This is a genomic window from Clavibacter davisi, from assembly GCF_052751415.1.
The window spans coordinates 500,523-611,223 of the sequence record NZ_CP199882.1 but is presented as its reverse complement, the minus strand read 5'-3'; the positions used below and the strand labels follow the sequence as shown (position 1 = coordinate 611,223).

Below are 110,701 nucleotides of genomic sequence, written 5' to 3'. Positions count from 1 at the left end.
GACCGCGAGGCATTGAGCTGTGCCCCGTACCGGCCCGCGGCCGCCGCCTCGACGGGGACGGCGTTCCATCCCGCGGACAGCGGGACGCAGTACACGTGCCCGTTCGAGAAGGTCCGCACGTTCATCCCGTGGAGCTGGCCTCCCGATACGTAGACGTCGACGCCGTTCCACGGCGCCGTGTGCGGGCCCGCTTCCGGGGAGGCGCTCGCCGACTGGGCGGCGAGGGGCAGGACGCTGACGACGCCCGCGAGGGCCAGCGCGCAGGCGAACAGCCGCATGCCGCGGCGGGGGGGCGCGGAGGGACAGGGAGGAGGGAGCGGTGGGCATGGTGGTGAGCTTTCTGGAAAGGGGTGGGATCCGGTGCGTGCGCACCGGCCGATGCACCGTATCCGCGGCCGCCCCGCGTACGCGCTCACTCTCCCCACCGCCCGTCGCGCCCGGCCGCGGCGAGCGGCCGAGCGCGAGATCGGGCTCGCCGTCTACGAGCGCCGGTACGGGGTGCACTGCCCTGCGGGGCCGCCGTGGAACGGCACGCAGCGGGGGCTGTCGTTCGTGACGTGCCAGCGCTCGCCGGCTCGGACGTGGATGATGTAGGTGTTCGTGCCGCCGAAGTCGGTGCAGGACTTCGAGGGCGCCAGCTCGGCGCCCGACCGGCCCGCGACCGGCGCCTCGATGGGGACGGCGTTCCACCCCGGGGACAGCTCGACGCAGTACTGGTGCCCGTTGGAGAAGGTGCGGACCGCCATCCCGAACAGCTTGCTGTGCGTGATGTAGACGTCGACCCCGTTCCAGGGCCCCGAGTGCGGGCCCGCTTCCGGCTGGGCGCTCGCGGACTGCGCGGCGAACGGGAGGACGCTGACGGCGCCCGCGAGGGCCAGCGCGCAGGCGAGCATCCGCATGCGGCGGCGCGGGGCGCGGACGGACGGGGAGGAGGGAGCGGTCGGCATCATGGTCGGCCTTCTGAGAGGAGGGGGTCCGACGCGTACGCGCCGGCGGCTGCACCGTACCGGCCGGCCCCCCGGCGGGGTGCCGGCTCTCCCCACCGCCGCGCGGGACGACGACGCCCGCCCGCCCTCACGGGCGGACGGGCGCGACGAGTGGGCGACGGATCAGCGCGCCCCGAGCTCCGTCAGCACGTCGGCGAGCTGCTCCACGGCCCAGACGAGGTCCTCCTCCTCGACCACGATGGGCGGCGCGAGCCGGATCGTGGAGCCGTGCGTGTCCTTGGCGAGCACGCCGCGCTCGGCGAGCCGCTCGCAGACCGCGCGGCCCGTGGCGAGATCCGGGTCGATGTCGATGCCGGCCCACAGCCCGCGACCGCGCACCTCGAGCACGCCGTGGCCCACGAGATCCGCCAGCCGCGCGTGCAGCACGCCGCCGAGCCGACGCGCGCGCTCCTGCGGCTCGCCGGTCGCGAGCATGTCGACCACCGCGTGGCCGACCGCCGCGGCCAGCGGGTTGCCGCCGAACGTGGATCCGTGCTGCCCCGGCTGGATGACGCCCAGCACGTCCGCGTCGCCGACGACCGCGGAGACGGGCACGATGCCGCCGCCGAGCGCCTTGCCGAGGAGGTACAGGTCGGGCACCACCCCGGCGTTGTCGCACTCGAAGGTCGCGCCCGTGCGGCCGAGGCCCGACTGGATCTCGTCGGCGATCATCAGCACCCGCTCGCGCGTGCAGATCCGCCGCACGTCGGCGAGGTACCCCGCGGGCGGCACGACGATGCCGGCCTCGCCCTGGATCGGCTCGACGAGCACGGCGACCGTGTCCCCGTCGATCGCGGCCTCGAGCGCCGCGGCGTCGCCGTACGGCACGGTCACGAACCCGGGCGTGAACGGCCCGAAGTCGGCGCGCGCCTCCTCGTCGTCGCTGAAGCTCACGATGGTGGTGGTGCGGCCGTGGAAGTTGCCGGCCATCACGATGATCTTCGCGCGGCCCGCGGCCACGCCCTTCACCCGGTAGCCCCAGGCGCGCGCGACCTTGATCCCGGACTCCACGGCCTCGGCGCCCGTGTTCATCGGCAGGACCATGTCCTTGCCCGCGAGCTCGGCGAGCGCGGTCACGAACGGGCCGAGCTTGTCGTTGTGGAACGCGCGGCTCGTGAGCGTGATCCGCCCGAGCTGCTCGGTCGCGACCCGCACGAGCTCCGGGTGCGAGTGCCCGAAGTTCACGGCCGAGTAGGCGGCGAGGCAGTCGAGCAGGCGCCGGCCGTCGAGGTCGGTGACCCACGCGCCCTGGCCGGACGCGACCACGACGGGCAGCGGGTGGTAGTTGTGCGCGGCGTGCGCCTCCTCCGCGTGGATGGCCAGGGCGCCGGCGTCGGAGGCGGCGGGGCGGTCGATCGTGTCGGTCATCGCGGGCCTACTGCCGCAGCTCGAGCGTGCAGCACTTCACGCCGCCGCCGCCGAGCAGCAGCTCGGACAGGTCGACGCCGATGGGCTCGTAGCCGCGCTCGCGCAGCGACGCCTCGAAGCCCACGGCCTTCTCGGCGATCACGACGTGGAGGCCGTCACTGTAGGAGTTGAGGCCGAGGATCGAGGCGTCCTGCTCGCTGACCTCGATGGCGTCCGGGTAGCGGCGCTCGATCTCGTCCAGGCTCGCGGCGTCGAAGGCGCTCGGCAGGTAGGCGATGTTCGCGTCGTCGAGCACCGCGATCGCGGTGTCCAGGTGGTAGAACGACGGGTTCACGAGGCGGAGGGTCACGACCTCGCGGTCGAAGATCCGGGCCACCTCGGCGTGGCTCGTGCTGTCGCTCCGGAAGCCGGTGCCCGCGAGGATCGTGTCGCCGACGAGGAGGATGTCGCCCTCGCCCTCGTTGACCTGCTCGGGCACGCGCACGTCGAAGCCCGCCTCGCGGAACCAGTCCATGTACGCGGGGCCCTCGGGCTGGCGCTCGGGGAACTGGAACGCGGCGCCGTACGCGATGCCGTCGAGCGTGAAGCCGCCGTTGGCCGCGTAGACCATGTCCGGCAGGCCGGCGATGCCGTCGATCAGCTCGACCTGGATGCCGAGGCCCACGTACGCGTCGTGCAGGGTCTGCCACTGGCGCACCGCGAGCGAGGTGTCGGTCGGGACGGCCGGGTCCATCCAGGGGTTGATCTTGTAGACCACGTCGAAGTGGTCGGGCCGGCACATCAGCACGCGCTTCGCGACGGGGGTGCGGCCGGATGCGGTGTCCGCGGGCCGGGAGAGGGTGGAGGGCATGGTGCTCCTGCTTCGTGCGGCGCCGGGGCGCGGTCGTGGAGGCGGACGATGTCCCAGAGCCCCGAGGGGACGCCTTCCCGTCAGCCTGGCAGGCGCATCACGCCCGTTCGAGAGGGTGCCGCGCGGATTCCGCGCGTCCGACCCCCGTCCCACGCAGGATCCCGCCATAGGCTCGGAGCATGGACAACCTCGACCACCGGATCATCGACCTCCTCCGCCAGAACGGACGCGCCGGGTACGGCGACATCGGCGGCACGGTCGGGCTCTCGGCCAGCGCGGTGAAGCGCCGGGTCGACCGGCTGGTGGCCGACGGCGTGATCCGCGGCTTCACGATCCAGGTCGACCCCGCGGTCGACGGCCTCAGCACCGAGGCCTACGTGGAGCTGTTCTGCCGCGGCACGGTCGCGCCCGACGAGCTGCGCCGGATCCTGCAGGGCGTCCCCGAGGTCGTCGACGCGGGCACCGTCACGGGCGACGCCGACGCCATCGTGCGCATCCGCTCCCGCGACATCCCGAGCCTCGAGGACGCGCTCGAGAAGGTGCGCCTCGCCCCGAACGTCGACCACACCCGCAGCGCGATCGTGCTCTCGCGGCTGGTGAACCGGACGCTGGAGTAGGGCTAGCCGATCCGCCTGCTCCGCGGACCAGTGCGCCATGTAGCATCCGGTCCCCACCATCGACGACTCGGAACAAGAGTGCCCTCTCGCTCATGGCAACGCCCCTCGTCGTTGGACACGCGTCCTCGCTTCCGCGCGTCTGCAGTTCGTGGTGACAACCGCTTCATGCGGAGATGATCGAAAGGATATGAAGTGGGCGTGGATTGGGCGGAGGTTGCCGATCGAGCCGTCGTTGCCTTCCTGTTGGTCGCCGTACTCGAGGGCGCCGTATTGGCCGGGTTCCTCGTGTGGGTCGGAACAGGTGCTTTCTCATCGAGGAACGCGGCCCTCCGACAGGCATCTGAGCGCATCAGCGAGTTGAACGGAGGGAGGGGCATCTCCTTCGTGCAATCCGCTGCGGGCATCATCGGGCACAGCTTCTCCACCCTCTTCCGCCCCGTCGCCGGACTGCGTCGCGCAGATGCGAGCTGGGCGCGCGACGTGCAGAAGCGCGCGAAGAATGCGCTCACTGCAGAGGACGAAGTCACTCTCTTGGCGATGCTCACTTCTGTATCCGCTGGAGTGGGCATCGCTGCTGAGGCCGTCGGCGACGCCCGCAGCCAGGATCCTGCGGCGTCCTCAAGGCGCCCTTCGCCGTCGGAGACGAGGACCCGCATGCAGGTGCTCCGGGAGCGCACGCGCGAGGACCTCGAGGATGCCCGGAACCTGAGCGACGTGCGTAGCCGACTGAAAGCAGCGCGATGGGGCCTTCTCGTCGCCGGAATCCGCTCTCTGAAAGAGGAACGACACCGGGCACACTGGCAACGGCTGGGGGCGACATGTGCTGACTACATCGGTCGCGGAGCGGCCTTCAACCTCGTCGTGACGATGTTGATCGCCAGACGGGTGGCGGATATCGAGACCCTCCTCAGCATCACTTCGTTGCTCGGAGGAGCCATCGGAGCCATCGCGTTCGCGGCGATGCTACTGAAGAAATGCCAGGGCGCCACCACGCCCGAATCGTCGAGATTCCTCTCGCGCTTGACGCAGCGACCACTCGTGATCGCGCTCTCGGCTCCTACCTGGACCGCGGGATTTACAGCCGGCGCGTACGCCTTCATGCAGTGGCTGCCGACTGTGCTGCCGGTGTGACGGAATCGATCAGGCGAACAGCGCCACCAGGATCACGACGTAGATGACGACGAAGAGCGCCGGGATCGCGTAACGGACGAGGTTCGTGAGGCCCTCGGCGGCGATGACCACGCGGGCCGCGTGCGAGGAGGCGCCGGACTCGCGGAGGTCGCGGGCGATCGCGATGGCCTGCGAGTTGATGGAGAACTGCACGGCCGCGCCGAGGGCGCCGGTGGCCAGCAGGATCAGGGCGGCCGCGAGGCGCGTGCCGAGGTCGGCGTCGGCGAGGCCGGTGCGCAGCAGGAACACCGTCGCGGTGAGCAGGAGGATCGGCCCGAGCTGGCTCGTGATCATCTGCTTGCGGGCGCGCGACCACATCGTGATCAGCTCGAGCTCGGACATGCGGGACCTCCTGTCGGCGGCCGTGCGTGCCGCGCGTCCATCCTCCCCTGCCGGCGCGCTCGGCGGGTGCGCGCGCCGTGCATGTCGCGCCCGGCGGCGGCCGCGGCTCGCTAGCCTCGGCGCATGGATCCCGCGCCCGGCTACCGCATCGACCCGGGCTCCGCGATCCCGCCCTACGAGCAGCTCCGCGCGGAGGTCGCGCGCCGGGCCGCGGTGGGCGAGCTGCCGGTCGGCGCGCGGCTGCCGACCGTGCGGGCGCTCGCCGAGCAGGCGGGCGTGGCCGTCAACACGGTCGCGCGGGCGTACAAGGAGCTCGAGGCGGACGGCGTGATCCAGACGCGCGGACGCGCCGGGTCGTTCGTCGCGGCGCAGGACGACGTGCCCGCGGCGCTGCGGGCATCCGCCGCCGCGTACGCGCAGCTCGCGCGGCGGCTCGGCGCTTCCGACGCCGATGCACGACGCCTGGTGGACGAGGCGCTCGCGGCCGGCTGATCCGCCGACGCGGGCTCCGGAGCCCCGGGGTCGCCGCGATTCCACCTCCCGTTCACCCGGAGGCCCGACAGTACGCACGCCGCCCCGTCCGATCGGAGACCACATGCCCGAGTCCTCCCCGGAGGCGGCGACGCCGCACGACGACGCACGGGCCGCGGGCGCTCCTCCGGAGGAGGCCGCCGCGGTCGCCGACGCCGCGGACGCGGGCGCCGCCGAGGCCGCCGCCCCCGCCCACGCGCAGCGGGTCCTCGACGGGGCCGACGCCGTCACTCCCGCGCGCACGCTCGTGGACGTGCTCCGCGCGACCGTCGCCGCGCACCCCGACGCCTCCGCCATCGAGGACGGCGACGGCGCCCTCAGCTACCGCGAGCTCATGGCGCGCGTCGTGCAGGTCGCCGCGTCGCTGCGGGAGGCGGGCGTGGAGAAGGGCGACCGGGTCGGGATCCGGATGCCGTCCGGGTCCCGCGACCTCTACGTCACGGTGCTCGGCGTGCTCGCGGCCGGCGCCGCCTACGTGCCGGTGGACGCGGACGACCCCGAGGAGCGCGCGCGGCTGGTGTTCGGCGAGGCGCGCGTCGCGGGCGTCGTGACGGGCACGGGCGAGTTCACGCCGCGCGCCGGGGACGCGGACGCCGACGACAACGCCGACGACGACAACGCCGCCGCCGCCGCCCGGGTCACGGCCGCCGCGCTCCGCATCCTCCCCGCCGCCGCCGCGCACGCCTCCACCTCCGCGCTGCCGCTGGTCGCGCCGCCCGCGCCCGAGGACGACGCGTGGATCATCTTCACCTCCGGGTCCACCGGCACCCCCAAGGGCGTCGCGGTCTCGCACCGCTCGGCCGCGGCCTTCGTCGACGCCGAGGCGCGCCTCTTCCTCCAGGACGAGCCGATCGGCCCCGGCGACCGCGTGCTCGCCGGCCTCTCGGTCGCGTTCGACGCGTCGTGCGAGGAGATGTGGCTCGCCTGGCGGCACGGCGCGTGCCTCGTGCCGGCGCCGCGCAGCCTCGTCCGCAGCGGCATGGACCTCGGGCCGTGGCTCACGACGCACGGCGTGACCATCGTGTCCACCGTGCCGACGCTCGCGGCGCTATGGCCCGCGGAGTCGCTCGAGAACGTGCGGCTGCTCATCTTCGGCGGCGAGGCCTGCCCGCCCGAGCTCGGCCAGCGCCTCGCGACCGACGGGCGCGAGGTCTGGAACACCTACGGCCCCACGGAGGCGACCGTCGTCGCGTGCGCCGCGCCGCTCGGCGGCCCCGGTCCCGGTCCCGTGCGCATCGGCCTGCCGCTCGACGGCTGGACCCTCGCGGTCGTCGACGCCGACGGCACCCGCGTGCCCGAGGGCGGCGTGGGCGAGCTGATCATCGGGGGCGTCGGGCTCGCGCGGTACCTCGATCCCGCCAAGGACGCCGAGAAGTACGCCCCGTTCCCCGCGCTCGGCTGGGACCGCGCCTACCGCTCGGGCGACCTCGTGCGCTTCGAGGCGGAGGGCCTCGTGTTCCAGGGTCGCGCCGACGACCAGGTGAAGGTCGGCGGTCGGCGCATCGAGCTGGGCGAGATCGAGGCGGCGCTGCAGGGCCTCGACGACGTGCAGGGCGCGGCCGTCGCCGTGCAGACCACGGGCGCGGGGAACCAGGTGCTCGTCGGCTACCTCGTGCCGCGGGATCCCGCGACCTTCTCGCGCGAGGACGCCGTGCAGCGCCTCCGCGTCGCGCTGCCGGCGGCGCTCGTGCCGCTCATCGGCGTGGTCGAGTCGCTGCCCACGCGCACCTCCGGCAAGGTCGACCGGGCCGCGCTCCCCTGGCCGCTGCCCGGCGCCGCGGGCGACGAGGGCGCCGACCTCGACGCCGAGCTGCGCCCGCTCGCCGAGATGTGGTCCGCCGCGCTGGGCACGCCCGTTGCGAGCGCCGACGCGAACTTCTTCGACCTGGGCGGCGGATCCCTGTCGGCGGCGCAGCTCGTGGCCCGGATCCGCTCGGTCGACCCCGAGTTCACGGTCGCCGACGTCTACGCCCACCCCCGCCTCGGCGCCATGCACGCGGCCATGGCCGGACGCGCGCCGCGGGCCGTGCGCACCGGGCCGCAGGTGGACGTGACGCCGACGCCGCGCCGCACGCAGTGGATCCAGACCCTCCTCGGCGCGCCCCTGCTCGCCCTGCAGAGCCTCCGCTGGCTCGCGCTCCTCCTCACGGGCTCCGCGCTGCTGCGGCCGCTCGGCGGCTTCGACGCGCTGCCGGACGTGTCGTGGTGGCTGCTCGCGCCCGGCCTCCTCCTCTTCGCGACGCCGTTCGGCCGCATGGCGATCTCCGCCGCCTCCGCGCGCCTGCTGCTCCGCGGCCTGACGCCCGGCGACCACCCGCGCGGCGGGAAGTGGCACCTGCGGCTCTGGCTGGCCGAGCAGATCGCGCAGCAGATCGGCGCGGTCGGGCTCGCGGGCGCGCCGTGGATCACCTACTACGCCCGCGCGCTCGGCGCGCGCATCGCCGACGACGTCGACCTGCACACGCTGCCGCCCGTCACGGGCATGCTGCGCATCGGCCGCGGCGCCTCCGTCGAGCCCGAGGTCGACCTCTCCGGGTACTGGATCGACGGCGACACCGTGCGCATCGGCGCGGTCCGCATCGGCGCGGGGTCCACGGTCGGCACGCGCTCGACGCTGCTGCCGGGCACGCGCATCGGCAAGGGCGCGGAGATCGCGCCGGGATCCGCCGTCTTCGGGCGCGTGCCGTCGGGCCAGCGCTGGGCCGGATCCCCCGCCGCGCGCGAGGGCAAGGCGCGCGTCTGGTGGCCCGACCACCGGCCGCCGCGGAACACGCGCTGGGTCGCGGCGTACGGCGCCGCCTCGGTCGCGACCGCGCTCGTGCCGGTGGTGGCGTTCGTCGCGGGCGGCGGGATCCTCGCGGCCGCCATCCGCGGATCCGCCGACCTCGGCGACACGTGGTGGCGCGGCCTCGGCGCGCTCGTGCCCGCCGTGCTCGTGACCGGGCTCGTGCTCGCGCTGCTCGTGGTGGGATCCGTGCGCCTCCTCGGCCTCGGCGTCACGGAGGGCATCCACGCCGTGCGCAGCCGCGTCGGCTGGCAGCTCTGGACCACCGAGCGCCTCCTCGACCTCGCGCGCACCGTGCTCTTCCCGCTCTACGCCGGCCTCTTCACGCCCGTCTGGCTCCGCCTCCTCGGCGCGCGCGTGGGCAAGGACGTCGAGGCGTCGACCGTGCTCCTCATCCCGGCCATGACGACGATCCGCGACGGCGCCTTCCTCGCCGACGACACGCTCGTGGCCGGCTACGAGCTCGGCGGCGGGTGGATGCGCGTCGCCCGCGCCGAGATCGGCCAGCGCGCGTTCCTCGGCAACTCCGGCATGGCGGGGCCCGGCCACAAGGTGCCGAAGGACGGCCTCGTCGCCGTGCTCTCGGCGGCGCCGACCAAGTCGAAGGCCGGATCCTCGTGGCTCGGCTCCCCGCCCGTCCGGCTCCGGCGCACGGTCGCCGCCGCCGACGACTCCCGCACGTTCCGGCCGCCGACGCGGCTGCGCGTCGCGCGCATCCTCTGGGAGCTGCTGCGCGTCGTGCCCGTCTTCGTGACCTGCGCCATCGGCCTGGCCGTGCTCGTGACGCTCGCGGCGATCACCGAGGCGTGGGGTCCGCTCGTCGCGTTCCTGCTCGGCGGCGTGGTGCTGCTGGTGGCGGGCGCGGTGGCGGCGGGCATCTCGACGGCGGCCAAGTGGATCCTCATCGGCCGCATCCGCGCGGAGGAGCACCCGCTGTGGTCGTCGTTCGTGTGGCGCAGCGAGGTGTCGGACGTGTTCACCGAGATGGTGGCCGCGCCCTGGTTCGCGTCCTCGGCCGCCGGCACGCCCGCGCTCGTCTGGTGGCTGCGGAGCCTCGGCGCGCGCATCGGATCCGGGGTGTGGTGCGACTCGCACTGGCTGCCCGAGGCCGACCTCGTGACCCTCGGCGACGCGTCCACGATCAACCGCGGCTGTGTCGTGCAGACGCATCTGTTCCATGATCGGATCATGAGCATGGACACCGTCACCCTCGACGCCGGTGCGACCCTCGGGCCGCACAGCGTCATCCTGCCCGCCGCGCGCATCGGCCCGCAGGCCACCGTGGGCCCCGCGAGCCTCGTGATGCGCGGGGAGCTCGTGCCCGAGGCGAGCCGCTGGAGCGGCAACCCGATCGGCCCGTGGCGCGAGGTGAAGACGGGTCGGTACCTGCCCGCCGAGGCCGCGCCCGCCGCCGGCGACGCCGCCCCGGCCTCCGCCGACCCCGCCGCTCCCGCGACCGCCGGTCCCCGGTGAGGACCGCCACGGGTCCCGAGGCCGGCGACGGCTACACCCCCGAGGTCGGCTCCACCGCGTACTCCGTGGAGCGCTACGACCTCGACCTCGACTACCGCGTGGCCCGCAACCGGCTGAAGGCCCGGGCCGTGATCACCGCCACGGCCCGCGAGACCCTCCCCCGGTTCGAGCTCGACCTCACGGGCCTCCGCGTGGGCGCCGTGCGCGTCGACGGCCGGCGCGAGACCCGGCACGTGCAGCGGGGCGGGCGCCTCGTGGTCACCCCGGCCGCGCCGATCCCCGCGGGCGCGTCCTTCACGGTCGACGTCGCCTACTCCGGCGAGCCCGGCCCCCGCCGTACCGTCTGGGGCGAGCTCGGCTGGGAGGAGCTCGGCGACGGCGTGCTCGTCGCGTCGCAGCCGAGCGGCGCGTCGACGTGGTTCCCCTGCAACGACCGGCCGGACGTGCGGGCCGCGTTCCGGATCCGCGTCGCGTGCGAGGTCGACTACACTGTGGTCGCGAGCGGCCGGCTCGTCTCCCGGCTCGAGCGCTCGGGCCGCGCCACCTGGACGTACGAGCAGGACGCGCCCACCGCGCCGTACTTGGCGACCGTGCAGATCGGCCGGTACGCGGAGCGGCGCGTGCCCGCCGGATCCACCGAGGCGGTCTTCGCGTACCCGAAGCCGCGCGAGGCGCGCGTGCTGCAGGACCTCGCGCTCGTGCCGCGCATGATGGCGTTCTTCGAGACGCTGTTCGGGCCCTACCCCTTCGGCGAGTACCGCGTCGTGGTGACGGACGACGAGCTGGAGATCCCGCTCGAGGCGCAGGCGATGGCCGTGCTCGGCTCCAACCACGCCGACGGCACCGGCGGATCCGAGCGGCTCGTCGCGCACGAGCTCGCGCACCAGTGGTTCGGCAACTCGGTGGGCCTCGCGTCGTGGCAGCACATCTGGCTCAACGAGGGCTTCGCCTGCTACGCCGAGTGGCTGTGGTCGGAGGAGTCCGGCGGGCCGACCGCGGATCAGCTCGCCCGCCAGCACCACGCGCGCCTCGACCGCTACGGCACGCAGGTCGGCATCGGCGACCCCGGCCCGGAGGCGATGTTCGACGACGTCGTCTACAAGCGAGGCGCCCTCGCGGTGCACGCGCTCCGGCTGACGCTCGGCGACGCCGCGTGGCGCGCGCTGCTGCTCCGCTGGACGGATCCGGCGTGGACGGCCCCGCGCACCACCGCCGACCTCGTCGGCGCGGCCGGGGACGCGGGCGCGCTCCTGCGGGCGTGGCTCGCGGACGTGCCGCTGCCGCAGCTGCCGAAGGTCGGGCGGCGCTGAGGGGTCGCTGGCGACACCTCGGGGTCTGTGCCATCGTCGTTATACTTCGGGTCGATGTATAACAACGATAGACGTCATCCGAGCGAGTCGCTGAGCCCCTACACACCGGGATCCGTGCCGACGAGCCTCCCCGGCCGAGCGGACAAGCTGCAGCAGTTCCGCGAGGCCGCCCAGCGCATGGCATCCGACGGGCTGTTCATCCCTCGAGTGCACGTCGACCACGGACCCCGTGGGATCGGCAAGACGTCGTTGCTCCGGGAGGCGCAACGCATCTTCGGCGGGTACCGCATCCGGACCGTGCTGATCACGGCGGATCCCGACGAGGATCTGGTGCGATCCCTGCTCGGTGAGCTCCGGCAGGTGGTGGGAACCGGCACGCGTCTGCGGAAGGCCGCACTCGAGGCGATCGACTCGGCGACGGTCACATTGGGGGCGCCCGGCATCGTGCAGGTCGGCGTCTCGCTGACCCCGGAGCGCACGCCGACGGCCGCGTCGGCGAAGCAGATCCAGCAGGCGATCCGCGCCGCGATCGACGCGGTGATCCATGACGGGGACGCGGGGATCGCACTGCTCATCGACGAGATCCAGGAGGCGGACCCCGAGAGCCTGCGCACGCTCGCCTACGCATGGCAGGAGATGGCCCCGCTTCGCGCCTTCGAACCTGGGCAGCCACGGACCGCGCTCTTCGCCGTCGGGCTGCCTGGCGCCCCGACGAAGATCAACAAGGCGGTGACGTTCAGCGAGCGCTTCAGCTTCCAGCCCCTGCACGGCCTGTCCGACGCCGGCGCGCGGGAGGCGCTCCAGGCCACGGCTGCGACCGTCGCCGTCGCCTGGGACGTAGCGGCCCTCGATCGGGCCGTATCGGAATCGAGCGGCTATCCCTACAAGGTCCAGCTGATCGGCGATGCGTCTTGGAGGGCGGCCTGCAGGCGACTCGCCCGAGAGGGCTTGCGACCGGATGACGCCATCGCGCTCGACGATGTCGTGGCCGCGCTGCCGTCCGTCGATGCGGAGATGGAGACGCTCTTCACCGCACGCTGGAGGTCGGCCAGCCCAAGCCAGCAGGACATGCTCGTCGCGGTCGCGCGGCTGGGCGGAACGGACGTGAAGCGCGCCGACCTCGCCGATGCCCTGGCGACTACCACTCGAGCCATCTCGGTCGCCCGCCAGAAGCTGCTGGACAAGGGGCTCCTCGACGCGAACAAGCACGGGCACCTGTCGTTCACCGTGCCGGGGTTCACGGAGTTCGTGCTGGACCAGGCGGAGAACGAGTGAACCCGCGTCTCCCCTGCCGCGTCCCGTTCAGCGGTCGAGCGCGCGGATCTCGACCCTGAGCGACTCCTCACCGGCGCGCCGCACACGGCGGGCGATGGCGACCACGAGGTCGGGCGCGAGCGCGACCTCCATGAGGCGGTAGCGCGCGGGCTCGCCGTCGATCCAGGCGAGCAGGCCGCGCGCGTCGTCCGCGTCGTCGGCGAACCGCACGCGCTCCGGCTCGACGCGGAGCCCGCGGCCGTCGGCCTTCAGCACCGCCTCGATCCGCACCCATCGCCCGAGCGTCATCCCGGGCGGCGTCGCGCGACCGCGCGGCTCGGCGTCGATCCCGATCGGGCCGTCGGCGCTGACCGCGACGACCACGGCGTCGCCCGCGTGCGCGACGCTGGCGTGCAGGCCGTCGAGCGCGCGGGATCCGCCGAGCACCGGCCGTCCGTGCGGTCCGCCGCAGGTCGCGCAGCGGGCGCGGACGGTGACGGCGGCGGGATCCGCGCCCACGATCTCCGCGGCGAGCGCCCGCAGCGCGTCGCGCCCAGCGGTGGTGCGGGCGGCGCGATCGGCGGATGCGTCGACCGGCACCACCGACACGTGCACGGCGGCGGGAGCGGGGGTCACGTGACGACCCTAGGCGGCGCTCAGAGCGCCATGCGGGCGAGCGCCACGGCGGCCGCCACCAGGGCGACCGCGGAGATCACGGCCGACGGGCCGACCCACCACCAGCCGCGGCGGGCCCGCGTGCCCTCCACGACCGCGGCCACGGCGAGCAGGAGGAGCCCCAGGGCGACGCCGCCGCGCGCGGGGGATGTGGCGTCCTCGCCGGCCAGCGCCACGAGGCCGGACATCATCAGGGCTCCCGCGAGCAGCACCCAGCCGAGCACGTGGACGGCGTGCGCGATCCGGCTCCGCAGGTCCCGCGGCCGCAGCGGCTTCGCGCCGCGCCAGCCGTCGGGGGCGCGGAGGCCGCCGACGATCGTCATGACCTCGGCGAGCTCGGCGGGCCGCTCACCCGCGGGCAGCGCGAGGAAGCGGCCGAGGTGCTCGTCGCGCACGCCGGAGGGCGCGATGAGGCGCGCCAGCAGCTCGCGCTCGCGCGCGGTGGTCCACCCGGGGAACGCGATGCCCCAGCGGGCGGCCTGGTCCGGGGCGCGGACCTCGCGGTACCAGGACGCCAGCAGCAGGCGCGCGACCGCGTCTCCCGGTTCCCGCCGCACGCGGGTGCGGAGCTCGACGATCGCCTCGCGCCGCCGGCCGTCGTCCCACAGCGTCCGGGCGCGGTCGACGGTCTCGGAGCGCTGCATCCGTCCAGGGTCGCGGATCCGGGCGGGCCGCGCGCGGATCATCCCCGGTGCCGGCTGTGGAGACGGGCGCCGCCGGTGCACGAGGATCGCGGCCCTAGGCGATCCTCGCCAGGCTCCAGTACGCGGCGATCAGCGCCACGGCGACGACCCGCACCTCACATCGCCCGGGCGCGGGCGATGGCCTCCCTCTCGCGCATGCGCTCATCGTGGCAGGTCGGCGAGGCCGACCGGGCTCAGCCCAGGTCGCGCGCCAGCGTCTCGTCCGTCTCCGTGGCCTGCCGGGTGACGCCGTCGTCGTCGACGTAGGCGTACGTGGTGGTCGTGACCTCGCCCGTGCCGCGGTAGCCGAGCCGCTCGTACAGCGCGCGGGCCCGCGGGTTGTCGAGGCCGACGCCGACCGTGAGGCGGCCCGGCGCGACGCGTTCCTCGGCCGCGCGGATGATCGCCGTGCCGACGCCGCGCCCGCGCTCCGCCGCGTCGACCCGCAGGTTCCGCAGCTCCGGCGCGGCGCCGCGGAGGTCGAGCTGGCCGGAGCCCACGGGACGGTCGCCGTCCCACGCGACGAGCAGGGTGGATCCGCCCGCCTGCTGGAGCGCCCACATCGTGCGGGCGAACCCGCGGCCGGGCGGCTCCCCCTGCTCGAGCCGCCCGACCTCCGAGGCCCGGAGCGCGCGGACCTCGATCGCGGTCACCTAGATGACCGCCTCGCTCCAGTCGTCCGGGTTGCCGAAGCGGTGGGCCGTGATGCTGATGGCCTGCTCGCGCAGGAACGTGAGCATCTCGACGCGGCCGGCCGCCGTGACCTCGTCGGCGTACACGGCCACGTCGGGCGTGCCGCGGAGCGCGTCCGACAGGGCACGCGCCTCCACGAGCCGCGCGTCGCGCGCGGCGACGAGGCGCACGCGCTCGGTCGCGATGCCGTCGGTCGCGACGCGGGCGAGCCACGCGTCGTCCGTCTCGATGATCACGTGCACGCTCGGCAGGTCCTCGAGCACCTGGCCGAGGCCGGCCGGGAGGATCCCCGGGACCGACACGTGCATCTCCGCACGGGCGAGGCGCCCGGCCGCGAGCACGCGCAGCAGGTCGGCGAGCGCGCCCGACTCCGTGAGCCGCACCGTGACGGGCAGCGGCCGGTAGCGGAACAGGTTCCGTTCCACGCCGAGGCCGCTCGGGTCCTTCACCTGGCCGAACTCGTCGTGCCAGGCGACGGCGTCGCTGAGGGCGGAGCGGCGGACGAGATCGAAGTCCTCGTAGCGGATCGCGGGCTGCGCCGACTCGATGAGCTCCGTGACCCGCGGCGACAGCCCGCGCAGGTGCAGCGAGCTGGAGTGCCGGCCCTCGTCCGCGACCCAGGAACCGAGGCCCATGAGGTAGTTCGGCCCGCCGGCCTTGGTGCCGGATCCGACCGAGGAGCGCTTCCAGCCGCCGAACGGCTGGCGCTGCACGACCGCGCCCGTGATCCCGCGGTTGACGTAGAGGTTGCCCGCCTCGACGGTGTCGAGCCATTGCTCGAGCTCGCGCGCGTCGAGGCTGTGCAGGCCCGCGGTGAGGCCGTAGGGGATCGCGTTCTGGAAGCGGATGGCCTCCTCGAGGGTGCGGGCGCGCATCACGCCGAGCACGGGCCCGAAGAACTCGGTGAGGTGGAAGTACGACCCGGGCTTCACGCCGTCGCGGACGCCCGGCGACCAGAGGCGGCCGGTCTCGTCCTTCGCCAGCGGCTCCACGAGCCACTTCTCGCCGACGCCGAGCTGCGTGAGCGCGTGCTTGAGCTTGCCGGCGGCCGGCTCGATGATCGGGCCCATCTGCGTGGTCGGATCCGACGGGTAGCCCACGCGCAGCGACGACACCGCGTCGACGAGCTGGGTGAGGAAGCGGCGCGACTTCCCGACCGAGCCCACGAGGATCACGAGGCTCGCGGCCGAGCACTTCTGGCCGGCGTGGCCGAACGCGCTCTTCACGACGTCGGCCGCGGCCAGGTCGAGGTCGGCGCTGGGGGTCACGATGATGGCGTTCTTGCCGCTGGTCTCCGCCAGCAGCGGGAGGTCCGAGCGCCAGGAGCGGAAGACCTCGGCGGTCTCGTAGCCGCCCGTGAGGATCACGCGGTCGACCGCCGGGTGCGAGATGAGGTGCTCGCCGAACTCGGCCTCGCCCGCGTCGACGAGCGCGAGCAGGTCGCGCGGCACGCCGGCCTCGCGGAGCGCCTCGACGAGCACGGCGCCGGAGCGGCGCGCCTGTCCGGCGGGCTTGACGACCACGCCGCTGCCGGAGGCGAGGGCCGCGAGCATGCTGCCCGCGGGGATCGCGACGGGGAAGTTCCACGGCGGCGCCACGACGGTGACGCGCGACGGCACGAACCGCGCGCCCTGCACACGGTCGAGGTCGCGGGCGCGCTCGGCGTAGTAGTGCGCGAAGTCCACGGCCTCGCTGACCTCGGGGTCGGCCTCGGCGATGGTCTTGCCGGTCTCCGACGCCATGACCTCGATGAGGCGCGCGCGGTTGCGCTCGATGGCGACGCCCACGCGGTGCAGCAGCGCGGCGCGCTGGTCGCCGGGGCGGGCGCCCCACGCGGCGGCGGCCGTGCGCACGCCGTCGATGACGTCGTCGAGCTGGTCGGTGGAGTCGATGCGCGCGGCGTCGATGGTCGCGACGCCGAGCCGCGAGGCCTCCACGCGCGCCAGGATCTCGCGGCCCCAGGCGCGGTTGGTCGGCAGCGCCGGATCCGTGTCGGCCGCGTTGTGGAACGGGGTGGTGGAGGCCTCGGGGTCGACGAGCGCGTCGGGCGTCAGCAGCGAGCCGCGCGTGAAGCCCTGCACCACGTTCGTGAGCTGCGGGTCGATCTCGTCCGCGGGCTCCTCGGGCGTCTCGGGCTCGGCGAGCGGATCCACGTCGTCGAGCTCCGGCGGGAAGCGGCGGTCCTGCGTGCGGTTCGGCGCCGGGATCGCGTCGTCCACGCCCGCGAGCGACGAGCGGAACCGCGACTCCTCCCGCGCGAACAGCGCGCTCGACGTGCTGAGCTCGAACACCGCCGACATGAAGTTCTCCTGGCTCGCGTTCTCCTCCAGGCGGCGGATGAGGTACGAGATCGCCACGTCGAACTCGGTCGGGTGCACGACGGGCGTGTAGAGCAGCAGCCCGCCGACCGTGCGCTTCACGGCCTCGGCCTGGCCGGTGGCCATGCCGAGGAGCATCTCGAACTCGATCCGGTCGGTGACGCCGCGCTCCTCGGCGAGCAGCCACGCGTACGCGACGTCGAAGAGGTTGTGGCCGGCCACGCCGACCTTCACGGCGTCGGCCGCGGCGGGCTGGAGCGCGTGCTCGAGCATCCGCTTGTAGTGCGTGTCGGTCTGCTCCTTGGTGGCCCAGGTGGCGACGGGCCAGTCGTGCATCCGGCCGTCGACCTGCTCCATCGCGAGGTTCGCGCCCTTCACGATGCGGACCTTGATGGGCGCTCCGCCCGCCGCACGGCGCTCCTGCGCCCACGCGGTGAGCCGCTGCAGCCCGGCGAGCGCGTCGGGCAGGTACGCCTGCAGCACGATGCCGGCCTCGAGGCCCTTCAGCTGCGGCTGGTCGAGCACGCGCGTGAATACCTCGATGGTGAGGTCGAGGTCCTTGTACTCCTCCATGTCGAGGTTGATGAACTTGGGGGTCGCGGCCTCCGACGCCAGCTCGTACAGCGGGGTGAGCCGCTCGACGACCTTCTCGACGGCCTCGTCGAACGCCCACATCGACAGCTGCGAGACGACGCTCGACACCTTGATGGAGACGTAGTCCACGTCGTCGCGGGCGAGCAGCTCGCGCGTGCCGGCGAGGCGGCGCGCGGCCTCCTTCTCGCCCAGCACGGCCTCGCCGAGCAGGTTGAGGTTGAGGCGGGATCCGCCCTCGCGCAGCTTCTGGATGGCCGGGCCGAGCTTCTCGCTCGTCGCGTCGACGATGAGGTGCCCGACCATCTCGCGCAGCACGCGGCGCGCGACGGGCACGACGACCTGCGGGAGGACCGGGCCGAGGATGCCGCCCGCGCGGATCGCGCCCTGCATGTACCAGGGCAGGAAGCCGGGGGTCTTGGAAGTGAGCGCGGCGAGGCTGTTGCCCGCGACCGGCAGGTCCTCGGGGCGCACGACGCGGTCGACGAAGCCGATGGTGAAGTCGAGGCCGTTCTCGTCCTTGAGGACGCCCGCGAGGCGCTCGGCGGACGGATCCGCCGGGTGCTGCGCCGCCTCGGCGAGCCAGGTGCGCACGAGCGCGACGGACCGGTCGGCGAGGTCGTCGCGGTCCGGGGCGGCGGCTCCGGCGAGCGTCGGGATCGCCGCGGTCTCGGGGGCGGATGCGGTCTCGGCGGTCATGCGGGAACCTCTTCGTCTCGTGTGGGCCGTCGGCCCCGTCGTCGTCGTCCGCGCGGCGAGCGCGTCCACCCAGTGTGCGACCATGCTCTCGTCGGATGCGCTGAACGTTTCCGATGATCATCGTGCGGCTCCGCCGATGATTCCATGCTCGCCTGGGATCCCGCGGGAGGCGCACGTGCTCGAGATGCGACGGCTCCGGCTCCTGCGCGAGCTCAAGCTCCGCGGCACGATCGGCGCGGTCGCCGACGCCCTGTCGTTCAGCCCGTCGTCGGTGTCGCAGCAGCTGTCGCAGCTGGAGCGCGAGGCGGGCGTCACGCTGCTGCGCCACGTCGGGCGGCGGGTCGTGCTCACGCCGCAGGCCGAGATCCTCGTCGAGCACACGACGGCCCTGCTCGAGCGGCTGGAGCGCGCCGAGACCGAGGTGAACGCGTCGCTCGCGAACGTGTCCGGCACCATCCGCATCGCCGCGTTCCAGTCGGCGCTGCTCGCGCTCGTGCCGCCCGCGCTCACGATCCTCCGCGACGACTACCCCGACCTCCGGGTCGAGATCACGATGCGCGAGCCCGAGTCGGGCCTGCACGACGTGTGGGCGCGCGACCACGACCTCGTCATCGCCGAGCAGTACCCGGCGCACGCGGCGCCGCGGCCGGCCGACCTCGACCGCGAGGAGCTGTGCGTGGATCCGCTCCGCCTCGGCCTGCCGCCCGGCCACGACGACGTCCGCTCCATCTCGGACGCGCGCCGCCTGCCGTGGGTGATGGAACCCGCGGGCACCGCGTCGCGCCACTTCGCCGAGCAGGTGTGCCGCGTCGCGGGCTTCGAGCCGGACGTGCGCTACGTGACGGCTGACCTGCAGGCGCACATCGACCTGGTGCGCGGCGGGCACGCGGCGTCCGTGCTGCCGGACCTGGTCTGGGCCGGCCGCGAGCCCGACGTGCGGCTCGTCGGCCTGCCGGGGTCGCCGCGGCGCACGGTGTTCACGTCGTCGCGCGTCGGGAGCCTCGACCGGCCGGGCATCCGCGCCTGCCGGGACGCCCTGGCGCGCGCGGTCGAGCTGATGGGACCGGCCGCGGGCTGACCCGTCGCCTGCTCCGCGGGCCGCGCGACGACGGGCCAGGATCCCTGGGGGATCCGGGCCCGTCGCGGTCCGTGGCGCGGGGTCAGGCGGTCGGCGGCCCGTCGCCGTCCGCGTCGCTCGTGCCGGGCGTGCCGGGCGTGCCGGGCGTGCCGCCGGCGGGCGCACCCGCGCCGGCCGGCTTCCGCCGCCCGGTCACCACGATGAGCACGACCGCGGCGGCCGCGAGCACGACGATGCCGATGCCCACGCCGACGATGACGCCGAGGTACGGCGCGACGCCCTGCTCCTGGCCTGCCGCGGTGCCGGCCTCGCCGGTCGCGGATCCGCCCGCGGAGCCGGAGCCCGCTCCCGCTCCCGCAGCGCCCTCCTGGGCCGCCGCGCAGGCGGGCCCGGACGCGGATCCCGCCGCCGTCGCCGCGCCCGCGGGCGCCTGGTAGGTGAACGTGATCGAGTCGGACACCGGATGCCCGTCCGCGGAGACCACGCGCCACGTGACGGTGTACTGGCCGCTCCCGCCGAGCGCGACCGGCACGGAGACCGTGCGGCCGGCGTTCACGGCGCAGCCGGTCTCGAAGTGCGTGCCCTGGCCGTCGGGGCCGGTGACCTGCACGATCGAGGATCCGCCCGCCCCGGCCGACGCTCCGCCGGCGTCGCCGCCGCCGGACGCGCCGAGGTCGAGGATCACGTCGTTGAAGGTCAGCGAGACCTCCGACGGCGGCGCGTCGATGGTGGATCCGGCTGCGGGCGAGCTCGACACGAGGTAGTCGTGCGCCGAGGCGGGGAGCGCGGCGTCCGGCCCGCTCCCCTGTCCGATGCCGACGAGCGCGAGCGCGGCCGTCGCGAGGGCCGCGCCGGAGAGCGCGGCGGCGACCCGCACGAGGCGGCGGCGCGGAGCCGCGGGCGCTCCCGCGGGACGGGGCCCGCGGCGGATCCGGTGTCCGGGCGTCACGCCTGGCCGCCGCCCTCGCGGCGCACGCGGGTCAGCGCGAAGACCGCGACGACGAGCGCGACCGCGCCGAGCGCGAGGCCGCCCACGCCGAGGCCCACCGCGACCGCGCTGCCCGCGGCGTCCGAGGAGGATGCCGTGGTCGTCGCGGCGGCGGCGTCGGGCGCCGGGGAGCTCATGGCGCTCATCGCGTCGGCGGGCGGCGCGTCCTGCACGTAGAGCGTGGGCGCGGGGTGCTCCGGCTCCTCGCCGGACGCGGGCGTCGCCTCGTCCCAGTCGACGACCGACCCGTCCGAGTAGCCCTGGTGCGCGGGCAGCATGATGCTCCCCTCCGCGGGCACGGGCCCCACCGAGACCGTGAAGCGCTGGAACTCGCCCGCCTTGATGCCCACGCCGTCGTCCGCGGTCCAGGTCACCTCGATGGGCGCGTCGGTGATGGTCGCGTCGTCGGTCTTCACGGGGGTGTCGAGCTTCTCGGTGGTGACCTTGGCGGTCCAACCGGGGACGGGCTCGGTGGAGAGGCTGGAGAAGGGGGTGTCCTTCGGCAGGTCGACCGTGACGCTCGTGGTGGTCGCGGTCGCGGACTCGGTCGGGACCTTGAACGTCAGCGTGCTGTAGCTGCCTGCCGCGGCCTGGTCGGGCGAGACGCGCACGTGCGCCGAGGCGGCGAGCGGGAGGGCGACGGCGAGCGCGACGCCGCCGACGAGCGCGGTGGCCGAGCGGAGGATCCGACGGCGGGGAGCGGGGGTGGATGAGGTGGTCATGGCTGGTGTCCTGTTCCGGGCCGCGCGGTGGCGGCCCCGGGAGCGGGCGCGGCCGTGGCGGCGTCCGGAGGGAGGGAGAGAGGGAGGGAGGGGTGAGGGCGGCGCAGGCGCGGGCATGCGGCCCCGGTGCGACGACGGTCGCGGGTCAGGCGGCGACGAGCACGCGCGGCGGACCGCGGTGGCGCAGCCGTCCGATCCGGGCGACGAGGTCGCGCAGCGGTCGGGGCGAACGGGCGATGCGGGCGAGCGCGTCGGCCGGCCGCCCGTCGGGGCGCAGGAACGGGATCGCGAGGGCGAGCAGCACGCGCAGGCCGGATGCCCGGACGAGCGCGCGGAGGGCCGCCTCGCCGTGCCGGAGCGCGAGCACGGTGACCGCGAGCGCGGCGCCGTGCGACAGGAGCATGCCGGCGTCGAGCGCGGACGCGGTGCCGACGGGCACGCCGTCGAGGCCGGGGACGGCGAGCGGCAGGGCGCCGTGCCCCGCCATGCCCGCGTGCGGATCCGCGGCGGTGAGCGTCCCGGAGGCGTCGCCCGCCGCCGTGAAGAGCCCGTGGAAGAGGAGCTGGCTGACGCCGACCGCGGCGGTGAGCCGCCAGAGCGACGCGCGCGTGCCGGCGAGCGCGATGGCCACCAGCGACGCGAGCGCGAGGCCGAACGCGACGACGGCCCACGACGGGGCGGCCCCGCCGCCGGCCTCGTGGAACAGGGCGGCCACGAACGTGGCGGTGGTGGATGCGGCGAGCCCCCGGATCACGCGCTGGACGCGCGGGGCGATCGAGGGCGGGACAGGCATCGAGTGGAGTGTAGATGACGGGGCAGGGAGCGCGCGGCGACGACGGGGAGCCCGCCGTCGCCGCGCGCGGTCCTACTGCGGCGGGTGCGCCGGGTCGTAGGCCTTGGTGGTCGGGATGTCGGCGTACGCGCCGAGCCCTCCCTCGCCGTAGCCCCGGTCGAGCTTCGACGTGTCGCCCGTGATGTCGAGCTTCACGGTCGGCCCGAGCGTGCCTCCGCGGCGGAAGGAGTCCTTCGAGCCGACGGCGTCGATGAACGACTCCACCAGCCCGCCCGGGAGGATGTAGCTCGAGTACGCCTGGAACGCGCCCGGCGTCTGGTTGTAGTCGGGCCCGTACGCGGTGCCGCCCGCGTAGTTCAGGTTCGTCGGGTTGCCGAGCACGAGGCCGGATCCGCTGTTCATCGGCTTGTAGTCGCTGCGGAGGCCGTTGCCCACGAAGCCGTACACGCCCTCCGGGCCGTCGATCCCCTTCGCGAAGGTCGACCGGTGGCTGATCGTGAACAGGTAGTACTTGCCACCCTGGATCACGACCTCCGGCCGCTCCGTCTGGTCGGTGACGCACCCCGACTCGAGCAGCGGATCGAGGAAGTGCCACTTGGTGAGGTCGTCGTCGTCCGCGACCGCCAGGCCGATGGACGCCATCTGGTAGTTCGCGCCCGAGGCGGTCACCTCCTTCGGGTCCTCCGCCGCGGGGTCGCCCTTCCGGTAGCCGAGGTCGGTCGCGTCGCACTGCTGCTCGCCGCGCTTCCCGGCCACGTTGGCCTCGAACACCATGTAGGTCTTGCCCGGGTGCTTCGGGTCCTTGAACGTCGACGGGTCGCGGAAGTTGACGCCCGCGTTCTGCTCCTTCGTCTGGTACTTCTGGCCGTCGGGGCGCAGGAGCGGGGTCACCGTCTCGAAGCCGGCGACCTTGACCGCGCCGTCCGTCTTCTCGATGCGCCCCTGGCTGAGCGAGATGACGGGGTCGGCCGCCTTCACGTCCTGCCCCTTCGCGTCACGGTAGAAGGCCACGTCGGTGAAGAACATCTTGATCGTGCCGTCCGGCATGATCCGCGTCGATCCCGACCACTCCGCCTGCTGCGAGAACGACTGGTCGGGGAAGACCCCGTCCGTCACGCCGTCCTCGAAGACGTTGCCCTGGTAGGTCCAGCCGCCGTTCTCGGGCCGCTGCTCCGCCGGGATCCCCGTGGGCCGCGTGAAGTAGCCGATCTTGGCCGCCGTGTGACGGTCGTCGAAGGACAGCGTGCGCGGGGCCGTGAGCGCGAAGATCACGTCGTAGCCGTCGACGCTGTAGGTCTGGCCGGACGCGTCCGTGAGGGGCCAGGTGTCCCAGACGTACGCCTTGTCCGTCATGGTCGGGAAGTCCTTCGGCACCTGCGGCATGGTCTGGGCCGCGGGCATGGAGTTCTGGCGGGGCGCAGCCGTGGGGTCGGACAGCTTCGCGATCTGCTTCGCGTCGGCCCGGGTCCAGTGGGCCGTGAAGTCGTCCTCCGGCGCGTACGCCTTCTGGGTGTGGACGGTGGGCCGCGGCGGGGTCGAGCCCGCAGCCTGGGCGGATCCGCCGGCGATCAGCGCGGACGCCACCACCAGGGTCGCCACAGCGGACGCGGACAACCCGCGCCTGATTCTCTTGGTCACCTGTTCTCACTCTCGTTCTCGTATCGATGAGTCCGATCGCATCGCGCGGTGCACGCTCCCCCGGTCGGGGAGCCTAGGGGGTGTCGGGGCCCGAGCGCGCCCCGGACGGGGTCGGCGGCGGATCCCGGGCGTGTCCCCCGAACGGGGTGGACGCGACCGATCCGAACCGGTACGGTCGCAGCTCGGTCGTGCGGCGGTGCATGCTCTCCCGCTCCGTCCCGCCACCCGTCTGCCCCCCGATCGACCACGCGAGGAGCTCGACGACATGACCTCCATCCCGCCGCGCCCGGAGCACGCTCAGCCCGCGACCGCATCACCCGCTCCATCCGCGCCGCCCGCCGCCGGCCTCGCGCTCCGCATCCGCGACCGCGTCCGCCCCCTCGCCCGTCGCCACCGGCGCGCGCTCGTCACGGTCGTCGCGATCCTCCTGGTCGCCGCCCTCGTCGTCGCCGTCCGCGGCATCACGGGCGCCGACCACGGTCCCGTCGCGCCCCCGCCTCCTGCGCCGCGGTCCGCGCCCGACGGCATCCGCATCGCCCCGTCCGACGAGTTCATGAACGACCCGCAGCGGCCGTTCCAGCTCGACGGCGTGTGGCACGCCTACGCGCTCGTCAACGGCGACCACCCCGGCGGGAACGGATCCTCGTGGCGGCACTTCACGTCGCCGGACATGGTGACGTGGCACGACGAGGGCATCGCGATCGACAAGTACGACACCCCGCTCGGCGACGCCGAGACCGGCAGCGTCGTGGTCGACACCGCGAACACCTCCGGGCTCGGCGCCGGCACGGTCGTCGCGATCCTCACGCAGCAGTCGGACGGCGTGCAGCGCCAGTCCCTCTACTACTCCACCGACGGCGGATACCGGTTCGCGGCGTACACGGGGAACCCCGTGATGGAGAACCCGGGCGGCCCCGACTTCCGCGACCCGAAGGTCGTGTGGGACGCCGCGCACGGCCGCTGGAGCATGGCGCTCGCGGAGGGCCGACGGATCGGCTTCTACACGTCGCCCGACCTGCTGCGCTGGACCTACCGCTCCGACTTCGCCCGCGACGACCTCGGGACGCTCGAGACGCCGGACGTGTTCCCCCTCACGAGCCCGGACGACCCCGGCCGCGTCCGCTGGGTCCTCGCCGCCGGCGCGGACGGCGCCGCCCAGGGCCGCGGCACGGGCACCGCGTACTGGGTCGGCGACTTCGACGGCGAGCGCTTCACGCCGGAGGACGACGCCCCGCGCTGGCTCGACCGCGGCGCGGACCTCTACGCGGCCGTGACCTGGGCGGATCCCGCCGGCGACGCCGCGGCCCCCACCCGCCGGTACGCGATGGGCTGGGCGAGCAGCTGGGCCTACGCGGGCCGGCTGCCGCTGCGCGACGGCGGTTCCGGCGGCGCCCAGTCGATCGTGCGGGAGCTCCGCCTCGTGCGCGACGGCGCCGGATGGGCGCTGCGGTCCGCGCCCCTCGACGCCCTGGCCGGACGCGAGGGCGAGGCCCGGCCCATCGCCGACGCCCGGGCGTCCGGCACGATCCCGCTGGCCGAGGCGCCGCGCGGCCCGTCGCGTCTCCGCCTCACCCTCGTGCCCGACCCGGCGGATCCGGCGCGCGAGACCCGCGTGCGCCTCTCCTCCCCCGAGGGCGGCACGGTCACCGTCGGCTACGACGCGGAGCGGCGGCAGGCGTTCGTCGTGCGCGACGACGACCCCGACGGGATCATGCCGGACGCCTACGATCGGCCCGCGACGGCGCCGCTCCCCGACTCCGCGCCGGGGGATCCGGTGACGCTCGACCTCGTCGTGGACGACCGGGTCGTCGAGGCCTTCGTCGACGGCGACGCGGCCGTGCTCACGACCGCCACGGTCGGCTCGCTCGACGCGGCCGCCCTCTCCGTGGAGGCCGTGGACGGCACGACGCGCGTGACCGACGCGAGCTGGACGCCCTTCGACGCGGCCGGCTGACCCGCCCCGCGGTACCGCACCGGGATCAGGCCGCCCGGTCGTCCTCGCCGCCCGCGCCGTCGCCCCGCCCGCATCCCGCGTCGGCCTCGGCCGCCGCGCCGTTCAGGCGGCCGACCACGTCGTCGAGCGCGTCGCGCAGCGCCTCGAGCTCCGCGATGGAGAGCCCCGTGCGCGCCGCCGCCTGGGCGGGCACGTGCACGGCGCGCCCGCGCAGCTCGCGTCCGGCGTCGGTCAGCGAGACCACGACCACGCGCTCGTCGACCGTGCTGCGCGCGCGGCCGACGAACCCCGCGCCCTGCAGGCGCTTGAGCAGCGGGGTCAGCGTCGCCGGCTCCAGCTGGAGCGCGGCCCCGAGGTCGGAGATCGAGCGGTCGTTGCGCTCCCAGAGCGCGAGCATCACGAGGTACTGCGGATGCGTCAGCCCGAGCGGCTCGAGGATGGGCCGGTACACGGCCACCACGGACCGCGCGGCGACCACCGCCTGGAAGCACACCTGGCTCTCGAGCGCCAGCGGATCCGTCGTCGTCATCGCGTCCTCCTCGACCGTCATCCCGTGGACTGCTACGTACACTGGGTAGATGTTACGCAAGCGGGGAAATGCCGATGGCCCGGAGGGCGGGAGCCGCGCCGGCGGCTTCGGCCGCGCCGTCGAGCGCTTCAACCAGCGCCTGCGTCCCTACCTCGGCGCGCCGCCCCTCGGCCCGTACGACGACGAGCCCGTGCAGGAGCCGATGAGCCGCCTCTGCCCGATGTGCGGCGAGCCGATGCCCGATCACGTCATCGACCGGTCCGGCCCCCGCACGCAGGTCCGCTGCCCGGTCTGAGCCGCAGCGCCGACGCACGCGCGGCGGAGCGGATCCGCGGCGAGCGGGCTCAGCCGGCGACGACGAGCTCGACGTTGATGTCGTCCGGGTCCTGCACCGACAGGATCGACATGCCCGTCGGGAAGTCGACGACCTCGCCGTGGGAGATGCCGCGCTCCGTGAAGAGCGCGGCTGCGCGCACGAGGTCGTCGCGCGAGCCGACCTGCAGGCTCACGTGGTCGAGGCCGCGTGCCTCGGGGTCGAACGCGGCGTCGTCGCCCGCGATCGGACGGAGGCCGAGCAGCTGCGAGCCGATGCCGTAGATGACGCCGCCGAAGTACTGCGCCGGATCCTCGCGCACGGCGGGGTCGCTCGGGTCGCCCTCGCTCTCGATGGCGGGGGTGAGCCCCAGGACGCCCTCGTAGAAGGCGCGCGACCGGGCGAGGTCGGTGACGGAGAGGCGCACGTGGTGCACCCCGGTGATGGCGTCGAGGGGAGCGGTGGTCGCGGTGTCGTCGGTCATGCTCCGACGCTAGGACGGTCGTCCGCGCCCGTCGCCCGCGCGTTCGGTTTCCGACCAGCGCGGATCAGTCGTGCAGGTCGATGCCCCAGGTGCCGGTCCACTCGGATCCGGGTTCCAGGGTGATGAGGCCGTCGCCCGAGTTGAACGCGTCGGCGGGCGCCGTCATCGGCTCGACCGCGACCGCCCACACGTGGCCGTCCGCGACCGGGTACCACGGCGTCACGAAGACCTGCCAGTAGGTGAACTCGCCGTCGGCCCAGATCTCGGTGCGGCGGCCGTCGGGCGCCTGGACGCCGTGCCGGGTGACGCCGTCGACCACGCGGGCGTCGGCCCACGCGTCGTCGAGCTGGGCGTCGCGCACGCGCACGCCCTGGCGCAGGTCGAACCGGGTGCCCGCGACCGGGGTCTGGACGCCCGTGGGGTTGAGGCGCACCGGGTCCACCTCGATGTGGGTGGGCGCGTCGATGACGACCTCGAGGTCCTCGGTGGGCACGTCGCCGACGCGGAGGAAGGGGTGCGTGCCGACGGCGACGGGCGCGTCCTGGACGCCGACGTTGCGGATCCCGTGGGTCACCCGGACGCCGGACCCCGTGAGCTCGTAGCGCACGCTCGTCTCGAGGGCGAAGGGGTAGCCGTGCTGCGGGTGGACGTCGGCGGCCAGCGTGATCGACACGTCGTCGCGCTCCACGAGGCGGTACGGGGAGTGCTGGAGCAGGCCGTGGATCGCGTTCTCGCGGTCGACCTCGGTGATGTCGAGCTGGTGCACCACGTCGCCCTGCTGCCAGACGCCGTCGCGGATCCGGTTGGGCCAGGGCGCGAGCACGATGCCGCTGCAGAAGGGCGGGCGCGCCTCGTCGGGGTAGGACTGGACGAGGTCCGCGCCGTCGACCTGGAGCACGCGGAGGGCGGCGCCGACCTCCGCGATCACCATGCGCTGCGTGCGGCCGTCCACCTCCGCGACGAGCTCGTGCTGCTGGCCGGTGGGGAGGCGGGGGGAGTACGACACGTCTTCGGGCACCCGCCGAGCCTATCCGCACGAGGCGCTGTGGCGCCTCCCAGGGGCACCAGCGCGCGGATCCCTAGGATCGTGCGCATGGCACGTCATGAGAACGAGAAGGTACGCGCGATCCGCGAGAAGGCACGCATCGAGCGGGCCCTCGACGACCGGCGCCGCAAGCGCCGTCGCCTCATCACCCAGTTCTCCGTGGCGGGCGGGCTCGTCGTCGTCATCGCGGCCATCGCCGGCGGCGTCTACCTCCTCGGCCAGTCGCAGGCGGCGAGCGCCGCGGGCCCGAAGCAGGACACGACGGCGCAGCTGTCCACGGGCGACACCGTGCGCGTCGCGACCGAGCCGCACGGCGTGAGCGTGGGCGCGGCCGACGCCCCCGTCACCCTGGACGTGTTCGAGGACTACTCGTGCCCCCACTGCGCGCAGTACGAGGCCGAGTCCGGCCCCCTGCTCGACAGGATCGCGGCCACGGGCCAGGTGCGCATCGTGTACCACCCCATCCAGATCGTCACGAAGTACGGCCAGGTCGCCGGCAGCGCCGCCGCGTGCGTGCTCGCCGAGGAGCCCGACAAGTGGCCCGCCGTGCACTCGGCCCTGTTCGACAACCACTCCACGGTCACCGACTCGTGGACCCACGCCGACTTCGTCACCTGGCTGACGACCCAGGGCGTCTCCTCCGGCGACGCGCGCACCTGCGTGGCCGAGGGCAAGTACTCGTCGTGGATCACCGATAACACCTCGGACGCGACCGCCGCCGGCGTCACCGGCACGCCGACGCTCCGCATCCAGGGCGACATCGTGAAGACGGTCGCCGGCCAGGACCTGGTCGACGCCCTCACGAAGGCCGGCGCGAAGCTCCCCGACGGCATCGCCGCCGACAGCTGAACCGCGCGCGGCACCGGTCGGTCCCGATGCCGGTGGGGATCGGCGCCTCCCGCGGTCAGTGCCCGCGGTGGTCCTGCACGGTCATGCGCGGGCCGAACCGCGGCTTCCGGAAGCCGCTCGCCTCGATGAGGCGCATCACCCGCTGACGGTGCCCGCGCCACGGCTCCAGCAGCTCGAGCATGCCGTCGTCGTCGACCGGATGGCCCACGAGCGCCCACCCCACGGTGTCGTGCACGTGGTAGTCGCCGACGCTCACCGAGTCCGGATCCCCGTGGGCGCGCTGCGTGGTCTCCGCCGCCGTCCAGATCCCGACGCCCGGGATCGACCGCAGCCGCCGCGAGATCTCATCGCTCCCCCGCCCGAGCGCGAGCGTGCGCTCGAGCCCCGCGGCCGAGGTGGCGACGGCGATGAGGGTGCGCGACCGCTTCGGATCCACGCCCGCGCGGTGCCACTCCCACGACGGGATGAGCCGCCAGCGCTCGGGCGACGGCAGCACGCGCATGCCGACAGGGGCCGGGCCGGGCGCGGGATCGCCGTGCGCCAGGATCAGCTGCCGCCACGCCCGCCGGGCCTCGAGACCGGTCACCTTCTGCTCGAGCACCGCCGCGGCCATCGCCTCGAGCACGTGGTTCGTGCGCATCAGCCGGAGCGCGGGCAGGCGGCGGCGGGCGTCGCGGAGGAGCGGATGCGCGGACACGTCGAGGTCGGACCAGTCGTCGCCCTCCCCCAGCAGCTCGGGCACGCCGTCGATCGCCCACTCGGCGCCCGGCCCCCAGGCGCGGGCGTCGACGCCGCCGTCGGGCCGGGCATCGAGACGCAGCGACGCGTCGCCGAGCGGCGTGCGGGCCGTGCGCCAGACGCCCGCGCGACGGGAGCCGGGCGGGGCCGGATCCCAGCGGCAGGTCGGATCCGCGGCGCCGCGGAAGAGGGGGCGGAGCACGAGCCGGAGGTCGACCTCGCGGTCGGGCACGTAGGCCGTGCGCGCGTCGGGGGCGGTCGCCTCGCCGCCGCCGTCGTCCATCCCCTCAGGGTACGCACGGCCCCCGACCCTCCTCGGCCGCGTCCGCGGCCGCGTCCGCGTCCGCCGAGCGGATCCGGGCCGTCGTCGCGCCCGTCCGCGCGCCGCTACCCGTCGACCGCCGCCGGGACGCCCGGCGCCGTGCCCGCCACCACGAGGTCGGCCAGGCCGCGCGTCCCCTCGATGAGCACGGCGTTCGCGCCGTCGACCTCCCGGGCCCAGGCCTCCGCGGCATCCGGCGCCCGACCGCCCGTCGTGTGCCGGTCGACCAGGCGCGCGAAGCGCTCCTCGCCCGGCGTCGCGCAGAACCACGCCTCGTCGAGCTCGGCGGCCAGCAGCGCCCACGGATCCTCGTCCACGAGCAGGTAGTTGCCCTCGATCACGACGAGCCGCGTGCCCGCCTCCACCGCGACCGCCCCCGCGACGCCCTCGTCGACGGTCCGGTCGAACGACGGCGCGTACACCGCGTGATCGGTCTCGGACCGGATCCGTCGCACGAGCGCGAGCACGCCCCAGCCGTCGAACGTGTCGATCGCGCCCTTGCGGTCGTGCCGGCCCAGCCGGTCGAGCGTCGCGTTCGCCAGGTGGAAGCCGTCCATGGGCACGTACGCGGCGGTGCCCGCACCCGCCCGGGCGTCGACGCGCGCCGTGAGCGCCCGCGCGAGCGTCGTCTTGCCGGCGCCGGGGCTGCCCGCGATGCCGAGGACCGCCCGGCGGCCGTCGTGCACGAGGCCGAGCGCACGGCGTGCGAGCACGTCGAGGTCGTCGACCGGGCGGGGCGAGGGGTGCGGGCGTCCGCCCGGGTCCGTGTGCATCCGCCCAGTCTCGCGGGACCGTGCCCCATGATGGACGTGTGCGCATCGGAATCCTCACCTCAGGCGGAGACTGCCCCGGACTCAACGCGGTGATCCGCGGGGCGGTGCTCAAGGGAACGACCATCCACAAGCAGGAGTTCGTGGGCTTCCGCGACGGCTGGCGGGGCGTCGTCGACGGCGACGTCATGCCGCTCGCGCGCCGCGACATCCAGGGCATCGGCAAGCAGGGCGGCACGATCCTCGGCACGAGCCGCACGAACCCGTTCGAGGGCGACGGCGGCGTGGAGCGGATCCAGGAGAACCTCGACCGGCTCGGCATCGACGCGATCCTCGCCATCGGCGGCGAGGGCACGCTCGCGGCCGCGAAGCGCCTCACCGATGCGGGGCTCAAGATCGTCGGCGTGCCCAAGACCGTCGACAACGACCTCGACGCCACCGACTACACGTTCGGCTTCGACACCGCGGTGCAGATCGCGACCGACGCCATGGACCGCCTCCGCACCACGGGCGACTCGCACAGCCGCTGCATGGTGGCCGAGGTCATGGGCCGCCATGTCGGCTGGATCGCGCTGCACTCCGGCATGGCCGCCGGCGCGCACGCGATCCTCATCCCCGAGCAGAAGACGTCGATGGACCAGATCATCGGCTGGGTGCGCGCCGCCTACGACCGGGGTCGCGCGCCGCTCGTCGTCGTCGCGGAGGGCTTCATCCCCGAGCACGCGTCCGACGCCCACGGCGAGCGCGGGCTCGACGCCTTCGGTCGCCCGCGGCTCGGCGGCATCGGCGAGCAGATCGCGCCGATCATCGAGGAGCGCACCGGCATCGAGACGCGCGCCACGACCCTCGGCCACATCCAGCGCGGCGGCACCCCGTCGTCGTACGACCGCGTGCTCGCGACGCGCCTCGGCCTCGCCGCGGTCGACAGCGTGCGGGACGGCCACTGGGGCCGCATGGTCGCGCTCCGCGGCACCGACATCGTCCACGTCGGCTTCGAGGAGGCGCTCGGGCGCCTGAAGACCGTGCCGCAGCACCGCTACGACGAGGCCGCGATCCTCTTCGGCTGATCCGGCCGGGTCACGCCGCCGCGCGCGACGCCTCGCCGGCCCCGACCGCCGGGCGTAGCGTGACGGCATGACGTATCGCGCGCTCGTGGCCGAGAAGACCGTCGCCGACGACGGCACGACGGGCATCGAGGTCGCGCTGCGCGACCTGCCCGACGAGCGGGCGACCGGCGGCGCCGACGGCCCGGGCGACGGCGAGGTCGTGCTCGACGTCCTGTTCTCGAGCGTGAACTACAAGGACGGCATGCTGCTCGGCGGCCGCCCCGGCATCGCGCGCACGAGCCCGCTCGTGGCGGGGATCGATGCGGTCGGCACGGTCGCCGCGAGCGGGTCCGCCTCCATCTCCCCCGGCGACCTGGTGGTGCTGAACGGCGCCGGCCTCGGCGAGAGCCGCGACGGCGGGCTCGCCGAGCGCGTGCGCGTGCCGGCCGATGCGCTCGTCCGCGTGCCCGACGGCATCTCCGCGGCGCGCGCCGCCGCGATCGGCACCGCCGGCTTCACCGCGATGCTCTCGGTGCTCGCGCTCGAGCGCGGCGGCGTGGAGCCCGGATCCGGCGACGTGCTCGTCACGGGCGCCGGCGGAGGCGTCGGATCCATCGCGGTCGCCCTCCTCGCGCGCCTCGGCCACCGCGTGGTCGCGTCCACCGGCCGCGTCGACGAGCTCGGCGACCGGCTGCGCGCGCTCGGCGCCGCCGAGGTCATCGACCGGAGCGCGCTCGGCGAGCCCGGCAAGCCGCTGCAGGGCATGCGCTGGGCGGGCGCGGTCGACAGCGTGGGCAGCGCGACCCTCGTCAACGTCCTCGCGCAGACCCGGTGGGGCGGCGTCGTCACGGCGGCCGGCCTCGCCCAGGGGCCGGACCTGTCGGGCACCGTGCTCCCGTTCATCCTCCGGGCCGTGACGCTCGCCGGCATCAACTCCGTCGAGGCGCCGGCCGCGCTCCGCCGCGAGGCCTGGGCCAGGCTCGCGACCGACCTCGACCTCGCGCTCCTCGACTCCGTCACCACGACCGTGCCCCTGGGCGGCGCCATCGCGGCCGGCGAGCGGATCCTCGCGGGCGCCTCGAGCGGCCGCGTCGTCGTCGACGTGCGCGCCTAGCACCCGCCGACGCCGGGCCCCGTGCCCGTCCCCCGCGCGCTAGCCTGGGCGCGACGCGGCACGCTGCCGCCGGAGTGAGGGATCATGACCGCAGTAGCCGCCACCGGGACCATCTTCGTCGGACTGGCGGCCCTGCTGCACGTGTTCTTCTTCCTCCTGGAGAGCGTCTGGTTCGAGAAGCCGTTCGCCTGGAAGCGCTTCGGCGTGGCCGACCAGGAGAAGGCGCTCATCATCAAGCCGTGGGCGTACAACCAGGGCTTCTACAACCTGTTCCTCGCGCTCGGCGCCGGCCTCGGGCTCATCCTCTACTTCGTCGGCAACGTGCCCGCCGGCCTCACGCTCGTGCTCTTCACGACCGCGTGCATGGTGCTGGCGTCGATCATCATCGCGAGCACCGGCAAGAAGTACCTGATCCCCGCGCTCGTCCAGGGCGTGCCGCCGCTGCTCGGCCTCGTCTTCTTCGCCGCGGCCTCCTGAGCCGCACCCGGGCGTCGGCCGGACACGGCGCGCGAGCCCTTCCGCCGGGCCCGCAGATGAGGTTAGGCTCACCTACATCATGACCGTCGTCCCGCTCACCGAGGCCCTCCGCGACCGCGCGCGACCGCGCGCCGAGGCGACCGACGCGGACGAGTTCATGACGGCGCTGGTCACCGGCCGCGGCTGCCGCGACGACTACGTCGCCCTCGTCGCGCAGCACTACTTCATCTACCGGGCCATCGAGGCGGCGACCGAGCGCATGGCGGCGGATCCCGTGGCCGCGCGCTTCATCGACCCGCACCTCACCCGCCTCCCCGCCATCGAGGCCGACCTGGACTTCCTCGTCGGGCCCGACTGGCGCGACGTCGTCCGCCCGCTCGCGAGCACGGCCGCGTACGTCGAGCGGATCGAGCGGGTCGCCTCCGTCTGGGTCGGCGGCTTCGTCGCGCACCACTACACGCGCTACCTCGGCGACCTCTCCGGCGGGCGCCTCCTCCGCACCCTCCTCCAGCGGCAGTTCGGCTTCGACACCAACGGCGTCGGCCTGTACCTGTTCGCCGAGATCGCGGAGCCGCGCCGCTTCTGCAGCACCTACCGCGAGGCGCTCGACCAGGTCCCGTGGGACGACGACGAGCGCGCCCGGGTCGTCGCCGAGGTCGAGCACGCGTACCGGCTCACGACCGACGTGTTCGCGGAGCTGGCGCGCGGGCGCACCACGGCGCCGTTGCGCCGGGCCTGACCCACGCGCTCGGTCCCCCGCTCGCGCGGCGCCCGCCCGTCGCGTCGGGTACGTGGACGCCCGTCGCCCGCCGTCCCCCGCGCGTCCACCCCGCCGCCCGGTCGCGTGTCCGAGGGCGGGCATAGGCTCCGGGCATGGACGGCTACGACCTCGACTTCCTGCCCATCCCGCTCCCGCTGCCCGATCCCCCGGCCGACGCCCGGCCGGTGCGCCTCGACTACCTGCACTTCTCCGTGCTCATGGACACCGACCGGCGGCTCGCCGCGCTCACGGCCGTGAACATCGACGGCGCGCGCCTCGTCGACGTGGAGCGCACCGACGACTGGCACCTGGATCCGCGTCTCCCGGAGGAGCAGCAGTGCGGCCCGGAGCTCTACGCGCGCAACGACATCGACCGCGGTCACCTGGTGCGGCGGCGGGATCCGGTGTGGGGCGGCATCGCGGAGGCCGCCCGCGCGAGCGCCGACACCTTCGCGTACACGAACGCGGCTCCGCAGGCCGCGGAGTTCAACCAGTCGAAGGAGCTGTGGCTCGGCCTCGAGGACTTCGTGCTCGAGAACGCCGACCTCGGCGACCGGCGCATGACGGTCCTCACCGGCCCCGTGTTCTCGGCGGACGACCCCGTGTACCGGGGCGTGCGGATCCCGCTGATGTTCTGGAAGATCGCCGCCTGGGTCTCGGGCGGCCGGCTGGCCGCGACGGCGTACCTCCTCGACCAGGCGCCGCAGCTGGGCGACCTCGACCGGAAGCCGGCCACCGCGGGAGCGCCCGAGCTCGGGCCGTATCGCACGTATCAGGTGGCCGTGGCGGAGATCGGCGCGCTCACCGGCTTCGACGTGGCGCAGCTCGCCGCCGCCGACCGCCTCGGGGTGCCCGCGACCGCGCGCGTCGGCACGCCGGAGGACGGCCGCGACTCCTGGGTCGAGCTGGAGCGGTACGCGGCGATCACGCTCTGACGCGCCTCGCGCACGACGGAGGCCCCCGCCGGACGGCGGGGGCCTCCGTCGTGCGTGGCCGGATCAGGCCGGCGGGCGGGCGTCCGCGGCCGCGCGGGCGGCGGCGGGGAGCGCCCGGATCACGCGGTCGAGCGAGGCCTCGTCCATGGCGGCCGAGACGAACCACGCCTCGAACACCGACGGCGGCAGGCTCACGCCCTGGTCGAGCATCGCGTGGAAGAAGGCCGGGTAGCGCCAGGTCTCCTGCGCCTGCACGGTGGCGTAGTCGACGATCCCGCGCTCGGGCGGCGTGCCGAAGGTGAAGCTGAAGAGGCTGCCCGCGCGCTGCACCGAGTACGCGAGACCGGCGCGGTCGAAGGCGAGCTCGACGGCGTAGATGAGGATGTCCGCCGCGATGTCGAGCGCGCGGTACACGTCGGCGTCCGCGAGGCGCAGCGTCGTGAGGCCCGCGGCGACGGCGACCGGGTTCCCGGAGAGGGTGCCCGCCTGGTACACGGGGCCGAGGGGCGCGAGGTGGTCCATCACGTCGGCCCGGCCGCCGAGCGCGGCGACGGGGAGGCCGCCGCCGATGACCTTGCCGTACGTGACGAGGTCGGGGGTCCAGGCGTCCGGGTGGTCGGCTGCGAGGCCGGAGTTGTCGAGGCCCCAGTAGCCGGCGGGGTGCACGCGGAAGCCCGTGAGCACCTCATCGGAGATGAGCAGGGATCCGTTGTCGTGGGCGATGCGCGCGAGCTCGGCGGTGAAGCCGGGCAGCGGCGGGACGACGCCCATGTTGGCGGCGGCGGCCTCCGTGATGACGGCGGCGATGCGCGGGCCGTGCTCGGCGAACACGGCGCGCACGGCGTCGAGGTCGTTGTACGGCACGACGACGGTCTGCGCGGCGATCGCCTCGGGGATGCCCGCCGAGCCGGGCAGCGCGAGCGTCGCGACGCCGGAGCCCGCCTCGGCGAGGAGGCTGTCGGAGTGGCCGTGGTAGTGGCCGGCGAACTTCACGAGCAGGTCGCGGCCGGTGAACCCGCGGGCGAGGCGGATCGCGGTCATGGTGGCCTCGGTGCCGGTGGACACGAGGCGGAGCTTCTCGATCGGGCGGCGGTCGGCGGAACCGTCGACGCCCGCGACGCGCACGCGCTCGGTGACGAGCTCCGCGAGCTCCGTCTCCGCGGGCGTGGTGGCGCCGAAGCCGAGGCCGAGCGCGGCCGCGTCCTGCACGGCCCGGACGACCTCGGGCCGGGCGTGGCCGAGGATCGCGGGGCCCCACGAGTTGACGAGGTCGACGTACTCCACGCCGTCCGCGTCGGTCACGTAGGGGCCGGCGGCCTTCACCATCATGCGGGGGGTGCCGCCGACGGAGCCGAAGGCCCGGACGGGCGAGTTCACGCCGCCGGGGATGACGTCGCGTGCGCGGTCGAAGAGGTCCTGGGAGTGGGTCACGGTGAAGTCCTTCGGTGCCGGGCGCGGATCCGCTCGGGTCGGGGCCGGATTCGCGTCCGGCGAGGAGGAGGGTGGGACGGCTCAGCGCCGGGCGAGGCGCTCGGCGAGCTCGACGGCCCAGTAGGTGAGGATCGCGTCGGCGCCGGCGCGCTTGATGCCGAGGACGCTCTCGTCGATGGCGCGCTCGCGGTCGATCCAGCCGTTCTGCGCGGCGGCCTCGATCATCGCGTACTCGCCCGAGATCTGGTACGCCCAGACCGGCACGCTGCTCGTGGCGGCGACGTCGGCGAGGATGTCGAGGTAGCTCATGGCGGGCTTCACCATGACGACGTCGGCGCCCTCCTCGATGTCGAGCTCCACCTCGCGGAGGGCCTCGCGCCGGTTGCCGTTGTCCATCTGGTACGTGCGGCGGTCGCCCACGAGCTGGGAGTCCACGGCCTCGCGGAACGGGCCGTAGAAGGCGCTCGCGTACTTGGCGGCGTAGGCGAGGATCGCGACGTCGTGGTGCCCGGCGTCGTCGAGGGCCTCGCGGACGGCGCCGACCTGGCCGTCCATCATGCCGCTGAGGCCGAGGAGGTGCGATCCCGCCTCCGCCTGGGCGAGGCCCATCGCGCGGTAGCGGTCGAGGGTGCGGTCGTTGTCGACCACGCCGTGGGCGTCGAGGACGCCGCAGTGGCCGTGGTCGGTGAACTCGTCGAGGCACAGGTCGGTCTGCACGACGAGCGCGTCGCCGACCTCCTCGACGGCCACTCGCGTGGCGACGTTGAGGATGCCCTCGGGGTCGCTCGCGCCCGAGCCCTCGGCGTCGCGCACCTCGGGCACGCCGAACAGCATGACGCCGCCGATGCCCGCCTCGGCCGCCTCGACGAGCGCGCGGCGGAGGCTGTCGAGCGAGTGCTGCGAGACGCCCGGCATCGACGTGATGGGCGAGGCCTCCGTGAGGCCCTCGCGCACGAACATCGGCAGCACGAGGTCGGCCGCGTGCAGGCGCGTCTCCGCCGTGAGCCGGCGCATGGCCGGCGAGGTGCGGAGGCGGCGCGGGCGGTAGTAGGGGGAGGTCATTCCGTGGTGTTCCGATCGAGGAGGTCGGCGAGGCCGCTGAGCCCCGCGGTGTCGGTGCGCGGCTCCTGATGGCGGGCGAGGTCGACGAGGGACTGGATGAGGGACGCGGCCGAGCGCTCCGGCGCGACCACGTCGACGCGGACGCCCGAGCGGCGGGCGTCCTTCGCGGTGCGCGGGCCGATGCAGGCGATGACCACGCCGTCCGGCACGTCGCCGAGCTGCTCGTGCACCTGCTCCGCGACGCTGCCCGACGTGACGAGGATGGCCCGGACGCGGCCCGACGACACGTCCTCGCGGATCCGGTCGCTCACCGGCACGCCGACGGTGCGGTACGCGACGACCGAGCGCACGTCGTGGCCGCGCGCGATGAGCCCGTCGGTGAGCGTGGGCTTGGCGATCTCGGAGCGGAGCGTGAGCACGCGGCGGCGCGGGGACCCGGCCGCCATCTCCGTCCACTCCTCGAGGAGCGCGGTGGCGGAGGACTCGATGGACGGCACGAAGTCGACCGTGTAGCCGGCCGCGACGAGGGCCGCCGCCGTGGTCTCGCCGACCGCCGCGATGCGCGTGCCCGCGGGCACGACGGCGCGGTGCGAGGCCAGCACGTCGACCGTGGTGGCGCTCGTGACGGTGAGCCAGTCGAAGGAGCCGGCCGCGAGGTCGGCGAGGGCGCGCTCGAGCCCCTGTGCGTCCTGCGTGGCGGCGAAGTTGATCATGGGCGCGACCACCGGGGTCGCCCCCTGCGCGCGCAGGTCGTACGCGACGCCGTCGCCCCACGGCCCGCCGCGGGGCACGAGCACGCGCCAGCCCTTCAGGGGCTTCTGGTCCGTCGAGGTCATCGGGTCCCTCCCAGCGGCGCGAGTCCGGCCGCTCCGGCGTCGAGCAGCTCGCGGGACACGGGCCCCGAGAGCGTCGAGGCGTACGCGGTCAGCTGGTCGATGCCCATGCCAGCGGTGTCGAGCTCGTGGCTCGCGGTCATGCGCTGCGACCCGTCGGGCCGGTACACGACCGCGGTGAGCTCGAGGCGCGCGCTCGTGACGGTGGCCCGCGCGCCGATGGGCGCCGCGCAGCCGGCCTCGAGGGCGGCGAGCACGCCGCGCTCCGCGAGCACGGCCGCGTGCGTGAAGGGGTCGTCGACGGCCTCGACCGCGCGGCCGACGACGGAGTGCGTCTCGGCGTCCTCCGTGCGGATCTCGAGCGCGAGCGCCCCCTGACCCGGGGCGGTGGGCCAGCGGTCGAGCTCGAGGTGCTCGGTGACGGCGTCGAGTCGGCCGATGCGCTGCAGCCCGGCGGCCGCGAGGACCACGGCGTCGAGGTCGCCCGCGGTGACGCGGGAGAGCCGGGTGTCGATGTTGCCGCGGATGTCGACCACGTCGAGGTCCGACCGCTCGGCCAGCACCTGCGCGCGACGCCGCGGCGATCCCGTGCCGACGCGGGCGCCGCGCGGCAGGGTCGCCAGGGTGAGGCCGTCGCGCGCGCAGAGCACGTCGCGGGGATCCGCCCGCACGGGCACCGACGCGACCGTGAGCCCGTCGTAGGGCGCGGTCGGCAGGTCCTTCAGCGAGTGGACCACGAGGTCGCACTCGCCGCGCAGCAGCGACTCCCGCAGCGCGCTCGCGAACACGCCGGTGCCGCCGAGGCTCGCGAGCGACTCGCGCGACGTGTCGCCATGGGTGGTCACCGGCACGAGCTCGACCTCGAGTCCCGACGCGTCGGTGATCTCCGCGGCGATCGCGCGCGTCTGGGCCAGGGCGAGCGCGCTCCCCCGGGTCCCGATGCGCAGCGTGCCGCGATCCTCCGACGTGAGGGGACCGTCCGTCACGGTGCCAGCCCGGAGACCGCCGGCTTGAAGCCCAGCCGGACGTTCTCGCAGCAGCCGGGACGGCAGACGTCGTACCAGGGGCCGAGGTCGGTCATGTGCGGGCGGTCCTCCGCCTTCACGCCGTCGCGGCGCTCGAGCACGAGGTCGATGAGGCCGTCGACGTACGCGGCGTGCACGCCCGGCGTGGGCACGCGCACCGAGTACAGGCCGTTCTCCTGGGCGGACTCGGTGGCCTCGTTGTCGAGGTCCCACTTGACCTCCATGTGGTCGCTCACGAAGCCGAGCGGCACGATCACGACGGCGCGGCGGCCCTGCGCGGGCAGCTCGCCGATGGCGTCGTTCACGTCGGGCTCGAGCCACGGCATGGAGGGCGGGCCGGAGCGCGACTGGTAGACGAGCTGCCAGGGCACGTCCTGGTCGATGCCGAGCTCCTTCCGGACCTCGTGCATCACGACCTCGGCGACGGCCAGGTGCTGCGCCGCGTAGGCGCCGTCCTGGTCGAAGCCGCGCTCGGCGGGGCCGGACTTCGAGGCGTCCGACGACGGGATGGAGTGCGTGGAGAAGAGGATCTCGACATCGGTCGACAGGTCGACGGGCGCGCCCTCCGCCTCGAAGTGCGCGATGACGTCGCGGATCCCGTCGCGCGTGCCCTCGATGAACGGCGTGACGAAGCCGGGGTGGTCGAAGAACTGGCGCACCTTGTCGATGCGGACGACGCCCTGCAGGCTCGTGTCCTCGAGCGCGTCCGCGAAGTCCTCGCGGTACTGGCGGCAGGAGGAGTACGAGCTGTAGGCGCTCGTGGCGACGGCGATGAGCTGGCGGTAGCCCTTCTCCTCGGCCTCGCGGAGCGCGTCGTTGAGGTAGGGGCCCCAGTTGCGGTTGCCCCACAGGACGGGCAGGTCGATGCCGCGCTCGGCGAGGCGCGCCTCGAGGGCGGCCTTCAGCTCGCGGTTCTGCTCGTTGATGGGGCTGATGCCGCCGAAGGCCCGGTAGTGGTGGGCGACCTCCTCGAGGCGCTCCTCCGGGATCCCGCGGCCGCTCGTGACGTTGCGGAGGAACGGGATCACGTCGTCCTGGCCCTCGGGACCGCCGAAGGAAGCGAGCAGGATCGCGTCGTACGCGACGGGCTCCTCGACGTGAGGCGGACCCATCTTCGCGGCCTCGCTCGCGGCGGAGACGAGCGCGCCCGGCGCCCGCGGGGCGTCGGTGGCGGGGGCGGGCTTGCGACCCAGGTTCACTGCGGCCATTACTGGAGGACCTCCACGAGCTCGGCGGTGGTGATGCGGCGGCCCGTGTAGAACGGGACCTCCTCGCGCACGTGACGGCGCGCGTCCGTGTTGCGCAGGTCGCGCATCATGTCGACCAGGTCGACGAGCTCGTTCGACTCGAGCGGGAGGATCCACTCGTAGTCGCCGAGGCCGAACGACGAGACCGTGTTGGCGACGACGCTGCGGAAGGCCGCGCCCTGGCGGCCGTGCTGGGCGAGCATGCGCCCGCGCTCCTCGGGCGGCAGCAGGTACCACTCGTAGGACCGGACGAAGGGGTAGACGCAGAGCCAGTCGCGCGGCTCCTCGCCCCGGAGGAAGCCGGGCACGTGGCTGCGGTTGAACTCGGCGTCGCGGTGGACGCCCGCGGCGCTCCACGACGGGATGAGCGCGCGGATGAGGCGCGCGCGGCGGATCTCGCGGAACGCCCACTGGAGCGTCTCCATCTGCGGGCCGTGGATCCAGACCATGAGGTCGGCGTCCGCGCGCATGCCGGAGACGTCGTAGAAGCCGCGGACGGTGACGCCCTCCGCCTCGACGATGTTCACGATGCCGTCGAGCTCGTCGACGGCGCCCGGGACCTCGCGGCCGTCGAGGTCGTCGGGGCGCTGGGGATCGCGACGGAGGACGGCCCACAGGGCGTAGCCGCTGGGGGACGCTTCCGCGGGGGGCTCGATCGGGGGGACCTGAGATGCCGCCGACTCGGCAGCCGGGATGCTCATGGTCTCCATGGTACGTCGCCCGGGCACCCCGTCCCGCATCGGGCGGGCGGCCGTCAGATCATCCGCAGGTCGGCGCCCTGCCGGCCCGTCAGCGCGCGTCGCGGCCGGTCAGCGCGCGTCGCGGCCGGTCAGCGCGCGTCGCGGCCGGTCAGCGCGCGTCGCGGCCGGTCAGCGCGAGGAGGCGGACCTGCAGCGGCGCGTCCTCACCGACGGGCACGGGCGAGGCGAACAGGCCGCTCGCCTCGAGGGTGTCGCGCTGCGGCTCGAAGACGGTCCAGGTCGCGCGGACCAGGTCGTCGTCGATGCGCTCGTCGGCGCCGATGGCGCGCGCGAGGTCCCAACCGTGGATCACGACGTCGGACAGCTGCTCGCGCAGGTACTCGCGCGTGGGGACGCGGTCGGTCGACAGCGCGACCGGGCGCTCGGGATCGGCGTCGCGCCAGGCGGCGAGCGCCTCGCGGGAGTAGCGGCCCCACTCGGCGACGAGGTCGTCGTCGAGCCGGCGGATCAGCGCCTGCCCGGTCTCGGCCGTGTGACCGGCGAGGAGGAGCGGCACCCACTGCTGCTCCTCGATCACGTGGGCGACGAGCTCGCGGACGTCCCACTCGACGTCGGGGGTGGGCGCCGACCAGTCGGTGACGGCGCGGAGGCGGTCGCCGAAGCCGTCGTGCGCGCGGCGGATGAGGTCGGTCCAGTCGTGCTCGGTGTCCATGGTCGCGCTCCCGTCGGTGGTGTCCCGGGGGAACGTCCAGGGCGGTCGCGCGCATTCCCGGAGCCGGTCCGGGGAGCGGGGCGGTGCCGCCGCCCGGCGCGGTCGCGCCGGCGCGGATCAGGCCGGCGCGGATCAGGCTGGCGGCACCCGCGCGGCGGAGAACTGGTGGCGGGGCGCCCGCAGCGCGCGGAAGGGATCCGTCCCCGCGAGCCCCTGCAGCCCCGGCGCGAGGACCCCGAGGACGCCGACCACAGCGACCAGCACGACGACCAGCCGCGGCCACCCGGAGGCGACCGTGTGCGTGACCGCCATGGGCTCGAGCAGGTTCACGCCCACGAGGAAGACCGTCGCCGAGACCGCGAGCGACATGGCCGCGCCGTCCGCGATGCCGACGACCGCCAGCACGACGAGCACCCACAGGCCGTACCAGGGGTAGACGACGGGCGACATCGCGACGATGCACGCGAACGCGAGCGCCAGCCGGGCCTCGCCGGAGAGCGTCCGGGTGGTGAGGATGCACCACGCCGCGCCGGCGAAGCCGATGAGGATGCCCGCGGTCTTGATCCCGCCCTCCACCGCTTCGCCGGGGCCGCCGAGCACGTCCACGAGCGGACCGATCGCGCCCGCCGCGAGGCCGAACGGCATGAACCAGGACACGACCGACACGGGGCTCGAGAGGGCCGAGATCCAGCCGAGGCCGACGCCGAGCAGCTCCCCGCCGAGGGCGAGGAGCCCCATCGCGACGATGCCCGACGCGGTCCAGGCCGCCCAGACGCGCGGGTCGCGCGTGGGCGCGCGGAGGCCGACGACGGCGCCCGCGGATCCGTCCACCGCGACGCCGGCGGGCGCGCGGTCGTCGACGCGGCGCGCCCGCATCTCCGCGTGCACGATCGCGACGACAGGCAGCGCGACGAGGGCGATGGGCTTCACGGCCACGGCCGCGGTCACCAGCAGCACCGCCAGCACGGGCCGCGAGTCGATGGCCGCCAGGAGGCCGGCGACGAGCAGGCCCATCATGAGCGCGTCGTTGTGCGCGGCGATCACGAAGTTGAAGCTCACGAGCGGGCTCGCCGCGAGGAACCAGAGCGCCCGCACGGGATCGATGCGGCGCCGGCGGGCGATCCGGTAGCCGCACCACACCATCAGCACGACGCCCGCGACCGACACGAGACGCGCGGCCACCACGGCCCACTCGATGCCGATGGCCGTGTCGATGGCGCCGAGCGCCCGCTCCACGACGAGGTACAGCGGCCCGTACGGCGCCGGGTTGTGCGCCCAGAGCGGGTCGACGCCCGTCGAGCGCCAGTCGGCGAGCACCGCGGGACCGTGCTCGTAGGGCGAGAGCCCGGCCCCGAGCACCCGGCCCTGCGCGATGTAGGAGTACACGTCGCGGCTGAACAGCGGGAGGCTGAGGAGCAGGGGCGTCGTCCAGAGGGCGGAGAGGCCGATGATCGCGCGGATCGCCCGGTTGCCCAGTCGCGGGAGGAGCGCTCCGAGGAGGAGCCACGCGGCGATCATGAGGATGCCCCCGACGACCACCGCGACCGACGCTATCCCGGTCGCCGTCGGCGACACCCGCAGGCTGCCGAGCACGGCCAGGTGCGAGAGGCGGGACTCCGTGGGCGCGTGGCCGACGATGAAGGACGACACCGCGAGCGTGAGGGCGCCGCCGAAGCCGACGAGCCCGGGCAGCACCAGCGGGTGCCGCCCGAGGGCGTCGGGATCACGCGGGGTCCGCGACGCGGGTAGGTCCACGGCGGCGCGGGAGTGCGCGGGCACGACGAGGGGTCCCGTCCGGTCCGGGTCAGCGGCGCGCGGCGCGCGACACGGCCCAGACCACGCCGCCGATCACCACGACCGCGCCCACGCCGACGGCCACGAGCAGCAGCGGGTCCTCGTCCGCCGTGCGGCGGATCCGGCGACGCAGGTCGGCGATGCCGTCCTTCGCGCGGCGCCGCACGTTCAGCTTCGACTCCAGCGCGTCGAGCGTGGCGGCGATCTCCTCGCGGGTGTGCTGGATGTCGAGCTTCAGCTCCGCGCGCGAGCGCGGGCCGACGGGGCGGGGGCGATCAGTGCTCATACTTGCCGGTCCCCTTCACCGCGTCGACGTCCTCCTTGAGGCTGTCCACGGTCTCCTCGGGCGTCGGCGGGACGCCCTTCTTGAGCCACCGGATGCCGAGCAGCGCGAGCACCACCGTGATCAGGAGGAAGACGCCCGCGACGATGAGCGCGGAGAGCCACGGCGAGAAGGCCTCGGACAGGCCGAGGATCGCGGCGGCGACGAGCACCAGGAACGCGATGAACGCGAAGAAGAGCGCCACGACGAGGAAGCCGGCGCCGATCCCCGCGTGCTTGAGCTTGGAGACGAGCTCGTTCTTGAACGACTCGATCTCGTCCTTGACCAGCTGGACGATGAGGGTCGGCAGGTCGGCGACGAGCCGGACGAGCGAGCGCTTGCTCTTCGGATTGAGATCCTGATCCGTCATGCGGGGTTCCCTCCTGGGGATGGGCGGGCGGGTCAGCGGGAGGTGCCGGAGCCGTTCGGCTCGGGCGAGGCGGGGTCCATGGTGGGGTACGAGGTGGACGCGCTGGAGGGCGTGGATCCGGTGGAGGGGTCCTTCTTGCCGCCGGTGACGGTGCCGACGACCTTCTTGGCGCCGCCGACGACCGCGTGCGCGACGTCGGGGGTGTGGTCCTTCACGAAGCCGGCCGCGTTGTCGACCTGGCGCTGGACCTTCGGGTCGTCCCAGACCTTCTTGGCGTTCGTGCGGATCTGCTCGTAGCGCTTGCGTCCGGCGCGGGCGCCGAGGACGTAGCCGACACCGGCTCCGGCGACGAAGAGAAGCTTGCCTTTCATGGGAGATCTCCGATCGTTGAGGGGGCACGTGGGGCGCACGTCCGTTCAGCGTATCCCTCCGGCGCACCCGCGTGGTCGGGGGCGGCCGGGCGGGCGCTGCCCGGCCAGGGGGCCGGCGCGGATCGCATCAGCGGCCGAGGACGCGGTCGGCGGCGGCCGACGCGTCGGCGACGACGGAGGCGAGGCCCGTGCCCGCGACGGCGGATCCGGTGATCTCGAGGCCCGGGTGCTCGGCCGCCTCGTCGCGCACCGCCTGCACGCGCTCGCGGTGCCCGGAGGCGGCGAACGGGAGGGCGTTGGTCCAGCGCACGCGGGCGGATCCGGTGGCCCGGCCCGCGAGATCCGTCCCGAGCAGGGCCGACGCGTCGCGCACCGCGATCGCCGTGAGCTCGTCGTCCGGGACGCCCGCGGTGTCGTCCTGGCCGCCCGCGCGCCCGTAGGAGAGGCGGAGCACGTGGCGGTCGCCCGCCAGCTCCTTCAGCCACGGCCACTTGGCGGTCGCGTGCGTGAGGGCCTTCGCGCGGACGTCGGGCACGTCGGCGGAGACCAGCACGCCCGTGCCGCGCGGGGCGGCGTCGAGCTCCGGCGCGCGGACGACGAGCGTGACGAGCTCGACGGAGGACGGCTCGGGCCAGCCCTCGGTGACGGCGCGCGGCGCGAGGCCGGAGAAGAGGCGGATGAGGCCGGCCGCCGGGATCGCGAGGACCACCGCGGCCGCGTCGATGCCGCGGCCGTCCGCGAGCTCGACGTGCCAGTCGTCGTACGCGGCGGCGCCCTCGTGCGACCGGTGCCGGTGCACCGACCCCGCGGCGAGGGAGGTGCGCACGTCGACGCCGAGGCGCTCGAGGTCGGCGACGAGCGCGTCGACCAGGAGGTGGACGCCGCCCACGATGCCGCTCACGGCGGATCCCGCGGGCGAGGCGGCGCGCATGGACGCGACCGCGCGCCCGAGCGACCCGTGCTCGGCCAGGCCGGCGCGCAGGCCCGGGGCCACGGAGTCGGCGTCGACCTCGTCGGGGTGGGCGCTGTGCACGCCGGAGACGATGGGGGCGACGAGCCGGTCGACGACGCGGTCGCCCATGCGGGCGCGCACGAGGCCGCCGAGCGTGCGCTCCTTCGCGCCGACGGAGGCCGGGAGCACGAGGTCGGCCTTGGCGCGGGCGACGCCGAGGCGTCCGATGGCGGTGGCGATGGTGCTGTCGAACGGATGCGCGGGGATCCCGAGCAGGCCCGTCCGCGGGAGCTGGATGGCGCGCTCGGCGAGCTGCACCCACGCGCCGTCCGGGTTCGGCTGCACGATGCGGTCGGCGAGGCCCAGCTCGCCGAGGTACGCGGCGACCGTGCCGCGGCGGGTGGCGAAGCTCTCCGCGCCGCTGTCGAGGCGGAGGCCGTCGACCACGTGGGATCCGACGGTGCCGCCCAGCTCGGGCGACGCCTCCACGAGGATCACGCGCTTCCCGGCCAGGGCGCAGGCGCGGGCCGCGATGAGGCCGCCCACCCCGCCGCCGACCACGACGACGTCGGTCGGGTCGACCTCGCCAGCCGCCTGCCGCGGGTCGCTAGCCACGGACCAGGTCCACGATGCGCGTGAGCACGGTCGGGTCGGTCTCGGGCGGCACGCCGTGCCCGAGGTTGAGGATGTGCGCGGGCGCCGCCTTCCCGCGCTCGAGCACGTCGCGGACGTGCGCCTCGAGGACGGGCCAGGGCGCGGCCAGCAGCGCCGGGTCGACGTTGCCCTGCACGGGGACGGATCCGCCCAGGCGGCGCGACGCCTCGTCGAGCGGGATGCGCCAGTCGACGCCCACCGCGTCGACGCCCACGTCGTGCATCGCGCCGAGGAGCTCGCCCGTGCCGACGCCGAAGTGGACGAGCGGGACGGTGCGCCCGTCGGCCGCCGTGATGGTGCGCACGTGGTCGAGCGCGAGCGCGGACGCCGGGGCGACGCGCTGCGTGTAGTCGGCGAGCGAGAGGCCGCCGGCCCAGGAGTCGAAGAGCTGCGCGGCGGAGGCCCCCGCCATGACCTGCGCGCGCAGGAAGACGCCCGTGATCTCGGCGCACCAGCGCATGAGCGCGTCCCAGGCGTCGGGATCCGCGTGCATGAGGCCGCGCGCCGCGATGTGGTCCTTGCTCGGCCCGCCCTCCACCAGGTAGGCGGCGAGGGTGAAGGGCGCGCCCGCGAAGCCGATGAGCGGGGTGTCGCCGAGCTCCGCGACCGTCCGCGCGACGGCCTGGCGGATGGGCTCGAGCGCCGCCGGGTCGAGCGCCGGCAGCGCGGCCACGTCGGCGGCGGTGCGGACGGGCTTCTCGAGCACCGGGCCGCGGCCCGCGACGATGTCGACGCCGACGCCCGCGAGCTTGAGGGGGATGACGATGTCGCTGAAGAAGATGCCCGCGTCCACGTGGTGTCGGCGGACGGGCTGCAGCGTGATCTCGCTCGCCATCTCCGGGTCGAGGCACGCGTCGAGCATGCGGGTGCCGACGCGCAGCTCCCGGTACTCGGGCAGCGAGCGGCCGGCCTGGCGCATGAACCACACGGGTGCGCGGTCCCCGCGACGGCCGCGGTACGCCTCCACGAGCAGCGACGACGCGGTGCGGGTGTTGAGCGGGTGCTCCGCGGGGAGCGGGAGGGCGGCGGATGCGGGCGCGGGGGCGGAGGATGCGGGCGTGATCACGGAGGAGATCATCGCATCCCCCGCCTGCGCGCCCGCTCGACTGGGGACGCGGCAGGAGGACGGGACGGCTGCGGGCGGCCGACGGCCGGGTCCGGCGGCGGCGAGGCAGGGCACCCTCACCGGCCCCGACCACACGGCCGGGAGGTTTACCATGGACTGTGCTCATATGTCTGACGGCGAGTCATCACAACGCCAGCTTCGAGGTCCTCGAGAAGCTGTCCGTGGCCGCACCCTCCGTCGCCGGCACGCTCATGGAGCAGAACGACTTCATCGCGGGGGCCGTGGTCCTCGCCACCTGCAACCGCTTCGAGGCCTACCTCGACGTGGAGGAGCCCCTCACCGCCGCCCGCGCGCTGGCCGTCGAGGCCACGGTCGACGTGGTCAGCGGCGCCAGCGGCATCGACCGCGACGACGTCCGCGGCAGCGTCGACGTGAAGTGCGGGGACGCGGTGGCCGAGCATCTGTTCGCCGTGTCCTCCGGGCTCGAGTCCGTCGTCGTCGGCGAGGGCGAGATCGCCGGCCAGGTGCGCCGCGCGCTCGAGGGCGCGCGCACGGGCGGCACCACGAGCACCGGCCTCGAGCGGCTCTTCCAGACCGCGTCCAACACGTCGCGCGGCGTCAAGACCCGCACGGGCCTGCAGAGCGCCGGGCGCTCCATGGTCCGCCTCGCGCTCGACCTCGCCGAGAGCCGCATCGCCGACTGGTCGGCCACGCGCGTCCTCCTCGTCGGAACGGGCGCCTACGCGGGCGCGAGCCTCGCGGCGCTCCGCGACCGCGGCGTCGTCGACGTGCACGTCTACTCCCCCTCGGGCCGCGCGCAGAAGTTCGCCGGCCCCCACGGCATCCCCGCGGTCGAGGGGCGCGACCTGCTCCGCGCGCTCGCCGCCTCCGACATCGTCGTCACCTGCAGCACCGCGCCCAAGTCCGTGCTCGCCGCGCACCACCTGCAGGCCGCGGCCGCCGTGTCCGGCGACGGACGCCGTCGCCTCGTCATCGACCTCGGGCTGCCGCGCAACGTGGATCCGGACGTCGTCACGGTCGACGGCGTCGAGCTGCTCGACCTCGAGACCATCAGCCTCCACGCCCCGCTCCGCGACCTCACCGCCACGGACGACGCGCGCGAGATCGTGAGCACGGCCGCCGCCGAGTTCCGCGCCGCGAGCGCCGAGGACGAGGTGGCCCCCGCGGTCGTCGCGCTCCGCACCCACATCTTCGACGTCCTCGAGGGCGAGCTGGAGCGCGTCCGCAAGCGCGGCGACTCGTCCGAGGCCACCGAGAAGGCGCTCCGCCACCTCGTGAGCGTCCTCGTGCACCAGCCGTCCGTCCGGGCCCGCGAGCTCGCGCGGCAGGGCGAGGGGGCCCGCGTGGTCGACGCCGTGCAGGCGCTCTTCGGTCTCGACGTGGAGATGCCCGCCGCGGTGTCCTCCCCCGTCGCCGTCGCGCTGCCCCGCACCGGTGAGGCGGGCTCGGCGTCGTGAGGCCCCGCGTCCTCCGCGGCCCGCGCCTCGACGCGCCGCTCCGGATGACGGATCCCGTGCGCACCGAGCGCCTCGTGCTCCGGCCCTACACGGCCGACGACCTCGACGACTTCGCCGACATCCAGCGCCGCCCCGAGGTGGTCGAGTACATGTTCTGGCCGCTCCGCGACCGCGCCGCCTCGAAGCGGCACCTCGCCGACCGCCGCCGCAAGACCCGGCTCGAGCAGGGCCACGACTTCCTCGGTCTCGCCGTGGAGCTGCCCGACGAGCCGAGCCTCGCCCCGCGGGCGGGCACCGGCCGCGTCATCGGCGACGTGTCCCTCCTCCTCCGCAACGTCCCGTCGCGGCAGTTCGAGGTGGGCTGGGTGATGAACCCGGACTTCGCCGGCCGCGGCTACGCCACGGAGGCCAGCCGCGCCCTCATCGACATCGCCTTCCGGCGCGCCGGCGCCCACCGTGTCGTGGCGCAGCTCGACTCCCGCAACTCGTCCTCCGCGCGTATGGCCGAGCGCCTCGGCATGCGCCTCGAGGGGCGCTTCCGCGAGGAGCACCTCGTCAAGGGCGAGTGGGTCGACAGCCTCTACTACGCCGTGCTGGCCGACGAGTGGGCGGCCATGCCGCCGGCACCCTGACCCGGAGCCGCACCGTGCACGGAGACCTGCCCGCGATCGACCCCGTCGACGTGCGCGGCCCGATCCGCACGTCCCGCCTCGTCCTCCGCCCGTTCGCGCCCGACGACCTCGTGGCCGTCGACGGGTACGCGACCGCCCCGGGGGCACGGGCGCACCTCGCCGGTCCCCCGGCGGGCGCGCGACCCGACGCGGCGCGCCTGCTCGCCGATCGCCTGGCGTGGACGCGGCTGGCCGCGGTCGGCGACCGGTTGGCCCTGGCCGTCGAGCTGCCGGCCCAGGGCCCGCGGCCCGCGCATGTGGTCGGCGAGGCGCACGTGCGGCTGCGCGAGCCCGCCTCCCGCCAGGCCGAGCTGGGCGTCGTCCTGCACGAGGACGTGCGCGGCGCCGGCATCGCGGGAGAGGCGGCCGACCGGGTCCTCGAGCTCCTGTTCGAGGAGGTGGGCGTGCACCGCGTCACCGCCCGGGTGGACGCGCGGGACGCGGCCGCCCTCGCGCTGGCCACGCGCCTCGGCATGCGCCGGGAGGCCCTGCTCGTGCACGACCGATGGGCCGAGGGCGCGTGGGCCGATACCGTGGTCGTCGCCCTGCTCGACGTCGAGTGGGCGGCTCGCACGAGCCTCGACGGACTGTAGGAGGACCGCGTGACCTCGACCCCCGACCCGGCCCGCGGGCCCGTCATCCCCGTCCTGGACGACGACGACGATGACGACCTCGACGAGCTCGACGACCTCGACCGGACGGACGGCTCCGGCGCCCGCGGATCCGACGGGCCGCTCGGCGCGCCGCGGGAACGGCCGCTGCGCGTGGCCGCGCTGGCCCTCATCCGCGACCGGCGGGTGCTCATGGTGCGCGTCACGGGCCAGGACGTGCTCTACCTGCCCGGCGGCAAGATCGAGCCGGGCGAGGGTGCGCGGCAGGCGCTGATGCGCGAGGCCGCCGAGGAGGTCGGGCTCGACATCGACCCGGCGACCGTCGAGGACCTCTTCACCGTCCTCGCCGACGCCCACGGCGTGCACGCCGGACGGCTCGTGAGCATGACCGTCTACCGGGCCGAGCCGCGGGACCGGTCGCAGCAGCCCGTCGCCTCCGGCGAGATCGCCGAGGTCGAGCTCGTCGGATCCGCCGACGCCGACCGCTGCCCGCCCGCCGGACAGGAGGCCCTGGAGCGCCTGGTGGCGCTCCGGCTCATCGACTGAGCGGCGCGTCCCCGTCGGCGGAGGGGTCGCCCGCGTCCGCGGCGTCCGCGGAGCCGGGCGCCACCGGGTCCTCCCCCGCGGACGGCGCCGCCAGCTCGGCCGCGCGCGTGGCGCGCACCTTCCGCCGCTGGTCCACGAACGCGAGCACGGCCGCGACCGTGGCGATGCCGCCCGCGACGAGCGTGCCGGTGACCTCGCCGACCCCGTCCACCTTCATGGCGGCCACGAGGATCGCGACCGTGAAGCCGGCGATGACGACGCCGACCGCGAGGATCAGCCAGGAGAGGAGGCCCTTCGCGCGCGCGTCGGGGGTGCGGGTGGCCATGCGCCCATCCTCCCACGCGGGTGCCGGGCCGTCCGGGAGCGCAGGTCGCGGGCACGCCCGGACGAGGGCGACCCTCCGGCCCGAGCGTCCGGTGTGAGCCGGGTGACGCCCGCGCCCGACCGGCGTAGCGTCGGAGACGTCACATCCACCGAACGAAGGAGCGCCCATGAGTGCGGACGACAAGGCCCAGAACACCGGCGAGAAGCTCGCGGGGAAGGCCGAGGAGGCCTTCGGGAAGCTGACCGGCGACGACAGCAAGGTCGCCGAAGGCGAAGCGAAGCAGGCCGGGGCAAGCGCCAAGCAGGCCGGCGAGAACGTGAAGGACGTCTTCAAGAAGTAGGACCTTCGGAGGGACGTCCCTCCTGAGAGGCGAGGGGCCGGATGCCGAGCATCCGGCCCCTCGTCATGTCCGGGCGCGGGAGGCGCGGCGGATCAGGTGCCCGGATCGGTGTCGGCCAGCGTCCGGAGCGCGCGGCGGTCCGGCTTCCCGGACGGGAGCGTCGGCAGCTCCTCGACGCCGCGGACGGACGACGACCCGGCGACGCGGCCGAGGCGCGCGGCCAGCTCGCGGCGCACGCGATCGGCGAGCCCGGGATCCACCCCGCCGGGCACGAACACCACGGGACGCTGGCCCCACCCCGCGTGCTCGCCGGGCACCGCGACGGCCTCGCCGAGGCGCGCGTCCCATCCGGCGAGCGACCGCACCGCCTCCTCCACCGCGGCGAGCCGGAGCTTCTCGCCGCCGGAGATCACGACGTCGTCGAGTCTGCCGCTGATGCGCAGCACGCCGTCGACGAGCTCGCCGCCGTCGCCCGTGCGGTACCAGCGGCGGCCGTCGTGCTCCCCGAACGCCGCATCCGTCGCGGCCGGGTCGCCGAGGTAGCCCTCCGCGAGCATCGGGCCCGCGAGCTCCACCTGCCCGTCGACCACGGCGACCTCGGCCGTCGCGACGGGCACGCCGTCGTAGACGCAGCCGCCCGCGGTCTCGCTCGACCCGTAGGTGCGGACCACGCGCCAGCCGAGCGCAGCGGCACGGTCGACGAGCTGCGCCGGCGTGGCCTGGCCGCCCACGAGGATCGCGTCGAGGCGGCCGACGCCGTCGCGGATCCGGCGCGCGTCGTCCCCCGCGGGCGCGGCCTCCGCGGCGTCCACCAGCCGGTGCAGCTGCGTGGGCACGAGCGACGTGAAGCGGGCGACGCGCGCGTCGAGACCCGCGGCGGCGTCCGCGAACGCGTGCGGGTCGAACCGCCCGGGCGGCAGGACGACCGGCGCCGTCCCCGCGGCGATGGACCGCACGAGCACCTGGAGGCCGGCGATGTAGTGGGTGGGCAGCGCGAGGATCCACCGCCCCGGCGCCCCGAGCGCGGTCTGCGACGCGGCGGCGCTCGCCAGCAGCGCGTCCGCGGAGAGCGCCACGCGCTTGGGACGCGAGGTCGTGCCGGACGTCTCGACCACGAGCGCGACGCGGCGCTCCACCTCGACGGGCGGCGGCGGATCCCCGGCGGCCGCGGCCGCGTCGACCGGCCGCGCGAGCAGCGCCGGCCCGTCGCCCGCGAGGGCCGCCCGGAGGAGCGGCACCACGTCCGCGCCGGATGCCGTCAGCCGCTCCAGCCGCCTCACGGCACCAGGCCCGCGCGGATCAGAACTGCCACGGGAACGGCGACCAGTCGGGCGCGCGCTTCTCGAGGAAGGAGTCGCGGCCCTCGACGGCCTCGTCCGTGCCGTAGGCGAGGCGCGTGGCTTCGCCCGCGAAGACCTGCTGGCCGACCATGCCGTCGTCGACCGCGTTGAAGGCGAACTTGAGCATGCGGATCGCGGTGGGCGACTTGCCGAGGATGGTCTCGGCCCAGTCGAGCGCCGTCGTCTCGAGCTCGGCGTGCGGCACGACGCGGTTCACGGCGCCCATCTCGTACATGCGCTGGGCGCTGTGCTCCTCGGCGAGGAAGAACACCTCGCGCGCGGCCTTCTGGCCCACCTGGCGGGCGAAGTACGCGGATCCGTACCCGCCGTCGAACGAGCCGACGTCGGCATCGGTCTGCTTGAAGCGGCCGTGCTCGGCCGACGCGATGGTGAGGTCGCACACGACGTGCAGCGAGTGCCCGCCGCCGGCCGCCCAGCCGGGCACGACCGCGATGACGACCTTGGGCATGAAGCGGATGAGCCGCTGCACCTCGAGGATGTGCAGGCGTCCGGCGCGGGCGGGATCCACGCCCTCCGCGGTCTCGCCCTCGCCGTACTTGTAGCCGTCGCGCCCGCGGATCCGCTGGTCACCGCCGCTGCAGAACGCCCAGCCGCCGTCCTTCGGGCTCGGGCCGTTGCCGGTGAGGAGCACGACGCCGATGCGCGGATCCTGACGGGCGTCGTCGAGCGCCTGGTACAGCTCGTCGACGGTCCGCGGGCGGAAGGCGTTCCGCACCTCCGGCCGGTCGAACGCGATGCGCGCGATCCGCCCGGTGAGGTCGTGGTGGTACGTGATGTCGGTGAAGCCCTCCGCGAGGGGCACGTCGCGCCAGCGGGTGGGATCGAGGATGTCGGAGACCTGCTTCACCATGACGCCCAGCCTAGGCGCCGGGTGCCCGGCCGTCCGCGGCCGGGCACCGGTCGCCGGGCGCCGCGGGTGCGAGGCTGGACCCATGCTCCCCGCCCTGGACGATCTCCTCGCCACCGCCCGCGTCGTCGCCCTCCCCCTCCGCACGCGCTTCCGCGGCCTCGACGTCCGCGAGGCCGTCCTGATCGAGGGCCCGCACGGCTGGACCGAGTTCTCGCCGTTCGTCGAGTACGACGACGCCGAGGCCGCCGCCTGGCTGGAGGCCGCGATCGACTTCGGCTGGACCGAGCCGCCCGCGGCGCTCCGCGACCACGTGCTCGTGAACGCGACGATCCCGGCGATCCCGGCCGAGGGCGTGGCCGGGGTGCTCGCGCGGTTCCCCGGCTGCCGCACAGCCAAGGTCAAGGTCGCCGAACGCGGCACGACGCTGGCGGACGACGTGGCGCGGGTCACCGAGGTGCGCCGCCTGCTGGGGCCGGAGGGCCGCGTGCGCATCGACGCGAACGCGGCCTGGAACGTGGACGAGGCCGAGCACGCGGTGCACGTCCTCGCCGAGCACGACCTCGAGTACGTGGAGCAGCCGTGCGCGACGGTCGAGGAGCTGGCCGAGCTGCGCGAGCGGATCCGCCACCTGGGCGTGCCGGTCGCCGCCGACGAGAGCGTGCGCAAGGCCGACGACCCGCTGCGGGTGGCGCGCGCCGGCGCCGCCGACCTGCTCGTGATCAAGGCGCAGCCGCTCGGCGGGATCCACCGGGCGCTCCGCATCACGCGGGACGCGGGCCTGCCGGTCGTGGTGTCCAGCGCGTTGGACACGAGCATCGGCATCTCGATGGCCGCGCACCTCGCGGCCGCGATCCCCGAGCTGCCCCACGACTGCGGCCTCGGCACGGTATCGCTCTTCGTCGAGGACGTGGTGGCGGAGCCGCTCGTGCCGGTCGACGGCCGGATCCCGGTGCGCCGCGTGACGCCGGACGCACGGCTCCTCGACGCCCATGCCGCGGACGCGGACCGCCGGGAGTGGTGGCTCGACCGGATCCGCCGCACGCACGCCGTGCTCGCGACGCGCGCCTGAGCCGGCTGAGCCGGCTGAGCGGCCGGGCGCCGCCTACAGGCCGCTGTAGGTGTGCAGGCCCTTGAAGAAGACGTTGACGACGCCGAAGTTGAACATGACGGCGGAGAACCCGATGACCGCCAGCCATGCCGACCGCGATCCGCGCCAGCCGCGGGTGGCCCGCGCGTGGATGTAGCCGGCGTAGAGCACCCAGATGATGAAGGTCCAGACCTCCTTGGTGTCCCAGCCCCAGTAGCGACCCCACGCGCGCTCGGCCCAGATGGCGCCGGCCATGAGCGTGAAGGTCCAGAAGATGAAGCCCACGATGTTGAGGCGGTACGCCATCGACTCGAGCGTGACGGAGTCGGGCAGGGTCGCGAGGAAGCGCATCTTCGCCGCCTTCGCATCGGCGGCGAGCGACTCGCGCCGGAACTGCAGCAGCTGCACGCCGGAGAGCGCGAAGGCGAGCGCGAAGAACCCGGTGCCGAGGGCGGCGACGAAGACGTGGATCACGAGCCAGTACGACTGCAGCGACGGCGGCAGCGGCGACACCTCGACGCGGTACTGCACGACGGCGACGCCCAGGAGGATGAGGATGAGCCCCGTGACGAACGTGCCGAGGAACCGCAGGTCGCGGCGCGTGAGCACGATGAGGTAGACGCTGAGGATGAGCAGCGTGCCCGTCATGGCGAACTCGTACATGTTCGCCCACGGGACCCGCGAGGCCGCGAGCCCGCGGAGCACGGTCGCGACGGCATGCGCCACGAAGCCGACGACGAGCAGCACCATGGCGACGTTGAGGCTGAGGGACCTGCCGGCGGCCACGGGCGCGTCCGGCCCGGAGGAGGCGGGCTCGCGCTCGAGGGTGGCGGTGCCGCCGCGACGGGCCGCGGTGGCGCCGACGGCGGAGGGCTGCCGCGCCGTGGCGGCGTCGGCGACGAGCGCGGAGCGGCGCGCGAGGTCGAGGGCGAACGCGATGAACGCGGCCGCGTAGAGTCCCATCGCGACGAGGAGCGCGATGAGGGAGACGTCGTCGAGCATGGCCGTGTTCACGAGGGGAGCCTAACTTCTGCATCTGACACCGTGCCCGGCGCGAGGCCGGCCACGTGCTTGTCCGCCAGCGCCGCGACCGCGGCCTCCAGCGTGGGGTCCTCGCCGCGGGCGAGCCCGGCGTACTCGAGGGTGGTGGATCCGTCCGCCTGCGGCACCGCCTTGACCCAGACGCGCCGACGCGGCACGAACAGGGACGTGAGCAGGCCGCCGAGGATCAGGATCGCGAACAGCAGCACCCAGCCCTGGGTCGGGTCGTGGTGCACGTCGAACGAGACGAAGCGCGGCACGGCGTCGAGGGTGACGGTGCCGAGCCCGTCGGGCAGGTCGACGGTCTGCCCGGGCGACATCCGCAGCGCCTGCACGCCCGTCCGCCCGCCCGTGAGCTGGGTCAGCTCGTTGACCTGGAGGTTGTAGACGGAGGTGGGCACTCCCGCGTTGATCCCGAGGTCGCCCGTGTAGACGTTCAGCGTCAGCACGGGATTGTCGAGATCCGGGTAGGAGGACCTGAAGGGCGTCTTCGAGTCGTCGAGCGTCGGGTAGAAGAACCCGATCATGCCGACCTGCTCGCGCAGCCCGTCCGGCACCTTGACGACGCCCTGGGACATGAGCTTCGCGTCCTGCGGGAGGAACGGCACGTCGGCGCTGTAGACGCTCTTGCCCTCCGGATCCCGCACCGTGACGTGCGGCGCGTACCCGTTGCCGAGCAGGTACATGTCGGTGCCGCCGATGGCGAGCGGGTCGTTCACCTTGACCTCGCGGTCCTGCGGCTGGCCTCCGGGCACGTCGGCGGTGACGTCGGCCGTGAAGTCGAGCGGCTGGCCGATGGCGTTCGGGTTCTCCTGCTCGTACTGCACGTGCAGCGCGTTCAGCTTCACGCGGTACGGGGTGAGCGCGGAGTCGTCGAAGAACCGGCCGGGGTTGAACGAGTCGAAGGTCGAGAGCGTGTTCACGAACGACTGGCCCTCGACGAGCACCTTCTGCCCGGAGTACCCGAAGCCGCCGCCGACGCCGACCGTGATGAGGATCCCCACGAGCGCCGAGTGGAACACGAGGTTGCCGGTCTCGCGCAGGTACCCGCGCTCGGCCGAGACGGAGAGCACGCCGCCGGAGGCCGACGCGTCGTCGACGAGCAGGGTGCGGTAGCGCTGCTTCGTGAGGAGCGCGCGGGCCTGGCGGATAGCCTCGACCGGATCCCCCGTGGTCGTCCGCGTCGTGTAGCCGGCCAGGCGGGACAGGCGCGCCGGCGTCTTCGGGGGCGCTTGGCGGAGCGCGTCGAAGTGGTGCTTGGCCCGCGGCACGACGCAGCCGATGAGGCTGATGAACAGCAGCAGGTAGATGGAGGAGAACCAGACCGAGCTGTAGGTGTCGAACACCTGCAACCAGTCGAGGACCGGGTAGAGGTCCGGGTTGTCCAAGCGGAACTGCGTGACGCCGTTGGGGTCGGAGCTGCGCTGCGGCACCAGGGATCCGGGGATGGCCGCGAACGCGAGCATGAGCAGCAGGAACAGCGCCGTGCGCATGCTCGTGAGCTGCCGCCAGGCCCAGCGGAGCGTGCCGAGGAAGCCGAGCTTCGGCTGCTCGATGGCCGCGCCAGCGGCGGAGGATGGGCGCGGGGCCCGCTGCGGAGAGTCGACGTGGTCAGATGGCCGGGACATACGTGGCGATCACCCCCTGGAGGCGGAGCATCCACGCCGACCAGAGGCCGGAGACCATGAGCACGCCGATGAGGACGAGCAGCGCTCCCCCGACGAGGTTCACGGTGCGGATGTGGCGGCGGAGGAACCCGACGGTGCGCGTCATCCAGCCGAGGCCGAGGGCCACGAGGAGGAATGGCACGCCGAGCCCGATGCAGTAGGCGACGCCGAGCAGCACGCCGCGGCCCGCATCGGCGGACGTGAGGCTCATCGAGATGACGACGGCGAGGGTCGGGCCGATGCAGGGCGCCCAGCCGATGCCGAACACGACGCCGAGCAGCGGTGCGCCCGCGAGCCCGGTGGCCGGCCGCCACGAGCTCTTCACCTGCCGCTGGAGGAAGCCGAGCCGCCCGGTGAAGACGAGCCCCATGACGATGAGGACGACGCCGAGGATCCGCGTGATGAGGTCCTGCCAGCGCATCAGCCAGAAGCCGGCGGTGGCCGAGACGAGCGTGGTGACGATGAAGACGGCGGAGAAGCCGAGCACGAACAGCGCCGTGCCGAGGAGCAGGCGGCGACGCGTCGCGGATCCGCCCTTGGCCTCGGCCATGCCGCCGATGTAGCCGAGGTAGCCGGGCACCAGCGGCAGCACGCAGGGGGAGGCGAACGAGACCAGGCCCGCGAGCAGCGCCAGCGGCACCGCGACGAGGAGCTGGCCCGAGAGGGCGCTCTGGATCTGATCCACCTAGCCCGCCGGCTCCGCGACCGTGTCGGAGACGAGCGTGCGGAGCACCCCGGGGTCGATCTTCCCGAGCACCCGCGAGGCGACGCGACCCTGGCGGTCGAGCACGATGGTGGCGGGCACGGCGTTCGGCGCGATGGTGCCGGCGAACGCGAGCTGCATGCTCGTGTCCTCGACGTCGAGGACGGACGGGTAGGTGATGCCGTAGGTGGAGTCGAACGACTCGACGTTCGGTGCCCGGTCGCGCGTGTTCACCCCGAGGAACTTCACGCCGTCGGGCGCGTGCTCCACGCTCGCGGCCTGCAGGTCCTTCGCCTCGAGGCGGCAGGGCGGGCACTCGGCGTACCAGAAGTTGACCACCGTGACGGATCCCCGGTACGCGTCGGACGACACCTCGGTGCCGTCGGCGAGGGTGCCGGAGAAGTCGACCGGGGCGGCGCGGTCGGACAGCGGCACCTCCGTGAACGTGCCGTCTCCCGCGATGTAGCGCTTGTTGTCGCCCGCGCGGAACTCGGCCGCGAGCGGATCCTGCGTGCAGCCGGTGAGCGCGACCGCGGCGAGAGCGGCGGACCCGACGGCGGCGAGGACGGTGCGGCGGCGGACGGGCATCAGACCGCGCCCTCGTCGACCGCGAGGTCGGACAGGCCGGCCGCCGCGTCGATGTAGCCGGTCTCGACGAACCGGTCGCCCACGCGCTCCACCGTGGTGATGCTCGACAGCGCGCAGCGGCGCTTGCGCGGGTCGTGGAAGAGGCGCTCGCCCGCGAGGGAGAGGTGCACCATCCAGATGGGCAGCTGGTGGCTGACGATGACGACGTCGCCGTCCGGCACCGAGCGGTGCGCGGCCTTGACGGCCTCCGCCATGCGGGCGGCGATGGAGCGGTACGACTCGCCCCAGCTCGGCTTCACCGGGTCGACGACGAGCGGCCAGAGGCGCGGGGAGCGCGCGATGCGGGCGGGCGAGGGGAAGCGCGATCCCTCGAAGCGGTTGGTGGGCTCGATGACGCGCTCGTCGGTCGCGACCTCCAGGGCGAAGCGCTCGCCCCAGGGTGCGGCGGACTCCTGCGCGCGCTGCAGCGGGGAGGCGATGACGCGGTTGACGGGTGCTCCGGCGTCCTCCAGGGCCTGCGCGGCCGCGTCGGCCATGCGGTGGCCGAGGTCGGAGAGGCCGTATCCCGGGATGCGTCCGTAGAGCACTCCGTCGGGGTTGTGCACCTCGCCGTGACGGACGAGATGGATTCGTGAGGCGACCACCTGTCAAGTGTAGGTGTCGCGCGGATGTACAACCGCCGAGCAGCGAGCGCAACCCCATGCGCGAATCATTCGTCCGCAATACGATTGGGCGCACCGGCGGGGGCCGGTGCTTCGCCTCCGACTCCGACCGGTTCTTACATGCGTATACGAATGATTGGGCCCCAAAGGAATCGCACGCTAAGTTAGGTGCTCGAGGTCGTGATCCGACCTCCCGGCGAGAGCCCCGTGGCACACGGGACCTCGCAGAGACCCCCGTCTAACGGACGCGGGCCCGCATGACGATGCCGTCCGGGACGGCGCGGAAGGAACGGGCACCATGACGATGACACCGACCAGGCCCACGGCCACCGACACCACCAGCACCGATTCCGCCCTCGATCCGATCGAGGCCGTCGGCCCCGTCGATCCGTACGCGGACTCCGACCTCCCCGAGCCCTCGCTCGTCACGCCCGGTGCCAGCACCGATGCCGTCAAGGACTACCTCCGCCAGATCGGCCGCGTGCCGCTCCTCACCGCCGAGCAGGAGGTGAGCGTCGCCCGCCGCATCGAGGTGGGCGTGCTGTCCCAGGAGGTGCTGGACACCCGCACCGACCTGACGCCCGCCGAGCGCCGCGAGTACCAGACGCTGGCCCAGGACGGCATGCGCGCCAAGCAGCACCTCGTGAACGCCAACCTGCGCCTCGTCGTCAGCATCGCCAAGCGCTACACCGGCCGCGGCCTGCCGTTCCTGGACCTCATCCAGGAGGGCAACATGGGCCTCGTCCGGGCGGTCGAGAAGTTCGACTACCAGGCCGGCTTCAAGTTCTCGACCTACGCGTCGTGGTGGATCAAGCAGTCCATCACCCGCGGCATGGCGGACACGAGCCGCACCATCCGGATCCCCGTGCACACCGTCGAGCACATCAACCGCATCAACGCGGTGCAGCGCGAGCTCGCGGTGGAGCTCGGCCGGGACCCCTCCATGGAGGAGATCGCGCGCGAGTCGGACACGCCGGTCACCAAGGTGCGCTACCTGCTCGACCGCGCGCAGGAGCCCATGTCGCTGCAGGTCCTCGTGGGCGGCAGCGGCGGCGACGGCGACACCGAGATGGCGGACCTCATCGAGGACGCCGACGTCACGCAGCCCATCGACGTGGTGACGCAGCAGCTCATGGCCGCGCACGTCACGCGCCTCATCGACGGGCTCGCCGAGCGCGACGCCGAGGTCGTGCGCATGCGCTTCGGCCTCGCGGGACTCGAGCCGCGCTCGCTCGCGTACGTGAGCCAGCAGCTCGGCGTGACGCGCGAGCGCGTGCGCCAGATCGAGAAGAAGTGCCTCGCGAAGCTCCGCATCCCGGAGCTGGAGACGTACATCCGCGGCTGATCCCGCCGCATCCCGAGGGCCGTCCGCGCTGCGTCGCGGGCGGCCCTCGCGCGTGCGCGGCGCATCGACGCCCGGGTCCGGGCCGGATCCGCATGCCCACGGGCGCCCGTGTTCCTGCGGATCCGCCGAGTACTACGCCCGCTAGTCGTTAGTGCGCATACAGTTGTTTCCCACCCCTCCGACGGCGCGCATCAACGCCGCGGACGACACGAAGCGAGCTCGACGACGAGCCGCGAAGAAGGAGGAGCCATGGCTCTCACGCAGGCCGCACCCGGCGTCACCGACGTCCCCCGCATCAGCTGGTCCCCCGTCGCCGCAGGGCTCTGGGTCGCCCGACGCGGCGACGAGTTCGCCGGCATGAGCGAGGAGCGGTGGGGCGCGGGCTTCCACGTCACCGACCGCCTCGGCCGCGACGTCGGCGACTTCCCCACCCTCGCCGAGGCGCGCGCCGCCCTGTCCTGACCGCCCTCCCGACCGCGCTGCCCCTCCGGCGGCCGGTCGGCACCGCGGGTCGCCGGGGATAGGGTCGAGCAGGTGCCTCCCTCCGGAAAGACCCCGCCCGCCTCCGCCGCCGACGACCGCGCGGACGGCTTCGTGCGTGTGCGGGGCGCGTCGGAGAACACGCTCCGGGACGTGGACGTGGACATCCCGCGCGACCGCATCGTCGCCTTCACGGGCGTCTCCGGATCCGGCAAGTCGTCGCTCGCGTTCGGCACCGTCTACGCCGAGGCCCAGCGGCGGTTCTTCGAGTCGGTCGCGCCGTACGCCCGTCGGCTGATCCGGCAGGAGCAGACGCCGCACGTCGAGAGCATCACCGGCCTGCCGCCCGCGGTCGCGCTCCAGCAGCGCCGCGGAGCGCCGAGCACGCGCTCGACCGTCGGCACCGTGACCACGCTGTCCAACTCGCTGCGGATGCTGATGTCGCGCGCGGGCGCCTACCCCGCCGGGCAGGGCCGGCTCGACTCCGACGCCTTCTCCCCCAACACCGCCGCGGGCGCCTGCCCCGTGTGCCACGGCCTCGGCGTCGCGCACACCGTGACCGAGGCATCGCTCGTGCCGGATCCGTCGCTGTCGATCCGCGACGGCGCGATCGCCGCGTGGCCGGGCGCCTGGCAGGGCAAGAACCTGCGCGACATCGCCATCGCGCTCGGCTACGACGTGGACGTGCCGTGGCGCGAGCTGCCGCAGGAGCGACGGGACTGGATCCTCTTCACCGAGGAGCAGCCCGTGGTGCAGATCACGCCGCAGCGCGACCGGGTGGCGAAGCCGTACAACGGGCGCTTCTGGAGCGCGCGCTCCTACGTGCTGCACACGCTGGCCGACTCGTCGAGCCCGCGTCTCCGCGAGGCGGCGCTCGCGCACATGGTGTCCGGCACGTGCGAGCGGTGCGGCGGGAGCGGGCTGACGCCCGAGGCGCTGGCCGTGACCTTCGCCGGCCGCAGCATCCAGGAGCTCAACGCGCTGACGCTCGCGGACCTCGCGACGGCCATCGCGCCGACGGACGGCATGGGCGACGTGGCCGTGACGATCACGACCGACCTCGTCGCGCGCCTCGCCGTGCTGGTGGACCTCGGGCTCGGCTACCTGAGCCTCGGCCGCGTCACGACGACGCTGTCGCCCGGTGAGATGCAGCGGCTCCGGCTCGCGACGCAGCTGCGGTCGGGGCTGTTCGGGGTCGTGTACGTGCTCGACGAGCCGTCCGCCGGGCTGCACCCCGCCGACGCCGAGCCGCTCCTCGAGGTGCTCGAGCAGCTGCGCGACTCCGGCAACTCGGTCTTCGTGGTCGAGCACGACATGGAGGTCGTGCGGCGGGCCGACTGGATCGTGGACGTGGGGCCGGGCGCGGGGCAGGCGGGCGGATCCGTCGTCTACAGCGGGCCGGTCGACGGGCTCCGCGAGGTGGAGGGATCGGCGACGCGGCCGCACCTCTTCCCCGACCTGGCGCCGGCGCGGGCGGAGCGCACGCCGCGGACGCCCACCGGGAGCATCCGGGCCACGGGCGTGACGCTGCACAACCTCGTCGACCTCGACGTGGAGATCCCGCTGGGCGTGATGGTCGCGGTGACGGGCGTCTCCGGATCCGGGAAGTCGACGCTCGTGAGCCGCGTGCTGCCGGACCTGCTGCGGGCCTCGCTCGCGCCCGACCGCGTGGTGGTCGAGCCGGGGGACGACGCGGACGGGGACGCGCCCGACGACGCGTCCGGACCCGCCCGCATCGCCCGGGTCGAGGGCGCCGAGGCGGTGGACCGGCTCGTCGCGGTCGACCAGCGCCCCATCGGCCGCACGCCGCGCTCGACCCTCGCCACCTACACGGGGCTCTTCGACGCGGTCCGGCGCACCTACGCGGCGACCGACGAGGCGCGGGCGCGCGGCTACGGCGCCGGGCGGTTCTCCTTCAACGTCGCGGGCGGGCGGTGCGAGACCTGCCAGGGCGAGGGATCCGTGACCGTCGAGCTGCTCTTCCTGCCCGGCTCCTACGGACCGTGCCCCACCTGCCACGGCGCCCGATACGAGCCCGGGACGCTCGAGATCGAGTACCGCGGGCGCTCGATCGCGGACGTGCTGGCGATGACGGTCGACGAGGCGCACGGGTTCCTCGCCGACGTGCCGCTCGCGGCGCGCGCCCTCGCGACCCTCCGCGACGTGGGCCTCGGCTACCTGCGGCTCGGCCAGCCCGCCACGGAGCTGTCGGGCGGAGAGGCGCAGCGGATCAAGCTGGCCACCGAGCTGCAGCGCGCGCCCCGCGGCCACACCCTCTACCTGCTCGACGAGCCGACGACGGGGCTGCATCCGGCGGACGTCGTGCTGCTCCTGCGCCAGCTGCAGGGACTCGTCGACGCGGGGAACACGGTCGTGGTGGTGGAGCACGAGATGGACGTGGTGGCGGACGCCGACCGGGTCATCGACCTCGGGCCGTCGGGCGGCGACCAGGGCGGACGCATCGTGGCGCAGGGCACCCCGCGCGAGGTCGCGGACACGGCCGGCAGCCGCACCGCCCCCTACCTCGCCCGCCGGCTCGACGCGTCCTGAGCGGCGGCCCCGCGTGCCATCGCGGCCCCCGGCCCGCGTCGGTAGTCTGACCTCCGGCGTCCGCGCCCGCGCGCGTCGACGCCCGACGGCATCCGCACCTCTTCCCTAGGAGCACCTCGTGACTGACTCGACCGGAACACCCTCCACGCCCGCGGGCTGGTACGCGGACCCCGCCGGATCCGACCGCCTGCGCTGGTGGGACGGCACGCGCTGGACCGACCACCTGACGGATGCGCCGGGCGCTGGTGCCGGTGCGGCGTCCGGCGCGTCGGACGGCCAGGCGGCGTCGCAGCCGTACGCGCAGCAGCCCTACGCCCAGCAGCCCTCCGCCCAGCAGACGTACGCGCAGCAGCCGTACGCGCAGGCCGCCTACGCGGCACCGACCCCGCCGCCGCAGGTGCCCGCGAGCACCTCGCCGTGGACCTGGGCCATCTGGGTGCTCGCGGCGCTGCCGGTGGTCTCGCTCGTGATCTCGCTCAGCGTGGACTACCGCAGCCTGCTGGACTCGAGCCCGCGCGGGATCAGCCCCGAGGCCGCCGTGACGTCCGCGCTCCTCAACTTCCTGCAGTTCCTCCTGTGGGGCGCGACGGTCGTCCTCGCGTTCTTCGACTGGCGGGACCTCACGCGCCGCGGCATCGTGAAGCCCTTCCACTGGGCGTGGGCGTTCATCCCCGTCAACGGCGGGGTGTACCTCATCGGCCGGTCGATCGTCGTGCGCCGCCGGATCGAGGGCGCGCCGTCCTCCGCGCTCACGCCGATCTGGGTCTGGATCGGGCTCAACGCGCTCGTGTCCATCATCGCGATCGCGAAGGGCGTCGGTGTCCTCCTGGACACGATGCAGCGGTACAGCCCCCGCGGCTACTGATCTGCGGGCACCCGCCCGCCGCACGCCCCGCGCCCCGGTCGGCGCGTCCGCTCACACGAGCCGGATGCGCTGGCCGGGGCGCAGCTGCGCGGCCAGCCGGACGTCGTCGCGGGCGACCACGCCGATCACCGGGTAGCCGCCCGTCATGGGGTGGTCGGCGAGGAACAGGATCGGCCGGCCCGATGGCGGCACCTGGAGCGCGCCCGTGACGACGCCCTCGCTGGGGAGCTCGCCGGGGATCCGCCGCTCGAGCGGTGCGCCGTCGAGCCGGACGCCCACGCGGTCGGCCTCCGCCGTGACCTCCCACGTCCCGTCGAGGAGGGCGTCCCAGGATCCGTCGACGAACCAGTCGAGGCGCGGGCCGGGCGAGACGCGGAGGACGACCTCGCCGTCGGCGGGCGCGGAGACCGGCAGCGAGTCGACGGGCGGGACGGGGCCGGCGACCGCGGATCCGACGGGCAGCGCGTCGCCGACCGCGACCGGCGCCGGACCCACGCGGGAGAGCAGGTCGGTGGCGCGGGATCCGAGGACGGGCGGGACGTCGATCCCGCCCCGGACGGCCAGGTACCAGCGGATGCCGCGCTCGGCGGCGCCCACCTCCAGCACGTCGCCCGCGTCGAGCAGCATCGCCCGGGCGTAGGGCGCGGGACGCGCCTCCCGGCCGACCGTGCGCGCGAGCGGGCCGACGGCGCCTGTCACGGCGACCCACACGGCCGCGGTCGCGCGCAGCACGGCGCCGCCGAGCACGATCTCGAGGCCCGCGGTGCCGGGCGCGTTGCCGACGAGGAGGTTGGCGTCGGCGAGGGCGCGCGGATCCAGCGCGCCGGAGGGCGAGACGCCGATGCCGCCGTGGCCGGGTCGTCCGGCGTCCTGCACGAGCATCAGCGGGCCGGTGCGCTCGACGACGAGCGCGGGCGCGGCGGCGGTCGTCGCGCGACGGCCGCGGCGCCCGGGGGCCGGCCCGACGGTCCCGGGCGCGCTCACGCCCCGACCTCGCGGAAGCGCACGGCGGATCCGGGCTGGAGGAGCGCCGCCGGCTCGCGCTCCGGATCCCACAGCACCGCGGTCGTGGTGCCGATGAGCTGCCAGCCGCCCGGGGAGGCGCGCGGGTAGATCCCGCTGAACTCGCCCGCGAGCGCGACGGCGCCCGCGGGGACGCGCGGCCGCGGCGACGCGCGGCGCGGCACCACGAGTCCGGGGACGCCGGCGAGGTACCCGAAGCCCGGCGCGAACCCGCCGAACGCGACCGTCCAGGTGCCGGAGGTGTGACGCCGGACGACCTCGCGCGCGTCGATGCCGAGGAGCGCGGCGACGTCGGCCAGGTCCTCGCCGTCGTAGACCACGTCGATCTCGACGGGCTCGCCCCCGCGCGCCCCTGCCTCGTCGGCGGGCGTCGCGGCGAGGGCCCAGGCGCGGGCGGCAGCCACCGGGAGCACGTGCGGATCCACCGTGACGAGGATGCTGCGTGCGCCCGGCACGACGTCGACCACGCCCGCCGGCCTCGTGGCGTCGAGCACGGGCTGGAGCCGGAGGACCTCGTCGAGGGAGTCGAGGTCGAGCATGACGGCGGCGTCGCCGCACGGCAGGAGGCGGAGGGTCACAGCGCGCGCCGGTCGCGGGCGGGGAGGGCGCGGTCGGCGGCGTCGGGCACGGGGCGGATCTCCACGCCCGCCTCCTCGAGGGCCGCGCGCACCGCCCTGGCGAGGCCCACGGCGCCGGGGGTGTCGCTGTGCAGGCAGATCGAGTCGGGGTCGAGCCGCACGACGGATCCGTCGACCGCCACGACCGTGCCCTCCGTCGCCATGCGCACCGAGCGGGCCGCGACCTCGGCCGGATCGTGGACCACCGCGCCCTCCTGCCGCCGCGACACGAGCGCGCCCGCGGGCGTGTAGGCGCGGTCGGCGAAGGCCTCGACGCGCGTCGGCAGCCCGGCGGTGGCGGCGAGCCGGAGGATCTCGGAGCCGGGGAGCCCGAGCACGGGGAGCGTCGGATCCAGCGCCACGACCGCGTCCACGACGGCCTGGGCCTGCACGGGATCGTGCGCGATGCGGTTGTACAGGGCGCCGTGCGGCTTGATGTAGCTGACGCGCGCGCCGACCGTGCGGGCCATGCCGCTGATCGCCGCGAGCTGGTAGAGCACGTCGCCCGTGAGCTCGGCGGGCGAGGCGTCGAGGTCGCGGCGGCCGAACCCGGCGAGGTCGCGGTAGGCGACGTGCGCGCCGACCGCGACGCCGTCCCGCGCCGCCCGTTCGAGCGCGTGCAGCATCACGAGCGGATCCCCCGCGTGGAACCCGCAGGCGACGTTCGCGCTCGAGACGATGGCGAGCATCGCGTCGTCGTCGCCCAGGGTCCAGCGGCCGAACGACTCCGCGAGGTCGCTGTTGAGGTCGATCCGCATGGCGTTCCCCCTGCACCCGGTGCGACGGCCGCGGGCCGCGGCGCCGTCCCCACCAGGCTAGGCGTCCCGTGGGGCGACCGGCCGGACAGCGGCGCGGATAGACTCGATGACCGTGACCTCACGCACCCTCATCAAGAACCTGGCCGCCCTCGACGACGGGGACGTGGCCGTCTCCGGATGGGTCGAGACCGTCCGTGACCAGAAGAAGATCCAGTTCGTGATCCTCCGCGACGAGTCCGGCGCGGTGCAGCTCACGTACAAGCGCCAGGGCGACGAGGACCAGACCGCCGACACCATCTCCGGCCTCGCCGCCGGCACGTTCCTCACCGCCACCGGCACGCTCAAGCACGACGAGCGCGTGAAGCTCGGCGGCCTGGAGATCGGCCTGTCCGGCATCGAGGTCGCGGGCGCGGCCATCCCCGAGACCCCCATCGCGGCCGACTCCTCCATCGACAAGCGCCTCGACTGGCGCTTCATCGACCTCCGCGCGCCCCGCAACTCGCTGATCTTCCGCGTGCAGACCACGCTCGTGCACGCGCTCCGCACCTACTGGGTGGAGCACGACTTCATCGAGGTCTTCTCCCCCAAGCTCATGGCCACGCCCTCCGAGTCGAACGCCGAGCTGTTCAAGGTCGACTACTTCGACGGCGTCGCGTACCTCGCGCAGAGCCCGCAGTTCTTCAAGCAGATGGCGCAGTCCGCGGGCTTCGGCAAGATGTTCGAGGTCGGCCCGGCGTTCCGCGCCGACCCGTCCTTCACCTCGCGCCACGCGACCGAGTTCACCTCGGTGGACGCGGAGATCAGCTGGGTCGAGAGCCACGAGGACGTCGCCCGCCTCCAGGAGGAGCTCATCGTCGCCGCGCTCACCGCGGTGAAGGAGAAGCACGGCGACGAGATCCGCGAGCTGTTCGACGTGGAGGTGACCGTGCCGAGCATCCCGTTCCCGCGGATCCCGCTGCTCGAGGCCAAGGACATCGTCGCGAAGCGCGGCCACGTGATCGACCGCGCCGACGACGACCTCGACCCCGAGGGCGAGCGCCAGATCGCGGCGCACGTGTTGGAGGAGTTCGGCCACGAGTTCGTGTTCCTCACCGACTACCCGTCGACGATCCGGCCGTTCTACCACATGCGGAACGCCGAGGACCCGTCGATCACGAACAGCTACGACCTCATCTGGAACGGCGTCGAGATCACCACGGGCGCCCAGCGCGAGCACCGCGTCGAGGTGCTCGAGGCGCAGGCCCGCGAGAAGGGCCTCGACCCCGAGGAGCTCGGCTCCTACCTCGACTTCTTCCGCTACGGCGTGCCCCCGCACGGCGGGTTCGGCATGGGCCTCAACCGCGTGCTGATGCTGCTGCTGCACCAGTCGAACCTGCGCGAGGTCACGTACCTGTTCCGCGGCCCGAACCGGCTCGCGCCGTAGGCACCCGCTCCACCGGACGGCCCGATCCCCTCGCGGGGTCGGGCCGTTCCGCGTCTCCCGGACCCCGCGCGACCCGCGCGCTCCCGGATGCGCATCGCGCGGGGGAGCCGCCGGGCCATGGTCGCCACCAGGGCCGAGTACCGGGCGGCGGGGCCGCTCGCGCGACGGGCCTCGACGCGGTCGGCGCGGCGTTCGAGGAGATCGAGGCCCGTCGCGTCCTCCGCCTGGCCATCTGACCGGTCGGCAGCCGGCCCAGCGCACGCGACCGGCAGGATGGAGCCGTGCCCGACCACCTCGCCCTCCCGCCCGCCGTGTTCCTCGACGGCACCTACGGCGTCGGCAAGAGCGCCGTGCTCGAGCACCTCGGCGACCTCCTCGCAGCGGACGGGACGCCGTTCGCGCTCATGGACGTCGACTGGTTCCACCGGTCGTGGCCGACGGCGGCGGGGGATCCGGAGAACGTGGTGATCGAGGCGCAGGCCATGGCCGCCACCTGGGCCGAGTACCGGGCGGCGGGGCCGCGGCAGCTGGTGGTCAGCGGCGTGATCGCCGAGCGCGCCGACCTCGACAGGTACCGCGCGGCGCTCGGGATCGATGTGCGGTGCGTGCGCCTCACGGCGTCCGACGCGGTCGTCGAGGCGCGGTTGCGGTCCCGGTACGACGCGGATCGCGTGGCGGCGCGCGAGTGGCACCTGGCGCGGTTCCGCGACCTCGCCGCGCGCCAGGAGCGGGCGGACCTCGCCGAGGCGGTCATCGCGACGGACGGCGTCTCGCCGCGCGACGTCGCCCGCGCGGTGCGTGCCGCGCTCGGGTTCTGACGCCCGCCGCCGGCCGCCCGGCGTCGGCCGCCCGGCGTCGTCCTCCCGGCGTCGTCCTCCCGGCGTCGTCCTCGTCGGATCGGGCGCCCGCTCGTCGGCGCGCCCGCGGTCCCCGCCCGCACGGCTTTCCTCACGTGCCGTAATGTGCAGCACATCACCACGATCCGGGAGGGCCAGCAGTGGGTCAGCTCATCTACGACACGTCGACGCGCACGACGATCGACGACCGCGCGCTCGCCCACCTCCAGATCGTGATGCTCAACAAGCTCCGCCGGAAGGAGAGCTTCGCTTTCTCGTGGAAGTACCCGGCCGCCGAGGGCGACGGGCGGAGCACCGTCTGGATCGCCCCCGAGCTCCCCCTGCACTTCCGCTTCTCCGGCAGCCGGCCCCCGGCGATCAACCCGGCCTGGGTCGACGTGCTCATGGACAGCGCCAACACCGCGGCCGGCCTGCACCTGGTGCCCGAGCCGCCGCAGCGCGAGGCCGTCCCGCGCGTCGTGCACGAGCTCGGCGTGGACTGACGCCGGCCTCGCGCGCGTCCGGCGGCGGCACCGGCACCGGCACCGGCACCGGCACCGGGGCGCGTCCGGCCTAGTCGCGCGCCGTCGCGATCCGGCGGCGGGCGCGGTAGGCGATCCCGGCCGCGATCGGCAGCGCCACCGCCGCGCCGAGCGGACCCACGGACGCCGTGGCCGCGACGACCGCCAGCGTGGATCCACCCGCGAGCAGGAGCGCGTCCGCCTGCCACGCCGCGACCACGAGCGCCGAGGCGTCGCCGGCCGGGGTGGCCACGGGCGCCATCACCTCGAGCGGCAGCGGCCCCTTCGCGGCGTCGAAGGCGCGCACCGCCACGAGCAGCAACGCGACCCCGGGCGCGGCGGGGAGCCCGGCCGGATCCGCGCCCTGCGCCACCGCGACGCCCGCGCCCGCCAGCGCGCCCACGACCCCGGCCGCGGCGGGCAGGATCGCGTGCAGCGCGAGCAGCCGGCCCGTGGGGATCCCGTACAGCGGTGGCGCGGACGACACGTCGACCACGTGCCGGAAGCCGTCGGCCCACACGCCGAGCGCGAGGAAGCCGACGAGCGCCGCCGCGACGCCCGGGCCCCAGCGCCCGACCCCGTCGCCGCCGACGGCCGCGGCGACCAGCCCGCCGGAGGTCGCGATCCCGATGGCGGCCGCGGCGACGCGGACCGGCGTGCGGAGGGATCCGACGACGTCGCGCCGGAGGATCAGCGCGGGCAGCGAGCGCCCGCCCACCGCGGCGAGCCCGCGCCCGACCCGCGGCACGGGCCGGAAGCCGCCGGCGGCCATCGCCAGGTCGCCCGTGGTGGCGAGCGTCGTCGCCGCCTCCCACCGTCGGGCCTGCGCGACGAGGTCGGGTCCGCGCAACCCGCGGAGCAGCAGCGGGGCCGCCGCGACCGCGACGACGGCGAGCGCGACCAGGATGCCGAGCGCCGCGACCGATCCCGCCGGCAGCCCCGCGGATCCGGTCGCCGGCCCCGCGGATCCCGCGACCGGCCCGGGGAAGAGCGCCGCGAGCGCGCCCCACGGCGGCACGGGCGCGTGCGCCAGGAGGCCGAGCCCCGTGGATCCGAGCAGCACCGCGCCGACCGCGGCTCGCGCCCCGGGGCCCAGCCGTTGGCCGAGGAGCCAGCATCCCGCGACCGCGACGCCCGCGAGCGCCCCGCCCGCGGCGAAGGCGACGACCGGGACCGGATCCGCGTCGCCCGCGATGAGCAGCGCGATCGCCGGCAGCACCGCGACGAGCGCGCCGAGCGCCGCCCAGCCGACGAACGCCTGCGCGGTGGGCCGCCGCAGCACGACCGCCCGCGGGAGCGCGCTGCCGCCGAGGGCCGAGGCGAGGAAGGGCGACAGCAGCGCGGGACCGCGCGCGCCGCCGGCCGCGAGGAGGGCCGTGGCGGCGATCCCCCACGCCGCGGCGGTCGCGGTCGGGCCGTGCGCGCGGAGAGCGGCGGCGGCCGCCGGCTCCGCGAGCTCCAGCACGACCGCCCGCAGCAGAGGGAAGCCGACGATGAGCACCACGAGCGCGCCCGCGTACACGGCGTACGCGACGTCCATGGCGGAGGCGCCGCCGCGCTCGTCCCGGATCCCGCGGACGACGCGGAGCGCGCGATTCGGCCTCACGCCGCGTCGCCGAGGAGCGCGACGCTCCGGCGGGCCACCGCGTCCCGCAGCACCGGGCTGTGCGTCGCGAGCACGAGCGTGCGCCCGGCCTCGAGCTCCTGGCGGAGGATCCCGATCACCAGCTGGAGCCGGTCGGGATCCAGCCGCTGCTCGGGCTCGTCGAGGAGCAGCACGTCGTAGGGCCGCACGGTCGCCATGGCGAGGGCGGCGAGCTGCGACTGCCCGGAGGACAGCTCGTGCGGGAAGCGGCGGGCGAGCGGCGCCAGGTGCCAGCGCTCGAGGTGGTCGGCGGCCCGGGCGCGCGCCTCCTCGGCGTCCATGCCCCACGAGGCGGCGATCACGGCGAGGTGCTCGGCGAGCGTGAGGTCGCGCGCGACGGGCGGATGGCCGACGGCCCCGGACACGGCCCGCCGGAACTCCGCGCGCCGCTCGTCGACGGGCCGGCCGGCGACGCGGACGGATCCCGTGCTCGGCCGCGTCAGCCCCGCCAGCACCCGCAGCAGCGTCGTCTTGCCCGCGCCGTTCGGTCCGGTGACGGCGACGGCCTCGCTCGCGGAGGCGGTCAGGTCGGTCGGCCGGAGCAGCGGGATCCCGTCGACGACCACCGACACCCGCTCGACCTCGACCGCTCCCGCCATGCGCCCATCCTCCCGCACGACACGCGCCGGGCCGGGTGCCGGCACCGGCCGTGCCCGCATCCGCGTGCGCGTCAGGCGCCGACCGATGCGCCCCGGCCCGCGCGCGGCACCAGCCCGCCGTCGCCGAAGACGCGCGCCGCCCATCTGCGCCCCATCTCCGCGTACAGCGCCGCATCCGGATGCAGCCCGTCGGGCAGCGGGAAGCGCTCCACGTCGTCCGGCCCGTACAGCGCGAGGCCGTCGAGGTGGGCGATCCGCTCCCCCGACGCGGTGCGCACCCGCGCGACGTGCGCCACGTGGATCCGCGACTCCGCCAACGTGAGCGCGCCCCGCCCCACGTCGGCCGGGTCGCCCGCCGCGAAGCAGCGCACCGTCCCGTCCTCCCGCAGCTCGACCCCGGGCGGCCCGGGCACGTGCTCGCTCCCGGGCCAGAGGATCGACGACGCGAGCACGATCGGCGTCTCCGGGTGCCCGCGCCGCACCCGGTCGAGGAACCCGTGCAGCGCGGGCACGAACGTGCGCTGGTCCATCGACCGCGCGCCCACGATGTTCACGCCGACGCTCAGCGAGATCACGTCGGCGGGCTCGTCGGCGATGGCATCGGCCACGAAGGGGTCGAGCATGCACTGCCCGCCGAAGCCGAGGCCGACCAGGTCGAGGCCGGCGCGGCGCGCGGCGACGACGGGCCAGGGGCCCGTCGGGTCGGGCGCCTCCACGCCGTGGCTGATGGAGCTGCCGTGGTGGATCCACCGCGGCAGCCCGAGCGGATCCGCGGCGCGCACGGGCCCGGCGCCGCCCACGGCCTCGATCCCTAGCAGGTCGACCAGCATCCCCTGCGGCAGCCAGACCGTGACGGTCGAGAGCTCGCGCCCGAGTCCGCGGAGCACGACGGTCGACGCGCCGCCCTCCGCCCCCGACGCGGTCTCCTCCGCCCGGTCGCCGAGGGGCGAGATGCGCCGCACCACGTCGACGGGCGCCTCCACGGGCGCGAGGTCGCGGCCGTCGACCTCGGCGACGAACGTGTTGCGCGGCCCCGGCAGCTCGTCGTAGTGGATCCGAGTGCACCGCACCCGGAGCCGCACCTCGTCGGCGGCGGTCGTGAACCGGATCCGGACGCCCGCCGCCGTCGAGACCTGCGCCCGCAGGAGCTCGCCGGCAGGCGGGAAGTCGCGCCACCGGTCGACGGGGAGCCGCACCGGGCGCACGCCGCCCGGCACCGGCACGAGCCCCAGATGGCCGTGCACGCGGACGGATCCGCCGCCCAGCTCGACGACCTCGCCGCTCACGCCGCCCCGCCCGCCACGTGCGCCCGACCGTGCGTCCGGACGTGCGCCCGCACGTGCGCGACCGTCCGCGCGATCACCTCGTCGCGCTGCGGCAGCTGCGCCCAGCCGTGGTCCGCGCCGTCGACGACCACGAACTCCGCCCGGTCGCCGAGCGCGTCGGGCTCCAGGTACCGCCGGGCGTACGCGACGGGCACGAAGTCCTCCGTCCCGTGCAGGAGCAGGGCCGGGCCGTCGTATCCGGCGGCGCGCGCGTACGGGTCGAAGCCGAGGGCGTCGTCCCGCATGGCCGGCCCCATGCGCATCCCGGCGAAGTCGAACCAGCCGTCGGCGTCGAGCGACGCGAGCGAGCGGCCCTGGATGGTGCCGCCGCGGATGTCGTCCACGAAGACCGCCGCGGTCGACCACATCGCGAGCGACCGGATCCGCGCCCCCGCCGCCGTCTCCTCCGCGGCCACGACCGACGCCACGACCGCGCCGAGGCTCATGCCCACGAGGTGCACGTCGTCCGGATCCACCTCCGGCAGCGCCCGCACGGCCTCGAGCACGCGCCGCGCGTCGGCCACGTCGCCCGTCACCGTGGTGTCGAGGAACTCCCCGTCGCTCTCGCCGTGGCCCGCGCGGTCGTAGGCGACCACGCCGATCCCCTCCGCTGCGAGCCGCCGCGCGAGCGCCACGAACACGCCCGTCGTCTCGACCCGCGAGCCGCCGAAGCCGTGCATCAGCACCGCGACGGGCCCGGGTCCCGGGGCGTCGACCAGGTGCTGCGACCCGCGGAGCACGAGGCCCCGCACGCGCGCCTCGAACGGACGGATGCGCATCACGCCGGCCGGGCCGCTCACGCGACCGCCTCCACGGTGCGCACGGACGCCGTCGCGGGCACGGTGTCGCCCTCGACGTCGAACGCGGTCCCGCGCGCGCGGCGGAACCCGATCCACCCGATGAGGAAGCCCGCCGCCGCGACCGCCGAGACGCCGACGTAGACGCCCTGCGGGTTCAGCGCGAGGAGCGCCGGGGTCACGGCGTTGAGGCCGGCCGTGGCGAAGCGCGCCACCCCGTACACGGTGCCCTGCGCCGTGGACCGCAGCAGCGTGGGGAACGACTCCTGCGTCCAGACCTTCATGATCGTCTCGAAGCAGAACGCGCCCGCGAAGGTGGAGAGCACGATCGACACGACGAGCGTCGGCAGGCTGAAGCCGAGCACCACCGGGATGAGGTTCGCCGCGACCACCACGACCGACCCGACCACGAAGTACGGCATCCGGAAGCGGGTGTCCGCGACCGACATGAACCACAGGGCGCCCAGCACCGCGGCCGGCATCGCGAGGATCGTCCACGACTGGTACTCGTCGACCCGCGCGCCCGCGACGCTCACCGCGACGTACGTGCCGAAGCTGCCGGCGACGCTGATGGCCAGCGACGCGAGCGTGTAGTAGACGAGCAGGGTCGCGAACGGGCGGCGGTACGCCGGCCGGCCGAGGTCGCGGATCCGTCCCCGCTGCGCCCGCACGGTGCGCGCGCCGTCGGAGCGCTCGCGGCGCGCGACGAGCCACGACGCCGACTCGGGGATGGTGGCCCGCATCAGCAGCACGAGGGCGCCGACGACGCCGAACGCGCCGAACATCACGTGGCCGCCGGTGGGCCCGGACTGGCCGAACAGGATGCCGATGACCACGGCCAGCAGGATCCCGAACCCGCCCAGCAGGTTCGAGAAGACGAGGATCTTGCCGCGGTTCCGGTCGGTCGCCGCCTCCGAGATGGTCGCGAGCGCGACGGGGAGGTCGGCGCCGACGCCGATGCCGATGAGCGCGATGCCGGGGAGCAGCGCCGCGGACGAGACGCCGAGGAACGGCGTGATCGAGCCGATCACGATCAGCGTCATCGTGACGAGGAAGACGCGACGTCGACCGAACCGGTCGCCCGCCCATCCGCCGAGCAGGCTGCCTGCGGCCACGCCTGCGGTGAGCACGGCCGTGAGATAGCCCACCTCCGCGCCCGTGAGCCCGGGCCCTCCGGTCGGCGGCGCGAGGAAGAGCACGAGCGCGATGCCCACGCCCGTCGTCGCGGCGGCGTCGACGAACGTCGCCATGCCGCACACGAAGCCCACCCACCAGGCGTTCGGGGCCCTCCGGGCCCCCTCGACAGCAGTCATCCCATACTCCTTCGTATGCGTCGTGAGATCGCGGGCCGGTCGGGCACCGGCCGCGCGCAGGATGCTACAACGATCTAGCACCTCCACGGAAGCACTCTCCCCGGAGATCAGGAGGCGGCGGGCCCGACCGAGGCGCCGGGTGCGAGCACCATCGGGATCCGGTGCACGGCAGGCGCCGCCTCCCGGTCGAACAGCAGCTCCACCGCTCGGCGCCCCAGCTCCAGCTGCGGCAGCGCGACCGAGGCGAGCGGCGGATCCAGCGCGCGGCTGATCGCGCTCCCGTCGAACGCGACCACCGACACGTCCTCCGGGACGCGGAGCCCGCTCCGGTGCAGCGCCTGGTACGCACCGGCGGCCACGGCGTCGTTGGCGCAGACGAGGGCGGTCGGCCGGGCGCCGGATCCGAGGAGCGCCGCCACGGCGTCGCGCCCGTCCGCGGTGTCCCAGTCGCGCTCCACGTCCTGGACGCCGGCGAGCTCCACGCCCGCCTCGGCGAGCGCGCGTCGCACGCCCGCGAGCCGCTCCTCGAGCGCGAGCGGCGCCCATCCGCGCCACGCCGGGCCGCCCGTGACGCCCGCGGGGAGTCCGCCCACGAACCAGATCCGGTCCCGGTGGCCGAGGTCGAGGAGCATGCGCGCGGCGTCCGATCCGGCCGTGTCCTCGTCCGGCACCACCGCCGACGCCGTCCCGCTCCCGGGCACGCAGTTCAGCAGCACGTGCGGCACCTGGTCGAGGAGGGCGGGCGGCTCGACGACGCGGGTGAACATGGACGCATAGAGCACGCCGTCGATGGTCCGCCCGAGGAGGCTCTCGAGGAGCTGCTCCTCCTGCCGGGCGTCGCCCTGCGTGTCCACGGTGAAGAGGATCGTGTCCCGCTCCCGCAGCGCGTCCAGCGCCCCGCGCACCATCGAGTTCGCGTGCGACGTGCTGCTGACGAAGTCGGAGACGAGCGCGACCGTGCCGGACCGGCCGGTGCGGAGGGTGCGGGCGGTCATGTTCGGGCGGTAGCCGAGGTCGCCCGCGGCCCGCTGGATCCGCTCGATCGTGTCGGCCGAGAGGCGCTGGTCGGTCCGCCCCGTCAGCGCGAAGGACACCGCGGATCGCGACACCCCGGCACGCTCCGCCACCTGCGCGAGGGTGATGCGTCGCCGGGGGCCACGCGCGCTGCCGTCCCGGGCGGTCGCGCGGTCGTCGCCGACGACGTCAGACCTCGAAGTCGACCGATGCCGCGGACGCCACGAGGCTGCGCACGACGGCGGCGACGCGCTGGTGCTCGGGGTGCTGGTCGTACGCGTCGAGGGCGGCACGGTCGTCGAAGTCGGCGATGAGCACGAGGTCGTGGCTGCGGGCGGATCCGACGACGTCGCGCCCCACCTGGAACGAGCGGATGCCGGGCACCAGCGCCGGCAGCGTGCCGAGGGCCTCGGCGGCGCGGGCCGCGTCGCGGTCGAGGGCGGCGGGGTCGCGGTCGGCGAGCTTCCAGGAGACGACGTGGCGCAGGGTCATGCGACGACCCTAGCCGCGCGCGACGCGGGTCGGCGGACGGCCCGGGTCAGCGGGCGACGAGCGCGGCGCGCAGCCGGTCGGCGTCGATCCGCCAGTGGTTGTGCACGCGGCCGTCGATGAGGAGCACCGGGATCTCCTCCGCGTACTCGTCGGCGAGCGCCCGGTCGTCGAGGATGCTGCGCTCCTCGAGCGTGACGTCGGCGGCGCGCGCCGGGTCGAGCTCCCCGAGCACGCGGGTGACGACGTCGCGGGCGTCGTCGCACAGATGGCAGCCGGGCTTGCCGACGAGGGTGAGGACCGTTGCGCTCATCCGCCCAGCGTAGGCGAGCGCGGCCGTCGCGCCGCTCCCGGGACGGGCGGCGGCCGGGCGCGGGAGCGTCGCCTACGCTGGCCCGATCATGGTCGAGCAGGCGGTCGCCCCGGTCCTCGCGTTCTTCGACGTGGACAACACCCTGATCCATGGCGCGAGCGCCTTCCACCTCGTGCGCGGGCTCCGCGCGGCGGGCCTCCTCTCGACGCGGGACATCGTCGGCGCCGGGTGGAAGCACGCGCGCTTCAAGGCGCGCGGCGAGAACGACCGGCACCTCGCATCCGCCCGCGCCCGCGGCCTCCAGGTGGTGACGGGCGTCACCGTCGCGCAGATGGCGCGGCTCGCCGACGACGTGTACGAGCGCCACACCGCCGCCACCGTCTGGCCGGAGACGCTCGACCTCGCGCGTGAGCACCTCGCGAAGGGCCACCAGGTCTGGCTCGTCACGGCGTCGCCGTCGTTCCTCGCCGACGTGATCGCGCGGCGGCTCGGCCTCACCGGCGCGCTGGGCAGCGCGCTCGAGATCGCGGGCGGCGCGTACACCGGCCGCCTCGCGGGCGAGTTCCTGCACGGCGAGCACAAGGCCGCCGCGGCGCGAGCGCTCGTCGCGCGCACGGGGGCGGATCCGGCCGCGTGCTGGGCGTACTCCGACTCGCGGCACGACATCCCGCTGCTCACGCTCGTCGGCCACCCGGTGGTGGTGAACCCGGACCGGGCGCTGGCCGCCCACGCGCGCGCCGCGGGCTGGCCGTCGATGCGGCTGCAGCGCGCGAGCATCCGCGACGCCCGTCGACGCGTGCGCCGCGAGGCCGCGGAGGCGGGCGGCCCGGCCGCGCCCTGACCGTCCGCGCCCTGACCGGCCGCGACCTCCCCGCCCACGACCCCCCGCGCCGCGCCCACCACAGGCGGACAGACCCGCACCCGCACAGACCCACGCCCGGACAGCCCCACGCCCGGACAGACGAAGAGGACGCCGCCCCGTCTCCGGGTCGGCGTCCTCTCGTCGCGTTCAGCGCCCTCGTGGACGCGTGCGCTCTACTTCTTGTTGCGACGCTGGTGGCGCGTCTTGCGAAGCAGCTTGCGGTGCTTCTTCTTCGCCATGCGCTTGCGACGCTTCTTGATCACTGAACCCATAGGGGCACCTCATCTGTTGCCGGACGGAACACGCGGGCTCTGGTGACCCGCGGAAAATAGCCTCAGAGGAGTCTAGCCGACATCCGACATGCCGGAGTGACGCGAGGCCTCCCCGGGCTGGCCGGGCACCGCGTTCGAGGGGTCGATCGCGGCGAGCACGGCCGACTCGGGCACGCGGAACGAGCGACCGAAGCGGATGGCGGGCAGGTCGCCCGAGTGCACGAGGCGGTAGACGGTCATCTTGGAGACGCGCATCATCTCGGCGACCTCGGCCACCGTGAGGAATCGGACGTCGGACAGGTCACGCGACATGGGCGGATGGACTCCTCGTTCTGCGTGACCGGCTCACGGACCTCGTAGCCCCCGCGATGCGGGCGCTGGTGCGCGAGTCTAGGGGTCCGGATGGACGCCTGTCCATCGTGTCACATCCTGCATCACGCGTCCCGGGAGTTCCCCGCCTTCCGGCCGCGCAGCCGACCGAGCGACGCCTGGCCCGCGCTGCCCGCCACGCGGGTGGCGTCGTGCACGGCCGCGGCCGCCTGGTAGCGGGTGTCCGCCCAGATGCGACCGAGCGACGCGGCGAACGGGTAGCCGGCCGGGTCGTGCTCGCCGTCGCCGTCGGGATCCGCGGAGAGGCCGCCGCCGAGCAGCCCGGTGTCGGGATCGACGCGGCCGTCGTCGACCGCGCCGCCGGCGCCGCGATCGGCCGCCGCGAACGGCGCGACCCAGGCCTCGAGCGCCTCGAGCGGCGCGGGCTCCAGCCGGTAGTAGCGGTGCTGCCCCTCCTCGCGGACGGACACGAGGCCGATGTCGCGCAGCACGCGCAGGTGCTTCGACACGGTCGGCTGGCTGATCCCGAGGGTCTGCACGAGCTCGGAGACGCTGATCTCCCCCGTGGGCGCCTCGGGCACGGCACGTCGGTCGAGCAGCACGCGGAGGAGGTCGCGTCGGGTGGGATCCGACACGACGTCGAAGATGTCAGCCATGCCCGAAGGGTATTCCGTCGCGCACTCGCAGTACCATGACCATCCGGGCCGACAGGGCTCGGAGCGGACAGGGGACCATGCGCGTCAAGCCGGAGAGGGGCCGTCCGCTGCTCGGCCGCATCCGCGACTTCCTCGACTACTTCGCGCACTCCACCCCGGCCCGCTTCGCGATCCTCATCTTCGCGGCGCTCGTGTTCACCCTCACGACGATCCTCATGCTCCCCGGCATGACGTCCACCGGCGACACCGCCCCCTTCGCCGACGCGCTCTTCACGGCCGTGTCCGCCATCTGCGTCACGGGCCTCGCGACGGTCGACATGGCCACCTACTGGACCCCGCTCGGCCACGCCTTCATCGCGCTCGGCGTGCAGATCGGCGGCATCGGCGTGCTCACGCTCGCGTCGATCATGGGGCTCATCGTCTCGCGCCGCCTCGGCCTCAAGGCGCGGCTCATGGCGGCGAGCGACAGCAACCCGCTGCGGATCCACCACGGCCCCGTCGCCGAGGGCCAGGCCGTGAAGCTCGGCGAGATCGGCACGCTGCTGCTCACGGTCGCGATCAGCGCGCTCGTCATCGAGCTGTCCATCGCGGCGCTGCTGTTCCCGCGGATCCTGCTGGAGGGCATCCCCGTCGGCCAGGCCGCCCTCGACTCCTTCTACTACTCGCTCATGGCCTTCACGAACACGGGCTTCGTGTTCAGCGAGGCCGGGTTCGAGCTGTACCACCAGGACTACTGGTTCCTCAGCCTGCTCATGATCGGCGTCTTCCTCGGCAGCATCGGCTTCCCCGTCATCTACGCCGTGTACCGCGGCTGGCGGAAGCCCAGGCGCTTCTCCGTGCACGTGAAGCTCACGCTCTGGACCTCGCTCATCCTCATCGTGCTGGGCACGCTCGCCTACGTCGTGCTCGAGTGGGACAACGAGAAGACGTTCGCGCGCATGGATCCGGTGCAGCACGGCTTCCAGGCGCTGTTCCTCTCGGTCATGACGCGCTCCGGCGGCTTCTCCACGCTCGACATGGGCGACTTCGGGAACGCGAGCCTGCTGGTCACCGACATGCTCATGTTCATCGGCGGCGGATCCGCGTCCACGGCCGGCGGCATCAAGGTCACCACCCTCGCGATCCTGTTCCTCGCGGCCTTCGCGGAGGCCCGCGGCAGCGAGTCGATGGAGGTGTTCGAGCGCCGCATCCCGAGCGACGTGCTCCGCCTCGCGGTGAGCATCGTGCTCTGGGGCGCGACGACCGTGGCGCTCAGCAGCATCGTGCTGCTCCAGATCTCGGGCGAGCGCCTCGACTACGTGCTCTTCGACGCCATCAGCGCGTTCGCCACCTCGGGCCTCAGCACGGGCTTCACGGCCGAGGCCACGGATCCCGCGAAGTACGTGCTCGCGGTCACCATGTTCCTGGGGCGCGTCGGCACCGTGACCCTCGCGGCCGCGCTCGCCGCAAGCACCCGCCGACAGCTCTTCCAGCGCTCCGAGGAGCGCCCGATCGTCGGCTGAGCCGGCGGTCGCCCCACCCGTCCCCGCATCCACCGCAGCAGGAAGGCCCCACCATGGGCGAACGCATCCCCCACAACGCCCCCGTGCTCGTGATCGGGCTCGGCCGCTTCGGCGCCGCGACCGCCGGCCAGCTGGCCCGGCTCGACCGGGAGGTGCTCGCGATCGACGCGAGCGAGGGCCTCGTGCAGAAGTGGTCGGACCGCGTGACGCACGCCGTGCAGGCCGATGCGCGCAACATCGAGGCGCTGCAGCAGCTGGGCGCCAAGGACTTCTCCATCGCGGTCGTCGCGGTCGGGTCGTCGATCGAGGCGAGCGTGCTCATCACCGCGAACCTGGTGGACCTCAAGATCCCGCAGATCTGGGCCAAGGCCATCAGCCAGTCGCACGGCAAGATCCTGGAGCGCATCGGCGCGAACCACGTGATCTACCCGGAGGCCGAGGCGGGCGAGCGCGTGGCGCACCTCGTGTCGGGCCGGATGCTCGACTTCATCGAGTTCGACGACGACTTCGTGCTGGCGAAGATGTACCCGCCGAAGCCCATCCGCGGCATGGCGCTCGCGGAGTCGTCGGTGCGGCGGCGCTACCGGATCACGGTGGTCGGCGTGAAGACGCCCGGCAAGCCGTTCACGTACGCGACCGCCGAGACCGTCGTCTCGAACCACGACCTCATCATCGTGTCGGGCACGTCGGCCGACATCGAGCGGTTCGCCTCGCTGTCCTGATCCGCGGGTGCGCGCCGGCGCGGCTCGACCGGCGGCCAGCTCAGCCGGCCGCGAGCTCCCGCGCCCGGGCGAGCGCGGCGTCGGTCGCGCGGTCGAACAGCCCCGACAGGTCCGCCGCCTGCAGCACCTCGACGGCCCGCTCGGTCGTGCCCTTGGGGCTCGTGACCCGGCGGCGGAGCTCCGCGGGCTCGTCGTCCGACGCGGCGAGCAGCTCCACCGCACCACGGAAGGTCCCCTGCACGAGCACACGCGCTTCGTCGGGGCTGAAGCCCTTGGCCTCGGCCGTCCGCGTCAGCTCCTCGATGAGCAGGAACACGTAGGCGGGGCCGGATCCGGAGATCGTGCTCAGCGCGTCGATGCGGCCCTCGGGCACCTCCACGACGTCGCCGACCGTGGCGAACACGGAGCGGGCGAGCGCGAGGTCCTCGGTGCTCGAGTGCGTGCCGGCGGCGAGGCCCGTGACCCCGCGGCCGACGAGCGACGGCGTGTTGGGCATCGACCGCACGACCACCACGTGGTCCGGCAGCAGCGACTCGAAGGTCGCGACGGTCACGCCGGCGGCGACGCTGATCACGAGCGCGCCGGGCTCCAGATCGTCGGCGATCTCGCGCAGCAGGTCCGGCACCAGGTGCGGCTTCACGCCCACGACCACGATGCGCGCGCCGCGGACCGCGCGGCGGTTCGCGTCGGCGTCCTCCTCGACGCTGGCGGCGGATACGCCCTCCCGCGATCCGAGCGCGTCGGCGCTGGCGGCCGAGCGCGTGGTGACGCGCACGTCGCCCTCGACCTCGACGCCCGGCTGCAGCAGTCCGCCGAGGATGGCGCCGTTCATGGATCCGGTGCCGAGCATCGCGAGCGACGGGAGGCGGACGACCTCGGCGGGGGCGGACGGGGCGGGGCGGGAGGCGTCGGGCATGCCCCGATCCTAGGGACCGGGCGTCGCCCGATCGGGTGGTCGACCGCCCCCGCCGCGTGGCTAGGCTGAGGCGACCGGGGCACGCGCGCCCGGGCGGCCCGAGCCGCCTCGCCGGTCGAGGAGGTCCCGCCTTGAGCGAATCGCACGGCAGCAAGGCGATCCTCGCCGCCCTCGCGGCCAACGTCGGCATCGCGATCACGAAGTTCATCGCGGCGTTCTTCTCCGGATCCTCGTCGATGCTCGCGGAGGGCGTCCACTCGCTCGCCGACTCCGGCAACCAGATCCTGTTGCTCATCGGCGGCAAGCGCGCCAAGCGCGTCGCGGACGAGGAGCACCCGTTCGGCTACGGGCGCGTGCGCTACGTCTACGCGTTCATCGTCTCGATCATCCTGTTCTCGGTCGGCGGCGTGTACTCGCTGTACGAGGGCATCCACAAGATCGAGCACCCGGAGCCGCTCGACGTGCCGTGGCTGCCGATCGTGGTGCTCGTCATCGCGATCGCCCTGGAGTCGTTCTCGCTGCGCACCGCGATCAAGGAGTCGAACCCGCTGCGCGGGAACCAGACGTGGGTGCAGTTCGTGCGCCGCGCCAAGAGCCCCGAGCTCCCCGTGCTGCTGCTCGAGGACACGGCCGCGCTCTCCGGCCTCGTGTTCGCGCTCCTCGGCGTCGTCGCGTCGATCGTCACCGGGAACGGCATCTACGACGGCATCGGCACCCTGCTCATCGGCGTGCTGCTCGTGGCGGTCGCCGTGGTCCTCGGCGTCGAGATGAGCAGCCTGCTCGTCGGCGAGGGCGCGTCGAAGCCGGACCTCGCGGCCATCCGCGCCGCCATCACGGCCGGACACGAGGCCGAGTCGATCATCCACATGAAGACGCTCTACCTCGGCCCGGACGAGCTGCTCGTCGCGGCGAAGATCGCGATGCCGGCCACCAGCTCGCTGGGCGACGTGGCCGCCGGGATCGACGCGATCGAGCGCCGCGTGCGCGAGGCCGTCCCGGTCGCGCGGGTCATCTACCTCGAGCCCGACGTGCGGGTCGCGACGCGCTGATCCGCCGCTCCCGCGCCCGGCAGGCAACACGATCCCTGATGTGCAGAGCCCGCCCCTCGCGCCCTCGGGCGCTGCCACCATGGCGGCCGGCGGGTCAGGGGACCCGCGGGTCGCGAGCGCTCGGGCCCGACGCACGAGGCGCGACGGATCCCCGGAGACCGAGGAGAACGACCATGACACGTGCCATCACGACCGCCGCCACCGCCGCTCTCACCCTGGCGCTCGGCCTCGCCGCGACCAGCGCCGCCCACGCGGACACGCGCTACGCGCCGACCATCACCGGTGATCCGGCCCAGTCGCAGTCGATCGCCTGGGGTTCCGGGGACACCCCGCCTCCGCTCCCGGGGCACCACCACCGCCCCGCCGCGACGCACACCACCCCCGGGCAGGCGCACCGCCACGGATGACACGGGCTCCGGCCGGTGCACAACCCGGTCCCCATCCGACCCCGCGCTGCGACCATGTCGCCCGGACGGTCGTCGCGATGCGTCCACGGCAGATGCTCGAGCACAGCGCTCCGATCACGCCGCCACCGGAGGAGACCAGCGATGACGCACGCCACGGGGGCCGCAGCAGCGGCCGCCCTCGCCCTGGGGCTGGTCCTCACGGCGACCACCGCCGCCCAGGCCGAGGCCGCTCACTCGCCGACGACCACCACCGCCACGGCTCGGATCGCCGCGTTCGGCGGCGACTACCTGCCCACGCGAGCCCACCGGTTCCGCGGCATCCCGCCGCGCCACGGCTCCCACCTCAATGACGACCCGACGCACGCCGGGCTGGCTCCCATCTGCCGCCACTGCGCCAGCTGAAGCCGTGGACGGGGCCGCATGTCCGCCCGACGCGGGGCCCGCGCGATGCCCGCCACGACATCTCGCGACCACGCGGCCGCGAGATGTGCACAGGCCGCACGACGCACGCCCCTCGCTGCGACCATGACGGCCGGACCGGCATCGCGCCCTGTCCGCAACCGATGCCGAGCACACCGCTCCGATCACGCCGCCACACGAGGAGACCCCCGATGACCCACGCCACGAAGACCGCGGCAGCGGCCGCCCTCGCCCTGGGGCTGGTCCTCACGGCGACCACGGCCGCCCAGGCCGAGGCCGCTCACGCACCGACGACCACCACCGCGCGGACCGCCTCGGCGGCCACCGGCGGGGACGTCGCGACGCTGCTGGGATTCGACTACGGGGGATACGGTTATCACTCGCACCGCAACATCAAGCCCCACCCGAAGTCGCCTGCCCCCGAGTGCCCGCGCTGCTGATCCCGGGCCGGCTCCGGACGCCGGATCAGGCGTCGGTGCGGCGCTCCGCGAAGAAGCCGTCCAGCAGGCGCGCGCACTCCTCGGCCGCGACGCCGGCGAACACCTCCGCACGATGCGGCAGGCGACGGTCGCGGAGCACGTCGTAGAGGGATCCCGCCGCGCCGGCCTTCTCGTCCCACGCGCCGAAGACGACGCGGGGCACGCGGGCCGCGAGGATCGCCCCGGCGCACATCACGCACGGCTCGAGCGTGACGACCAGAGTCGTGCCCACGAGATGCCGATCGCCGGTCGTCGCGGCGGCCTCGCGCAGCGCCTCCACCTCGGCGTGCGCCGTGGGATCCTGGCGCGCCTCGCGGAGGTTGCGGCCGCGTCCGACGACGGCGCCGGACGCATCCACCACGACCGCGCCCACGGGCACGTCGCCGGTGGCCGCGCAGGCCCGGGCCTCGTCGAGCGCCACGGCCATCCAGCGATCGAAGTCGTCGGGCACGTGGAGGTCCAATCGCGTTCCCCCTTGCTGATTGAATGGAGCCTATGCGAGTCCACGTAGCCGACCATCCGCTCATCACGCACAAGCTGACGGCGCTGCGGGACCGCACCACCCCCTCACCCGTGTTCCGGAGCCTCGCCGACGAGCTCGTCACGCTCCTCGCGTACGAGGCCACCCGCGACGTGCGCGTCGAGACCATCACGGTGCAGACCCCGGTCGCACCGGCCGAGGGCCTCACGCTCAGCGACCCGAAGCCGCTCGTGGTCCCCATCCTCCGCGCGGGCCTCGGCATGCTCGACGGCCTGATGCGCCTCATGCCGAGCGCCGAGGTCGGCTTCCTCGGCATGGTCCGCAACGAGGAGACGCTGCAGCCGGACATCTACGCCGAGCGCCTCCCCACCGACCTCTCGAACCGCCAGTGCTTCGTCGTCGACCCGATGCTCGCCACGGGTGGCTCCCTCATCGCGGCGATCGAGTACCTCTTCGACCGCGGCGCCGTCGACGTCACGTGCATCTGCCTCATCGCCGCTCCCGAGGGACTGAAGGCCGTCGAGGAGGCCACCGCGGGCCGCGAGGTCACCATCGTGCTGGGCGCCCTCGACGAGAAGCTCGACGAGGTCGGCTACATCATCCCCGGGCTCGGCGACGCGGGCGACCGCCTGTACGGCACCGCCGCGCACTGACCCGCATCACGCGTGCGACGGCGCCCGCCCCCTCGGGGACGGGCGCCGTCGCGCGTCCACGCACGATTCCTGCGCGTCCCGCACGATTCCGGCCACCGCTGTTGACACGGGCGCACGGATCCGTGCATGCTCTCCCCATGACTCTGAACGCGCACGTCCTGACCTCCTCCGAGGCCTCGGGAGTCGCCGGCATGATGATGCCCGGCCGTGTCGCGATGTCCTGTCGAATGTCGGCCTGACCCGCCCCCTTCGCCTGAGCGGTCCTGCGACGAGTCCGTCGCCGGCCCTCCCCGCCGTCACCGGCGCATCCGCCCCCTGAGGCGTCTCGCACTCCCCGTGGTCCCGCGCACCCCTGCTGCGCCGCACCCGCATCATCACAAGGACACCGCCATGTCGCTCGCGACCATCGACCCCGCCCGCACCCTCCTCCGCTCCGCTCCCACCGCACCCGTCCTCCGGGCGGCCGCCCCGCTGGCGCCGTCCGTCCGGCGTCCGCAGCCGGCGCCGGCTCCCGCGGCTCCCACCGCCGTGCCGACGGCCGCCCCCGCCGCCCGTCCGGCCCGCCTCCGCGCCGTGCCCGAGGGCACCGAGGCCCGCGGCTTCGCCCTCTACGTCGGCCTCGATGAACTGAAGGCGGCATCCGCGGGCACCGACCTCGGCACCGTCGTCGCCGCGCTCAAGCGCCTCGCCGCGGAGCTGGCCCCCGGCATCGAGACGCACGCCGCTGTCGCCCTCGCCCCCGAGGGCGCCGGAGGCCGTGACCTCGACGTGGTGCGCCTCGCCCTGCAAGATCCCGCGGCCGTCGCCCAGCACCGCGAGCAGCCGGACGAGGAGGAGCGCGCCACGAGCGGCGTGGTCGTCGACCTCTCCCGCAAGCGCGTCGTCCTGGACGAGGAGGTCGCGCCCCTCACCTACAAGGAGTTCGAGCTGCTGCAGTACCTCGTCCTCCGCGAGGGCCGCACCATCGAGCGGTCGGAGCTCATCGCGTCGCTGTGGTCGACCGGCGACGAGGACGACGTGCCGAACGAGCGCACCATCGACGTCCACATCCGCCGCCTCCGCTCGAAGCTCGGCCGCTACGAGGAGATCGTCCGCACCGTGCGCGGCGCGGGGTACCGTTTCGACCGCCACGCGGACGTCGCCGTGCACCACACGAGCACCGCGTCGCCCGACCTCTTCTGACGCGGAGCCGCCCCGCCCAGGCCCTCCTTGCGGAGCTGTCGGCGGACTCCCAGCGCGCAGGGCCCCCATCGGGTAGCGCAGCGTTACGGGATCGTTATACAGTCTTCTCGTCCCCACCGTTTGCTGTGGCGGTGGAGACGGAATGTGATCGCAGGACACTCCTGGTGCAAGGGAGAGGGCCGGCCCCATGCCTCTGGGGTCGGCCCTCAGTCATGTCCGGGGCGAGTCGCCGCCGGGCATCACGCCATCTCGCCCTCACTAGACTTCCGATCGAGAGCGCTCCCCGGTCGTCACGCGGGCGCGCACCGACGAGGAGGCCTGGTGGGCGAGACCGCGGACGCCGTGCGGGCCTGGGAGTCGCTCTTCCGCGCCCAGGTCAGCGTGATGCGCCGCCTCTCGGCCGAGTTCCCCAGCCGCGACCTCTCGTTCAACGAGTACGACGTGCTCTTCAACATCTCGCGCCAGCCGGAGGGCCGCCTGCGGCTGCGCGACCTCAACCAGCACGTGCTCCTCACGCAGCCGAGCGTCAGCCGCCTCATCGACCGGCTCGTGTCGCGCGGCCTCGTCGTCAAGTGCGGCGACGAGAGCGACGGGCGCGCCACCATCGTGCGGCTCACGGACGCCGGGGACGCCGCGTTCCGGGCGGTCGCGCGCGTGCACATGGAGTCGATCGCCGCGACGGTCGGCGGAGCGCTCAGCGCCGACGAGCTCGAGACGCTGCGGACCCTCACCGACAAGCTCCGCGGCGGCGTCGCCGAGTTCTAGCGCGCCGACCGGCCGCGGCCGACCGCGTCGTCGGACCGCGCGAAGGGGCCGCCCCGGGCGACGAGGAGGCGCAGGAGCGCCATCGCCGTGTCGACGGACGTGACGACCACCGCGGCCCAGCCGACCAGGGTCGTCGCGGCGTCCCCCGCGGGCCCGTCCATCGCGGCGAGAGCCAGGACGACCACGACGAGCGCGGCGACCACGATCGCGGCGACGGCGTCGACGGCACCCCACGGCGTCGCGACGGAGCCGGGCGTCGGCCGCCGTCCGCCGCGCGGCGTCAGGCGGCGGAGCCCGTCCCGGATCCGGGAGACGCCGTACGCGGACTCGCCCAGCTCCAGCGGGACGTAGGTGGCACCGAACACGACGTCCGCGAGGGTCCGCTCGCGGATCTTGCGGAGGGTCCGGATGTGCAGGGGCAGCCGCACGAGGAGGGGCAGCGCCCACCACCAGGCCGGCTGCAGGGTGCCCTCGAGCGACGCCGCGGCCAGGTAGAGCAGCGCCAGGCCGTAGGACAGGACGCGCAGGACGGGCCCGACGCCGATGCGGAGCACGGCGAGGCGCGCCCGGCGGCGATCCCCCGCATCGATGCCGGCGGCGGAGCGCGTGAGGCGTCCGACGCTCGCGCTCCACCTGTCGCGCCGGATCCGGAGCGTGGCCCAGCTCACGGCCGTGTCCACGCGGGCCGTCGCCCCGGGCACCAGGATCGTGCGGTCCGCGCCCGCGAGGAGCGCGGTGACGATGCCGTCGGCCGAGGGGCGCGGATCCGTCGCGGCCGCGTCGCCGGCGGGGAGCCGCAGGAGCGTGGCGGGCGCGAGCGGCACGGGACCCGCGAGGCCGAGGTCGGTGCCCGTCTCGACCGCGCCCATCGCCCAGTGGCGCTGCAGGAGCCGGAGGCCGGCCGCGAGGGGGCCGCCGCGCCCGGTCGGACGCGGATCGAGTCGGGCGGATGCGGTCGTCACCCGCGGCTCGCGGTCGAGGGCGGCGGCGAGGAGCTCGAGCACGCCCGGATCCAGCTCGGCGTCGGGCGACACGAGGAGGACGGACGCGTCATCGCCGACGAGCCGCAGGGCGAAGTCGTAGGCGGAGCGGAGGGAGTCCTCGCGCGGGCCGCGGTCGATCACCGTCACGGTCGTGCTCGACGGTCCCGGGCCCGGGACCCGGTGCGCGTGGCGCCCGTTGAACGTGCGCGCCACCGCGAACGTGTCGTCCCGGCTGCCCGCGACCACGACGAAGACGCGCTCGGGCGGGACGCTCTGGGCGAGGATCGAGGCGAGCGAGCGCGCGATGGTGGCGCCGGCGTCGCCTGCGACCATGACCGCCGAGACCGGCGCGGTGCGACCGATCCGGGGCTGTGCGGGCGGGGGCAGGGCGGTGCTGTCGTTGTCCATGGGCCTCTCCACGACGATGGATCCGTGTCGGCGGTCGGACCCGGACGGACGCGCACTGCCGTGTGCAATGTTACGTGCCGCCCGGCCCGGTCCGCGCAGCGACGTCGCCCGGGTCGCGCGCCGCGACACCGTCCTAGGCTCGACGCATGAGCGACGACGACGCCCCCGACCGCGGATCCGACGCCCGGGAGGACGCCGCCGGAGCCCCCGGACCGACCGTCGTGTGGCTGCGCGACGACCTGCGCGTGGCCGACAACCCCGCGCTCCACGCGGCCGTCGAGCGCGGCGAGCCGATCGTGGTGCTGTACGTGCTCGACGAGGAGAGCGACGGGATCCGCCCGCTCGGCGGTGCCGCCCGCTGGTGGCTGCACATGAGCCTGTCGCGCCTCGGGGAGTCGCTGCGGGAGCTCGGATCGCCGCTCGTGCTGCGGCGCGGCGCGGCCTCGGGGATCCTCGACGACCTCGTGGAGGAGCTCGGCGCGGGTGCGGTGCTGTGGAACCGGCGCTACGGCGGAGCGGAGATCGCCCTCGACACGGCGATCAAGAAGCGCCTCGGCGACCGCGGGCTCGACGTGCGCAGCTTCCAGGGATCGCTGCTCGTGGAGCCGTGGACGATCGCGAACAAGCAGGGCGAGCCGTTCCGCGTCTACTCGCCGTTCTGGAAGACCGTGCAGGAGCGGGAGGAGCCGCGGAGGCCGTTCCCCGCGCCACACGAGCTCGACGCGCCGCGGAAGGCGCCCCGCTCGGACGGCCTCGACGACTGGGAGTTGCTGCCCACGAAGCCGGACTGGGCCGCCGGCCTCCGGGAGGCGTGCGACCCGGGCGAGGCCGCCGGTCTCCAGCGCCTCGAGGACTTCGTGCACCACGAGCTGGAGGACTACGCCGCCCAGCGCGACGAGCCCGCCGCGATGACGACCTCGCGGCTCTCCGCGTACCTGCGCTGGGGCGAGGTGAGCCCGTTCCAGGTGTGGCACCGGATCCAGCTGACGCGCGGGAAGAAGGTCGGCGGCGACGAGGTCAACGCGACCAAGTTCCTCTCCGAGCTCGGCTGGCGGGAGTTCAGCTACCACCTGCTGTACCACCAGCCCGACCTCGCGACCCGGAACTTCACGCCGCGGTTCGACGCGTTCCCGTGGGCCGAGCCGAGCGACGACACCCTCGGCGCGTGGCAGCGCGGCGAGACGGGCGTGCCGCTGGTGGACGCCGGCATGCGCGCGCTCTGGAAGGACGGGCACCTGCACAACCGGGTGCGGATGGTCGTCGCCTCGTTCCTCATCAAGAACCTGCTGATCGACTGGCGCCACGGCGAGCAGTGGTTCTGGGACACGCTCGTCGACGCGGACTCCGCGAACAACGCGGCGAGCTGGCAGTGGGTCGCGGGATCCGGTGCCGACGCCGCGCCCTACTTCCGCGTGTTCAACCCGGTGCTGCAGGGGCAGAAGTTCGACCCGTCGGGCGAGTACATCCGCTCCTACGTGCCGGAGCTGGCGCACGCGCCGCGCGACGTCGTGCACGAGCCGTGGAAGGCGATGGGCGACCTGGTCGCGAGCGCGGAGGACGACGCCGACGCGAGCGCCGAGGGCGGGCTCGCGGCCTACCCGTCGCCCATCGTCGACCTGAAGGAGTCGCGGCGCCGCGCGCTGGCGGCCTACGACGAGGTCAAGGACCGCTGACGCCACGGGCCCGCGCGGCGATCGCTCCACGCGGGCCCGGCCGGGCGCATCCGGTCAGGCGTCGTCGCCCTCGCGGTGTCCGAGGCGCTCCTCGCGCTCGTGCCGCTCGCGGATCCCGCGGCCCCGCTTCACGTCCTCGCGCTCGGCTGCCGCCTTCTTGTCGCTGACCTTCGTGTCGCGCGGCGGCAGCTGGATGGTCTCCTCGGCCGCGATCCCGGCCTGGAGCTGGCGGCCCCGCTCGAGCTCCGCGTCGAACTCGGCGCCGAACAGCAGCGCGAGGTTCGCGATCCAGAGCCAGAGCAGGAAGACGACGACACCGGCGAGCGCGCCGTAGTTCTTCGCGTAGCTGGAGAAGTTCGTGACGTAGAACGCGAAGCCGACGCTCGCGAGCACCAGGACGACGAGCGCGATGGCCGCGCCCATGCTCATCCAGCGGAACCTCGGCTGCTTCGCGTTGGGGGTGGCGTAGTAGAGGATCGCGATGAGCAGCACGATCGCGAACGCGAGCACCGGCCACTTGGCGATGGACCACACGATCTGCACGGTCGGGCCGAGGCCGAGCGCCGCGCCGATGGCCTCGGTGACGGGGCCGGAGATCGCGATGATGAGGGCGCACACCAGCAGGATCACGATGCCGATGACCGTGACGGCGAGCTGGGTGGGCTTGAGCGTGAGGAACGGTCGGCCCTCGGGGATCTCATAGATGCGGTTCATCGCCCGGCTGAACGCGCCGACGTAGCCGGAGGCCGACCAGACGGCGAGCACGATGCCGGAGACGAGGGCGAAGCCGGCGGCGGGGGAATCCACGAAGCCCTGGATGATGGGCGCGAGCAGCTCCACCGCGCTCGGCGCGATGGGCTGGATCACGTCGGTGACGGCGTCGACCGTCTGCTGCCCCTGCCCGAACACCCCGAGCAGCGAGATGATCGCGATGAGCGCCGGGAACAGCGAGAGCACCGCGTAGTAGGTGAGCGACGCCGCGATGTCGGTGCACTGGTCGGATCCGAACTCGCGCATGGTCTTGCGGAGCACGTACTTCCAGGACGGCTTCTCGATCTCCGTCGGGGAGTCGGGCTTGCGCGCGTCCTCCTCGTCGGGCCGGTCGTCGATCGTGCCGGCGGTGTCGTGTCGTGCCACTGGTGCCTCCGTGTGGTGTGCGGGTCGGGTCCCCTGTCCCAGAGTGGCCCGCCGGGACGGGAGCGCATAGCCCGCCGGGGTCTCGTACACTCACCCGGGGGAGTCGCGCTCCGGGATCCGGCACCCGCCGGAACATCCGCCGGACGCCGCGCGTTGCCCCTCGTGATCGCCTCGTGCGATCACCGTGCTCCGCCTCCGCGCGCACGGAACCGCCCGCCGAGGAGCACGCATGCTGCGCACCATGATGACCGCGAAGATCCACCGCGCCACGGTGACGCACGCCGACCTCCACTACGTGGGCTCCGTCACGGTCGACCGCGACCTGCTCGACGCCGCCGACATCCTCGTGGGCGAGCGCGTCAGCATCGTCGACGTCACCAACGGCGCCCGCCTCGACACGTACACGATCGCCGGCGAGCGCGGGAGCGGCGTGCTCGGCATCAACGGCGCGGCCGCGCACCTCGTGGACGTGGGCGACGTCGTGATCCTCATCGCGTACGGCCAGATGGACACCGCCGAGGCGCGCGCCCTCGAGCCGCGCGTGGTGCACGTGGACGCGGCGAACCGCATCCGGCTGGTGGACGCGGACCCCACCGCGCCTCCCGCGCCGGACCTCGAGCGGTCCCCGCTGGCCGAGCCGGTGTGACCCGGGCCGATCGATCGGGTCACGCACTGTATCGGGTCCCCCAAACGACGGACACAGGTCGTGACCCCCAGTCCGGGGCACATTCCCGCATACCCGGGGGTGATCCCAGGATGCCGGGCTACCGTGTAGGCATCCGGTACGGCTCTTCGGGTGAGCGGTACCGCACCAGCCGGTTCGTCTGCGGGTAACAGACGTCCTCGTGCGCAGACCGGCCCGGGCCTCGAAGGTCCGGGCCGGTCTCATCTCCCCCGCCGGGATGGACGCATGCGCGTCCCCGGGCCCTCAGCCGTGCCGCCGCTCGCTCAGCGCCCTTCGGCGCGCCGTCGCCGCCGCTCGTCGCGCTCCGCGTCGGCCGCCGCCGCCTCCTCGGGTGTCGGCGCCGCCCCGCCCCGATGCCGCGGCTGCCACCAGGCGCCGCGCCCGTCGACGGGATACGCGTCCTGCAGCGCGTCGACCAGCGACTGGAGCTCGACGCGGAGGGCGTCGGTGACCTGGCGCGGATCCGCGTCGGGCGCCACGGCGATCGGCTCCCCCACGCGCACGTGGACGGGGACGCCGACGCGGTCGCGCAGCCGGATGCGCCGGTTCTTGGTCAGCAGCCGGTGCCCGCCCCAGACGGCGACGGGGATCACCGGCACGCCGGCCTCCGCGGCGAGGCGCGCGGCCCCGGTCTTCAGCTCCCGCACGCGGAAGGACGCGCTGACCCCCGCCTCGGGGAAGACGCCGACGAGCTCGCCCGAGCGCAGGGCCCGGACGGCGTCCGCGTAGGCGGCGGCGCCCGCGCCCATGTCGACGCTGATGTGGCGCATCCGCCGCAGGACCCAGCCGACCCCGGGCTGGTCGAACGCGCCCTTCTTCGCCAGGAAGCGGATCCGCCGGCGGTGGTGCAGCCAGGTCGCCCACTCGACGAGGGCGAACTCGAGGTAGCCGAAGTGGGTCATCGCGATGACGGCGCCGCCGGTGTCCGGGATGCTCTCGCGGCCCTCGGCGACCAGGCGGAGGCGGAGGGATCCGAAGAGCGCGCGGCCCAGGATCACAGCGGTCCCGTAGACGGGCTCGCGGGGGAGGCGGCTCATGCGTCGACCCTACGGGGACGGGATCGACGGATGCCGGGCGCCGACGGTCGGCGGATCGTCCGTCGGCGCCCGATGCGCGCCCGATCGGCGCCCGCCGTCAGCGGCGGCGCTTGGCGGGATCCAGCCAGTAGTTGGAGAAGCCGGTGTCGGCCGGGTTCACGTTCTGCCCGGGCGGGACGATCTCGTCGATCCGGTCGAGCGTCGCGGCATCGAGCTCCAGGTTCGCCGCGTCGAGCTGGGACTCCAGCTGCTCCATGGTGCGCGGGCCGATGATCGCGCTGGAGACCGCCGGGTGGCGCAGCACGAACGCGAGCGCGAGGTGCACGAGCGGCACGCCGAGCTCGTCGGCGAGGGCGCCCAGCTGGTCGGCGGCCGCGAACTTCGGGTCGGACGGGTCGTAGCGCGACGGGTCGCGGTCGTTGCGGTGCGTCTTCGGGATGTCCTGGCCCTTCCGGTACTTGCCGGAGAGCCAGCCGCCCGCGAGCGGGCTCCACACGAGCGTGCCCATGCCGTGGCGCTGGGTGGTGGGGAGGAGGTCCGCCTCGATGCCGCGGGTGAGGAGCGAGTACGGCGGCTGCTCCGTGACGAAGCGCGCGGTGCCGCGCTCGCGCGCGATCCACTGGGCCTCCACGACCTGGCTGGGCTGGAACGTGGAGGAGCCGATGTAGCGCACCTTGCCCTGCGTGACGAGGTCGGTGAGGGCGCCGAGGGTCTCCTCGATGTCCGTGTGCTCGTCCGGCCGGTGCATCTGGTACAGGTCGATGTGGTCCGTGCCGAGGCGGCGCAGGGAGTCCTCGACAGCGCGCATGATCCAGCGGCGCGAGCCGCCGCGGAAGTTCGCCTCGGGCTTCATGCCGTTGAAGAACTTGGTGGCGAGGATGAGGTCGTCGCGGCGGCCGGACTGCGCGATGGCCTTGCCGACGATCTCCTCCGACTCGCCGTACGCGTAGATGTCGGCGGTGTCGATGAAGGTGATGCCGGCGTCGATGGCGCGGTGGATCACGCGGATGGACTTCTCGTGGTCGGTCTCGCCCCAGGCGCCGAACATCATGGTGCCGAGGCAGAGGCGCGAGACCTCCACGCCGGTGCGTCCGAGGTGGGTGGTGGGCTGCTCCGTGGACTGCTCTGTCATGAGCGCCACGCTACGCGCGAGGCGTCAGGGGCGGCCGTCCGGGGCGGGGGCGACATCGGACTCCGTGGAGGCGCCGGGCTCGACCGTGGCCTCGGCCTCGTCGTCCATGGTCTCCAACGTGATGTCGGCCTCGGGGGCCTCCTGCCCGTCGGCGTCGAGCGGCACGATGTAGTCGCCGAGGCGACGGCGGGCCGCCTCTTCGCGCTGCACGCGGATCCGCTCGAGCTTCTCCTCGCGGAGGCGCAGGCGCTCGGTGTCGACCTCGACGCGGCGGACGGTGACGCCGCGCGTGGGGCCGGCGGCCTTGGCCGGCGTGGTCTTGCGGCTGGGCTCGCGCTTGGCGGCCTCGCTCGCGGGCTTGCGCGACGGGGCGGTGCCCGACTTCGCGGCCGCCGAGGCGGGCTTGGTCGAGACGGCCGGCGGCTTGCCGGAGCCCGGGCAGCGCTCGTGGTTGCGACCGTGGTCGAGGATGTTGCCCGTGGCCATGCCGACGGGGTTCGCCTTGCCGCAGACCGAGCACTTCGTCGCGGGGGTTGCTGCCACGTTCGATACCGCTTTCCATCACCGCGCCGTCGCCGGACCGAGGATGCCGGTCGGCCGGACGGCGCCTGTCAACGGTACCCGACACGGGAGGTGCGGGGATACCGCAGCACCCCGACCCGTGCGCGTCAGGCCGGGACGCAGGCGGTGCGCATCCGCACGACGACCGCGCCGTCGGCCTCCTCGGCCTCCAGCTCGACCGTGACGGAGGCGAGCGCGGCGAGGCCGTCGAGGTGCGTGCCGCCGCACGGGATGCGCGCGGTGCCGTCCGGCAGCTCGCACACCCAGGAGCGGCGGGAGGTGAGCAGGTCGCCCTCGCGCTCGATCCGCGCGGGCGCGCCGGACGCGACCCAGGCCGCGAGCGTGGCGTCGACCCGCTCCCGCACCTCGTCGAGGTGCTCGACGAGCGCGTCCGTCGGGAACCCCTTCTTCCGCAGCGACTTCCCGAGGCGGTAGGTGTCGACCGACGACCACCGGCCGATGCGGGACGTGTCGATCGCGAGCGCGTCGAAGCCGGGCGCGCCCAGCGCGTCCGTCGGGACCTCCTTGGTCCAGGCGTCGGCGAGCGCGCGGTCGAGGGCGAGGGAGGCGAGGTGGCAGCCCGTGTGGCCGGCGCTGAGCGCCCGGCGGTGCTCGGGATCCACCGCGACCTCGGCCGCGTCGCTCTCCCGGACGTCGGCGTCGCCCGGGACGAGGTGCACCGCGACGAAGGACCAGCCGTCGGCGCCCTTCTTGACGGGCACCTCGGCGCCGACGTGGAGCGCGGCGACGCCCTCCCCCGGATCCGTGGACGCCGCGCCCACGACGCAGTCGAGCACCTCGATCCCGGCGCCCCGCACGCGGAGCACGGCGCGGTCGGCGGGCTGGTCGGGCCAGGCGGAGTCGACCGGGTGGCACGCGGTCGCGTCGAGCACGACGGCGAGCGTGCCGTCAGCGCGGCAGTCGACGCGGAGGACGGTGCCCGTGGAGGAGGTGGATCCCGCCGGGTACGTCACGCGCGTCGGCGGCAGGGAGGCGGCGGGCGCGGCGGCGCTTTCGGGGATCGTGGTCATGGGGCTCCCGGGTCGGTGTGCCCCGATCCTCGCAGAGCCCGCGACCACGGACACGCACGTGCGCGGCACTCCGAGGTACTGTGCACCGCGTGATACCGTGCGACGCATGGGACAGGACACCTGATGGACACCACGCAGCTCCTCAAGGGGGCGCTCGACACCGCCGTGCTCGCCGTCGTGCAGCACGACGACGGGTACGGCTACGACATCGTCCGCCGCCTCCGCGACGCCGGGCTGGGCGACGTCGGCGACGCCTCGGTGTACGGCACGCTCCGCCGCCTCTACGCGGCGGGTGCTCTCTCGAGCTACGTCGTCCCGTCGGAGGGCGGTCCGCATCGCAAGTACTACGCGATCAACCCGGAGGGCCGGGAGCTGCTCGCCGGGCAGCGCGCGACGTGGGCGGCCTTCGCGACCGCCATGGGCGGGCTGCTCGGAGAGACCGAGACGACCCCGTCGCCGTCCGCCCACACCCGGAGGGCCGGCGGCACCAGCGAGGGGCGCGGTGCCGCCTCCGGGAACGTCCGCACGATCGGAGGAAAGCCGTGAACACCGCAGATCCCGCCCTCGACACCCGCATCGCCGCGTTCGCCGCCGCCGTGCGCGCGCACCTCGACGACCTCGACCCCGAGGACGTCGACGACCTCACGGGCGGCCTCGAGGCCGACCTGCAGGAGGAGGCCGCGGATCACGACGGCGTGCTCCGGCTCGACGACCCCGTGCGCTACGCCGACGAGCTGCGCACCTCCGCGGGGCTGCCGGAGCGCGCGGTCGAGGCCGCTCCGACCTCGACGCTCGCGCAGCTGCGCCAGGGCGTGCGCGATCGCGGCGACGCCCTCCTCGCGCGGATCCGGGCGAGGCGCGAGCTCTCCGCGACCCTCGACCTGCTGATCGCCTTCCGTCCGGTGTGGTGGCTGCTGCGGGCGTGGGCGGCCTACCAGTGCATTCTCGTCGTGCTCGCCGTGTTCTTCAGCGTGCACAGCGGGTCCCTCCTCATGCCGCGCGGACCGAGGGGCTGGCTCCTGCTCGTCCCCCTCGTCGCGATCAGCGTGCAGTGGGGTCGCGGACGATGGGCGCCGACGAGGTGGCTCCGGCACCTCCGCGCCGCGGTCAGCGTGGTCACGGCCCTGGCGCTCGTGGTGCTGATCCCGCTCGCCGCACACGATGCCGGCGAGACCCGGTACGTCGCCCCCTCGTCCTCGAACACGTCCTACGTCCCGCAGGGGCTCACGCTCGGCGGCAAGAGGATCGGCAACGTGTTCGCCTACGACGCGGAGGGGAACCTGCTCGATCGCGTGCAGCTGTTCGACCAGGACGGGGAGCCGCTCACCGTCGTGCCCCCGGCGTTCGCGGAGCAGGATCCGGTGACCGGCGAGCAGGCTCTGCCGAGCTCCGGCGCGTGGAACGCCTTCCCGCTGTCGCCCCTCGACGCCGGGCGCACGAACGGGCTGACGGCCGAACAGATCGGCAAAGGACGCCCGACGGCGCGACGGAATCCGACCCAACGCCGCGCCCTTCCCCCGGGCGCACCCCGTGAGCACTCCTCGACCATCAGCGTCCCGTACCGGACGGCGACCGGGCGGCGACCGGGCGCCTGACGGCGCGCGAGCGGGAGATCCTCGTATTGGTCGCGCGCGGGCCCTCCAACGCGGAGATCGCGGGGGCGCTGCCCCTCGCGCCCACGACCGTGAAGACCTACGTCAGCCGCAAGCTCGGTGTGCGCGACCGCCTGCACGCCACGATCTGGGCCTATGAGAACCGCGTTGTGGCGCCGCTCGCGACGACGCGCTGAGGGGCCGGATCCGGGCACTGTCCGGATACGCGTACGACCCACCAGTGGTGGACCGTACGGCATTCCGTCTCAACCAGAGAGATGCACCTGGAGGTGCCGTGCGCCCGGAGGGATTCGAACCTCTAACCTTCTGCCCCGTAGGCAGAGCCACCGCGCCCACGAAGCACTAGACTGACGAACATTTAGAGCCACAGGCGCAAACCGATGCTGCATGGGGGAACATATATGGTCAACATGCCCGTTCTTCAGAGCGTTAACATAACAAACTACGGACTATACCCCGGTTTAAGTAACGGCCACAACGCGATCGAGGTGGACCTTTCGCGCGGAATCACGCTAGTGCTCGGAGCGAATGGAATCGGCAAGTCCACTTTTGTCTCCCTACTCTTCCGCATGCTTACGGGACCGTTTGACATTCCCGGTGCGGATAACGACTCGCTCGGGAGAGCAAACCTTGCAGTCCGAGAACTTTCCGCCAAAAAGCGGCGGCACTTCGCGGACCGAGTGAACGACGGCGCACGTGAAGCACGCGCAACAATAACGCTATCGTGTGGCGTCACACGCTTTACAATCACACGTCGCCTAAAGGATATGTCACTTGTCAGCGCCGGAGATGAGGGCGTCGCCAAAAATCTATACGCATCCGAAAGTCAACTTCAGGACGCCCTAGCTAGCGCGGCGGGCCTCGGTTCGTTTTCTGATTGGGTGCTACTTCTCCGCTATGTCACCTTCTACCAAGAGGACAGAAGAGCGCTCGTTTGGGACGCAGCGGCCCAAAGACAGGTTCTTCGACCCCTGTTCCTCCCGCCATCGGATTCCCTATCCTGGGTGGCGCAAGAACGTCGAATACTACAGCTAGACAGCGAGCGCCGAAACGTCAGTGCCGTCGTCTATCGCACAACGACATACCTTGACGTTCAACAGAGCAAACAATCCATGCTTAATGACGTAACAGCTGAGCTAAACGAAAAGGAGGCAGCGCTTAGCGCCTTACTAGAACAACTTGAAGACGATACTGAGGAAATAGTCCAATTAGACCAGGCCCGCAAAAACAGTCGCCTTGAATACCTTCTCGCCGAAAGCGCCCTCGAAGACGCTAAGCGTGGCTATGAGCATGTTAAGCTTGCGCACATAGCAAACGCCCTACCGGACCAAAGTAGCTCGGCACGATACATCCTTACCCAGATGCTGTCTTCTGGAACCTGTGTCGCTTGCGGCCAGGATGCAGCCGAATACGCCCAGACACTTGAGCATCGGCTGCAAACAGGACTATGCCCCCTCTGCGGCCAGGACCAGCATATTCCAGAGCAGCCGCGCACCTCCTCACTGGACGAGCGCCGCCTGGAAGAGGCCCTCCATAAACTGGAAGCTCTTTATGCTCAAGTTGCTGCAAACAAGCAGAGGGCAGACGAAGACGACCGTCGCTACCGCGAGTCACTCGACAGTTCGCGCGGCCGCCGATACGACGTAAGGCAGCTCGAGGCACGAGTCGAAGAACTAAATAGCTCCCTTCCGGAACCTTCCGAAGAGATGCGAGAAGCAGAAACTGAGCAGAAAGTGCTGAAACGACGACTAGCTCGCCTTGACGCCGAACTACTCGAGCAACGCACAGAGTTCGAACGTTTTATCGCCGAGATGACAAAGCGAATCTTATCCCGAGCCGCGGAACTCGAGCAGGCATTCACTCGCTACGCTTCCGCATTCTTACTGGAGTCCAACACCCTGACTTACGCCCCCCTTGCTGAGCGAGTGGGACAGATGGGTAATTCGGTTCCATTTCCGCACTTTGGGCTTACAATGAGTGGTAATGACTTCGCGAGCCCCACTCCGCGATCGTCGGCTGATTCGGTGTCCGAAAGTCAAAGAGAGTTTATTGACCTCGCGTTCAGAATGGCATTGGTTAGTGTCGCCAGCGCGCATTCGGCCGGCACGCTCGTTATTGACTCACCTGACTCCAGCCTTGACGCCGTGTTTGAGACCAAGGCTGCAGAAGTTCTCAATGCATACGTCAAGTCCGGAAAACTAAGCAAGCTTGTTTTAACTTCAAACTTATCTAGCGGAGGCTTTATACCAAAACTGGTTTCCGAGTTTAGAGACAGCAACCCCGATGGCCCCGGCCTCGTTGACATGTTTGCGCTGGCTGCCCCTACAGCAGCGGTGAGGTCCCTGATGCCAGAATACCAGGCAGCCAAAGCACGCCTCTTCGAGGACACCGGTTTCGGCGTAACACCAAACTCGTGACGGAACAACAGGACGACCAGGCAGTCAGGGACGAAGTCCACTGCGTCCAGCTCATCGCCGCTGCCCGCAAAGCTGGCCTCGAGCCCATTCGCTTCTCGTACCTCCACGCGTTCGCGTATTTGGCCGAAGCACTCTCCTCCGTCTGGGGCGTCGAAGCGTCGACTACGGAGGTCCTCAAGCGAGACGGACTGCCCTTCTTCCCCCGCCTGCAAAGAGCCCTAGATACACTGGTGTGGCGCGGCGTCGTCAAGATAGACAACTTTTCTTACGTCCAAGACCATCTGCAGCGATGGGCTCTCGAGGCGACCTGTCGTCTGGAAGAGGGTAGGTCTCATGAGCTGTTGAGGAGGCTCGACCTCTTTGAAGATGAGCGCGAACGTAGCGATTTGTACCTCGAAATTGGGCTCGGTCTTGCCCAGAGTGATGACGTTATCGACTTGTTCCGATACGACGCCTCCTACTCAGACCCCTCCGTGAGCGTTAATCGTTTGATTGAGTTCTCGCCAGGTGCCTCCGAAAACCTGACGGCTAAAGTTGCCGACCGCTTCTCCGAGCTGGTCGACCCCGGGCACGCTTTAGCGAGCGGAGAGCGAGTTGGTTTGTACATAGCCCATCTGCGACGCACTGCCTCCAGTCATGGCTAGCGGCTTCGATCAAGTCTTCTCCCAAGCAGCGATGCAGGCCACGATAGCTTCGAGCCGCGGTGAGGGCATGGATTCGGGACTCCCAGATGCTCAGCGCTTCCTCAGCGGTGCGGTTAAGATTATTTTGGCCCGAAAAGAAAACAAGCAGCTGGCGAATTCAGACTCGACCAAACCAGCCATTTTTTTCCTCGGCCCTCCCCCACCAGAAGCATCCGACTCCACAACAAAAAGACGTCTTCTCTCTCAAGGACAGATAGACTTTACCGGCAAACAGTGGTTTGTTAACGTATCCGCTTCCTCCGGCGACTTTAAGGATCACGACCTGGACGGAGAGGGCCTTCTCCAGAGCGCGAGTGAACACCCAATGTTAAGTCAGGTGCCGACCTTGCTTTACTTACCCGATGCGGATTCAAGCCCGTTGGTCTTTTTCGAATCGGGCGTCGCGAACGAGGAAACAAGTCGCGCAGAGTACGACTTCGTGGATATTTCTGTGGCCTCCCCCGCAGACACTCGTGCTGCGATCGACCGCCTCTACCACCAGTCATTGAAGACGCCAGGAGGCATGTACGGGAGCACTAAGCTCTGGCGAGACGGGGCGAAGTATAGGCCAGTTCCAAATACCGAAAAGGCCATTCAAGCTCTGGTGCGAGCCGCGTTTATTGGAGCTTTTCCCGGCTTGCATGCAACTGAAGAAGAAATGACAGACGCTGGACGATTTGATATCGCTTTAGTTTCCGTTTCTGAAAACACAAAGGTATACCTTGGACTACTTGAGTTGAAGGTCCTTCGCAAGGGGGAAAAAGCTGAAGAAAGCATCGCAAAGGGCATGCACCAGGCGCACGCATACGCTAAAGAGTGGTCTATTCCATGGGCTCAGTTGTGCTGCTTTGACATGCGAGACGTAGCACCCGACGATGACCCGTATGTACCATTCAGGGCCAAGGCAAGTACGCTAAACGTGGCCCTCGACCGTTGGTACCTGCACTCTACTCACGATCGCTATCGAGAACATGTAGCCAATTCAAAGATTAATGCGAGCTAAGGCCGTTGCAGCACGAGTAACGTCTCGGCAAGTTCCATTGCCCCGCCTTGCTGAGGCGATGCTCTCATAGACCGGAAAGGCTCTTGCCGTATGAGCAGGTATCCCATCGCGGTCGCGAGCTCCTCAAGAATCAGGGCGACCGGAACATCCACATTCGCGTATCGACTATCGCCAACCACCAGCCAGCTCTGACCCTTAGGGCGCAAGACCCCTAACGTTGACCTCAGAATAGCGTCCATCTCGGCAAAGTATGCGCCGATCATGGCCGGTATGTGAGGACTCCAAAGGTGCTGGCTAGATTGCTCCAACCGCTCCAGCGTCATTTTTAGTAACGGCGATTCTTTCGGAGCTGGCGAGTAATCGCGGCTAATTTGTACGTGGGATGAGATCGTGGCAGACCTAAGGGACCTATTCTCCTTCATATCCTTGAGGTACCCCAGCATCCACAGCTCTATGTTGTATACATCCGTGTAGTCAAACGAGTTTGGATAAGGGGGCGAAAAAACGCATAAATCAACAGCCTCGATGGATCCCATCGTCTTCCGCGCGTCGCCTCGGATTAATTCATACGTTAGGCACGCACGAGCATTGTGGTTACACACATCCGATAATGCGTCGCGTAGGGCGTCCGACATAACGGACGCTGCACGGTCGGTAGAAGTCTCGCGTTCCTTCCAAGAATTTCGATAACGGCGTCCCTTGCCGCTTACTCGGGCATTACTAAGGTCGACTAAGACACCGCCTATTATGACCTTGACTAGGCGAGCGTTTTTGTCATCCACAAGCTCAGTAGCTTCTTCGAGAACTTGCTCTATGAACCAATTCAGCTTTTTGGAGAAAAGCCATCGCTCATTATGCCCCGGTTCGACGAATGTCGGAGGCAGCCATCGTCTGGTATGGGCGGCCGGCTCCCAACCCGCTACCTCATGCCGGAGAACCTCTATTCGGCGCAGAATAACGTCAATATCGGAGCGGAGGCTCGATATTTCATAGTTAGTTAGCTTAGCTTCTATAAGATCAGCGAGAAATGGATTTACCTCGCACGTGACAGGGTGGACGCCTAAGAATTGTGCAGCGAGGGAAGTTGTTCCAGATCCGCCGAAGGGATCGAGGATTCGATCTACGTCGAGCTCAGATTCGTCTATCGCTCGGAAAATAAGCTCCGGGGCAAACGCTTCTTTAAAATTTTTCCAGGATTGGAATGGGATGGGCGCCGACTTATGGTTCGTGCCGATAGCATGCAGTGCTCGACTCGCGGTCCACTGTGCGAACGCTGCGTTCTGACTCATCGCGACTTTCTGAGAATTCCGGACTGGGATGCAACCAACTCGCGCCGTTGAACGCTGCCGGTAGCATCTGGAGTCTACGGGGCCGGAAGGGTATTTGGACTTGCCGGGAGGTGCGTAGCTTACGTGCTTATTTTCGCACGACGTGGCACTTAACTTACTCGAGCGCCTGCGGCTCGTAGACCAGGACGGCCGCCACCAGCGACGATCAGCTCCGCCGTGTTCGAGCGCGGTCGGATCGAAGTGTCTGTGGGCCGACTCTCGCCGGCACAGGCCGGTGGGAGCGCCTCGTCTGACAACGCCGCCAACGCGAAAACGATGCCAGGGCGACGGGTGAAGACGGGTGCGACACGCCGAGCGGCCCAACCCGCCGGCCGTACGCGAAGGCGCCGCCACTAGACAAAGTCACGCACGCCGGCCCACCTTAGACGTCCCGCTGGGCTCTGACGTAGCCGCCTAACGTGCCACGTTGCACCTGGATTGCGCCACGCTCGCTGCCCTCGACCACGGCCACGCGGCCGCGGCACCGGCACCGACGCGGACCTCGCCCGGCTCACGGCCGGCGAGCGGGAGGTCCTCCTGCTCGTCGCCCGTGGGTTGTCGGACGCGGAGATCGCGGGCAGGCTGCTCCTCGCGCCGACCACCGTGAAGACCCACGTCAGCCGCACGCTCGACAAGCTCGGCGTACGCGACCGCCTGCACACCACGATCTGGGCATACGAGAACCGCGGGGTGGAGCCGCTCGGGCCCACGCGCTGAGCGACGGGGTGATGGCCACGCGTCCCGCCGGCCGGTCATCCCGCCAGCCGAAAGCTCGGGGGAAAAAGAGAACGGCCCGCACGAGGCGGGCCGTTCCATTCTGTCTCAACCAGAGATGCGCACCCGGAGGTGCTGTGCGCCCGGAGGGATTCGAACCCCCAACCTTCTGATCCGTAGTCAGATGCTCTATCCGTTGAGCTACGGGCGCAGTCGTACGGCGATGATCCCCGCGAGCGGCGATCAGGCCGGGAGACAGACTACATGCTCGCGGGCCGCCCCGCGAATCGGGCGGCCGGACGCGGTCCGAGGCGAGGCGATGTCCGGCCCCGGCCCTCCGGCGGTCGCCCCGGCGCCCGCTGATTAGGCTGGATCGACCCGAACCGCGAGGAGCGACCCTTGGCATCCTGGACCGATCACGTCGTGTGGTGGCACGTCTACCCGCTCGGCTTCACGGGTGCGCCGCAGACCCGCGACGACCTCGCCGACGGCGTCGACGCCGCACCCGCGCACCGCCTCGAGCGCCTCCGCGCCTGGCTCCCCTACCTCGTCGACCTCGGCGCCGACGGCCTGCTGCTCGGTCCGGTGTTCGACTCCGAGACGCACGGATACGACACGCGCGATCACCTGCGGGTCGACCCGCGGCTCGGCGACGACGCCGACCTCGACGCGCTGCTCGCCGACGCCTCGGAGCGCGGCGTGCGCGTGCTCCTCGACGGCGTCTTCAACCACGTGGGCCACAGCCACCCGCGCTTCGTGCAGGCGCTGGCCGACGGGCCCGGATCCGAGGCGGCGTCCTGGTTCCGCTGGGACGAGGCCGGCGAGCCCGTCGGCTTCGAGGGCCACGGCGCCCTCGTCACGCTCGACCACGGCTCCGAGGCCGTGCGCGCGCACGTCGCCGAGGTGATGGTCCACTGGCTCGACCGCGGCATCGCCGGCTGGCGGCTCGACGCCGCGTACGCCGTGCCCGCCTCGTTCTGGGCGGCGGTGCTGCCGCGCGTGCGCGAACGCCACCCGGACGCCTGGTTCGTCGGCGAGATGATCCACGGCGACTACGCCGGGTACGCCGCCGAGTCGACCATCGACTCCATCACGGCCTACGAGCTCTGGAAGTCCATCCGCAGCTCCATCGCCGAGCGGAACCTCTTCGAGCTCGACTGGACCCTGACGCGGCACTCCGAGCTGCTGCCGTCCTTCACGCCGCAGACCTTCGTCGGCAACCACGACGTCACGCGCATCGCCTCGGCGGTGGATCCGCGCCACCTGGGCCACGCGATCGCCCTCCTGCTCCTCCTCCCCGGCATCCCGTCGATCTACGCGGGCGACGAGCGCGGACTGACGGGCGTGAAGGAGGACCGCGCGGGCGGCGACGACGCCGTGCGACCCGCGTACCCGGCGGCACCCGACGAGCTGCCGGCCGATGCGGACGATCCGGACGCCGCCCGGATCCGCAGCCTGCACCAGCGGCTCGTCGGCCTCCGTCGCCGGCACGCCTGGCTCGTGGACGCGGGCCTCCGGACCTCCGACCTGACCAACACCGCGCTCACCGTCACGCTGCGGCCGTCGCTCTCCGGCGCGGCGGGCGGCGTCGCTCCGGGAGCACCCGACGCCCTGCGCCTCGTGCTCAACCTCGGCGACGAGCCGATCGCCGTCCCGGGCGGGATCGCCGCGGTCGAGGCGGGCGAGGTGGACGGCGACGGCCGCGTGCCCGCGCACGCGTGGGCGGTGCTGGCGGGCGCCTGACGCGCCGGGACGTCCCGGGCACGCGACGCCGCCCCCTCGCAGGCGGGGGCCGGTCCGGCCAGATCAGCGGACCGGCCGGACAGCCGAACCGGCCAGACGGCCGGACCGCTCAGACAGCCGGACCGCTCAGACGGCCCGGTGCGGCCAGCCGTAGACCTCGGCGAGGAGGGCGGCCCGCGCGGCGTAGGCCGCGGCCTCCTCGACGGCCTCGGCGTCCGGATCCTCGTCCGCCGCCGCGAAGTGCCCGTCGGCGATCTCGGGCTCGTCGTCGTCGTCGAACGGGCGGTGCGTGAGCGGCCACTCCACGGCCGTCAGCGGAGGCCACGCCTCCGGGGACGTGGCGTCGGTCGCCGGCGACTCCTCGGACGCGCCGCCGGTGCCGACGGTGGGGTGCAGCGCCTCGTCGACCTCGTGCTCGTCCACGGCGCGCAGACCCTGTCCATCGCCGTACGGCGCGAAGAGGAACTGCGAGAAGTGGCGGGTCACGGCGTCAGGCTAGTAGCCCCGGGCTCCCAGGAACGGTCCGATCCGAGGGTTGTGGAAGGCTGCCCACTACCTGTTCGCGCACGACCCCGGATCAGGCCCCCGAGCGCCCCGGCTGGCCCAGCGGGACGGCCTCCGGACGCTCCACGGTGCTGCGGATCTCGCCCGTCGCGGCGGGGTCGAGGATCGCGTCCATGACCTCCAGCACGTGGAACGCGAGCTCCCCCGACGCCCGATGCGGGACGCCCCGACGGATGGCGTCGGCCATCTCCGCGAGGCCGCATCCCCGGCCCGCGTCGACGAAGCCCGCGCTCGGCTCGACGTCCGTCCACTCCCGGTCCGCGGACGTGGCGACCTGCACCCTCCCGGAGAAGTGGTTCGGGTCCGGCACCGAGAGCGTGCCGGCGGTGCCGTACACCTCGATGTTCGGGATCCGCGTGGCCCAGATGTCGAAGCTCATGGTGACCGTGGAGACGGCACCCGACGCGTGCGTGAGCACGGCGCTCACGTGGGTGTCGACGGTGACGGGGATCGCGCGCGCCTCCGGGTCGGACGCGGCGGACCGCACCCGGTCGGAGCGGAGCGACGCGCCCTGCACGCGGACGACGGGCCCGAGCAGCGTCACGAGCGCCGTGAGGTAGTACGGCCCCATGTCGAAGAGCGGCCCGGCGCCCGGCTGGTAGTAGAAGGCGGGGGCAGGGTGCCAGAGCTCGTGGCCGGGCGCGCCCCAGAAGGCGTTGGCGGCGACGGGCTTCCCGATGGTGCCGGCGTCGAGCACCTGGCGGGCCGTCTGGATCCCGGTGCCGAGCACGGTGTCGGGGGCGGATCCGACGCGCAGGCCCTTCTCCGCGGCGAGCCGCAGGATCGGCTCGGCCTCGGCGGGGCTCAGCGCGAGCGGCTTCTCGCCGTAGACGTGCTTGCCCGCCTCGAGCACGCGGAGGTCGACCTCGGCGTGCGCGGCGGGGATCGTGAGGTTGAGCACGGCCTGGATCCGCGGGTCGGCGATGAGGTCGTCGACGCTCAACGCGTCCACGCCCTGCGCCTCGGCGACCGTGCGCGCCCGCTCGAGGTCGAGGTCGGCGACGGCGACCAGGCGCACGCCCGGCAGGGATTCGAACGCCGCGAAGTACTGCTCGCTGATCTTCCCGACGCCGATGATCCCGAGGGTCATCGCGTCGTCGTCGTGGTTCAGCGTGCCGCCCACAGGAGGCCCCTCTCGATGATGGTGCGGACGTTCGGGTCCTCGACGACCTCGATGCGGTGGCCGGGCGCCGAGACGAAGATGCGGCCCTCGCCCCACTGGCGGGTCCAGATCGCGGGTGCGGTCACCGGCCGGTGCCACGGATCCCACGGCCGCACGGTCTGCGTGGTGGTCGCGAGCACGTCGTTGTACTCGTCGCTCAGCACCCAGTACTGCTCGGTCACGAGATCGAAGTCGGCGATCCCCTGGGTGATCTCGTGCGTGCGCCCCAGCTCGGTCATCTCGACCGTGTACGGGATGTAGTTGTCGGACTGCTCGCCCGTGCGCTCGGCCGGGTCCTTGCCCGCGTGATGGGCGAACTGGCCGCCGATCATGTGCAGGTAGTCGGCGGTGTTCCGGTACGAGTCGGCGATGCCGCCGTGCCAGCCGGCCATGCCGGTGCCCGCGATGACGGCGGCGCGGAGGCCGGCCATCTCCTCGGGCTCGATCGTGGTCATGGTGTTGGCCTGCACGATGAGGTCGGTCGCGGCCATGACATCGGCGTCGGCGTAGACGGCCGAGCCCTCCTCGACGCGGACCTCGAAGCCGCTCTCCTCGAGGAACGGGATGAACAGGCCCGTGGTCTCCACGGGCATGTGGCCGTCCCAGCCGCCGCGGACGACGAGCGCCTTCCGGGCGACGGTCACGAGCGGGCCGTCCCGGTCGGGCGACCCGGATGCGGGCGGACGGACGTGCGGGGGATCTGCATCTGCGACTCCTTCGTCGGGCGCGGCCGGGCGACTGCCGGCGCCCCTCGAACGCTACGCACCGGCGGTCAGGGCAGGCAAGCAGCGCGCGGGGGATCCGAAACGTTTCACTCGCGGGGCGACACCGCGGCGCCCGCGATCGCGCTCCCGTCCGCGGGCGCCGCGGTGCTGGCGCGCACCACGAGCGCGGTCGCGAGGTCGAGCCGGGTGGGCTCGTCGCTCCGGCCCTCGCGGATCCGCAGCACCATGCGCGCCGCCGCCTCCGCCATCTCGCGCACCGGCTGGCGCACCGTGCTGAGCGCGGGCGAGACGATGCGGGCGAACGGGAGGTCGTCGTAGCCGAGCACGGAGAAGTCGTCGGGGATCCGGATCCCGCGCTCCCGCGCCGCCTCGTACAGCCCGAGCGCCTGCTCGTCGTTGCCCGCGAAGATCGCGGTGGGACGGTCGGCGGCGTCGAGCAGCTCGCCGCCCGCGCGGTGCCCGGCGGTGCGCCCGAAGTCGCCCTCGACCTCCACGAGCGAGACCCCGGATCCGGCCGCCTCGAGCGCGCTGCGGAAGCCGGACATGCGGGCGCGGGAGTAGAGCCGGTGCGGCGGGCCGCTGATCGCGCCGATCCGCCGGTGCCCGAGCCCCAGCAGGTGCTCCCCCGCGGCGTGGCCGCCCTCCCAGTTGGTGGATCCGACGGCCGGCACGTCCGCGGCCGGCGACCCCGCGGGATCCACCACCACGAACGGGACGCCTCGGCTCCGCAGCTGCCGCTTCTGCGCGGGCGCGAGGTCGGAGAACACGAGAACGAGACCCATCGGGCGGCGCTGCATCACTCCCGCCATCCAGTCGCCGTCGAGGGCGGTGTCGCGCCCGTGCTCCGTGACGATGACGCTCAGCGCGTGCTCGCGCGCGACGGCGGAGACGCCGCGCAGCAGGTCGACCGAGAAGCCCGTGTCGACGACCTCGAGCACGATCTCGATCAGCGCGCCGTGCGGCCGCTCGGCCCCGCGGCGGCTGTAGCCGTGCCGCTCCATGAGCTCCTCGACGCGCGCCCGGGTCGCGGGCGAGATCCCCTTGCGCCCGTTGAGCACCTTGCTGACCGTGCCGATGGACACGTTCGCCTCGCGCGCGATGAGGCCGAGGGTGGTGCCGGAGCCGTGATCGGGGTCCGGCGCCCGCGTCGCATCGGGAAACGTGTCGCTCATGGGGGTGATGCTAGGCCGACCGGCCCTCGACGACGAGGCCGCGACCGGCCGGGTCCTCGCGAGGCTAGGCGGTGAGGCCCGGCACCGGCACGGCCGGGTCCTCGGCCGACGGGCGCTTCGGCGGGACGTTCGCCGGATGCACCTCGACATCGGCCGCCACCTCGACGCCGACGACCCGGGGAGCGAACCGATCGCCGTCCACCACGATCCAGTTGCCGACGAGCAGGAACGCGTCGTCGCCCGCGGTGAGCGGACCCGTGACCTGGAACGCGCCGTAGGCGGGCTCGTCGAACGTCACGCGGACCGCGGTCCCGTGGGCGAGGCCCGACACCGACGAGGGCAGGGCCGGCGCGCTCGCGCTCGCGTCCTCGGCCCTCACGGAGATGCCCTGGATCTCGCCCGCGGCGCCGAGCGCGGTGTCCGCGACGGACATCTGACCGTTCGCCCCGGTGCGCACCTCGCCGTCGACGACGTAGAGGCCGTACCGAGGCGAGCGGGTGACGACGCGGACGAGGTCCCCGGGAGACAGCGCGGAGAGCGCGTCGCGGATGGCCTGCACGTCGCGCCGAGAACGGCCCGTCGTCAGCTGGTCGAGCGTCTGGCGGTCCATCCGAGGATGGTATCGGTTCCGGATGCGCCCGACCCCCGGGGCGCATGGCGCACGAGGCCGAGACGGGGAGGGAGAGAAGTGGCGGAGACGGTGGGATTTGAACCCACGGTACCCATACGGGTACTCCACCTTAGCAGGGTGGTGCACTAGGCCGAACTATGCGACGTCTCCAGACGTACCCGTCCACTGTACCGGACGCGGGGCCGTGCTCACATCCCGCGTCCCGGGCGGTCGGCGGGATCCGTCGACCTCCGCGCGCGCGTCGGGGTCACCTGGACGCCTTCGAGCACGTGACCGTGCCTGCGTCGGTGCCCGTGATCGCCTCGGGCAGCACGGTGGGG

The 110,701-nt window shown here is 73.4% G+C and carries 115 protein-coding genes, 2 tRNA genes and 1 pseudogene (2 of these 118 only partly in view); 48 read left to right on the top strand and 70 right to left on the bottom strand.

Translation table 11 applies throughout. From position 1 onward, the window contains the following. From ACU4ZT_RS03020 to ddaH, 4 genes are all read right to left on the bottom strand, one after another. Positions 1–278, bottom strand: the 5' portion of a protein-coding gene (locus tag ACU4ZT_RS03020; protein ID WP_445337844.1) for a hypothetical protein. The gene continues 142 nt to the left of window position 1, outside the view; 278 of the gene's 420 nt are visible here — the first part of the coding sequence; its start codon is at positions 276–278; its stop codon lies beyond the left edge, outside the window. A 201-nt stretch (positions 279–479) separates the two neighbouring features. Then, positions 480–950, bottom strand: coding sequence for a hypothetical protein (locus tag ACU4ZT_RS03015; protein ID WP_063072380.1), 471 nt, complete (start codon positions 948–950; stop codon positions 480–482). Positions 951–1,109: 159 nt separating this feature from the next. Then, entirely contained in the window at positions 1,110–2,354 is a 1,245-nt protein-coding gene (gene rocD, locus ACU4ZT_RS03010; RefSeq protein ID WP_445337842.1) for an ornithine--oxo-acid transaminase, read from the bottom strand. 7 nt (positions 2,355–2,361) lie between these two features. After that, the gene (gene ddaH, locus ACU4ZT_RS03005; RefSeq protein ID WP_094126384.1) at positions 2,362–3,204 is read right to left on the bottom strand and encodes a dimethylargininase; all 843 of its coding nucleotides are present in this window, start codon (positions 3,202–3,204) and stop codon (positions 2,362–2,364) included. 179 nt (positions 3,205–3,383) lie between these two features. On the opposite strand from ddaH, the gene ACU4ZT_RS03000 reads away from it, so the two are divergent. Next, positions 3,384–3,821 (top strand): Lrp/AsnC family transcriptional regulator, encoded by a 438-nt coding sequence (locus tag ACU4ZT_RS03000; RefSeq protein ID WP_011931848.1) that lies wholly within the window; start codon positions 3,384–3,386, stop codon positions 3,819–3,821. A 198-nt stretch (positions 3,822–4,019) separates the two neighbouring features. Next, positions 4,020–4,952, top strand: coding sequence for a hypothetical protein (locus ACU4ZT_RS02995; protein ID WP_445337839.1), 933 nt, complete (start codon positions 4,020–4,022; stop codon positions 4,950–4,952). 9 nt (positions 4,953–4,961) lie between these two features. Here the strand turns inward: ACU4ZT_RS02995 and ACU4ZT_RS02990 are convergent, their stop codons facing one another. After that, entirely contained in the window at positions 4,962–5,333 is a 372-nt protein-coding gene (locus ACU4ZT_RS02990) for a hypothetical protein (RefSeq protein WP_094126387.1), read from the bottom strand. Between the two features lie 123 nt (positions 5,334–5,456). Here ACU4ZT_RS02990 and ACU4ZT_RS02985 point away from each other — a divergent pair, with 123 nt between their 5' ends. The 4 genes from ACU4ZT_RS02985 (at position 5,457) to ACU4ZT_RS02970 (ending at position 12,707) form a co-directional block, all read left to right on the top strand. Then, positions 5,457–5,825 (top strand): GntR family transcriptional regulator, encoded by a 369-nt coding sequence (locus ACU4ZT_RS02985; protein ID WP_445337837.1) that lies wholly within the window; start codon positions 5,457–5,459, stop codon positions 5,823–5,825. 103 nt (positions 5,826–5,928) lie between these two features. Further along, positions 5,929–10,122 (top strand): Pls/PosA family non-ribosomal peptide synthetase, encoded by a 4,194-nt coding sequence (locus ACU4ZT_RS02980; protein WP_445337835.1) that lies wholly within the window; start codon positions 5,929–5,931, stop codon positions 10,120–10,122. Beyond that, positions 10,119–11,432: a M1 family metallopeptidase gene (locus ACU4ZT_RS02975; protein ID WP_445337833.1), complete on the top strand. Its 1,314-nt coding sequence runs from the start codon at positions 10,119–10,121 to the stop codon at positions 11,430–11,432. The genes ACU4ZT_RS02980 and ACU4ZT_RS02975 overlap by 4 nt, the downstream gene beginning before the upstream one ends. Before the next feature lie 54 nt (positions 11,433–11,486). Beyond that, positions 11,487–12,707 carry an AAA family ATPase gene (locus ACU4ZT_RS02970; RefSeq protein WP_414748406.1) on the top strand — a complete coding sequence of 407 codons (1,221 nt, stop codon included), beginning with the start codon at positions 11,487–11,489 and terminating at the stop codon, positions 12,705–12,707. A 27-nt stretch (positions 12,708–12,734) separates the two neighbouring features. Here ACU4ZT_RS02970 and ACU4ZT_RS02965 read toward each other — a convergent pair whose 3' ends face one another. The 4 genes from ACU4ZT_RS02965 to ACU4ZT_RS02950 form a co-directional block, all read right to left on the bottom strand. Then, positions 12,735–13,322 (bottom strand): 4'-phosphopantetheinyl transferase family protein, encoded by a 588-nt coding sequence (locus tag ACU4ZT_RS02965; RefSeq protein ID WP_414748407.1) that lies wholly within the window; start codon positions 13,320–13,322, stop codon positions 12,735–12,737. 20 nt (positions 13,323–13,342) lie between these two features. After that, complete coding sequence (locus ACU4ZT_RS02960) at positions 13,343–14,005, bottom strand: hypothetical protein (protein ID WP_445337830.1); 663 nt, start codon at positions 14,003–14,005, stop codon at positions 13,343–13,345. A 233-nt stretch (positions 14,006–14,238) separates the two neighbouring features. Then, on the bottom strand, positions 14,239–14,697 hold the full coding sequence (locus ACU4ZT_RS02955; protein WP_445337828.1) for a GNAT family N-acetyltransferase: 459 nt from the start codon (positions 14,695–14,697) through the stop codon (positions 14,239–14,241). Then, complete coding sequence (locus ACU4ZT_RS02950) at positions 14,698–18,345, bottom strand: proline dehydrogenase family protein (protein WP_445337826.1); 3,648 nt, start codon at positions 18,343–18,345, stop codon at positions 14,698–14,700. Positions 18,346–18,520: 175 nt separating this feature from the next. Between ACU4ZT_RS02950 and ACU4ZT_RS02945 the strand changes: the two genes are divergently transcribed. Further along, the gene (locus ACU4ZT_RS02945) at positions 18,521–19,423 is read left to right on the top strand and encodes a LysR substrate-binding domain-containing protein (RefSeq protein WP_445337824.1); all 903 of its coding nucleotides are present in this window, start codon (positions 18,521–18,523) and stop codon (positions 19,421–19,423) included. Between the two features lie 82 nt (positions 19,424–19,505). Here ACU4ZT_RS02945 and ACU4ZT_RS02940 read toward each other — a convergent pair whose 3' ends face one another. From ACU4ZT_RS02940 to ACU4ZT_RS02925, 4 genes are all read right to left on the bottom strand, one after another. Then, a complete protein-coding gene (locus ACU4ZT_RS02940; RefSeq protein ID WP_270980198.1) occupies positions 19,506–20,372 on the bottom strand; it encodes a copper resistance CopC family protein in 867 nt (288 codons plus the stop codon). After that, a complete protein-coding gene (locus ACU4ZT_RS02935; protein WP_063072393.1) occupies positions 20,369–21,133 on the bottom strand; it encodes a YcnI family copper-binding membrane protein in 765 nt (254 codons plus the stop codon). Before ACU4ZT_RS02935 ends, ACU4ZT_RS02940 begins: the two co-directional genes overlap by 4 nt. Before the next feature lie 145 nt (positions 21,134–21,278). Next, complete coding sequence (locus tag ACU4ZT_RS02930) at positions 21,279–21,926, bottom strand: hypothetical protein (protein ID WP_063072394.1); 648 nt, start codon at positions 21,924–21,926, stop codon at positions 21,279–21,281. A gap of 72 nt (positions 21,927–21,998) precedes the next feature. Beyond that, a complete protein-coding gene (locus ACU4ZT_RS02925) occupies positions 21,999–23,564 on the bottom strand; it encodes a glycoside hydrolase family 68 protein (RefSeq protein WP_270980201.1) in 1,566 nt (521 codons plus the stop codon). A 265-nt stretch (positions 23,565–23,829) separates the two neighbouring features. Between ACU4ZT_RS02925 and ACU4ZT_RS02920 the strand changes: the two genes are divergently transcribed. Next, a complete protein-coding gene (locus tag ACU4ZT_RS02920; RefSeq protein ID WP_445337823.1) occupies positions 23,830–25,518 on the top strand; it encodes a glycoside hydrolase family 32 protein in 1,689 nt (562 codons plus the stop codon). A gap of 25 nt (positions 25,519–25,543) precedes the next feature. Here the strand turns inward: ACU4ZT_RS02920 and ACU4ZT_RS02915 are convergent, their stop codons facing one another. Then, positions 25,544–26,047, bottom strand: a complete 504-nt coding sequence (locus tag ACU4ZT_RS02915; RefSeq protein WP_063072397.1) for a MarR family winged helix-turn-helix transcriptional regulator — start codon at positions 26,045–26,047, stop codon at positions 25,544–25,546. A gap of 49 nt (positions 26,048–26,096) precedes the next feature. Here ACU4ZT_RS02915 and ACU4ZT_RS02910 point away from each other — a divergent pair, with 49 nt between their 5' ends. After that, positions 26,097–26,342, top strand: coding sequence for a hypothetical protein (locus tag ACU4ZT_RS02910; protein ID WP_063072398.1), 246 nt, complete (start codon positions 26,097–26,099; stop codon positions 26,340–26,342). A gap of 49 nt (positions 26,343–26,391) precedes the next feature. On the opposite strand, the gene ACU4ZT_RS02905 is transcribed toward ACU4ZT_RS02910, so the two are convergent. After that, complete coding sequence (locus ACU4ZT_RS02905) at positions 26,392–26,844, bottom strand: VOC family protein (RefSeq protein WP_063072399.1); 453 nt, start codon at positions 26,842–26,844, stop codon at positions 26,392–26,394. Between the two features lie 64 nt (positions 26,845–26,908). Continuing rightward, a complete protein-coding gene (locus ACU4ZT_RS02900) occupies positions 26,909–27,862 on the bottom strand; it encodes an aldose 1-epimerase family protein (RefSeq protein ID WP_063072400.1) in 954 nt (317 codons plus the stop codon). 75 nt (positions 27,863–27,937) lie between these two features. Between ACU4ZT_RS02900 and ACU4ZT_RS02895 the strand changes: the two genes are divergently transcribed. Then, positions 27,938–28,738: a DsbA family protein gene (locus ACU4ZT_RS02895; protein ID WP_063072401.1), complete on the top strand. Its 801-nt coding sequence runs from the start codon at positions 27,938–27,940 to the stop codon at positions 28,736–28,738. 55 nt (positions 28,739–28,793) lie between these two features. Here ACU4ZT_RS02895 and ACU4ZT_RS02890 read toward each other — a convergent pair whose 3' ends face one another. Both ACU4ZT_RS02890 and ACU4ZT_RS02885 read right to left on the bottom strand, forming a co-directional pair. Beyond that, on the bottom strand, positions 28,794–29,759 hold the full coding sequence (locus ACU4ZT_RS02890; RefSeq protein ID WP_270980207.1) for a DNA-3-methyladenine glycosylase family protein: 966 nt from the start codon (positions 29,757–29,759) through the stop codon (positions 28,794–28,796). A 104-nt stretch (positions 29,760–29,863) separates the two neighbouring features. Beyond that, positions 29,864–30,571 carry a nucleoside/nucleotide kinase family protein gene (locus ACU4ZT_RS02885; protein ID WP_445337822.1) on the bottom strand — a complete coding sequence of 236 codons (708 nt, stop codon included), beginning with the start codon at positions 30,569–30,571 and terminating at the stop codon, positions 29,864–29,866. Between the two features lie 38 nt (positions 30,572–30,609). On the opposite strand from ACU4ZT_RS02885, the gene ACU4ZT_RS02880 reads away from it, so the two are divergent. The 5 genes from ACU4ZT_RS02880 (at position 30,610) to ACU4ZT_RS02860 (ending at position 34,900) form a co-directional block, all read left to right on the top strand. Continuing rightward, a complete protein-coding gene (locus tag ACU4ZT_RS02880) occupies positions 30,610–31,635 on the top strand; it encodes a 6-phosphofructokinase (RefSeq protein ID WP_063072404.1) in 1,026 nt (341 codons plus the stop codon). Positions 31,636–31,702: 67 nt separating this feature from the next. Beyond that, a complete protein-coding gene (locus ACU4ZT_RS02875; RefSeq protein ID WP_445337821.1) occupies positions 31,703–32,728 on the top strand; it encodes an MDR family oxidoreductase in 1,026 nt (341 codons plus the stop codon). 84 nt (positions 32,729–32,812) lie between these two features. Then, entirely contained in the window at positions 32,813–33,205 is a 393-nt protein-coding gene (locus ACU4ZT_RS02870; RefSeq protein ID WP_063072406.1) for a DUF1304 domain-containing protein, read from the top strand. A gap of 79 nt (positions 33,206–33,284) precedes the next feature. Further along, positions 33,285–33,944 carry a biliverdin-producing heme oxygenase gene (locus tag ACU4ZT_RS02865; RefSeq protein ID WP_270980214.1) on the top strand — a complete coding sequence of 220 codons (660 nt, stop codon included), beginning with the start codon at positions 33,285–33,287 and terminating at the stop codon, positions 33,942–33,944. Positions 33,945–34,078: 134 nt separating this feature from the next. Next, positions 34,079–34,900, top strand: a complete 822-nt coding sequence (locus tag ACU4ZT_RS02860) for a DNA/RNA non-specific endonuclease (protein ID WP_445337820.1) — start codon at positions 34,079–34,081, stop codon at positions 34,898–34,900. A 63-nt stretch (positions 34,901–34,963) separates the two neighbouring features. On the opposite strand, the gene hemL is transcribed toward ACU4ZT_RS02860, so the two are convergent. The 13 genes from hemL to hemE all read right to left on the bottom strand — a co-directional run bounded on the left by hemL (position 34,964) and on the right by hemE (position 47,452). Continuing rightward, entirely contained in the window at positions 34,964–36,331 is a 1,368-nt protein-coding gene (gene hemL / locus ACU4ZT_RS02855) for a glutamate-1-semialdehyde 2,1-aminomutase (RefSeq protein ID WP_063072409.1), read from the bottom strand. A gap of 81 nt (positions 36,332–36,412) precedes the next feature. Further along, on the bottom strand, positions 36,413–37,393 hold the full coding sequence (gene hemB, locus ACU4ZT_RS02850; protein WP_415317357.1) for a porphobilinogen synthase: 981 nt from the start codon (positions 37,391–37,393) through the stop codon (positions 36,413–36,415). Continuing rightward, a complete protein-coding gene (locus ACU4ZT_RS02845) occupies positions 37,390–38,229 on the bottom strand; it encodes a uroporphyrinogen-III synthase (RefSeq protein ID WP_063072411.1) in 840 nt (279 codons plus the stop codon). The genes hemB and ACU4ZT_RS02845 overlap by 4 nt, the downstream gene beginning before the upstream one ends. Further along, positions 38,226–39,212: a hydroxymethylbilane synthase gene (hemC, locus tag ACU4ZT_RS02840; protein ID WP_063072412.1), complete on the bottom strand. Its 987-nt coding sequence runs from the start codon at positions 39,210–39,212 to the stop codon at positions 38,226–38,228. The genes ACU4ZT_RS02845 and hemC overlap by 4 nt, the downstream gene beginning before the upstream one ends. Further along, a complete protein-coding gene (locus ACU4ZT_RS02835; RefSeq protein ID WP_270980220.1) occupies positions 39,209–40,459 on the bottom strand; it encodes a ferrochelatase in 1,251 nt (416 codons plus the stop codon). The genes hemC and ACU4ZT_RS02835 overlap by 4 nt, the downstream gene beginning before the upstream one ends. Beyond that, positions 40,459–41,199 carry a hydrogen peroxide-dependent heme synthase gene (gene hemQ, locus ACU4ZT_RS02830; RefSeq protein WP_063072449.1) on the bottom strand — a complete coding sequence of 247 codons (741 nt, stop codon included), beginning with the start codon at positions 41,197–41,199 and terminating at the stop codon, positions 40,459–40,461. Before hemQ ends, ACU4ZT_RS02835 begins: the two co-directional genes overlap by 1 nt. Before the next feature lie 148 nt (positions 41,200–41,347). Further along, positions 41,348–41,911, bottom strand: a complete 564-nt coding sequence (locus ACU4ZT_RS02825; protein ID WP_063072414.1) for a TIGR03086 family metal-binding protein — start codon at positions 41,909–41,911, stop codon at positions 41,348–41,350. 132 nt (positions 41,912–42,043) lie between these two features. Next, positions 42,044–43,690, bottom strand: a complete 1,647-nt coding sequence (mptB, locus tag ACU4ZT_RS02820; protein ID WP_254654575.1) for a polyprenol phosphomannose-dependent alpha 1,6 mannosyltransferase MptB — start codon at positions 43,688–43,690, stop codon at positions 42,044–42,046. 25 nt (positions 43,691–43,715) lie between these two features. Continuing rightward, positions 43,716–43,991 (bottom strand): DUF3618 domain-containing protein, encoded by a 276-nt coding sequence (locus tag ACU4ZT_RS02815; protein WP_063072415.1) that lies wholly within the window; start codon positions 43,989–43,991, stop codon positions 43,716–43,718. Further along, a complete protein-coding gene (locus tag ACU4ZT_RS02810) occupies positions 43,981–44,397 on the bottom strand; it encodes a phage holin family protein (protein ID WP_063072416.1) in 417 nt (138 codons plus the stop codon). Before ACU4ZT_RS02810 ends, ACU4ZT_RS02815 begins: the two co-directional genes overlap by 11 nt. A gap of 32 nt (positions 44,398–44,429) precedes the next feature. Continuing rightward, positions 44,430–44,768: a YtxH domain-containing protein gene (locus tag ACU4ZT_RS02805; protein ID WP_445337819.1), complete on the bottom strand. Its 339-nt coding sequence runs from the start codon at positions 44,766–44,768 to the stop codon at positions 44,430–44,432. Positions 44,769–44,895: 127 nt separating this feature from the next. Beyond that, positions 44,896–46,335 (bottom strand): protoporphyrinogen oxidase, encoded by a 1,440-nt coding sequence (gene hemG / locus ACU4ZT_RS02800; protein ID WP_445337818.1) that lies wholly within the window; start codon positions 46,333–46,335, stop codon positions 44,896–44,898. Further along, a complete protein-coding gene (gene hemE, locus ACU4ZT_RS02795) occupies positions 46,328–47,452 on the bottom strand; it encodes a uroporphyrinogen decarboxylase (protein ID WP_414748416.1) in 1,125 nt (374 codons plus the stop codon). The genes hemG and hemE overlap by 8 nt, the downstream gene beginning before the upstream one ends. A 146-nt stretch (positions 47,453–47,598) precedes the next feature. Between hemE and ACU4ZT_RS02790 the strand changes: the two genes are divergently transcribed. The 4 genes from ACU4ZT_RS02790 to ACU4ZT_RS02775 are packed head-to-tail and all read left to right on the top strand — an operon-like array spanning position 47,599 to position 50,746. Next, on the top strand, positions 47,599–48,918 hold the full coding sequence (locus tag ACU4ZT_RS02790; protein ID WP_063072420.1) for a glutamyl-tRNA reductase: 1,320 nt from the start codon (positions 47,599–47,601) through the stop codon (positions 48,916–48,918). Beyond that, positions 48,915–49,550 carry a GNAT family N-acetyltransferase gene (locus ACU4ZT_RS02785; protein WP_445337817.1) on the top strand — a complete coding sequence of 212 codons (636 nt, stop codon included), beginning with the start codon at positions 48,915–48,917 and terminating at the stop codon, positions 49,548–49,550. The genes ACU4ZT_RS02790 and ACU4ZT_RS02785 overlap by 4 nt, the downstream gene beginning before the upstream one ends. Before the next feature lie 14 nt (positions 49,551–49,564). Continuing rightward, the gene (locus ACU4ZT_RS02780; RefSeq protein WP_445337816.1) at positions 49,565–50,182 is read left to right on the top strand and encodes a GNAT family N-acetyltransferase; all 618 of its coding nucleotides are present in this window, start codon (positions 49,565–49,567) and stop codon (positions 50,180–50,182) included. A 9-nt stretch (positions 50,183–50,191) separates the two neighbouring features. Then, on the top strand, positions 50,192–50,746 hold the full coding sequence (locus tag ACU4ZT_RS02775; RefSeq protein WP_270980232.1) for an NUDIX hydrolase: 555 nt from the start codon (positions 50,192–50,194) through the stop codon (positions 50,744–50,746). On the opposite strand, the gene ACU4ZT_RS02770 is transcribed toward ACU4ZT_RS02775, so the two are convergent. Beyond that, on the bottom strand, positions 50,736–51,071 hold the full coding sequence (locus tag ACU4ZT_RS02770) for a hypothetical protein (RefSeq protein ID WP_414763712.1): 336 nt from the start codon (positions 51,069–51,071) through the stop codon (positions 50,736–50,738). The genes ACU4ZT_RS02775 and ACU4ZT_RS02770 overlap by 11 nt on opposite strands. Before the next feature lie 166 nt (positions 51,072–51,237). Between ACU4ZT_RS02770 and ACU4ZT_RS02765 the strand changes: the two genes are divergently transcribed. Beyond that, a complete protein-coding gene (locus ACU4ZT_RS02765; protein WP_015489305.1) occupies positions 51,238–51,411 on the top strand; it encodes a CsbD family protein in 174 nt (57 codons plus the stop codon). A 92-nt stretch (positions 51,412–51,503) separates the two neighbouring features. Here the strand turns inward: ACU4ZT_RS02765 and ACU4ZT_RS02760 are convergent, their stop codons facing one another. Both ACU4ZT_RS02760 and ACU4ZT_RS02755 read right to left on the bottom strand, forming a co-directional pair. After that, entirely contained in the window at positions 51,504–52,691 is a 1,188-nt protein-coding gene (locus ACU4ZT_RS02760; RefSeq protein ID WP_270980238.1) for an AMP-binding protein, read from the bottom strand. A gap of 19 nt (positions 52,692–52,710) precedes the next feature. Next, positions 52,711–53,622, bottom strand: coding sequence for a 1,4-dihydroxy-2-naphthoyl-CoA synthase (locus ACU4ZT_RS02755; protein ID WP_063072422.1), 912 nt, complete (start codon positions 53,620–53,622; stop codon positions 52,711–52,713). A gap of 82 nt (positions 53,623–53,704) precedes the next feature. Between ACU4ZT_RS02755 and ACU4ZT_RS02750 the strand changes: the two genes are divergently transcribed. Beyond that, a complete protein-coding gene (locus ACU4ZT_RS02750) occupies positions 53,705–54,691 on the top strand; it encodes an o-succinylbenzoate synthase (RefSeq protein WP_414748418.1) in 987 nt (328 codons plus the stop codon). 33 nt (positions 54,692–54,724) lie between these two features. Here ACU4ZT_RS02750 and ccsB read toward each other — a convergent pair whose 3' ends face one another. From ccsB to ACU4ZT_RS02725, 5 genes are read right to left on the bottom strand one after another with little or no spacing between them, the layout of a single operon-like run. Then, positions 54,725–55,723 carry a c-type cytochrome biogenesis protein CcsB gene (gene ccsB, locus ACU4ZT_RS02745; RefSeq protein ID WP_414748419.1) on the bottom strand — a complete coding sequence of 333 codons (999 nt, stop codon included), beginning with the start codon at positions 55,721–55,723 and terminating at the stop codon, positions 54,725–54,727. Further along, positions 55,720–57,378, bottom strand: a complete 1,659-nt coding sequence (gene resB / locus ACU4ZT_RS02740; protein WP_270980245.1) for a cytochrome c biogenesis protein ResB — start codon at positions 57,376–57,378, stop codon at positions 55,720–55,722. Before resB ends, ccsB begins: the two co-directional genes overlap by 4 nt. Then, complete coding sequence (locus tag ACU4ZT_RS02735) at positions 57,362–58,102, bottom strand: cytochrome c biogenesis CcdA family protein (RefSeq protein WP_270980246.1); 741 nt, start codon at positions 58,100–58,102, stop codon at positions 57,362–57,364. The genes resB and ACU4ZT_RS02735 overlap by 17 nt, the downstream gene beginning before the upstream one ends. Beyond that, positions 58,103–58,708 carry a TlpA family protein disulfide reductase gene (locus ACU4ZT_RS02730; protein ID WP_063072426.1) on the bottom strand — a complete coding sequence of 202 codons (606 nt, stop codon included), beginning with the start codon at positions 58,706–58,708 and terminating at the stop codon, positions 58,103–58,105. After that, positions 58,708–59,352: a histidine phosphatase family protein gene (locus tag ACU4ZT_RS02725; RefSeq protein WP_270980249.1), complete on the bottom strand. Its 645-nt coding sequence runs from the start codon at positions 59,350–59,352 to the stop codon at positions 58,708–58,710. Before ACU4ZT_RS02725 ends, ACU4ZT_RS02730 begins: the two co-directional genes overlap by 1 nt. 316 nt (positions 59,353–59,668) lie before the next feature. On the opposite strand from ACU4ZT_RS02725, the gene ACU4ZT_RS02720 reads away from it, so the two are divergent. From ACU4ZT_RS02720 to ACU4ZT_RS02705, 4 genes are all read left to right on the top strand, one after another. Then, complete coding sequence (locus tag ACU4ZT_RS02720; RefSeq protein WP_063072428.1) at positions 59,669–60,715, top strand: sigma-70 family RNA polymerase sigma factor; 1,047 nt, start codon at positions 59,669–59,671, stop codon at positions 60,713–60,715. A 249-nt stretch (positions 60,716–60,964) separates the two neighbouring features. Continuing rightward, the gene (locus tag ACU4ZT_RS02715) at positions 60,965–61,177 is read left to right on the top strand and encodes a hypothetical protein (protein WP_063072429.1); all 213 of its coding nucleotides are present in this window, start codon (positions 60,965–60,967) and stop codon (positions 61,175–61,177) included. 72 nt (positions 61,178–61,249) lie between these two features. Beyond that, positions 61,250–63,745 carry an excinuclease ABC subunit UvrA gene (locus ACU4ZT_RS02710; protein ID WP_270980252.1) on the top strand — a complete coding sequence of 832 codons (2,496 nt, stop codon included), beginning with the start codon at positions 61,250–61,252 and terminating at the stop codon, positions 63,743–63,745. A gap of 118 nt (positions 63,746–63,863) precedes the next feature. Next, complete coding sequence (locus ACU4ZT_RS02705; protein WP_445337815.1) at positions 63,864–64,610, top strand: DUF2510 domain-containing protein; 747 nt, start codon at positions 63,864–63,866, stop codon at positions 64,608–64,610. 51 nt (positions 64,611–64,661) lie between these two features. Here the strand turns inward: ACU4ZT_RS02705 and ACU4ZT_RS02700 are convergent, their stop codons facing one another. From ACU4ZT_RS02700 to ACU4ZT_RS02690, 3 genes are read right to left on the bottom strand one after another with little or no spacing between them, the layout of a single operon-like run. Then, positions 64,662–65,594 carry a 5-oxoprolinase subunit C family protein gene (locus ACU4ZT_RS02700; protein WP_445337814.1) on the bottom strand — a complete coding sequence of 311 codons (933 nt, stop codon included), beginning with the start codon at positions 65,592–65,594 and terminating at the stop codon, positions 64,662–64,664. Continuing rightward, positions 65,591–66,211, bottom strand: a complete 621-nt coding sequence (locus tag ACU4ZT_RS02695; protein ID WP_414748424.1) for a 5-oxoprolinase subunit B family protein — start codon at positions 66,209–66,211, stop codon at positions 65,591–65,593. The genes ACU4ZT_RS02700 and ACU4ZT_RS02695 overlap by 4 nt, the downstream gene beginning before the upstream one ends. Further along, positions 66,208–67,008 carry a LamB/YcsF family protein gene (locus tag ACU4ZT_RS02690; protein WP_445337813.1) on the bottom strand — a complete coding sequence of 267 codons (801 nt, stop codon included), beginning with the start codon at positions 67,006–67,008 and terminating at the stop codon, positions 66,208–66,210. Before ACU4ZT_RS02690 ends, ACU4ZT_RS02695 begins: the two co-directional genes overlap by 4 nt. 106 nt (positions 67,009–67,114) lie before the next feature. Here ACU4ZT_RS02690 and aspS point away from each other — a divergent pair, with 106 nt between their 5' ends. The 3 genes from aspS to ACU4ZT_RS02675 all read left to right on the top strand — a co-directional run bounded on the left by aspS (position 67,115) and on the right by ACU4ZT_RS02675 (position 69,770). Further along, the gene (gene aspS / locus ACU4ZT_RS02685) at positions 67,115–68,431 is read left to right on the top strand and encodes an aspartate--tRNA(Asn) ligase (RefSeq protein ID WP_270980259.1); all 1,317 of its coding nucleotides are present in this window, start codon (positions 67,115–67,117) and stop codon (positions 68,429–68,431) included. Between the two features lie 281 nt (positions 68,432–68,712). Continuing rightward, positions 68,713–69,249 (top strand): AAA family ATPase, encoded by a 537-nt coding sequence (locus ACU4ZT_RS02680; RefSeq protein WP_063072434.1) that lies wholly within the window; start codon positions 68,713–68,715, stop codon positions 69,247–69,249. A gap of 179 nt (positions 69,250–69,428) precedes the next feature. Beyond that, entirely contained in the window at positions 69,429–69,770 is a 342-nt protein-coding gene (locus ACU4ZT_RS02675) for a DUF7882 family protein (protein WP_063072435.1), read from the top strand. A 70-nt stretch (positions 69,771–69,840) separates the two neighbouring features. Here the strand turns inward: ACU4ZT_RS02675 and ACU4ZT_RS02670 are convergent, their stop codons facing one another. The 8 genes and pseudogenes from ACU4ZT_RS02670 to ACU4ZT_RS02635 form a co-directional block, all read right to left on the bottom strand. After that, on the bottom strand, positions 69,841–71,394 hold the full coding sequence (locus ACU4ZT_RS02670; RefSeq protein WP_445337812.1) for a hypothetical protein: 1,554 nt from the start codon (positions 71,392–71,394) through the stop codon (positions 69,841–69,843). Beyond that, positions 71,391–71,960 (bottom strand): annotated as a pseudogene (locus tag ACU4ZT_RS02665) (ABC transporter ATP-binding protein); the annotation flags it as partial. The pseudogene ACU4ZT_RS02665 and the gene ACU4ZT_RS02670, both read right to left, overlap by 4 nt. 143 nt (positions 71,961–72,103) lie before the next feature. Beyond that, positions 72,104–73,318: a GDSL-type esterase/lipase family protein gene (locus ACU4ZT_RS02660; RefSeq protein ID WP_445337811.1), complete on the bottom strand. Its 1,215-nt coding sequence runs from the start codon at positions 73,316–73,318 to the stop codon at positions 72,104–72,106. Further along, entirely contained in the window at positions 73,315–74,157 is an 843-nt protein-coding gene (locus ACU4ZT_RS02655) for an alpha/beta hydrolase (protein WP_445337810.1), read from the bottom strand. The genes ACU4ZT_RS02660 and ACU4ZT_RS02655 overlap by 4 nt, the downstream gene beginning before the upstream one ends. Then, complete coding sequence (locus tag ACU4ZT_RS02650) at positions 74,154–75,467, bottom strand: MFS transporter (protein WP_270980271.1); 1,314 nt, start codon at positions 75,465–75,467, stop codon at positions 74,154–74,156. The genes ACU4ZT_RS02655 and ACU4ZT_RS02650 overlap by 4 nt, the downstream gene beginning before the upstream one ends. 107 nt (positions 75,468–75,574) lie before the next feature. Continuing rightward, the gene (locus ACU4ZT_RS02645; protein WP_270980273.1) at positions 75,575–76,594 is read right to left on the bottom strand and encodes a LacI family DNA-binding transcriptional regulator; all 1,020 of its coding nucleotides are present in this window, start codon (positions 76,592–76,594) and stop codon (positions 75,575–75,577) included. A 76-nt stretch (positions 76,595–76,670) separates the two neighbouring features. Next, positions 76,671–76,973 (bottom strand): Dabb family protein, encoded by a 303-nt coding sequence (locus tag ACU4ZT_RS02640; RefSeq protein ID WP_063072440.1) that lies wholly within the window; start codon positions 76,971–76,973, stop codon positions 76,671–76,673. Positions 76,974–77,019: 46 nt separating this feature from the next. Then, positions 77,020–77,283: a glutaredoxin family protein gene (locus tag ACU4ZT_RS02635; protein ID WP_063072441.1), complete on the bottom strand. Its 264-nt coding sequence runs from the start codon at positions 77,281–77,283 to the stop codon at positions 77,020–77,022. A gap of 88 nt (positions 77,284–77,371) precedes the next feature. Between ACU4ZT_RS02635 and ACU4ZT_RS02630 the strand changes: the two genes are divergently transcribed. Continuing rightward, entirely contained in the window at positions 77,372–78,124 is a 753-nt protein-coding gene (locus ACU4ZT_RS02630) for an HAD family hydrolase (RefSeq protein ID WP_270980276.1), read from the top strand. Positions 78,125–78,318: 194 nt separating this feature from the next. Here the strand turns inward: ACU4ZT_RS02630 and ACU4ZT_RS02625 are convergent, their stop codons facing one another. From ACU4ZT_RS02625 to ACU4ZT_RS02615, 3 genes are all read right to left on the bottom strand, one after another. Beyond that, positions 78,319–78,417 carry a 30S ribosomal protein bS22 gene (locus tag ACU4ZT_RS02625; protein WP_003792170.1) on the bottom strand — a complete coding sequence of 33 codons (99 nt, stop codon included), beginning with the start codon at positions 78,415–78,417 and terminating at the stop codon, positions 78,319–78,321. A 72-nt stretch (positions 78,418–78,489) separates the two neighbouring features. Further along, a complete protein-coding gene (locus ACU4ZT_RS02620) occupies positions 78,490–78,729 on the bottom strand; it encodes a helix-turn-helix domain-containing protein (RefSeq protein WP_012299821.1) in 240 nt (79 codons plus the stop codon). Positions 78,730–78,851: 122 nt separating this feature from the next. Continuing rightward, positions 78,852–79,403: an ArsR/SmtB family transcription factor gene (locus ACU4ZT_RS02615; RefSeq protein WP_414748430.1), complete on the bottom strand. Its 552-nt coding sequence runs from the start codon at positions 79,401–79,403 to the stop codon at positions 78,852–78,854. A gap of 77 nt (positions 79,404–79,480) precedes the next feature. Here ACU4ZT_RS02615 and ACU4ZT_RS02610 point away from each other — a divergent pair, with 77 nt between their 5' ends. Both ACU4ZT_RS02610 and ACU4ZT_RS02605 read left to right on the top strand, forming a co-directional pair. Beyond that, a complete protein-coding gene (locus ACU4ZT_RS02610; protein ID WP_414748431.1) occupies positions 79,481–80,905 on the top strand; it encodes a TrkH family potassium uptake protein in 1,425 nt (474 codons plus the stop codon). A 53-nt stretch (positions 80,906–80,958) separates the two neighbouring features. Beyond that, complete coding sequence (locus ACU4ZT_RS02605) at positions 80,959–81,627, top strand: potassium channel family protein (RefSeq protein WP_043671599.1); 669 nt, start codon at positions 80,959–80,961, stop codon at positions 81,625–81,627. Between the two features lie 40 nt (positions 81,628–81,667). On the opposite strand, the gene proC is transcribed toward ACU4ZT_RS02605, so the two are convergent. Continuing rightward, the gene (gene proC, locus ACU4ZT_RS02600; protein WP_445337809.1) at positions 81,668–82,543 is read right to left on the bottom strand and encodes a pyrroline-5-carboxylate reductase; all 876 of its coding nucleotides are present in this window, start codon (positions 82,541–82,543) and stop codon (positions 81,668–81,670) included. A gap of 131 nt (positions 82,544–82,674) precedes the next feature. Between proC and ACU4ZT_RS02595 the strand changes: the two genes are divergently transcribed. From ACU4ZT_RS02595 to ACU4ZT_RS02580, 4 genes are all read left to right on the top strand, one after another. Next, complete coding sequence (locus ACU4ZT_RS02595; protein ID WP_063072460.1) at positions 82,675–83,592, top strand: cation diffusion facilitator family transporter; 918 nt, start codon at positions 82,675–82,677, stop codon at positions 83,590–83,592. Positions 83,593–83,765: 173 nt separating this feature from the next. Continuing rightward, positions 83,766–83,999, top strand: a complete 234-nt coding sequence (locus tag ACU4ZT_RS02590) for a hypothetical protein (protein ID WP_270980287.1) — start codon at positions 83,766–83,768, stop codon at positions 83,997–83,999. Positions 84,000–84,140: 141 nt separating this feature from the next. After that, the gene (locus ACU4ZT_RS02585) at positions 84,141–84,401 is read left to right on the top strand and encodes a hypothetical protein (protein WP_445337808.1); all 261 of its coding nucleotides are present in this window, start codon (positions 84,141–84,143) and stop codon (positions 84,399–84,401) included. 209 nt (positions 84,402–84,610) lie between these two features. Then, positions 84,611–84,859: a hypothetical protein gene (locus ACU4ZT_RS02580; protein WP_063072463.1), complete on the top strand. Its 249-nt coding sequence runs from the start codon at positions 84,611–84,613 to the stop codon at positions 84,857–84,859. A gap of 25 nt (positions 84,860–84,884) precedes the next feature. Here ACU4ZT_RS02580 and tadA read toward each other — a convergent pair whose 3' ends face one another. Beyond that, entirely contained in the window at positions 84,885–85,325 is a 441-nt protein-coding gene (tadA, locus tag ACU4ZT_RS02575; RefSeq protein ID WP_175345528.1) for a tRNA adenosine(34) deaminase TadA, read from the bottom strand. 68 nt (positions 85,326–85,393) lie between these two features. Here tadA and upp point away from each other — a divergent pair, with 68 nt between their 5' ends. The 3 genes from upp (at position 85,394) to ACU4ZT_RS02560 (ending at position 87,979) form a co-directional block, all read left to right on the top strand. Next, complete coding sequence (gene upp / locus ACU4ZT_RS02570) at positions 85,394–86,032, top strand: uracil phosphoribosyltransferase (protein ID WP_041464689.1); 639 nt, start codon at positions 85,394–85,396, stop codon at positions 86,030–86,032. A 390-nt stretch (positions 86,033–86,422) separates the two neighbouring features. Continuing rightward, positions 86,423–87,214, top strand: coding sequence for a winged helix family transcriptional regulator (locus ACU4ZT_RS02565; RefSeq protein WP_063072465.1), 792 nt, complete (start codon positions 86,423–86,425; stop codon positions 87,212–87,214). A gap of 321 nt (positions 87,215–87,535) precedes the next feature. Then, positions 87,536–87,979 carry a MarR family winged helix-turn-helix transcriptional regulator gene (locus tag ACU4ZT_RS02560; protein WP_254654579.1) on the top strand — a complete coding sequence of 148 codons (444 nt, stop codon included), beginning with the start codon at positions 87,536–87,538 and terminating at the stop codon, positions 87,977–87,979. Here the strand turns inward: ACU4ZT_RS02560 and ACU4ZT_RS02555 are convergent. Continuing rightward, positions 87,976–89,370, bottom strand: a complete 1,395-nt coding sequence (locus ACU4ZT_RS02555) for a glycosyltransferase family A protein (RefSeq protein ID WP_445337807.1) — start codon at positions 89,368–89,370, stop codon at positions 87,976–87,978. The two genes, ACU4ZT_RS02560 and ACU4ZT_RS02555, sit on opposite strands and share 4 nt — an antisense overlap. Positions 89,371–89,516: 146 nt before the next feature. Between ACU4ZT_RS02555 and ACU4ZT_RS02550 the strand changes: the two genes are divergently transcribed. Then, entirely contained in the window at positions 89,517–91,043 is a 1,527-nt protein-coding gene (locus ACU4ZT_RS02550; RefSeq protein WP_445337806.1) for a cryptochrome/photolyase family protein, read from the top strand. Positions 91,044–91,097: 54 nt separating this feature from the next. Here ACU4ZT_RS02550 and ACU4ZT_RS02545 read toward each other — a convergent pair whose 3' ends face one another. Next, positions 91,098–92,180, bottom strand: a complete 1,083-nt coding sequence (locus tag ACU4ZT_RS02545; RefSeq protein ID WP_063072468.1) for a YihY/virulence factor BrkB family protein — start codon at positions 92,178–92,180, stop codon at positions 91,098–91,100. A gap of 229 nt (positions 92,181–92,409) precedes the next feature. On the opposite strand from ACU4ZT_RS02545, the gene panD reads away from it, so the two are divergent. Further along, positions 92,410–92,826 (top strand): aspartate 1-decarboxylase, encoded by a 417-nt coding sequence (gene panD, locus ACU4ZT_RS02540; protein WP_445337805.1) that lies wholly within the window; start codon positions 92,410–92,412, stop codon positions 92,824–92,826. Positions 92,827–93,128: 302 nt separating this feature from the next. Here the strand turns inward: panD and ACU4ZT_RS02535 are convergent, their stop codons facing one another. From ACU4ZT_RS02535 to ACU4ZT_RS02520, 4 genes are all read right to left on the bottom strand, one after another. Beyond that, complete coding sequence (locus ACU4ZT_RS02535; RefSeq protein ID WP_063072470.1) at positions 93,129–93,902, bottom strand: lysophospholipid acyltransferase family protein; 774 nt, start codon at positions 93,900–93,902, stop codon at positions 93,129–93,131. A 97-nt stretch (positions 93,903–93,999) separates the two neighbouring features. Continuing rightward, positions 94,000–95,034, bottom strand: coding sequence for an aldo/keto reductase (locus ACU4ZT_RS02530; protein ID WP_445337804.1), 1,035 nt, complete (start codon positions 95,032–95,034; stop codon positions 94,000–94,002). Between the two features lie 24 nt (positions 95,035–95,058). Beyond that, positions 95,059–95,577, bottom strand: a complete 519-nt coding sequence (locus ACU4ZT_RS02525; RefSeq protein WP_063072471.1) for a hypothetical protein — start codon at positions 95,575–95,577, stop codon at positions 95,059–95,061. A gap of 125 nt (positions 95,578–95,702) precedes the next feature. Further along, complete coding sequence (locus tag ACU4ZT_RS02520; RefSeq protein WP_445337803.1) at positions 95,703–96,626, bottom strand: alanyl-tRNA editing protein; 924 nt, start codon at positions 96,624–96,626, stop codon at positions 95,703–95,705. Between the two features lie 123 nt (positions 96,627–96,749). On the opposite strand from ACU4ZT_RS02520, the gene ACU4ZT_RS02515 reads away from it, so the two are divergent. From ACU4ZT_RS02515 to ACU4ZT_RS02490, 6 genes are all read left to right on the top strand, one after another. Then, a complete protein-coding gene (locus tag ACU4ZT_RS02515; RefSeq protein ID WP_445337802.1) occupies positions 96,750–97,172 on the top strand; it encodes a PadR family transcriptional regulator in 423 nt (140 codons plus the stop codon). After that, positions 97,169–98,221, top strand: coding sequence for a hypothetical protein (locus tag ACU4ZT_RS02510; RefSeq protein WP_445337801.1), 1,053 nt, complete (start codon positions 97,169–97,171; stop codon positions 98,219–98,221). Before ACU4ZT_RS02515 ends, ACU4ZT_RS02510 begins: the two co-directional genes overlap by 4 nt. Positions 98,222–98,247: 26 nt before the next feature. After that, positions 98,248–98,415, top strand: a complete 168-nt coding sequence (locus ACU4ZT_RS02505) for a response regulator transcription factor (protein WP_445337800.1) — start codon at positions 98,248–98,250, stop codon at positions 98,413–98,415. Positions 98,416–98,619: 204 nt separating this feature from the next. Beyond that, positions 98,620–100,656: an AAA family ATPase gene (locus ACU4ZT_RS02500; protein ID WP_445337799.1), complete on the top strand. Its 2,037-nt coding sequence runs from the start codon at positions 98,620–98,622 to the stop codon at positions 100,654–100,656. Next, positions 100,653–101,300, top strand: a complete 648-nt coding sequence (locus tag ACU4ZT_RS02495; RefSeq protein ID WP_445337798.1) for a hypothetical protein — start codon at positions 100,653–100,655, stop codon at positions 101,298–101,300. The genes ACU4ZT_RS02500 and ACU4ZT_RS02495 overlap by 4 nt, the downstream gene beginning before the upstream one ends. Next, a complete protein-coding gene (locus ACU4ZT_RS02490; protein ID WP_445337797.1) occupies positions 101,293–102,342 on the top strand; it encodes a hypothetical protein in 1,050 nt (349 codons plus the stop codon). The genes ACU4ZT_RS02495 and ACU4ZT_RS02490 overlap by 8 nt, the downstream gene beginning before the upstream one ends. Here ACU4ZT_RS02490 and ACU4ZT_RS02485 read toward each other — a convergent pair. After that, a complete protein-coding gene (locus ACU4ZT_RS02485) occupies positions 102,339–103,631 on the bottom strand; it encodes a DNA methyltransferase (RefSeq protein WP_445337796.1) in 1,293 nt (430 codons plus the stop codon). The genes ACU4ZT_RS02490 and ACU4ZT_RS02485 overlap by 4 nt on opposite strands. Positions 103,632–104,108: 477 nt before the next feature. On the opposite strand from ACU4ZT_RS02485, the gene ACU4ZT_RS02480 reads away from it, so the two are divergent. Then, positions 104,109–104,387 (top strand): response regulator transcription factor, encoded by a 279-nt coding sequence (locus tag ACU4ZT_RS02480; protein ID WP_445337795.1) that lies wholly within the window; start codon positions 104,109–104,111, stop codon positions 104,385–104,387. Positions 104,388–104,522: 135 nt separating this feature from the next. Here the strand turns inward: ACU4ZT_RS02480 and ACU4ZT_RS02475 are convergent. Further along, positions 104,523–104,595: transfer RNA gene (locus ACU4ZT_RS02475), tRNA-Arg, on the bottom strand. 188 nt (positions 104,596–104,783) lie between these two features. Between ACU4ZT_RS02475 and ACU4ZT_RS02470 the strand changes: the two genes are divergently transcribed. Beyond that, positions 104,784–106,127 carry an alpha-amylase family protein gene (locus tag ACU4ZT_RS02470; protein ID WP_445337794.1) on the top strand — a complete coding sequence of 448 codons (1,344 nt, stop codon included), beginning with the start codon at positions 104,784–104,786 and terminating at the stop codon, positions 106,125–106,127. Between the two features lie 126 nt (positions 106,128–106,253). Here ACU4ZT_RS02470 and ACU4ZT_RS02465 read toward each other — a convergent pair whose 3' ends face one another. The 7 genes from ACU4ZT_RS02465 to ACU4ZT_RS02435 form a co-directional block, all read right to left on the bottom strand. Next, positions 106,254–106,613: a hypothetical protein gene (locus tag ACU4ZT_RS02465; RefSeq protein ID WP_063072475.1), complete on the bottom strand. Its 360-nt coding sequence runs from the start codon at positions 106,611–106,613 to the stop codon at positions 106,254–106,256. A 91-nt stretch (positions 106,614–106,704) separates the two neighbouring features. After that, positions 106,705–107,781 carry a Gfo/Idh/MocA family protein gene (locus tag ACU4ZT_RS02460; RefSeq protein ID WP_063072507.1) on the bottom strand — a complete coding sequence of 359 codons (1,077 nt, stop codon included), beginning with the start codon at positions 107,779–107,781 and terminating at the stop codon, positions 106,705–106,707. A 17-nt stretch (positions 107,782–107,798) separates the two neighbouring features. Beyond that, a complete protein-coding gene (locus ACU4ZT_RS02455; protein ID WP_063072476.1) occupies positions 107,799–108,497 on the bottom strand; it encodes a ThuA domain-containing protein in 699 nt (232 codons plus the stop codon). A 167-nt stretch (positions 108,498–108,664) separates the two neighbouring features. Then, positions 108,665–109,750 carry a LacI family DNA-binding transcriptional regulator gene (locus ACU4ZT_RS02450; protein WP_445337793.1) on the bottom strand — a complete coding sequence of 362 codons (1,086 nt, stop codon included), beginning with the start codon at positions 109,748–109,750 and terminating at the stop codon, positions 108,665–108,667. A 64-nt stretch (positions 109,751–109,814) separates the two neighbouring features. Then, complete coding sequence (locus ACU4ZT_RS02445; RefSeq protein ID WP_445337792.1) at positions 109,815–110,360, bottom strand: hypothetical protein; 546 nt, start codon at positions 110,358–110,360, stop codon at positions 109,815–109,817. A gap of 79 nt (positions 110,361–110,439) precedes the next feature. Continuing rightward, a tRNA-Ser gene (locus tag ACU4ZT_RS02440) sits at positions 110,440–110,531 on the bottom strand. A gap of 97 nt (positions 110,532–110,628) precedes the next feature. Further along, on the bottom strand, positions 110,629–110,701 hold the end of the coding sequence (locus tag ACU4ZT_RS02435) for an LCP family protein (protein WP_063072479.1). 1,190 nt of this gene lie beyond the right edge of the window; only the last 73 of its 1,263 coding nucleotides appear in the window; the start codon falls outside the window, past its right edge — the gene reads right to left on this strand; the stop codon is at positions 110,629–110,631.

Coding starts and splice junctions, on each gene's coding strand:
- ACU4ZT_RS02865 (WP_270980214.1), top strand. CDS start 33,285: ATGACCGTCGTCCCGCTCACCGAGGCCCTCCGCGACCGCGCGCGACCG.
- ACU4ZT_RS02890 (WP_270980207.1), bottom strand. CDS start 29,759: ATGGACGACGGCGGCGGCGAGGCGACCGCCCCCGACGCGCGCACGGCC.
- ACU4ZT_RS02770 (WP_414763712.1), bottom strand. CDS start 51,071: ATGGCCACCCGCACCCCCGACGCGCGCGCGAAGGGCCTCCTCTCCTGG.
- ACU4ZT_RS02625 (WP_003792170.1), bottom strand. CDS start 78,417: ATGGGTTCAGTGATCAAGAAGCGTCGCAAGCGCATGGCGAAGAAGAAG.
- ACU4ZT_RS02755 (WP_063072422.1), bottom strand. CDS start 53,622: ATGGTGAAGCAGGTCTCCGACATCCTCGATCCCACCCGCTGGCGCGAC.
- ddaH (WP_094126384.1), bottom strand. CDS start 3,204: ATGCCCTCCACCCTCTCCCGGCCCGCGGACACCGCATCCGGCCGCACC.
- hemB (WP_415317357.1), bottom strand. CDS start 37,393: ATGACCTCCCCCTACTACCGCCCGCGCCGCCTCCGCACCTCGCCGGCC.
- ACU4ZT_RS02910 (WP_063072398.1), top strand. CDS start 26,097: ATGTTACGCAAGCGGGGAAATGCCGATGGCCCGGAGGGCGGGAGCCGC.
- ACU4ZT_RS02895 (WP_063072401.1), top strand. CDS start 27,938: ATGGCACGTCATGAGAACGAGAAGGTACGCGCGATCCGCGAGAAGGCA.
- resB (WP_270980245.1), bottom strand. CDS start 57,378: ATGTCCCGGCCATCTGACCACGTCGACTCTCCGCAGCGGGCCCCGCGC.
- ACU4ZT_RS02885 (WP_445337822.1), bottom strand. CDS start 30,571: ATGCACACGGACCCGGGCGGACGCCCGCACCCCTCGCCCCGCCCGGTC.
- ACU4ZT_RS02535 (WP_063072470.1), bottom strand. CDS start 93,902: ATGAGCCGCCTCCCCCGCGAGCCCGTCTACGGGACCGCTGTGATCCTG.
- ACU4ZT_RS02970 (WP_414748406.1), top strand. CDS start 11,487: ATGTATAACAACGATAGACGTCATCCGAGCGAGTCGCTGAGCCCCTAC.
- proC (WP_445337809.1), bottom strand. CDS start 82,543: ATGCCCGACGCCTCCCGCCCCGCCCCGTCCGCCCCCGCCGAGGTCGTC.
- rocD (WP_445337842.1), bottom strand. CDS start 2,354: ATGACCGACACGATCGACCGCCCCGCCGCCTCCGACGCCGGCGCCCTG.
- ACU4ZT_RS02520 (WP_445337803.1), bottom strand. CDS start 96,626: ATGACCACGATCCCCGAAAGCGCCGCCGCGCCCGCCGCCTCCCTGCCG.
- ACU4ZT_RS02720 (WP_063072428.1), top strand. CDS start 59,669: ATGACGATGACACCGACCAGGCCCACGGCCACCGACACCACCAGCACC.
- ACU4ZT_RS02690 (WP_445337813.1), bottom strand. CDS start 67,008: ATGCGGATCGACCTCAACAGCGACCTCGCGGAGTCGTTCGGCCGCTGG.
- ACU4ZT_RS02845 (WP_063072411.1), bottom strand. CDS start 38,229: ATGACCTCGACGGACCAGAAGCCCCTGAAGGGCTGGCGCGTGCTCGTG.
- ACU4ZT_RS02920 (WP_445337823.1), top strand. CDS start 23,830: ATGACCTCCATCCCGCCGCGCCCGGAGCACGCTCAGCCCGCGACCGCA.
- ACU4ZT_RS02905 (WP_063072399.1), bottom strand. CDS start 26,844: ATGACCGACGACACCGCGACCACCGCTCCCCTCGACGCCATCACCGGG.
- ACU4ZT_RS02615 (WP_414748430.1), bottom strand. CDS start 79,403: ATGGCTGACATCTTCGACGTCGTGTCGGATCCCACCCGACGCGACCTC.
- ACU4ZT_RS02935 (WP_063072393.1), bottom strand. CDS start 21,133: ATGACCACCTCATCCACCCCCGCTCCCCGCCGTCGGATCCTCCGCTCG.
- ACU4ZT_RS02610 (WP_414748431.1), top strand. CDS start 79,481: ATGCGCGTCAAGCCGGAGAGGGGCCGTCCGCTGCTCGGCCGCATCCGC.
- ACU4ZT_RS02750 (WP_414748418.1), top strand. CDS start 53,705: ATGCTCCCCGCCCTGGACGATCTCCTCGCCACCGCCCGCGTCGTCGCC.
- panD (WP_445337805.1), top strand. CDS start 92,410: ATGCTGCGCACCATGATGACCGCGAAGATCCACCGCGCCACGGTGACG.
- ACU4ZT_RS02620 (WP_012299821.1), bottom strand. CDS start 78,729: ATGTCGCGTGACCTGTCCGACGTCCGATTCCTCACGGTGGCCGAGGTC.
- aspS (WP_270980259.1), top strand. CDS start 67,115: ATGACCGTGACCTCACGCACCCTCATCAAGAACCTGGCCGCCCTCGAC.
- hemE (WP_414748416.1), bottom strand. CDS start 47,452: ATGATCTCCTCCGTGATCACGCCCGCATCCTCCGCCCCCGCGCCCGCA.
- ACU4ZT_RS02635 (WP_063072441.1), bottom strand. CDS start 77,283: ATGAGCGCAACGGTCCTCACCCTCGTCGGCAAGCCCGGCTGCCATCTG.
- ACU4ZT_RS02650 (WP_270980271.1), bottom strand. CDS start 75,467: ATGACTGCTGTCGAGGGGGCCCGGAGGGCCCCGAACGCCTGGTGGGTG.
- ACU4ZT_RS02950 (WP_445337826.1), bottom strand. CDS start 18,345: ATGACCGCCGAGACCGCATCCGCCCCCGAGACCGCGGCGATCCCGACG.
- ACU4ZT_RS03015 (WP_063072380.1), bottom strand. CDS start 950: ATGATGCCGACCGCTCCCTCCTCCCCGTCCGTCCGCGCCCCGCGCCGC.
- ACU4ZT_RS02555 (WP_445337807.1), bottom strand. CDS start 89,370: ATGGACAACGACAGCACCGCCCTGCCCCCGCCCGCACAGCCCCGGATC.
- ACU4ZT_RS03000 (WP_011931848.1), top strand. CDS start 3,384: ATGGACAACCTCGACCACCGGATCATCGACCTCCTCCGCCAGAACGGA.
- ACU4ZT_RS02585 (WP_445337808.1), top strand. CDS start 84,141: ATGACGCACGCCACGGGGGCCGCAGCAGCGGCCGCCCTCGCCCTGGGG.
- ACU4ZT_RS02590 (WP_270980287.1), top strand. CDS start 83,766: ATGACACGTGCCATCACGACCGCCGCCACCGCCGCTCTCACCCTGGCG.
- ACU4ZT_RS02875 (WP_445337821.1), top strand. CDS start 31,703: ATGACGTATCGCGCGCTCGTGGCCGAGAAGACCGTCGCCGACGACGGC.
- ACU4ZT_RS02805 (WP_445337819.1), bottom strand. CDS start 44,768: ATGAAAGGCAAGCTTCTCTTCGTCGCCGGAGCCGGTGTCGGCTACGTC.
- ACU4ZT_RS02490 (WP_445337797.1), top strand. CDS start 101,293: ATGGCTAGCGGCTTCGATCAAGTCTTCTCCCAAGCAGCGATGCAGGCC.
- upp (WP_041464689.1), top strand. CDS start 85,394: ATGCGAGTCCACGTAGCCGACCATCCGCTCATCACGCACAAGCTGACG.
- ACU4ZT_RS02815 (WP_063072415.1), bottom strand. CDS start 43,991: ATGAGCACTGATCGCCCCCGCCCCGTCGGCCCGCGCTCGCGCGCGGAG.
- ACU4ZT_RS02985 (WP_445337837.1), top strand. CDS start 5,457: ATGGATCCCGCGCCCGGCTACCGCATCGACCCGGGCTCCGCGATCCCG.
- ACU4ZT_RS02515 (WP_445337802.1), top strand. CDS start 96,750: ATGGACACCACGCAGCTCCTCAAGGGGGCGCTCGACACCGCCGTGCTC.
- ACU4ZT_RS02990 (WP_094126387.1), bottom strand. CDS start 5,333: ATGTCCGAGCTCGAGCTGATCACGATGTGGTCGCGCGCCCGCAAGCAG.
- ACU4ZT_RS02640 (WP_063072440.1), bottom strand. CDS start 76,973: ATGACCCTGCGCCACGTCGTCTCCTGGAAGCTCGCCGACCGCGACCCC.
- ACU4ZT_RS02835 (WP_270980220.1), bottom strand. CDS start 40,459: ATGGCCGCAGTGAACCTGGGTCGCAAGCCCGCCCCCGCCACCGACGCC.
- ACU4ZT_RS02500 (WP_445337799.1), top strand. CDS start 98,620: ATGCTGCATGGGGGAACATATATGGTCAACATGCCCGTTCTTCAGAGC.
- ACU4ZT_RS02810 (WP_063072416.1), bottom strand. CDS start 44,397: ATGACGGATCAGGATCTCAATCCGAAGAGCAAGCGCTCGCTCGTCCGG.
- ACU4ZT_RS02765 (WP_015489305.1), top strand. CDS start 51,238: ATGAGTGCGGACGACAAGGCCCAGAACACCGGCGAGAAGCTCGCGGGG.
- ACU4ZT_RS02630 (WP_270980276.1), top strand. CDS start 77,372: ATGGTCGAGCAGGCGGTCGCCCCGGTCCTCGCGTTCTTCGACGTGGAC.
- hemQ (WP_063072449.1), bottom strand. CDS start 41,199: ATGAGCATCCCGGCTGCCGAGTCGGCGGCATCTCAGGTCCCCCCGATC.
- ACU4ZT_RS02450 (WP_445337793.1), bottom strand. CDS start 109,750: ATGAGCGACACGTTTCCCGATGCGACGCGGGCGCCGGACCCCGATCAC.
- ACU4ZT_RS02930 (WP_063072394.1), bottom strand. CDS start 21,926: ATGCCTGTCCCGCCCTCGATCGCCCCGCGCGTCCAGCGCGTGATCCGG.
- ACU4ZT_RS02915 (WP_063072397.1), bottom strand. CDS start 26,047: ATGACGACGACGGATCCGCTGGCGCTCGAGAGCCAGGTGTGCTTCCAG.
- tadA (WP_175345528.1), bottom strand. CDS start 85,325: ATGGCCGTGGCGCTCGACGAGGCCCGGGCCTGCGCGGCCACCGGCGAC.
- ACU4ZT_RS02860 (WP_445337820.1), top strand. CDS start 34,079: ATGGACGGCTACGACCTCGACTTCCTGCCCATCCCGCTCCCGCTGCCC.
- ACU4ZT_RS02825 (WP_063072414.1), bottom strand. CDS start 41,911: ATGGACACCGAGCACGACTGGACCGACCTCATCCGCCGCGCGCACGAC.
- ACU4ZT_RS02980 (WP_445337835.1), top strand. CDS start 5,929: ATGCCCGAGTCCTCCCCGGAGGCGGCGACGCCGCACGACGACGCACGG.
- ACU4ZT_RS02960 (WP_445337830.1), bottom strand. CDS start 14,005: ATGCAGCGCTCCGAGACCGTCGACCGCGCCCGGACGCTGTGGGACGAC.
- ACU4ZT_RS02445 (WP_445337792.1), bottom strand. CDS start 110,360: ATGGACCGCCAGACGCTCGACCAGCTGACGACGGGCCGTTCTCGGCGC.
- ACU4ZT_RS02605 (WP_043671599.1), top strand. CDS start 80,959: ATGGGCGAACGCATCCCCCACAACGCCCCCGTGCTCGTGATCGGGCTC.
- ACU4ZT_RS02485 (WP_445337796.1), bottom strand. CDS start 103,631: ATGAGTCAGAACGCAGCGTTCGCACAGTGGACCGCGAGTCGAGCACTG.
- ACU4ZT_RS02550 (WP_445337806.1), top strand. CDS start 89,517: ATGAGCGACGACGACGCCCCCGACCGCGGATCCGACGCCCGGGAGGAC.
- ACU4ZT_RS02715 (WP_063072429.1), top strand. CDS start 60,965: ATGGCTCTCACGCAGGCCGCACCCGGCGTCACCGACGTCCCCCGCATC.
- ACU4ZT_RS02580 (WP_063072463.1), top strand. CDS start 84,611: ATGACCCACGCCACGAAGACCGCGGCAGCGGCCGCCCTCGCCCTGGGG.
- ACU4ZT_RS02530 (WP_445337804.1), bottom strand. CDS start 95,034: ATGACAGAGCAGTCCACGGAGCAGCCCACCACCCACCTCGGACGCACC.
- ACU4ZT_RS02870 (WP_063072406.1), top strand. CDS start 32,813: ATGACCGCAGTAGCCGCCACCGGGACCATCTTCGTCGGACTGGCGGCC.
- ACU4ZT_RS02565 (WP_063072465.1), top strand. CDS start 86,423: ATGTCGCTCGCGACCATCGACCCCGCCCGCACCCTCCTCCGCTCCGCT.
- ACU4ZT_RS02730 (WP_063072426.1), bottom strand. CDS start 58,708: ATGCCCGTCCGCCGCCGCACCGTCCTCGCCGCCGTCGGGTCCGCCGCT.
- ACU4ZT_RS02460 (WP_063072507.1), bottom strand. CDS start 107,781: ATGACCCTCGGGATCATCGGCGTCGGGAAGATCAGCGAGCAGTACTTC.